This is a genomic window from Streptomyces sp. NBC_01334 (assembly GCF_035983595.1).
In the GTDB taxonomy this organism is placed as follows: Bacteria; Actinomycetota; Actinomycetes; order Streptomycetales; family Streptomycetaceae; genus Streptomyces; species Streptomyces coriariae.
The window spans coordinates 743,193-857,310 of the sequence record NZ_CP130718.1; the positions used below are offsets into that span (position 1 = coordinate 743,193).

The following is a 114,118-nucleotide window of genomic DNA, read 5'->3' on the forward strand; positions in this document are numbered from 1 at the left end:
CGGGGTTGAAGTAGACGCGGTCGCGTTCGTCGTTCTGGGCCTGTTGGAAGGCCGTGTCCTGGGCGGCCTTGCGCCAGTCCTTCGGGTAGTTCGGGTCGAGACCGGAATGCGAGTCGGTGCCGTCGACCTCGCGCAGGGCGGGCAGGTACTTGGCGAGGACGTTGCCGGGCTTGCGGTCGCTGTAGAGCTGTACGAGGTCGAGCATGTCGTGGGTTCCGGAGCAGAACCCGATGATGCCGGCGGTGTAGCCCCGGCCGTCGCCGATGTCCTCGATGTACTGGTACTGGGCCTTCCAGTCGAGCGAGGAGTTCTCCGCGCTCGACACCAGCTTCATGGCGATCTCCTTCTTCGCCGGGTCGTCGAGGCTCTTCGCCGCGGTCGCCGCGGTCGCCCGGCGGGCGTCGAGGAGCGGCGCGGCGGCGAGGGCGCCGGTGAGGGCGAGGAAGAAGCGGCGGGAGGTGGGGGTGGGGGTGGGGCCGTCGACCGGCCGGGATATGTGCACCACAGTGGCTCCAGGTGAGGAGTGGGGGGTGGGGTGAGACTGCACTGCGACTGACAGGAAAGTTTCCTATCAAGGCTCGGCGACAGAAGTAACCCATCGAAGCCATGTTCGTGCGATCGAACAAACGGCCCCACCGTCACTGACCCACCGTCACGCGGGCCGGGAACTAGAACAGTTGGAGCACCTGAGAGGTCAGGAAACCGAGCAGGCCGACATGGAAGACGACCATGCAGATCCACTGCATGACGGACATGCGCCAGGATGCCGCCCGGAGGATCTCCCACTCACTCACCGCGAAGGCGGCCAGCACCAGGGCGAGCACCTCCCACACCACGTGCCACCAGCCCGAAGGGGTCGCCCCCGTCGTGGCGTCCATGGCGGCCGGGACACGCGCGACCCGCCCCAGCAGAACAAGGCCGATCAGCAGCTTGTGCCAGCCGTGGCGGACCGTCGGCGCGGCGGTCGTCACCCGGGAGGCGGGTGTGAATCCTGTGGACATTCGCACATTTGATCACCCTCCCGGATTGGAAGCCATCGTTCCGTTCGCTCCGGCACAGGTGGCCCGCCTCTTCTCCGGTACCGCGCGATCCCTTTACGGAGGTGTCATGCCCCTGTAACTTCCGTGCGCAAGTCCTTTCAGGAAGTTGCCGGTTGCCCTTTCATGGCGACTCCCTCCATCCGCTGCCCGTACCGGGAGAGGCCATGAGGCGCGCACCGACAACGCCCCGCAGACGCAGGTCACCACGTCCGCTCGCCGCCGCCATGGCGGCGGCCGGGCTGTTCGGACTGCTCGCGGGCCCGTCCGAACCCGACCCACTCCCCTTGCGGACAACGGCCGCCGCCTCCAACACGGCGACCGTCTTCTACTACACGAAGACGAAGAACTGGTCCGCGACCTATCTGCACTACGCCCCCGACGGCGGCACCTGGACCACGGTCCCCGGCGTACTCATGGAGGCCGCCTGCGCCGACTGGGTGAAGCAGACCGTCGACCTGGGCTCGGCCGCGGGGCTCCAGGCCACCTTCAACAACGGCAGCGGCACCTGGGACAACAACGGCGGCGGCAACTACGCCCTGGGTACCGGCGCCGTGACCGTCAAGGACGGAGTGATCGCCCACAGCGATCCGTGCGCCGGCACGGACACGGGCAGCGGCAACGAGGCCACCGTCTACTACTCGACCGCCACCTCCGGATGGACCACCGCCAACATCCACTACGCGCCCGCCGCCGGATCCTGGACGGCGACCCCCGGCGTCGGCATGCAGGCCGCCTGCACGGGCTGGTGGAAGAAGACCCTGGACATCGGTACGGCGACGTCGCTCAAGGCCGCGTTCAACAACGGCAACGGAGTGTGGGACAACAACAACAGCGCCGACTACACGATCCCGCTCGGCACCACGACCGTGCAGGACCGGACGGTCACCTCCGGCGCGGCGAACCCCTGCGCGGCCGAGGTGCCCGACACCGAGCCACCGACCGCCCCGGCCAGGGTCACGGCGAGCGCCACCGACACGTCCGTGGTGGTGAGCTGGGACGCGGCCACCGACAACAAGGGCGTGACGAAGTATCAGGTCACGCGCACCGGGGGCACCTCGGGAACGGTGGTCACCGATGTCGGCTCGACGGTCCTCTCCGACGCGGGGCTCGAGGAGAAGACCACCTACACGTACACGGTGAAGGCGGTCGACGCGGCCGGCAACACCTCGCCCGCCTCCACCGCGGCGACCGCGACGACCGGTGAGCGCGCACCGGCCCCGGCGGCCGGCACCCCACTGGGCACCGATCCGCGCAAGGACCCCATCTACTTCGTGCTCACCGCCCGCTTCCACGACGGGGACACCGCGAACGACCGCGGCGGCAGCCAGCACGTCAAATCCGGCAACGCGGCGAACAACGACCCGATGTTCCGCGGGGACTTCAAGGGCCTGGTCGAGAAGCTCGACTACATCAAGGCGCTCGGTTTCTCGGCGGTCTGGATCACGCCCGTCGTGCTCAACCGTTCGGACTACGACTACCACGGCTATCACGGCTACGACTTCTACAAGGTCGACCCGCGCCTGGAGTCCGCCGGCGCCTCCTACCAGGACCTGATCAACGCGGCGCACGCCAAGGGCATGAAGATCTACCAGGACGTCGTCTACAACCACAGCTCTCGCTGGGGTGCCAAGGGCCTGTTCACGCCGACCGTGTACGGGGTCCGCGACTCCCAGTGGAGCTGGTACTACGACGAGAAGGCCGAGGGCTTCGCGTACGACGGCCTGACCGTGGAGTCCAAGTCGGGGAAGTCGTACTACAACGGCGACCTGTGGTCGACGGCCGAGCCGACCGGCAACACCTGTCTGAACTGGGGAAAGCCCACCGGAGGCAAGAGCGCCGAGGGTTACACCCTCTACAACTGCCAGTGGCCGAGCCCCACTTCGGGCATGTTCCCCAAGGCCTACTACCACCGGTGCTGGATCGGCAACTGGGAGGGCGAGGACTCCCGCTCCTGCTGGCTGCACGAGGACCTGGCCGATTTCGACACCGAGTCGACGCCCGTGCAGAACTACCTCATCGGCGCCTACGACAAGTACATCGACATGGGCGTCGACGGCTTCCGGATCGACACGGCCGTCCACATCCCGCGCGTCACCTGGAACCGCCGCTTCCTGCCCGCCATCTACGATCGGGTGACCCAGAAGTTCGGTACGGAGGCGGCCAGGAACTTCTTCGTCTTCGGTGAGGTCGGCGCCTTCGTCAACGACAAGTGGAACCGCGGCTCCGTGAACCACTCCGCGCAGTTCTTCACCTGGAAGGAGCGCAAGGAGTACAGCGCGGACGACGAGACGGCGGCCATCGAGCAGTTCACCTACGAGAACGACCTCGGCACCGGAAACCAGCCGACGTCGACCAACGCCTTCCTGAGCGGCAACAGCTATCACACGCCCGACCGCAGCCGGTTCTCCGGCATGAACATCATCGACATGCGGATGCACATGAACTTCGGCGACGCGCAGAACGCCTTCAGCAACGGCAAGGACTCCGACGACAGCGTCAACGACGCCACCTACAACGTGGTCTACGTGGACAGCCACGACTACGGGCCGAACAAGTCGAGCACGCGCTACAGCGGCGGCACCGACGCCTGGGCCGAGAACATGGCGCTCATGTGGACCTTCCGCGGCATCCCGACGCTGTACTACGGCTCGGAGATCGAGTTCCAGAAGGGCAAGCAGATCGACTGCGGGCCGAGCTGCCCGCTGGCGTCCACCGGGCGCGCCTACTTCGGCGAACACCTGGCCGGTTCCGTCACCGCCTCGGACTTCGGCACGGTCGCGAGTGCGAGCGGCACGGTCGCCACGACACTGGCCCAGCCACTGGTCAAGCACCTCCAGCGGCTGAACCAGATCCGTCGGGCGGTACCGGCCCTGCAGACGGGCCAGTACTCGACCGACGGGATCAGCGGTGGGATGGCCTTCAAACGCCGCTGGACCAGCGGCGGCACGGACAGTTTCGCGCTGGTGACGGTCACCGGCGGGGCGAGCTTCACCGGCATCCCGAACGGCACGTACACGGACGCCGTCACGGGTGACATGAAGAGCGTCTCGAACGGCACCCTGTCGGTGGCCGCCCCGGGCAAGGGCAACCTACGGGTGTACGTACTGAACGGGCCCGGGAAGATCGGCGCCGACGGGCCGTACCTGAAGTAACAGCGCTGCGGGACCAGGGCTGGTTCAGGGGGCGCCCGGCGCGTCACCCAGCCAGTCGAAACGGCGGTCGTCGCCGGTGCGTCGCCCGTACAGGGCGCGGCCGCCGGGCCCGTAGCGGCCTATCTCCGTGATCAGCGCCACCTCGCGCAGCTCGTGCCGGGTCCGGTCCGTGACGTCCAGCAGCAGGCCGTCCAGCGGGCCGCCCACGAGTTGCGCGTACGTGCGGTCCGGGCGGGGTGCCGCGTCGTCGTGGTCGGCGCCGTAGACCCGGCCCCGCAAGAACTCAACCTCGTCCATGACCAGCAGCTTGTCACCCACCACTGACAACGGCCCGTTGAGCACTCTTCGGCCAAGGCCATGGCGGAAAAGTGGCATCCGGGCGCGATCCCCGATCCGGCCGGGTATCCACCCCCTACGCATCGTTGTGTATGGGGTGGGGGGCCGGCCCTGATGGCACGCAGGCGGGAGCGGGCGCGGACCGGCGATTCGGCGCGGGCCCGACGCCGACGGACCGTGCGCGAACTGCGCGCGTCGGGCCGCTACGGACCAAGGCTGCGCGAGGTGCTGCCCGCCCTCACCGCGACGGTCGTCCTCGTGGGCGCCGCACTCGGGGGGCTCGCGCTGGTCTACCGCGAGTTCGGCGGTCCGGCCTGCGCGCTGTTGCTCGCGCCGCCGGCGGTGGTCGCCGCCGTCCTGAGCCGTCTGTCGAGGCGGCCCGCCCGGCGGCGGGGCGGGTACTACACCGCCCCGGAGCTGGCGGAGCTGGACATGCCGGAGCTGGTGCTCGCCGTGGCCCGGATGCTCCGGCGGGACGGCTGGCGGGTGCTGCCGCCCTCTCGGCACGACACCCACCATCTCGCCGCCCGCGACGGCGTCGGACGGCTGCTCGACGTGGCGTTCCGTCCCGTGGCCGAGCCGCTGCCCGACGAGGAGTCGGCCTGTTCCTGCCGGGCGCGGCTGCGGGTACGGGGGCGAGCCGGACCTCCCCTGCGGCTCGTCGTGCACCGGGGCACGTTCACCCACCGCGACGAGGTGTGGGCCTCGCGCGAGCCCCACACGTATCTGATCGACGGCCCTCGTCTTCAACTGTGGGCGTGTGGAACGCCGTTGGCCCAGCTGGCGGGCGGGCTCGTCCCCTCCCCCAGGCGTGCGTGATCCCCGTTCGCCGCTCAGCCGCGCCGGGCGGTCGCTCCTGTCAGACGCAGGAGGCGGACACCGGACCGGCACCCCGGTACGCGGCGAAGCCGAAGTCGCGGGTGCCGGTCCGGTGCCAGGGGGCCGCCCTGGTCGGTGCTGTCGGTGGACTGCCCGCGCACCTCGAGACTCGCGCGCTGCGCGTGCTCATGCGCGGGTTGCGGGTGCACGCGGCACCCGCGTTTCTACAGGGCGGCCTTCTTCGCGCCGGAGAACGCGGCGAACGCACCGATGCCGAGAAACAGGAAGGTCATCGCGTCGGCCGTCTCGCTCCAGCCCTCGGTCAGCAGGTCGAAGTGCTCGGTGAACAGCGAGGTCGCGGAGACGTCGAGCTCGTCGGCGCCGATCATCGCGATGCCGATGAGCTGACCGAGATACACCGCGCCCAGCGACAGCAGGGCGCTGACCACGGGCAAGACCGGGTTGCTGCCACCGATCCTGCCCGCCGCGAAACCGATGAGGAAGCCGACGCCGACGGCTGCGTAGCCGATCTCGTACTCGGTCGCGCCGACGATCCCGCCGTAGACGCCGGCGGTGACCAGGGCCACGACGACGGCGACGACCAGGCCCAGGGCGAGGTTGTTGCGGGCCGGAGCGGCCGCGGGCGCGAACGGGGCCGGGGAAGGCAGGGCGGCACCGGGCTGCTGGGCATAGGGGTTGCCGTCGGTGGGCTGCGGGGCGCCCGGCGCCGCGGGCTGCTGGGCGAACGGGTTGCCCTCGGACGGCGGCGGCGTTGACTGGGTCATGACAGGATCCCCCCACGGGACAGATGCGACGAGTGGTGTGGTGTGCGCACGAGTGTGCGACGAGACGCGAAGACTAGCAGCCACGGCGACCCTCTTCACCAGGGATTTCGCGGGGCATTTCGGGTGCGAACCGGCCGGCGGGCCCGCGCCGGAGGGTGCGGGAATCCGTGGGGAAGTCCGCCGGGAGTCCGTGGGAAACCGGCGTGGCGGTCCGAGCGGAACAGACTCCTGCCGGTACGTCCGCAGACGGCCCGCCCGTCACGGGAGCGGACTCCCGGCTCGATCGTCTGCGAGGTCCGCTGCACGTCTCAGGGGAATACGGGCGTCACCACTGGTTCGCAGTCGGCGCCGCAACTTGAATCGGTCCACAACGCCAGGCCGATCAGCAGGAAGAGCGCGGCAAGGACCGCCACGTAGAGGAGACGCCAGGGCAGTTCCAGCGCCTCGGGGCCCCACAGCAACGGTCTGCCGACGATCAGCATGAGGACAGCGACGGGCAGGAGCAGTCCTGCCACGATACTGAGCAGCGCCGAAAGCACGGACGGCCTCCCTCGGAGAGCGCGTGAACGACAGGAGGTCGAGCACGCGACACCAACGCGACATCAAAGATGTCGACTCTGACGGCAGCACGGTTCCCGGCGACCGTGATGTGTCGGGACTGCGAGGCCTTTTCCTCTGTGCTCGGCACGCACACGACGTGAGTGGCGGGGCAGAAGGGCGGGGATGCGTGTATTTCTGCGGGCTGTCGTCCCGGTAGGGGGAAGGCGCCGGTGGGCCGCATACTCGGTGATCGTTTGCAGGGCTGCGGAGCCCTGCCCGCTGAGCGGGTCGAAGGGTGTGGGGGATATGACCGACGTGAGCGATCTGGCCGCGGTGGACGTGGTGGACGATCCTGCCGCACCGGAGCGCCGAGGCGGCACTCTGGCGCGGTGGTTGCTGCGACACCGGGTGCAGCCGGTCGATCCAGCGGCGGAGGCGGGCGCGGGCGAGTCTCATGCCTGGTGGAAGGTGATGTGCCTGACCGGCGTCGACTACTTCTCCAGCCTGGCCTACGTGCCGGCCATCGCCGCCCTCGCAGCCGGTGCGGTCTCGCCGCTGGCCACTCTGCTGCTCGTGTTGCTGACCCTGGTGGGGATGCTGCCGATGTACCGGCGGGTGGCCGGCGAGAGTCCGCACGGGGCCGGATCGGTGGCGATGCTCGAGGACCTGCTGCCGTTCTGGCGGGGCAAACTGTTCGTCCTGGTCCTGCTCGGGTTCGTGGTGACCTCGTGGATCATCACGATCACCCTGTCCGCGGCCGACGCCTCCGTACACCTGGTGGAGAGCTCCTACGCCCCGCATGCTCTGCAGGGACATGAGGTCGTCATCACCGTGGCGCTCCTCGTGCTCCTCGGCGGGGTCTTCCTGCTCGGGTTCAGCGAAGCCGTGAGCGTGGCCATCCCTCTGGTCGCCGTCTTCCTCGCCCTCAACGCGGTGACCATCGGCGTCGGCCTGGTGGATGTGTTCACCGGCCCGGACGCCTTCTCGGCCTGGACCGGCGCTCTCACCGAAGGCCGCGGACTCGGTGACCTGGCCGAGCCCGCGCTGCTGGCCTTCCCGCTGCTGGTGCTGGGCCTGTCCGGATTCGAGACCGGAGTGAGCATGATGCCGCTCATCTCCGCCAAGGGCGAGAGCACCGAGCAGCGGCTCAAGTCGCGTATCCGCAACGCCCGCAGACTGCTCACGACCGCCGCACTCGTGATGAGCGTCTACCTGCTCGCCGCCAGTTTCGTGACCACCGTCCTCATCCCGCACAAGGAGTTCGAGGCGGGCGGTGCGGCCAACGGCCGGGCCCTGGCCTGGCTGGCCCACGAACACGTCGGGGAAGCCTTCGGCACCGCCTACGACGTCAGCACCATCCTGATCCTCTGGTTCGCGGGCGCCTCCGCGATGGCCGGACTGGTCAACATCGTCCCGCGCTATCTTCCCGCCTATGGCATGGCCCCCGAATGGGGTCGCGCGGTACGCCCCGTCGTGCTCGTCTACACAGCCCTGTGCGTCGTCATCACCATCGCCTTCGACGCCGACATCGACGCCCAGGCCGGCGCCTACGCCACCGGCATCCTCGCCATGATGGTCTCCGGTGCCTTCGCCGTCACCGTCTCCGCACTGCGCCGCCGCCAACGCACCCTGTCCGTGGGGTTCGCCGCGCTCACCACGGTTCTGCTCTACGCGCTGGTGGCCAACATCATCGACAAGCCGGACGGCATCACCATCTCCGCGATGTTCATCGTCGGCATCATCACCGTCTCGCTGATCTCCCGCATCTCACGCACCACCGAACTGCGCGCGGACAAAATCGTGTTCGACGAGGCCGCCCGCCGATTCATCACCGACACCCTCGCCCACGACAACGCCATCAACATCATCACCAACCGCCGCCAGGCCGGAGACGGCGCCGAGTACGCCGACAAGGAACGCGAACAGCGTGCCACCAACCCCGTGCCAGGCCTCGCCGACATCCTGTTCCTCGAGATCGACGTGGTCGACCCCTCCGACTTCAGCGAAACCCTCACCGTTCACGGCGTCGAGATCGACGGATACCGCATCCTGCGAGCCGAAGCCCCCGCCGCGCCGAACGCCATCGCCGCGATCCTTCTCACCCTGCACGAGACCACCGGCGTACAGCCGCACTGCTACTTCGCCTGGGCCGAAGGCAGCCCTCTGACCCACATGTTCCGCTACTTCCTCCTCGGCCGCGGCGACACCGCCCCCGTCACCCGCGAGATCATCCGCCGGCACCAACCCGACCCCGCCCGCCGGCCCGGCATCCATGTCGCAGGCTGACACCGACGGATGAGGCCGGGCACGTCAGCTCGGGACACGACGATGTCCCGCGCCCGGGCCCCGGCCTCAGGGGTTTGCCGAGCACGAAGGGCCGACTGCGACGTTCAGTCACATGTGACCGAACGCTCTGCGAGTGCTTCGGTCGGCGGCCTTCACCGCCGAGCGGATCTCACCATAGGGTCCGGCTCATGGACTGGTTGGCCCCTGTGAACACCTTGATCGGCGCTGGGATCGGCGTCGGATCGACGCTTCTTGCCGATCGGCTTCGCTGGCGTCGTGACCGTGCGGCCCTCGGCCAGGACACGCGTCGGCAGGCGTATGCGGCATTCATGGGAGCGCTGTCGGACGCTTACCAGCGGCTGGATGAGCTCGCCCACGACGGACGTCCGGCAGAGGAGAAGCAAGCCGCGGCTCACGAGGTGTTCGTGTCCCGCAACTTGTATCCCCTGCGCTACGAGCTCGCCCTGATCGCTCCATGGGAGGTCATGGAACCGGTCAATCAGGCATTTTGGAGGGTTCGTGACCTGCGCGACCTGGTGGCACGGGGCTCGGCCAGAGGGAGCCCGGAGTTCGGCGGGCATCTTCATGCCTATCTCGCGGCGGCCGAGGAAGCACAGGTGGCCATGCGCCGCGATCTCGGCACCTCATGGCCTGAACGCGCGGACGCTTCGGCCACTCCCCCGGGCGCAGCCTGACCTTCTCCGAGCGAGGCTCTTCCCGGTCACGGTCCATATCCGTGCGCGCCGGTCATCCGGCCGGGGCCATCAGGTCCGAGCAGCGGCGCGCTGAGGCCTGCGCCGCTGCGGCGAGAGTGCCGCGCAACGCCGCAGTACGTCAGGCCGTCCTCGCCGCGGTCTCCGCCACCGTGGCCGTCCGCGTCCTCGGCATCCACCGGGCGCGCGGCGAGGCCCCGCGCACCCGGTACGCCGACCTCGCCGAACACGTGCGCCCTGCGGCCCCAGCTCCGCCAACGGCGCCGCACGTCCCCGGTCAGGCGCCCTGACCCTGCGGTGCAACGAACGGCATGTCCAGGTGAATCTTGATGACGTCACCGAGCAGCCCGGGCGCGAAGTCCAGCCCGAAGTCGCTACGCCGGATCTCACCCGTCGCCTCGAACCCGGCGTGCTGCTTCTGGTCCACAGGGGAGTCCACCAGCCCGCCGAACTCGACGGCGAGCGTGACCGGGCAGGTCACGTCCCCGATGGTCAGGTCTCCCGCCATCGACCAGTCCTCGCCCTGCTCGGAGATCCGCGTCGAGCGGAACGTCATCGTCGGCCGCTTCTCCACGTCGAGCAGCTCGGCAGAGCGGGTGTGCGCGTCCCGGTCCGCGTTCCCGGTGTCGATCGAGGCAAGGGCGATCTCGGCGGTCACACGCACGTCGTCGAAAGCCTCACCGACATACAGCCCGGCCGTGAACTCGGTGAACCGGCCCCGCACCTTGCTGATCCCGAGGTGGCGGACGGTGAAACTGACCGCCGCGTGATGGGGGTCGAGTTCCCACTCACCGGGAACAAGGGGCAGCGCGACGACGGACGTGGTGGGCGTGTTGGGGGAGATGTCATTGCTCATGACCTCATCGTGCGAGCTCCACGGCGAAGGAGGGAGACCGGGCGAAGAGTGGTAGTGACAGGGCCACCCTCCGCGTCAGGACACGTTGTACGTTCGAGAGGTGAACGACAACGAGTTGGGCACCTTCCTGCGCACCCGCCGCGAAGCCGTAACTCCTGCTCAGGTGGGCCTGCCCGCGGGCTTTCGCCGTCGCACGCCGGGGCTGCGCCGCGCCGAGCTGGCCACCCTCGCCGGCATCAGCGTCGAATACCTCACCCGGCTCGAACAGGGACGTGACCGCAACCCCTCGCCCAAGATCCTCAGCGCCCTCGGCGACATCCTCCTGCTGTCTCCGGCGGACCGTCTCCTGCTGCACCGGCTGGCCAAGGAGAACGGCGAGGGCAAGGAGCTGTGCCGGTCGGTCACCGCACCGCCGGTACGCACGGTGCGCCCCACTTTCCGGGCGCTGCTGGACCGTCTGGAGCCCGCGCCGGCCGCCCTGTTCAACTGGCTCGGTGACCTCGTGGCCTGCACGCAGGGCTACGAGCGCTACGCCCGCCCGCTCGGCCTGCTCGACGGCGACCCGCCCAACATGGTGCGATACCTGTTCACCGACGACCGGGCCCGCACCGTGTTCCCCGGGTGGGACCGGCTGGCCGACGAGCAGGTCGCCCACCTGCGCAACGAGGCCTCGCTGCACGACTCACATGTCGCCGCCCTGGCCGAGGAACTGACAGCAGCGGTGGGGGCGCCGTTCAGAGACCGGCTGGCCGCTGCCCCGGCCCTGCCCTCCCGGTTCGGGACCGAGGTCGTCGAGCACCCCGAGGCGGGCCGTCTGCGTCTGTCGTTCGAAACACTCGTGCTGCCCGACGAGGGCCAACGCCTGGTAGTGCACATGCCTGCCGACGAGGCCACAACCGCTGCGCTCGACCGCCTCAACGGCCGCAGGCCGGGCGCACTGCGGGCAGTGAGCGGCTGACCTTCGCCGCACAGGACACCGTCTCTCGCTCTCCGCCGCGCTACGGCACCCTTGTGGATCCGCTCGGCCGTGGTCCAGGTGACGGTCAGGCCGGGCGCACTCTCAGGCAGCTGCGGACTCAAGGTCAGGAAGCGCCCGGCACCCATTTGTCCCCGGGATCCCCCGCCCGACGCACCCGCGCCTCCTCGGCACGAGTGGGCCGGCCTTCCGGGCGAAACCCTGGCCGTGCCCCCTCCGGGACACCAAGGGCAAAGGCTCCTCGCCGATCAGCTCGCCCGCCGGCCGCTTACCCCCACCTGCGAGCTGAGCGGCGAGGTCCATTCATTGCGGAGCGGACCGGTCCGCGGCAGCGGCGTGAGCCATGGCCGACGGCTGTCGACGGTCCGGCCCTGCACCTGAAACCGGGACAACCGGGCCCTGCCCCATCAGGCGGCGCCCCGGTCGACTGAAGATCTACGCCGTTCCCCGATCGGGAGGCGAACACCAGTCTGCGCGTGCGCAGTTGGCACATCATCGACTGGACCGATGAAACCCAGCCGTGCAGCCGAGAGACATTGAGACGCTTTCCGCACGGTCACTACGACAGGACCGTGCAGCAGAAACCGAAGCCGTTGCCGCAAAGCGTCGGCAACGCCACACATGGTCAGAACTGCACCACCCGTTCAGCATTGAGCTGTGTACGGAGCGAACAGGGGGACCGCCCCGCCATCCCTCGAACGGGTGATTCCGCTATTGCTCGCTCATCACAAAACCCCACGTGGGTTTCGTTTTTCCTCTCACGCCACCGCCGTCCCTCATCCCGATCTGACTCGGGATGCACACTGAAAGCGGCATAGTGACACGTGGCAAAAATCCGCGTAGCCTTGCGACCCTGGTCGCCTTACACAGAGTCAGGAAGCTTGGCTGCGAACCGACTTGAGGCACCTCGAGGAGATCTTCATGCCTGACGCCGACCCCATGTACCTCCGCAAGCGTCTGAGTGCCCAATTGCAGGCGGCACGCAAAAAGGCGGGGTACTCACAGCCCGAAGTGGCTGAAGAGATGGTGTGGTCTTTGTCGAAGATCATGCGACTGGAGTCCGGTCGGACCAAAATTTCCATCACCGACCTGAGAGCTCTGATCACCTTCTACGGGGTCCCCGAGGAGATGGCCGCCGAACTTCTCGTCCATGCTCAGGAAGCAAGGCGTCAGCCATGGTGGCAGGAATATCGCAATATCCTGTCCGAGGGCTTCAAGTCCTATCTCGGCTACGAGGCGTCCGCATCAGTGGTGCGGAACTTCGAAGTCCTGTTCATCCCGGGACTGCTGCAGACCGAGGAGTACGCCCGCGCCATCCTCGCCCGCTCCGTCGTCCCCGAGAAGGAAGACCTCCTGGATCTCCGCATGCGGCGCCAGGAGCGGTTGCTGCAGGGTTCCACCGGAACAGAGCTGCGCTTTTTGATCGACGAGGCGGCTCTGAGGCGCGTCGTCGGCAACCCCGCGGTGATGCGCGCGCAACTCGACCACCTCAAGGAAGTCAGTCAACTCCCTCACGTACGGGTCGGCATCATCCCATTTGAAGCCGGCCTGTATCCACTGCTGCGGTCACCATATGTGATCTTCGAGTTTCCCAGCACGGAACAGGACAGGGTGGTGTATCTGGAGAACCCGGATGGCAGTGTCATTCTTCGCGACAAAGCAACCGTAGGCGTGCACCGCAGTGTCGAGGACTACCTCGAAGCCTTCTGGGAGGTGGAGAACGAGTTCGCAAGGCCCGTCAGCGAGTCGCAGGTGTCGGACGATCTGACATAGCAGATCACTTCACACGGAACGCTGCCTGACCGCGCTGGATAGCCGAGACGAAATGTCGCCAACCAGGGGCACCCATGGCCAGCAAGAAAACATCGGGACACTTGGAGTCCCGAACGAGAACTCGATCACTGTGCAAGCACACTTCCACACAATTGGTGTTCTCGCTGACGGAACTCTTACGCCAGGCTCGGACCGGATCCGACAAGGCCACCCTCCCCCTGCGTGCCCCGCGCGTTCAGGCTTGCTCCCGCAGTATGACGCCAGGCGACGCGACTGCCAAGGCCGCTCAATCGCCACCGTTCCACCACGACATAGGAGGAGCCCACGCGCAGCAAAAACGTGATGCGCCTCAGGCGCAATAAGCAAGACCGATACCAGCCATAAAAAGGCATGCATACGCGCGATTTGCTACGCGCGCGTTGTGAGGGGAGAAGTTCCCGACCCAGCCGGCACAGCTTGAAGTCGAGAACTCCTCCATGTGAAGCACCTTCCCGCAGTGAACGCACGAAGGAAGCCTCATGGCAGATACTAGCCCGATCCACATCAACAGCCAGACCCTCACCGGCCTGCTCTTTCGGTCGCCGGCGATCCAGCGGTACGCCGTGTCGATCTTGGCCCGGGGAAGGGGGAGGCACTCATGACCCCGCCTCCGCCCCCGATACCGCCGCCGCACCGCGCGCTTCTGGTTCTCATCGCCCTGCTGTCCGGCCTGACTTTCGCCTTCGCCGCAGCACTGGTCGCCCAAGCGATGCATGCCGAACCTCGTGACATCGTCCAATGGGCAGGCGGGACCTTCGTCACTGTCACCCTGCTCGTCCTCGAGATCGACCGAGCACTGCGCTAGAGGAGGCAACCCGCACAGGTCGACGACACCGGGACAAGCCGTGAGCGGCCCCCGGGGTCTACGAGGGCCTCTGAGGGCTCGGCGCCAGTGACGACTTCCGTCAACCGGCCCTCAGCAGGCGCTCTTTCGCACCACCGCACACCCTCAACGGCCCCGGATCACCTCTACCGGGGTGGTTCCCTCGCAGCTGTCGGGCGTCCTGGTCGGCGTCGCCCGCGGCGCATCAGGCCAGGGCGACATCTCTCAGTCCGAGACCACAGCGAGGCCCCCAAGGTCAGTGGGCCGCGATCCAGCGCCGGACGGCCTCGTTGACGGTGTCGTCGAGGGCGCTCAACGCTTCCACGGCATGCAGGTCCCCCTGCACGGGCGCGACTCCCGCCCGGATGAGTGCCGCGTGCAGCTCCAGGCGGCGCCGGTCGGCCGGAGCCATCACCCGGGGCAGCCGCCGGCTCGGGTCGGGAGCAGGCCACGGTGCCTCCTCCTCGGCCGCCCGCGCCTGGGGCGGCACGCGCCAGTCCTCGTCCCCCCACTGCTCGCCGGAGTCCGCCCCGCTCAGAGTCGTATGCGCGTCGAAACCGCAGCGGTAGGGGTCCAGGATGAGTTCAGGCACCGTCACGGCGGTCGGTGAGTACTGCCACTCCTGCATACAACCTCCAGCATTCGGCGTTCGCTTGGTGTCCAGGAGGCGGCCTGCCCGGTCGACGGTTGCACGACCGGCTACGAACCACCCGAACGTCCCCAAACCCATCTCGTCACACCACTGCGCCATCTGGCAGAACCCACTGCGAACGCCGCGCGCTCCGCACCCCCCTCACCCCGGCCGGGCAAGGGATCCACTGCCGGGCCCGGGCACGACGGAGGCGACGTCACCCGCCACGGCCCGGCGCCCCATGGACAGGACTGCCGATCACGGGGGGGGTGGCATCGCCTCCCACGAGTCGTTGCCGAGCGACGGCGGACCAGGCTCAGGAGCGTCCCGCGGCGTCGGGGCTGCGTGCGTCACGGCGCATGGTTCCCGTTCCGTGGTGCCAGGATTCTCGCGGGGACTCGGGGCGGGTACGGCCGATGAGCCCGAGCAGGAAGCCCGCGGGAATGGTGATCAGCCCCGGGGTCTGGAGCGGGAACCAGTGAAAGTCGCGGTCGGGGAAGAGCGCGGTGGGCATGCCCGAGACGGCGGGTGACCCCGCCAGGAGCAGCGCGATCAGCGGCAGGGTCCCGTAGACGGTCCAGCGCGCCCCGGTGGCGGTGTGGCCGGGCAGGAACAGCGCGTACAGCAGGACCGGAGCGAGTACCGAGGCCGCGACGGTGAACGACAGCGATATCAGTGTCAGTCGGCCGCGGTCCTGGACGATCACGGCCAGCACGACGGCGGCCGCTCCGACCAGGACGATGCCGATCCGCGCCCGGCGGATCTCGCCGCCGGGCGAGCGGCGCGCGGTTCCGTGGACGGGCCGGCCGCCGAAGTCGCGGACGAGGCTGGAGGCGGCCGCCAGCGTGATACCGGCGACGGCCGCGAGCGTGGTCACGAAGACGGCGCAGGCGACGGTGGCGAACACCATGCTGTGCCGGACTCCCCCGGCGACCGGGTCGAGCGCGCCCGTGAGCATCAGCAGCGCGGTCGCTCCCCCGGGGTCGGCGGCCCGCAGCAGGTCCCGGCCGATCAGCGCGCAGGCGCCGAGTCCGGCCACCACCACTGCGGCGCACACCACCGTGACGGGGCCCACGGCCCAGCCGACGGCCCGGCGAGCGGTACGGGCGTCGCGCAGCGGGTGCAGCCGCATGGTGAGGTGCGGCAGGCAGGCGGCGCCGAGCAGGAGGGTGGTCTCGAAGCTGATCAGGTCGAGGCGTCCGGCGAAGGAGTGACCGAAGTGCAGTCCGGGGTGCGCGTAGTCGGCGCCCGCCTCGGATCGGTCCTGGGCGGCGTGGAAGAGGCCCGCCGGTGACCATCCGAACCGGGCCAGGACGAGCCCGGCCACAAGCAGCACCGCGGTCAGCACGACACCGACCTTGAGGACCTGTACGTAGCCGATGCCGCGCATCCCGCCGAACGCGGCGTAACAGACCATCAGCGTCCCGGCGGCGACGGTGCAGCCGGTGAGCGCGCCGTCGGGGAGGCCGAACATGGCCACCATGATGTGACCCGCGGTGGAGAGCTGCACCAGAAGCAGCGGGGTGAGGACGACGAGGGTGGCGACACCGAGAGCGCGGCGTACGGAGAGGTCGCCGAGCCGGTCGGCGAAGAAGTCCCCCAGGGTGAACACGCCGCCGCGGCGCAGGGGTTCGGCCAGGATCCGCATGACCAGGTAGAGCGAGACGACGGTGGCGCAGGCGAAGAGCATGCCGTCGGCGCCGTCGAGGGCGACCGAGCCCGTGGTGCTGAGCAGGGTGGCCGCGGAGATGTAGTCGCCGGCGATGGCGAGTCCGCTGCCGACCGGGCCGAAGGCGGCGCTGCCTCCCGCGTAGAAGTGCTCGGGGTCGTCCAGGTCGGCCGCCGCCAGCCCGCACATGAGCAGGGACACCGCGACGAAGACGAGGAAGACCACGATGGCGAACGAGTGTCCGTCGCCGGTGCTCATGCTCGGCGCTCCGGTGCCGGTGCCGGTGCCGCGTACGAAGTCGTCGCAGCGGAGGGGGCTTTCGGCGCGTACGGGCTGTTCAGTACGTACGGCCCGTTCGGTACGTCCGGGTCATACGGTTCGTACGGGCCTGGCGGTGCAGGGGATGCGGAAGACATGGCGGTCATGCCATCAGCAGGTCGAGGCCGCGTACAGCGGACGGGGCACGTAGGAGGCGGTGGCACAGCGGGGCCGCGGCGGGGCTGTGCGAGGGCACAGGATCGCCTCGACGGGCCCTCCCCGCGTCCGCACGCGGCCCGTTCACGGCCACCCAGCGCGCGTGATTGTTCACTTCATGGCCGTCGTCCCGGCCTGGTCAGAACAGCTCGTCCTGCTCCACGGGGCCGGACCGGCCCCCGCTGCGCCGGACGGGTTGCCGGGCGGACGGCTCCTTGCCGAAGAGGGGGACCGTGCCGTACTCGTCGGGTTCGGCCGGCACAGGGGTGGGTCCCGTCCCCACGTTCAGACGCAGCGGGACGTCCCGGTCGAAGTCCGCCGGCGTCATCGCCGACCACTCGCAGCCCTGACGTTCACTCATCAATGTTCCTCCGCCCTTGCATATTCTCCTACCCCTGCCCCTCGGCAGGCACGCCCAGATCATGATCAAGTTACCCGTACGGCCGGACGTCCGGCGAGGCCACCCGGAATGTCGTCCCGCTCTCATCGGCAGCGCCGAGCCACCGCCCGCACAGCCGCATCTGGAACGAGGCGACGGCGGTCCGATCGGCTCGGCGCTGTGCAGTGGCCCACCGTGCGCGGCGGTTGACGACGAGAGTGTTGGCGGCACAAGGCAGTTGATCGAGTGTCAGCCGCCGATCTCCGACTCCTGGGCGGCGGTGACGACCGTCGTCGCGTCCTCCGGCAGGAGGTGTCCGGCGTCCGTGGAAGCCTGCGCGGCCGCCCGCGCCTTGCTCACGTAGTCCTCGTGCGTCGGGTACAACCGGCTGAGCACCGGTTCCGTGCGGGGCGGGAAGGCCGGGTCGGACGGGTCGGCCGCGTCATGCCGGTCCCACGGGTCCCTGTCGCCGTTCCACGGGTCCCGGGCGCCGTAGAGACCGTAGAAGACTCCGCTGCCGGCTGGCTCTCGAGAACACCGGTCGAGCCGGCCGCAATGCCCGATTACGTTGTGCCCAGGTCGGCGTGCACCAGATCGTGGTCCGAGTACGAGGTCGGATGCACACCGTGCTTGAGCGAGACGACGCCTCGCAGGAAAATGTAGTCGAACTTGCTCTGCCAGTCGGTGGTCGTCTTGCAGTCGCCGGTGAGCGAGGGACGGCACCGGGGGTCGGCATCCGCGGCCAGTTCCCAGATCCCGGTGAGTTCGGGGGCGTCCGGTACGGCGTTGAAGTCGCCGAGAACGATCGCGCGCTTGTGCCGGGCGACTTCAGCGGCGAGTACGCCGGTCTGGTCTGCTCGGACCGCCTCTTGACGTCGTTCGGCAAGGTGCGTGTTGAAGACCCGCAATCGCTGGCCGCCCACAGTGGTGGTGACTGCCATGTATCCGCGGTCTTCGGATCCGCCGTCGGGATATTCCACGTTGACGAGGTCTGTCATCGGTGCCGCCGAGAGCACCGCCTGGCCGTAGCCCCCCGGACTCCACGGCACTCCCCCACAACGTCCCCAATTCTGAAGAACCGTCCCGTACTCGACGTGGTAGACCAGTCCGTGACGTCTCTCCAGTTCGTCCCGTATCCCCTCGACGTCACGCACGCACGCCTCTTGCAGGCCGATGACCTGGGGTGCATACGTGGCAATCTCCGCCGCCCGGTCGACGTTGCTCTCCTCGCAGGGGTTGCAGATGTTCCACGTCATGACCCGGTTCGGTACGACATCCCTGACGGCTTCGACGGGCAGTGACCTGGCGGACGGGGCACCACTCCGTGCGCTGTGGCCCACGAGCGCCACGCAGGCCACGATCAAGGCGCCTGTCAGCAGACGCATTCCCCTACCGGGCACCATCGCCTCCTCACAGTGGAAATCCATGGCATCGGACGTCCCACGTACGAGGTTATGGGACGGGGCTGTCAGCAACACCTGCGGTGTGTCGGATCTCGTTGCGCTCGGACGCTCCGCAGGCGCTCTCAGCTCCAGCCGGACTCCGGCATCACGATCACCACGCGATGTCCCACCAGCCCAGGCCCAGGAGGCCACCAAGCCACCGCACGCCACTGGCACTGGCACTGGCAAACAACAACCAGTTCAGGACGCGAATTCTCACTGGAGTACTTAAGAAGCCGTTGTCCTTCCGGACGTCACGTCCGTGTTTCCGCTGATCAGACGCGAACGAGGTAGAGGATCGCGGCGATCACCTGCCGGTAGCAGTAGTCCCCCGTCTGCCCGCTCGCCCTTCCGTCCACGGCGGCACCGGCGGCACGGCCAGGACCACGGCCCCCTCCGCGTTGGTCAAGTCCCACGGATACCGGCGGACCCGCTTGGCATGGTCGGCCGCTTTCCCGTACAGGCGAGGCAACCACACGATGGGACGGCCGAGTTGGACTCCGCGGGCAACAGCACGCATGACTGCGGCACAGGGCCTCCTGACACTCCATGGATTCGACACCACGAGCTGTTCGGGAGGCCCTGCCTTCTGCCCCGCCCGCCAGAAGATCACTCGACCGGGAAGTCACGTTCGACCGTAAGCCTCCGCGGTACGACAACTACTTCTGAGTCTCACTGACCGACGACATCATCCGACGACGTTCTTCAGTGCGTCGGCGAGGGCACCTGCCTCGTCCGGGGTCAGTTCGACCACAAGCCGACCACCGCCTTCGAGCGGTACGCGCATCACGACGCCCCGCCCCTCATCCGTGACCTCGAGCGGGCCGTCGCCCGTCCGCGGCCTTACGCTGGCCCTGAGACTCAGCGGCTGGGTGGATTCACCGTCGTTGACGACGTTCTTGAGTGCGTCGGCGAGAGCTCCTGCCTCGTCCGGGGTCAGTTCGACCACAAGCCGACCACCGCCTTCGAGCGGTACGCGCATCACGACGCCCCGCCCCTCATCCGTGACCTCGAGCGGGCCGTCGCCCGTCCGCGGCCTTACGCTGGCCCTGAGACTCAGCGGCTGGGTGGATTCACCGTCGTTGACGACTGTGTACGTCCCCAGAGCGGGTGTCGCGGTGGCGACAGGTGCGAGGGCGACCGTGGCCCCCAGAACGAACGACGAGGCGACGAGCGAGATGACGGCATTGCGTCGGATGCGCCGGGCCATGATGGGGTGTCCTCCCTCTCGATGATTGGAGGGCGCCGCGGAAACACGGGGGCAAGTCGCCGCGCCAGCGCTCCGGGAGTGGTCCCTCCAGCCACAGCGCGACAACGGATGTACGGCTGTGGCGCCGCTGTGGCATGGCGCCGGACTGATCGGAAAGGCGCCGCTCCACCCATCGTCCCCCTCCCCGAAACGGGTGTCGACCGGACGGCCATGGGAGTCGGCCTGGCGGACAGGTCCAGCAACTCGCCACGGGGCGGCTCGACGGCTTGGCTCCGTGAGGTGTCCACCGCCTCGCCACCACCTCGAGCCCGCGCTGAACAACAGCTGGCCGCGAGCCGGCCAGGACGCATGCCGTCTCATGGGCGGCGTTGGCGCTCACGGATCTTCGACGACCACCAACCGCCCACCGTCAGTTTTGTTCACCGGCCCAGGGTTCGGCAGAGTGCGGCCTCGAACTCATCGTTGATGCGAGCAAGCAACCGGCCGAGGTCATCGCGGGCATACTCCGACTCCAGTCCGGGCTGCCATACCTGGGATGCGTTCAGATGCGCGGCAGCGTCGCGGCCCTGCACCCACGCCGAGGTGACCGTCACGAGCAGGAGCAGGGCCGCGGAGTCCACTACCGAGAGGCCCTGCCTTCATGCCCGGACCACCCCGTCCCTGAAGTCGACAAGGCGCGAGTGACGAGGAGAGCTGTGCCGTCTAAGCGGAACCGGTCCGCGTCCTGATCATCGCCGACCTGCGCAACGCGGCGGCCTACTGACTACTGGCTGCGCTCGTTCCCGTCGCCGCCTCGGGGCCTCAGATACGGGCAGCGAGGTCGTCGGTGCCAGTGGCGAGGGGAATGTGTCCGGCCGACGCGGTGAACGTGAACGCCATGACCGCCTGGACGCGGCGAGGTACGCGAATTGCGCAGCGCGCACGTGCCGGGTAGGGGCAGTACCTTGCCGTCATGTGCATTTCGACAGGTGAGGCCGCGTTCTCCGGCACGATCGTGTACTGCGGGCGGCAGCACCACCCCGTGCACGGCCTCATCCACGTTCTGGGCTATCAGAACACCGCCGTCAACCTGGCGGACGGCCCGAACGCGATGCTGCTGCACCTGCCCACCAGACAGCTCACCCCCCGGCACTTCCTCTCGGCCGGACGAGCCGGCGACGTCCTGCACCGCATGGTCGCTGCCGCCGAATCAGCAGCTGTGACAGTCGACGACATCGCGTGGATGAGCGCGGAGCCCCAGCCCGTCCAGGTCTTCGACCACGACATCTACACGGTGCTCCTGGCCGCCGACCCCACCGCGGTCCCTGCCGCGCTGCGGCAGGTGCCGCCGCACCGGCGCCCCGACCTCGACCCGGATCTCCTGCGCTTCTACGCCGACCACTTCCCCGACCACACCATCGCCGTGTGCTGCTTCGACAACGCGGACGCACGACGCGCCAAGCCCTTGCTGCTGTGGTACTCGCCCCTCGACCCCGACCGACTGACCGTGCCGGCCCTGGACAGCCACACCGGAGCCGCGCCGGACCTCGACGCCACCGTGCCGGTCGACCACTGGGTTCTGCTCTCCACCGACCAAGCCCCCTCCGACTGGGGCGCGCCCGTCGTGTACCCCGGGGACATGCGACACAGCCTGCGCGGCTTCCTCCCCGCCGCTGTCGTGGGCCGGCACTACGGCCGCGGGCAGACCCTGCTCAACGCAGACTTCACCATCAGCCACCGCGATCTGCTCGCCGGCGACCTCGACCGCATCGAGCGCCTGCAACCCGACCGGCGCTGAAAGACTCGACGCCGTTTTGCCGGACCGGCAACAGCAGTGGCGTGACCGGGGGACGATGGGCGACGGTGGGCCGGTGACCGACGACATCTCAGCAGGACCGCCTGCGCCCGACGCCCCCTTGCCTGCCGACGGATACGTCGGAGACCCCGCGGTGCGGGCGGAGTGGGACGACCGATACGCCGACCGGCAACAGCTGTGGAGCGGCCGGCCCAACGGTGCGCTCGTGGCCGAGGTCGCCGGGCTCACACCGGGGCGGGTGCTCGACGTCGGCTGCGGGGAGGGTGCGGACGCCGTCTGGCTCGCGCGCGCCGGCTGGGACGTGACCGCGCTCGAGGTCTCGGGCGTGGCGCTGGAGCGGGCCGCTGGGCACGCGCGGGACGCCGGCCTCACCGTTCGCTGGGTACACGCCGCACTGACGGAAGCGCCGCTCCCGCCGGCCTCCTTCGACCTCGTCTCCGCGCAGTACCCGGCCCTGCTGCGCACCCCCGACGCTGCGGCCGAGAAGGCACTGCTCGCGGCCGTCGCGCCCGGCGGCGTGCTGCTGCTCGTACACCACGCGGGGATGGACACCCAGCAGGCGCACGACAGCGGCTTCGACCCGGCTGACTACGTCTGGCCTTCGATGGTCACCTCTCTGCTCAACGACGACTGGGAGGTGGAGGTGGACGAGCAGCGGCCACGAGTGGCGCCTGACGGCGGGGCCGGAGCGCACCACACCGACGACCTGGTGCTGCGGGCGCGTCGGCTGCGCTGAGCGCCCCTCCGCTCGCGGCGGGCCCGGGGTAGCCGGCGGGCTGGGCGCGGACCGGAGCGGCCGCGGGAGGCGGCACAGCGCACCGCGTCGCCAGGGCCACCGTGAGCCATGCAGCCCAGACCTGGCACGTTCCGCTCACACACCTTCGGTTGCGTCCCAACTCGGCCAACCACGCCGCCAGTTATGTCTGAAAACACCGGTAACTCCGGCACAACCATCCGAAGGCGCTGCCCGTCACATAAGACAGGAGCAACCAACTCCTAAGCACTCAAGGGGGAAATATGCGTTTCACTCACTCCATACTGGGCGCCGCCGCACTGGCCGCTCTGTCGGTGGGGGCCACCACCGCCCTGGCGGCACCCGCCTCCGCCGCCCCCAACACCACCCCGCAGAAAGTCTGCGGAAGCGGCTACAAGACGGTGAACTCCGCTGCCGTCGGCTCTCTGGGCACCGTCTACCTCGCCTACAACGCCACCAACGGCAACAACTGCGTCGTCACCATCCGCAACAACCCCGGCACCCGCGTGGACATGTCCGCCTGGATCTACGTCCCCGACACCAACGAGGGTGACGACGACTACGGGTCCTACACCTCGTACGCAGGACCCTCCTACGTCATCGGCAAGGGCCACTGCGTCGACTGGGGTGGCGGCATCGCCAACACCTACGTCCAGGTGATCGGCTCCAACTGCGCCTCCCTCAAGGAACACCGGACCACCTACACCCGGTGACCCGCTCCGCCCGCCCGCCCGCCCGCCGCACCAGGCAAGCCGAAGATCCCCGCGTTGCGACTGCCGGCCGGAACGACCGCCGACCGTCAGGCCCGACAACACCGGGGCCGGCCTGAGGGCAGTGTGGCGGCGTGGTGCAGGACAGGCGGAAGGCCGTAACTGCCCGGCCCGCCCTGGCGGAACCCACCCGGCTCCGCCAGGGCGACCACGCAGGTTCCGCGCAGGTTCCGGGATATCGACCACTCTGAGCCACAGCCCCCAGGAGATTCCGCAGCCCGCCCCGGAAACTGCGGCTAGCGGGGCGGGTTGTCGTCGGCCTTGAACGGGCCGCCGTGGCCAGGCACGATCAGGTCCGCGGCGGTCAGCACCCGGAGCCGGGAGGCGCGCAACACGTCACGGTCGGGGGCTACCGGGTCGTCCGCCGGGCCCTCCGCGTGCCACCACAGGTCACCGGCGAAGGCGACCACGCCCGACTCCGTGCCCGCCAGCAGGGTGATGTCCTCGGCGCTGTGGCCCGGGGTGCGGATCAGCCGTAGCGACGGAGTGAGTTCGTAGCCCTCCGCGTCCCGGTTTGTCCACTGATCGCCGAGGTACTCCACCTTGTGGTCGTGCACCCGCGCCCGTCCGAACAGGCCCACGTTCATCGTGTTGTCCGGGTGGTGATGGCTGAGCACCACGTCGGTGATGTCATCGGGGCCGAGCCCCAACTCCTCGAGCGGAGCAAGGATTCGGTCGCGACTCGCCACCATGCCCGGGTCGAAGATCACATGCCGGTCGGCGTCGGAGATGTAGGAGACGGTGGCGGCGACTCCGGGGCCGGTGGAGCCGACGTATCCGGTGGTCAGGATCGTGTACACGGCGCTGCGGCCGAGCGGTGCGTCTGTCATGGCCTCAATCCTTCCGGGCTGGACGGTTGTTCACGAGTGGCACGGTTGCCGATGATCGCAGGATTAGTGCCACACTGAACGTGTGCCTCGATTCATGACCGTCGCCGCGTACGCCCCACCCGGAGTCGGCATGCTCGCCGTCGGCATCGTCACCGAGGTCTTCGGTCCGCACGGGGCGACACTGCCGGGCTTCGACTTCGCCCTGTGCACGGACCGGCCCGGTCCCGTCCCCAGCGACGTCGGCGTGCCGCTCACCATCACGCACGGCCTGGACAAGCTCGCCGCCGCCGATCTGGTGATCGCCCTGCCCTGGGCCGACTTCCGCACACCGCCCGCACCCGCCGTGCTCGATGCGCTGTCGTCCGCGCACGAGCGCGGCTCACTGGTCGCGGCCCACTGCGTCGGCGCTTTCGCGCTCGCCGCCGCCGGACTGCTCGACGGCCTGCGGGCCACCACCCACTGGCGGTTCGCCGAACTGCTCGCCCGCCGCCACCCGAACGTCACGGTCGAACCCGACGCCCTCTACATCGACGAAGGACGCATCATCACCGGCGCGGGAGCCGCCGCGGGCTTCGATCTCTGCCTGCACCTGCTGAGGCGGGAGTACGGAGCCGCAATGGCCAACGCCGTTGCCCGGGACGTGGTGTTGCCCTCCCATCGCGACGGCGGGCAGGCGCAGTACCTGGCCGCCCCCGTCCCCGAAGGCTGCCGCGACGAGCGTCTCGCCGAGGTGCTCGCGTGGGCCCGCGAGAACCTCCACCAGCCGCTTCCCGTCGCGGAACTGGCCCGGCGTGCCGTGATGAGCAAACGCTCCTTCGCCCGCCGTTTCACCGCCGCGACCGGGACCACCCCCCACGCCTGGCTGCGGAGCCTGCGGCTGAGCAGCGCCGAGGAGTTGCTGGAGACCACGGACCTGCCGGTCGAGGAGATCGCCCGCCGCGTCGGATACGGAAGCGCGGCCGTCCTGCGCGAACAGTTCGTGCGCCGCCGGGGAGTGCCGCCCCGCTCCTACCGCCGCTCCTTCACGAACACGCCGTAGCGGACGACGCGGGCCCGCCGGGCCAACGCGTGTCGGGGCTCGGATGAAGTCCGGAAGCAGCGACAGCCTCTCCGTCTGGTCGGCCGCATGATCCGGTGGAAACGCTCTAGCGGTACGCGTCGCGATACGTGCGCAACCGGGGAGCACGTACAGCGGGCAGCCCGACCAGGGTGTACTCGAAGGCGTTGTGGTGGGGAGTCAGCGGGTGCCAGGGGCCCGGCGGCAGGGGGTAGTCGTCGCGCAGCACGCCCTCCGGGAGCACCCCGGTCGCGGGCATCGGCGAGGTCTCGCCCGGGTGAGCCAGGTACGCCCAGACCCCGCTGTCCACCGGCACCACAGCCCCGTCGTCGCCGGGCGGGCGCCAGGGCGCGCCGGTGAGGGGGTGGCGAGGGACGAGCAGGACGTCGGGACGGGGTCGGGGCGTGGGGATCCCCGGGCCGGCCAGCTCCACGGAACGGGCATCGGGCCCGGCGGGGAGGTACCGGCCGACGGCGTGGCCGAGCAGCTCGGCGACGGGGCCGGCGGGGAGGGTCACAGGGCGGTTCTCGGTGGCCGCTACGAGGTGGGCCAGCGTGACTCCGGCCGCCGCCTCCCAGCGGCGGCTCCACGACCCGTCGGGTTCGACGGGTGGGACGCGGTGCCCGGCGCGCTCCAGGTCGTCCCAGTCCGGAGGCGATGCGGCCGGGAGCCCCGAGGGGCGCCGTACGACCGCTTCGGGTTCCAGCCACACCGTCTGCCACAACCCGCAGTCGTCCATGCGGGTCGCCACGGCCCGCCCGCACCCCTCGCACGCCAGGTTGGGGCCGGCCCGGCCGTCCACACCCCGGCAGTAGCCCTCGCACTTCTCGGGGATCAGGGCCATGGACCGCGAGTCGCCGGGGGCGATGACGATCCTGTTCCGCGCGCCGAAGGAGACGGAGTACACGGGCGCGTACACGCCCTGCAGGGCAGCCGCGTCCTCTCCGACCTCTTCCCACAACCGCCAGGGCGGTCCGGTGGGCCGGGGATCGACGGCGTACGTCGCGGGCTCCATCAGCGGGGGATGGAGTTCCTCCCACCCCCCGTGGTGGGTGTGGACGGGGAGGGCGACCCGGGACACCGCCGCCGTCAGCTCCGTGCCGCATCCCGCACACGCGAACACGTCCAAACAAGCTCCCCCTTGCCCCGGTTCCCCGGGGATTGTGCCTCGCCCGCTGCGGAGGATCCACCGGATTTCGTCACGGCTCCGACGTGCTTCGAGCGCCGGAGACCTGGCCGGGCTCCCCGTTGAACACGTCGTCGCCCGCGAACTGAAGCCGGTCACCGATGACGATGGTGTACGACGGCTGCGGACCGACGTCCACGTTCACGTCAGCGCTCGCGATTCCGGCAGTGCCGAACACAATGGCGCCCGCGGCGAGCGCGGTGAGCAGGGAACGCATGGGAGACACCCTTCAGCAGCGGGGCAGAACGTTCCCTCAAGCCAGGACCTCCCGTTGCCGTTCATGCCCCGCACCGGCCGGTACCACCTCCTGCTTCAGCCGCTCGGTGCACAGCGGTCTCCGGCGGTCAGCCTCCGGCAGCCCGGCACCGAGGCAGCCGGCGGTGCCCCGGGCCGACGCCACCTTGCTCGCCTCGATCATGCGCGCGGCACACCGCCAGGTCGCCGCCGACCTCACCACCCGCCATCACTGAGGACATCGAGGACCGGGTGGACGTGCCCGGCATAGCGTTCACTTCCGATTCATTGCAACGACGAGTGGGGCTTGTTGCATTCACTACTCAAGTCATTGCAACGATTCCATCGCTTCTACCTGGGACTATGCTCGAACTATGCAATTAACTCGTTGCCCGTCCCATGAATGCAACGTAGCGTTTCCATAACAGGAAACAGCGAGCGCAAGCCTCACAGGCTGAGAGGCGCACGTTTCACGAAGGAGCGATCCCGGGGGGGCGGATCATGGTGACAGCACAGGGCCCGCGGTCGGCGCCACCCGGCGCCTTCAGCGCTTTCGCCCGCTTCGTACTCTGTGGCGGCGGGGTAGGGCTCGCTTCCAGCTTCGCCGTGGCGGCGCTGGCCTCCTGGATTCCCTGGGTCCTGGCCAATGCCCTCATCACCGCGGGTTCCACACTCCTCGCCACGGAGCTGCACGCCCGCTTCACCTTCGGCACAGGCGGGCGCGCGACCTGGCGCCAGCATGCGCAGTCGGCCGGGTCCGCTGCAGCCGCGTATGCGGTGACCTGCGTGGCGATGCTCATCCTGCAGCAGCTGGTGGCGGCACCCGGCGCGGTGCTCGAGCAGGTCGTCTACTTGTCCGCCTCCGCCCTCGCCGGTGCCGCACGGTTCGCGGTGCTGCGCCTCGTCGTCTTCGCACGCAACCGCTCGCAGGCCGTGGCCACCGCCCGCACCGCCCGCCCTCTGCACACGCCCGAGGTCCGCGCCGCCGCACCCATCAGCCCTGCGGCGCTCTGCCGCACCGCCTGACCGTTCCGACACTCCTCTCCGGCAATGACCACGGCACCAGCGCCGGTGCCGGGCCCGCATGGTCCCCGGACCCGCACAGACGATGCCGCCGCCCGAGTCCGGGAAGACCCGAGCGGCGGTGTCGAGCGGTCTGCGGTCAGAAAGCGAACCGGTCGGAGAGTGAACTACTCAGGGAGTGGACCGACCGATCAGGGGGTGGACCGACCGCTCAAGGCGTGAGCTGCCAGCGCTGGATGTAGCCCACGTCGATCGACGCGCGGTCCTGGACCCGCAGCTTCCAGGTGCCGGTGAGGGGCTGGGCCGAGGCGTCGACCGTGAAGGTCTGGTCGACGTTGTCGGCGGAGCCGCCGCTCCGGTTGAGGAGCGAGTAGACGGTGCCGTCCGGGCCGACCAGGTCGACGGTCAGGTCACCGCGGTAGGTGTGGACGATGTTGACGTAGACCGAGGTGGTGGCGGAGGCGTTGCCGTCGCGGCCCGCGATGGTGATCGGGGACTCCACTGCGGCGCCGTTGTCGGGGATGTCGACGCGGGTGGCGGTCGCGTAGATGTACGCGATCCGCCAGGTGAAGGTGTCCGTGACGGACGCGCCCGTGCTGTCGGTGACCGTGACGGCGACGTCGCTGGTGCCGAGGGTGGTCGGCGTCCCGGAGATCAGACCGCTCGCGCTGAGGGTCAGCCCGTCGGGCAGGCCGGTGGCCTCATAGGTCAGGCCCGCACCGGAGTTGGTGGTGTAGGCGTCCACCTGAAGGCCGACCGCCTGGCCGACGCCGCTGGTCTGGTCGGCGATCGGGGCGACGTTGACGCCGAGGGCTATGCGGCTGCCGACGTTGATGGCGGCCCAGGCGTCGGCGACGGCGAGGTAGGTGGGGCTGTACGCGCCGAACAGGTCGGCCGACGCCTGGAGGGTGGCGGTGCGGGCGCCCGCGTAGTTGGTGGACGAGGTCATGTACGTCGTCAGCGCCCGGTACCAGACGGCGGCGGCGTTCTCGATGCCGATGCCCGTGACGGCCTGACCGTCATAGGTCGGGCTGTCGTAGGCGACGCCGTTGACGGTCTTGGCGCCGCTGCCCTCGGAGAGCAGGTAGAAGAAGTGGTTCGCGGGGCCCGACGAGTAGTGGACGTCGATGCTGCCCAGGGTGGAGCTCCAGCTGTCGCGGGAGGAGCCGTCCTTGGAGGGCTTGTCCATGTAACGCAGCGGGGTGCCGTTGCCGTTGATGTCGATCTTCTCGCCGACGAGGTAGTCGCCGGGGTCGGCAGCGAGGTTCGAGTGGAACTCGACGGCCGCGGCGAAGATGTCGGAGGTCGCCTCGTTGAGACCGCCGGACTCGCCGGAGTAGGTCAGGTTGGCGGTGGCGGCGGTGACGCCGTGGCTCATCTCGTGCGCGGCCACGTCGAGGGAGGTCAGCGGGTGCGTGTTGCCCGAGCCGTCGCCGTAGGTCATGCAGAAGCAGCTGTCCTGCCAGAAGGCGTTGACGTAGTTGCTGCCGTAGTGGGCCCGGCTGTAGGCGGCGACGCCGTCGTTGCGGATGCCGTTGCGGCCGTACACGTCCTTGTAGTAGTCCCAGGTGGCGGCGGCGCCGAAGGCCACGTCGACACCGGCGGTCTGGCGGTTGGACGGCAGGCCGGTGCCCCAGACATCGTTGTCGTCCGTGAAGAGGGTGCCGGTGCCGGAGGTGCCCTGGTTCAGGTCGTACGTCTTGTGCCCGGCACGGTCGCCGTCGGTGAGCTGGTACGTCGATCCCGACAGCGTGCTGCCGACGGGAACCGTGCCGACGTACTGGCCGGTGCCGGTGCCGGTGTGCACCTTCTCGGCGGCGAGGATCTGCTTGCCCGTGGACGCGTCGGTGACCACCTGGAGTTCGCTGGGCGTGCCGTCCTGCTGGACGCCTTCGACGACCGTCTCCCAGGCCAGGACGGGCTTGGCGGCGCCGGCCCAGACGACGAGGCGGGGCGCGCGCTCGGTCGTGGCGCCGGTGACGTCGGCGCTCTTCGCGGCCGCGAGAGCCTTGCCGGTGGCGTTGGCCGCGGAGAGCTTCGGGCTGAGGGACGGCAGCGTGAGCGTGGCTCCGCTCGCCTTGGACACGGTGGTCCGGCCGCTCTTGAGGTGGACGACCAGGTCACCGCCGAGGACGGGCAGTCCGGCGTAGGTGCGCTCGTAGCGGGTGTGCGTGGCGCCGTCGGCGTCCTGGACGACGTCCCTGACGACGAGCTTCTCCTGCGCGCCGAGGGCGAGCCGCTGGGCCGTGGTGCCGGCCGTGGTCTGCGCGCTCTTGATCAGCGAGGCGCGGCGGGCCGGAGACAGGCTGGTGGCCGCCGCACCGGCGCGAGGCGTGGCGGTGATCTTGGCGGGGCCGGGGCCAGGGTCGGCGGGCGCCGCGCCGGCGGTACCGGCGGGGGCTCCCAGGGCGAGCAGGGTCCCGATGGTCGTCAGCGCGAGGGCGGCGGCGCGTCTGCGCCGGAGGGTGGGGCGGTGTCGCCGGGGCAACGGGTTCTCCTTCTGTGCGACGGTCGGCCCGTGGTGAGGGCCGACGTGGGGGCGGACCGACGGGATGGGGCCGGTCCGGAGCGCTGCACGGCAGGCGGGTGAAAGGAGGTGGGGGGTGAGTGGGGGATGCCCCGCATGATGCGGGTGTGAAGGAATGGTGAACTTCGGCAGCAGCGTGGCACTGCGTGCACAGGTTTGTCATGGGAATGCCAAAACAACGGCTGGAAATGACCATGTCCTGCTGGGGATCCGCCCTGCTCGGCGCACGTTTTCAGCCGCGGGGGCGACCCTCGTTCCCGAAAGGGTGAATACGGGGACCCCCACGGCGTGTCGCGGCACTCCGGGCAGCACCCTGCGAGTTCAGGTGGCGACGGGAGTCGGCGGGAGACGGGGGGCGCGGTGGAAGGGCAGCGGCGAGGGCCGGTTTCGTTACGGGAGCGGATGCGCTACCGGTTCGACAACACACTGGCCCGCAGCACCGGCAGGCTGGTCGGATGGCTGGCCGTGACCTGCCTGGGCATCGTCGTCCCGGCGAGTGCGCTGCTGGTGTGGACGGACCCGTCCTCGCCCCGGTCGCTGTCGGGCCGGCTGACCGCGGTGTGGCGGGTGAGCGCGGAGACCCTGCGGCTGGGCGCGGTGACCGGCGCCCCGCTGCGGATGCTGCTGTCCGTGCTGCTGGGCCTGATGGCCCTGCTGTACGTGTCGACCCTGATCGGCGTGATCACCACCGGCCTCACCGACCGCCTCACCGAACTGCGCCGAGGCCGCTCCACCGTGGTGGAGACGGGCCACTCGGTGGTGCTCGGCTGGTCGGAACAGGTGTTCACGGTGGTCGGCGAGCTGGTCGCGGCACGGGCCGATCAGCGCTGGAGCGCGGTCGTGGTGCTCGCCGACCGGGACAAGACGGAGATGGAGGAGGCGCTGGCGGCCGTGCTCGGACCCACCGGCACCACGCGGCTGATCTGCCGCAGCGGCTCCACGGCCGATCCCGACGCGCTCGGGCTGGTCAGTCCGGGGGCGGCGCACGCGGTACTGGTCCTGCCCGGCACGGAGGCCGCCGGGGACACCGAGACGGTACGGACCCTGCTGGCCCTGCGCGCCGTCCTCGGCGAGCACGCGGGCCCGCCCGTCGTCGCCTGCGTACGGGACGAGCGGTACCGGACCGCGGCCCGGCTGGCCGCAGGCCCGCGGGGCATCGTGCTGGAGTCCGACCGGACGGCCGCCGGGCTGATCGCGCACTCCGCGCTCCACCCGGGCCTGACGCCCGTGCTGCGGGAGCTTCTCGACTTCGCGGGCGACGAGTTCTACCTCGCCGCCGCTCCCGAGCTCGTGGGACGTCGTTTCGGCGACGTCCTGCTCGACTGCGCGACGGCCGCGGTGGCCGGGCTGGTGCGGGCCGACGGCACTCCCGTGCTCAGCCCGCCGCCGGAGACCGTCGTCGCGCCGGGAGACCGCCTCGTGGTCGTGGCGGCGGACGAGGACAGCGCGCGGTGGGAGGACTGCCGGGCCCTCGTGGAGCCGTCGGCCCTGGCCGAGCACGGTGCCGGCCCGGTCGAACCGTCGCGTTTCCTGCTGCTGGGCTGGAACCGTCGGGCGCCGCACCTGGTCGACCAGCTGCGCCGCTGCGCACGGCCGGGCTCGGTCCTGCACGTCGTCACCGACCCGACGGAGCAGGCGCCACCGACTCTGCCGTTGCCGCTGCCGGAACCGCGCAGGACAGCCTCGCTCGTCGACGGGCTCACCGTGACCTGCGGAACCGCCGATCCGACCGACCCCTCGTCCCTGCGCGGTCTCGACCCGGGCTCCTACGACCGGATCATCGTGCTCGGGCCGGACACCGGCGACGACGCCGACCGGCCGGACCACCGCACGCTGGTCGTCCTGCTGATCCTGCGGTCGCTGGCGCAGGAGACGGGGCACTCCGTGCCGGTGATCGCGGAAATCGCCGACGAACGCAACCGGGCCCTGGCCCCGCTCGGACCGAGCTCCGAGGCGGTCGTCGGCGGACAGCTGACGGGGCTGCTGATGGCTCAGGTCTCGCAGAACGGGCACCTGGCCGGAGTGTTCGAGGAACTGTTCGCCGCCGGCGGCAGCGCGCTGCGGCTGCGTCCGGCACATCACTATGTGCTCGCGGACCGTCCCGCCTCCTTCGCCACGATCGTGGCGGCGGCGCGCGACCGGAGCGAGTGCGCGATCGGCTACCGCTGGCACGACACCGCCGCCGCGCCCGCCGGCCACCAAATCCGGCTCAATCCCGCCAAGGCCGGCAGACGGGTCTGGAGCCGCGCGGACGAGATCGTCGTGGTCGTGCGGGACGGCGCGGCCGAGGGCGGCGCCGGTGGGGCCGGTGGGGCGGACGGGAGCCAGGTGGCGCGGGTGGACGCCTCCTAGCGCCTCCGCCCCGGTCGTCCCGCGCCGCGCGGGCTCTGGGCCGTTCGAGTGGTCCCCTTCCGCTCGCCGTCGTAGCGTCGGTAGAGAACTTCATCCGGGCGCGGACACAGACGGCTCCCGGTTCGGTCGGGCGGGAGCGGACATGCGACACACGACGAGAACAGCGGTCATGCTCTGTGCGGCGCTGGGCCTCACGGCGGCCGTCGGCTCGGCCTCGGCCGTGCCGGCCGCGTCGCCGGCCACGGCGCGCGCGGCGGCCGCGGTGCGGCAGGCCACGCCGCCCGTGTTGGTCGACTGCCTCTGGCACGCCAAGGTGCGGCCCGGCGACTTCATCCTCGCGTGCGGCGACGGCAACAGCCGTCTGGTCTCGCTGCACTGGGACAGCTGGGGCTCGAACTCGGCGCGGGCCACCGGGGTCAACGTCGTCAACGACTGCGATCCGTACTGCGCGGCCGGCGCCTTCCACCCGTACGCGGTCGTGGTGAAGCTGGACCGGCCGCAGCCGTGGAAGAAGAACTCGCAGGTGCAGCACTACAGCCGAATCACCCTCACCTACCTCGGTGACAGGCCGGAGCAGTTCGGGCGAGTGGTGACGTACCCGCTCTGGAACTGAACCTGATGCAGGTCCCCGCGTCCCTGCCGTCTTGCGCCGACTCCCGTGTGTCCTACCCGCCTGCCATGATCGAGGCATGACACGGATACGGCCACGGCGGCGGCTCGGCGCCCCGGTTCTGCTCGCCCCGCTCGCCCTGCTCGTCCTCACCGCCGGATGTGCTGATCCGTCGAGCGACCCTCGGACGGCCGGCTCGGCCGCTTCCTCGCCCGCCGCCTCGGCGAAGGGCTTCTGCCCGCCGCCCGAGGACACCCTGGCGTCGCCGTCTCCGTGCATCAGCTACGGCTGGGACCAGCGGGTCGCCGAGAACCACGCCTACCGTCAGGAACAGCCCATCACCGCCGGGCAACGGCAGGAAGCGCAGCCGCGGGCGACGGCACTGGCCGCCGCGCTCCAGGAACTCGCGGCCGAGGGGACCACCCTCGACGGGCTGCGGACGGCCGCCGCCGAGGCGCTCGGCCTTCAGGCACGGCAGATCGAGGTGCAGGGCAACTTCCTGGCCCCCCTGCACGACATGCTCGTAGGAGGCGGCGAGGGCCGGGTGTGCGTCAACGGAACCGTCGACAGCAGCGGTCACGCGACGGCGGAGGTCGTCGGGCGCACGGTCGAGGGGACGTGTCTGCCCGGGCGGGGCGGGCACTGACGCACGGCGGCGGCGCCCGTCAGCCCATCAGGCCGGCCGCGACCGTCGCGCCCAGTTCCCAGCAGGCCGCCACGTCCGCCTTGTCGGGTTCCCCGGTGACGGCGACCGGCTCGGCCGCGCGCCGCCAGCCCAGGCCCGTGGTGATGGTCTCGATGCCGCGCACCGCGCCGGTGACGTCGTTGCCGCCGTGCACGTAGTAGCCGAAGGGCCGGCCACGGGTGGTGTCGAGGCAGGGGTAGTACACCTGGTCGAAGAAGTGCTTGAGCGCACCGGACATATAGCCGAGGTTGGCCGGCGTGCCCAGCAGGTAGGCGTCGGCGGCCAGGACGTCGGAGGCGGTCGCGGCGAGAGCCGCCCGGCGTTCGACGCGGACACCCTCGATCTCCGGCGCCGTCGCGCCCGAGACGACCGCTTCGAACAGCGCCTGGCAGTTGGGCGAGGGGGTGTGATGGACGATCAGCAAAGTGGCCACGGCACGGAACCCTGCCCGCTCCCCCGGCCCGGCCGCAAGCGACGCCGCCGCGGGACCGGGACCGGGACCGGGTCCGGCTCCCGGGCCCGTACCTGTCACGCGTCGGCGCTCACGTCGGTCCTCACCCTGGATCGGGCACCGGCGTGACGGTCTCGGTCGTGCCGTCCGGGAAACGGACCTCGAGGGTTCCGTCGGAGACGAGGACCGCGCCCGCTCCGGTCCGTACGTCCGCCGCGACGAGTGGGTCGGCGGTGAGGACCACCAGCGTCGCCAGCAGCTTCGCGCCGCCCGGGTGCGGTGCGGTGAGGACAGGGACGGCCGAGTGGTCGCCGTAGGCGTTGTGGCCCCGGGCCCGGGCCACCTCGGCGGTGCCCTCGTCCCAGCCGAACAGGCCGACGAGGGCCGAGGTGAGACCGTCGGCGCGGTGGGCCACCGCCCAGGCCTCACCCGTCCGCGCGAGGGGCGGGGCGTCGTCGCAGGCCACCGCCCAGCCGCCGGCCCTGACGGGCCTGCCGGCGGGGGCCTCGACGCGGTGCACGCGGATCTCCCACGGCCCGCGCACCACGCTCGCGGTGGTGATCCGCAGGCGCTCGTCGCCGTCCGGGCCGAGCGGGGTGTGCCAGGACGCCGCCCGCCGGCCCTCCGCGTACAGCGGGTGGATGCGGCCACGACGGGACGGGCCCGTGGCGGCCAGCAGGGCGATGCGGTTGTCGGGGCCGGGTGGTTCGCCGGGGGGCGGGGTCTCGGGGGCCGTCGCGGTGGAGTACGCGAAGCCCGTGTAGTGCGGGCTGTCCTCGGACGCGGCGGGCGGCGGCGGGAGCCGGTCGGTGCCGTGATTGACCAGGCGGACGATCCCGTCGGCGGCCGTGGAGTGCAGCAGCCACCCCGGCGCGGGCAGGGCCAGCTGCCGGTCGGCGGTGTCGACGGGGCCCGCTTCCTCGGGCGCCGTCCACACCGGGTGGTCGGCGGGCAGCAGCAGACCGAGGAAGGCCTTGCTCGCCCAGTACGGGGAGGCCGGGCCCGAGTACGGCTGGGTGACGGGCAGGTAGGGCCGGTACCAGCCGAGGCTCAACAGGCCTTTCTCGTCGGGCACTTGGTGGTCGGTGAAGTGCTTCAGGGCAGCCGAGGCGAGGCGGCGGGTGCGGCCGGGTGGCAGCGGGGTGGCGTCGGCGAGGGCGCCCGCCCAGAGCGGCGCGGCGGTGGCGTAGCGGTAGATGAGGGAGCGGCCCTGATGGACGGGGGCCCCGTCGGAGCCGAAGAAGTACTGGTGGCTGTCGAGGAACTCGCGCAGGCGGGCGCGGTGCGTGGCGACGCGGGCGGGATCCGCGCGGTGGCCGGCGACGCGGGCCCAGAGAACGGGGTAGAGGTGCAGGGCCCAGGCGTTGTAGTAGTCGAACTTGCGGCCGTCGCCGTCGGTGTACCAGCCGTCGCCCCGGTACCAGTCGTCCAGGCGGTCCAGTCCCCCGTCGATCTCGGCACGGTCGTACGGCCCGCCGACGGAGGCGAGGAACTCCTCGGTGATGACCTGGAACAGCCGCCAGTTGGAGTCGTTGGCGGTGGCGCCGACGAAGCCGCCCAGCCAGGCGACCGCCATCTCCCTCGTCCTGTCGGGCAGTCGGTCCCAGATCCAGGGGCGGGTCTCGTGCAGGGCGAGGGCGACGGAGGCGGCCTCGACCATGGGCTGGCTCCGGTCGGTGATGGGCGGCCAGTGCTCCGGATGGCGGGGATCGACGCCGGCGGCGAGACCGGTCGCGTAGCGCTCGATCAGGGTGGGGCCGACGTCTCCGCCCGAGCCCGCGATCCGGAAGGCGGCCAGGAGGAACGAGCGGGCGTACCCCTCCAGGCCGTCCGACCAGGCGCCGGAGTGACCGGTGCGGCCGGGCAGCCGGTACTGGGCGAGGCCGGGACCGGCGTACGGGCGGAGCGCGGCGAGCAGCCGGTCGGCGGTGGCCTCCCAGTGGGCCCGGGTGTAGCCGGTGTACGGGGACAGAATGAGGTCGGGGGGCGGCAGACGGCCGGCGTCGGCCGACAGGTGCGGCGCGGTCATACGGGGACGGTTCCTTAGGTCGGTCGGTGGGCGCGCCCGGGTGGGGGCGCGGCGACGCTGTCGCGTACGACGATGTGGGTGCCGAGCAGATGGTGGGTGGCGGCGGCCTGTTCGGGGTCGCGCAGGGCGATGCGCACCGCGGCGCGGCCGAGTTCCTCGGCGGGCGTGCGCACGGTGGTGAGAGGCGGGTGGAAGTCCTCGGCGAGCGGGATGTCGTTGTAGCCGACGACGGAGATGTCGTCGGGGACCCGCAGTCCGGCCTCGGCGATGGCGCGCAGGGCGCCGGCCGCGACCATGTCGTCGCCGGCGAAGACGGCCGTGAACTCCGTTCGTTCCTTGAGGAGTTCGGTCATCGCGCGGAGCCCGGCGGCCCGGCCCAGCCCGCAGTCGACGACCTGGGCGGCCTCCGGCGGGAGCCCGTGCCCGGCGAGGGCGGCCCGGTAGCCGCGCACCCGGGCGTCCAGGGCGGTGTTGCCGGGCAGTCCGCCGAGGAAGACGATCCTGCGGTGCCCGGCCGAGAGCAGGTGCCCGGTGACGGCGCGTGCCCCGGCCTCGTTGTCGAACTCGACGACGAGCGCGGGGATGTCGGGGTCCGGGGCGGGCCGACCGCACAGCACCAGGCGGGCCCCGGCGGAGGCGAGGGCCTGCGCGTAGTGCGCGACGCGCTCACGGTAGGCGTCGTCCTCGACGACCCCGCCGACCAGGATGACCAGCCGGGCGCCCTCCTCCCGCATGAGCTGCACGAACTCCAGCTCCCGCTGCGGGTCCCCGCCGGTGGTCCCGACCAGGCAGAGCCAGCCGTGGGTGGCGGCCTCCGCCTCGACGCCCTCGGCGACCTGGGCGTAGAACGGGCTGGTGACCTGGCGCAGGACGACGGCGACCGTCTTGCGGCCGCCGCCGACGAGGGCACGGGCGTGGGCGTTGGCGACGTAGTCCAGGGCGCGGGCGGCGCGCAGCACCCGGGTTCGGGTGGCCTGCGGAACCGGGTAGTTGCCGCTCAGCACGCGTGAGACCGTGGCCACGGACACGCCCGCGCGTTCGGCCACCTCGCGGATGGTCACCCGTCCCTGTGCCGTCATGTCGTACCCCGTTCCCCTCGCCCGTGTCCGTTGCGCCGCTGTCGCCGACTCAGGTGTTGGCGTCGTACTCCTCGGCGTACTCCGCGGCCATTCTGTCGCCGCCCCGGGAGCGCCATTTGCGCACCGCCTCGTCGTACTCCGACATCGGGGCACGGCCGGCGACGACGGCGGTGACCGTGTCGTCCATCAGGGCCTTGAGCGTGGCGCCCTGGGAGGTGTCGGTCGGGGACTTCAGGCCGAAGGAGGCGTTGCGGATCGCGACCGGCACGACCGTCCGCTGCCAGGTGTGCAGGGCGCGTACGGCGTCGGGCAGGCCCGGCAGGAACAGCACCTGAGGGCCCTCGGCCAGGTAGCGGAACGGCAGGTTGGAGACGTTCTCCACCTCGCCGAGCTTCGTCGCCCGCGGGGAGCCGTCCTTGCCCCGGGTGAAGTGGACGCCCTCCAGGCCGTAGTGGACGAGTTCCCATTCCTTCGTGCCGAACGGCGCGGCCAGGTGGTCGAGCAGGCGCAGCAGCATCCGGACGCGTTCCTTCCCGGCCTTCTTGAGGATCGTGTAGCCGAAGGAGCGGCGGGCGGCGACGATGCCGCCCGGGGTGCCGTCGACGCTGTACGGCAGGGCCGGCGCCGGGGTCAGCAGTCCCTGGGCGTCGGGGTAGCGGGTCTGGTAGGCGCCGAAGCCGTCCTGGAGGGCGGCGACGGTGCCGTTGAGGAAGAGGGTGCCGAGGTCCACCTGGGACATCGAGGTGGCGTCGGGGTGGTACGACCCGTTCTTGCGCAGCTGGGCCTGGAAGGCGACGGCGGCCTTGTGGCGGTCATCGCCGTAGTGGGGACGGAAGGTGCCGTTCTTGTCGACGGCCCAGCCGTTCGGGGCGTGGTGGGCGGCGGCGTGCACGGCGTTGCCGAAGAGGGAGCCCACGGAGGCGCCGAGCGCGTACTGCTTGCCGTGGGTGGCCCTGCGGGCGACGGCGGCGAAGTCCGTGGAGGCCCAGCCGCCTCTCATGCCGGCCTCGGTGAACAGGCCCTGATTGAGCCAGAGGGTCGAGCCGGGCAGCGGGCGTTCGAGGGGGATGCCGTAGAGCCGCCCGCCGATGCGGCCCATGTCGCGCCAGGCGTGGGTGGGGATGCCGGCCAGGTTGGGGTAGTCCCGGACCGCCGCGCCGGAGAGGTACGGCGTCAGGTCCTCGGCCCTGCGCTGTACGAACTGGGCCTCGCGCGGCAGGGTGACATTGGTGAAGACGTTGATGATGTCGGGCAGCGAGTCGGGGTCGCCGGCCATGACGGTGGCCATCTTCTTCTGGTAGTCGGCCTGCGGGACCACCGTGAACTCGATCTTGACGCCGAGGGCCTTCTCGACGGCCCGCCAGTACTGGTTCTGGTCCGCCGCCTTGGGCGGGGTGCCGAAGGTGACGGTCAGGACCTTCACGGTGGAGCCGTCGCCGGGGGTACGGGCGACCGAGGTGACGAGGGAGGAGGGGTAGGACGTGAAGCCCGCCTGGACGCCCGCCTCGGTGGGCGCGAGGTCGGGCCGGGGGCCGGCGGGAGCCGCGTAGGCGGGCCAGGGGGCGAGTTCCTTGCCCGCGTTGGAGACGCCCTTGTCGTCCGAACCCGTGGTGGAGCAGGCGGTGAGCAGACCGGGGACGGCGACGGCGGCGCCACCCGCGGCCACGGATCGCAGCAGCGTGCGTCGGGACATGCCGGACATGACGAATGACCTTTCTGCGTGGCGAGGTGCGGGGTCAGCTCTTGAAGTGGGGGGTCAGCTCTTGATGGCGCCGGTGAGCACGCCCTTGGTGAAGTACTTCTGGAGGAAGGGATAGACGAGCAGGATCGGCACGGTGGCGATCACCAGCACGGCCATCTGGATCGTCTGCGGCGCGTTGACCGTGGCCTCGCCGGTGGTGGTGTCGGTGAGGCCGGAGCCGGCCACGACATAGGTGCGCAGCACCTGCTGCACCGGCCAGTGGTCGCTCTCGAGGTAGAGCGAGGCGTAGAACCAGGAATTCCAGTACGCCACCGCGTAGAACAGTCCGACCACGGCGAGTGCCGCCTTCGACAGCGGCAGCACGATGGACCACAGGGCTCGCCAGTCCCCGGCGCCGTCGAGGCGGGCCGCCTCGTACAGCTCCTCGGGGATGCCCTGGAAGAAGCCGCGCAGCACGACCAGGTTGAAGACGTTGACCAGCACCGGGAGGACCAGGGAGCCGTAACTGCCCAGCAGGTCGAGCTCCTTGACGAGCAGGAAGCCCGGGATCATGCCCGGCGGGAAGAGGAAGGTGAAGAGGATCAGCAGCAGGACCGGGCGGCCGCCGAACACACCGGGGCGGGAGAGGGCGTAGGCGAGGGTAACCGTGCAGAGAAGGCTGAGGGCGGTGCCGACGAGCGTGACGCAGGCGCTGACGGCGAGGGCGTGGGTGACGATGCCGCCGTCGAGGATGTCCCGGTAGGCCTCCAGGGTGGGGTGCTCGGGCCACAGCACCCAGCCGCCGTTCGCCACGACCTCGCGAGGGGCGGCGAGCGAGGTCGACACGATGACGAGGAAGGGCACACAGACCAGGAGGACGACCGCGGCGAGGGCGACGGCCTTCGCGGCCTGGGTGACGGGCCGCGGCTTCTCCATCCAGCCGGGGCGGACGTGGGCGCTCACCGGTATACCCCCTGTTCGCCGAGACGGTGGGCGACCCGGTTGGCCGCGTACACGAGCAGGGCGCCGACCAGGCCCTTGAACAGGCCCGCGGCGGCGGCGAATCCGTAGTCGCCGCCGACGATGCCCCGGTAATAGACGAAGGTGTCGATGACCTCGGCCGTCTGCGGGCCGACGGCGTCGCGCTGGAGCAGCATCTGCTCGAAGCCGACGGAGAGGATGTCGCCCAGCCGCATGATGAGCAGCAGCACGATCACCGGCCGGATCGCCGGCAGCGTGATGTGCCAGAAGCGCCGCCAGGGCCCGGCGCCGTCGATCGCGGCGGCCTCGTAACTCTGCTCGTCGACCTGGGAGAGCGCGGCCAGGAAGATGATCGTGCCCCAGCCGGCGTCCTTCCAGATCACCTGCGCGACGACGAGCGGGCGGAAGGCGTCGGGATTTCCGACGATGTCGACGGTGTGCAGGCCCGCGTCGCCGAGATAGCCGTTCACCATGCCCGTGTCTCCCAGGACCTGCTGGAAGAGGGCGACGACGATCACCCATGAGACGAAGTGCGGCAGATAGGCCACGGACTGCACGAAGCGGCGGACCGTGCTCCAGGTGAGGGTGTGCAGGAGCAGCGCGAGGCCGAGCGGGACGGGGAAGTAGAAGACGAGTTGGAGGACCGCGATCCAGAGGGTGTTGAGGACCGCGTCCCAGAACTCGGCGTCCTCGAACATCCGCCGGAAGTTGCCGAGGCCGACCCACGGGCTGCCCCAGATCCCGTCGAACGGCACGTACTCCTTGAAGGCGATGACATTGCCGGCGAGCGCGCCGTAGTGGAACACGAGGAAGTAGGCGAGCCCCGGCAGCATGAGCAGGAACAGCGTCCGGCTGTGCGTTCTCTGAAAACGTTTCCGCTCTTTCCGGCGCCGAAACGGGCGACGGGACGCGCTGTTCTCTTCCGACTTACTGGGGTTCTCACGCAGCAACGTCGCCACGGAGTCTCCTCCCCTCACGGGTCGAGTGAGGTGAAGTTAAAACGTTTTCAGAACTCGGGTCAACACTTCTGACACAGGCCGGGCGCACCTCGGCGGGTGCGAACGTGCGGCATGGCACCCTGACATGACGGGTACTCAGGGACAGGAGTGCTCGGGGACATGACACGCACGGACATGACACGCAGGGGAGGGAACGGTGCTCACTCGGAGTTCGGTGATGGTGTGCGCGGCCGCGGCGCTGGCGCTGGCCGGCTGCTCGTCCGGGGACGACGGGAAGGCGGCGGAGCCGACGGACGAGACCGTCGTCACGGCGACCGTCTCCGACGCCCCACCGTCACCCGCCCCACCCTCCGCCTCGCCCCCCGTCTCCGCTTCCTCCGACGCCTCCGCCTCGCCCTCCGCGTCGGTTCCGGCGTCGGCGAGCCCGTCGCCGGTGCCCGTCACCGGCCCGGACCAGAAGCTGGTGACGATGACCGTCAGCGGCGGCTTCGCCGGGGTGAACCGGCAGGTGGTGCTCCGGGGCGACGGCACGGTCCGGACCACCGACAGTGGCGAGTCCGCGGTGCGCCGGACCACCGCGGCACAGTTCACGACACTGCGGACACTGCTCGGAGATCCGGCGCTCGACGATGTCCCCGCGTTCGCGATCGACATGGGGTCGGCGGACAAGTTCCAGTACACGCTTCAGTTCGACGGCCGTACGGTCATGACGGACCGCTCCACCGACGCACCCGCGCTGGACCGTCTCATCGGCGCCCTGGAGAAGTGGCTGCCCACGAACTGAGGACGCCTCCTGGTCAGACGTCGAACGCCGTGCACAGGGTGGCCGCCATCGGCGCGATGGCCTCCTTCCCGGCCGGCACCGGGCCGGTGTGGTCGGCGAGACGGGATCACGCGTTCCCGTGAGCGTCGCCGGTCCGCTCAACTCCCGTACACGCACGTTCAAAAGGGTGCAGGGATCTTGCCGATACGAAGTTCCTCGGGCCAATCCCGAAGCGCGTCACTCTGTCGGGGGACACGCTCCGTACGTTCGGGGAACCAGCGGGGCCGGAGGAGCCCGGGCCCGCGCGAGCGGCAGGAGAAGCCGTGGCGAATCTGGAGATCTCTATGAAGGAGACGATGACCGCGATCGAGGGGGCGGTGGGGGTCGCCGTCGTGGACTACACGAGCGGCATGGCACTCGGCACGCTCGGCGGAGGCAAGGACCTCGATCTGAACGTCGCCGCGGCCGGCAACACCGATGTGATCCGCGCCAAGGTCCGCACCATGGAACACCTGGGGCTGAAGGGCGAGATCGAGGACATCCTGATCACGCTCGCCAGCCAGTACCACCTCATCCGGCTGCTCAAGGGCCGCGGCGGGAGTGGGCTGTTCATCTATCTCGTCCTGGACCGCGGCCGGTCCAACCTGGCCATGGCGCGTCACCAGCTCAAGCGGATCGAGGCCGAGCTCGAGGTGTAGGCGACCGGACGGCCGCGGCTTCGCACACCCTCGAATTGAAGATTTCTTCATCTCGACACATCCAGATCAGCGCATCACACGGGTGTGCGGAGCCCGCAGCCACCAGGATCGTGACGCAGCACGTGGCGCGCGGCGGCGTACGGCCGGCCGGGCGGGCCGCCGCGCCATCGCGCACCACGCACCGTACGCGGCAGGGAGCGAGCGATCGATCATGCAGGTTCCCCTCTACCAGGCCAAGGCCGAGTTCTTCCGCATGCTCGGGCACCCGGTCCGCATCAGGGTTCTCGAACTGCTCCAGGGCGGCCCCGTCGCCGTACGGGACCTGCTCACCGAGATCGAGATCGAACCGTCCAGCCTGTCCCAGCAGTTGGCGGTGCTGCGCCGCGCGGGGATCGTGGTGTCGATCCGGGAGGGCTCGACGGTCAGCTACGCGCTCGCGGGCGGCGACGTGGCGGAGCTGCTGCGGGCCGCCCGCCGCATCCTCACCGAACTCCTCGCGGGGCAGAACGAGTTGCTGGCGGAGCTGCGCCAGGCCGATCTGCCGCTGCCGGTTCCGCAGGGCGGCACCGGACGGCCGTGACCTGGACCGGGCGGGGCGGAGACGAAGACGGGACCAACGGGGTCAGGAGAGAGACGGGCGGGGCCTACGCAGGGACGGGAACGGCGGGGCCGAGGCAGGGACGGGAACGGCGGGGACGGTTTCAGGTTTCCTTCAGGTACCTCCTGAAGTTTGGGGCCCATGCACGGACACCGACCACGTACCCCCGCATCCGAACGCAGCCGTCGCTGGTTCATGAACAAGGCGCTGCTCGCCGGCGGTGTCGCCGCGATGGCGACCATGACCGGCTGTTCCTCCGGCTCCTCCGACACCGCGAGCGCCGCCTCGTCCTACGGCGGCCCGGGCGGGATGCCCTCCGGGGGGCCCGGCGGCGGCGCCGGCGGAATGGGCCCCGGAGCGAGCGAGGTCAAGTACGCGGACTTCGTCGGTGTCACCGCCGACGGCAAGGTCGCGGACGACCTGTACTCGATCCACGCGACGGACGTCTCCACGGACAAGGTCGTCAAGGCCGCCCAGGCGTTCCTGGACGGGCTGACCACCAAGGAGCGCAAGGCCTCCGTCTTCGAGGTGGACGACGACGAGTGGCTGGCCTGGAGCAACGTCGACGGCTATCAGCGTGAGGGCGCCCGGATGGGCGACCTGACCGACAAGCAGCGCGACCTCGGTTACGCGCTGCTCGGGGTCGCCCTGTCCGCCGACGGGCTCACCCAGACCCGCAACATCATGAAGCTCAACGCGTTCCTGGGCGACTACAGCGGCGGCAACCGGGACACGCTCACCGAGGGCGCCTACTTCTTCACCTTCATGGGCACCCCGTCGACCACCGCACCGTGGGGCTTCCAGTACGAGGGCCACCACGTGGCCATCAACTACTTCGTGCTCGGCGACCAGGTCGTCATGACGCCCACCTTCATGGGCTCAGAGCCGACCTCGGCCACCTACGACGGCGAGAAGATCACCCTCTTCAGGAAGGAGACGACGGCCGGCCTCACCCTGCTGCGGTCGCTCACGGACGCCCAGCGCAAGAAGGTGATCTCCTCGGAGACCAAGGCCGGGGACAACCTGAAGGCCGGCGCCGGCCAGGACAACCTCGAGCTCGCCCACCAGGGCCTCGTGGCCTCCGGGTTCACCGCCGCCCAGAAGAGCGCTCTGCTGGATCTGGTGCGCGTCTACGTCGGCAACATGGACGACGGGCACGCAGAGGTCAAGATGAAGGAGGTGGAGGAGCACCTCGACGACACGTACTTCTACTGGATCGGCGAGACCAAGGACTCCTCGGCCTTCTACTACCGCGTGCACAGCCCCGTCGTCCTCATCGAGTACGACGCCCAGTCGCCGCTCGCCTACGGCAACAAGGACAGCAGCGGTGGCGGCGGCATGGGCGGACCGGGCGGAACCCCGACCCAGCAGCACATCCACACCATCATCCGCACTCCCAACGGCGGCGACTACGGCGTGGACCTGCTCAAGCTGCACCTGGAGAACGACCACTAGCGTCCGGCCGGGCGGCGCGGGCCCGAACAGCAGCTCGGGTCTCGAACGAAACACACCAAAACGCCACGGTTCGCCACCCCTTCCGCCACGTAGAAATATCTACCAGCATGCATATGCCCGCTCGGCATGCGGCCGGGGCGGATGTCACACGGAGCCGACATGAGCGATGCGATGTGGACGCGCGGCGTGGAATGGCTCGCCGCCGCCGCGACGGACCCGCGGCTGTGCAAGCGGGAATGGGACCAGGGCGACGGGATCGCCCTGCTGGAGGCGGGACGTTACTGGGACCTCCTCAGCGTGCCCGACCGGCTGGGCCTGCTCACCCTGGATCTGTTGTGGCAGGCGTCCCGCCCCGTCCCGGGACCCACACTCGTGGACACCGCGTCGCACCGGGTCGGGTTCTTCCTCCCGCCGGATCCCGGCACCCGGTGGATCGGCGCGGGGCTGAGACGCGCGGGCCGCGGCTCCTGGGTGGCGGTTCCCCCGCCCTACCGGGCCGCGCGGTTCCTGGAGTGGCTGGTCCCGCCGGACGGGACCGGCATGCTGCACGCGCCGGCCACGCTGGAACTGGCTCTGCGACAGGCCAACGGCACGCTGGCCGTGCTGACCCCGATGTGCGGCCGGTAGCGCGTCACGGGCGGAACGTGCCGTCCTCGTCGCGACGGAGTCGCCGGGCCGAGGACGAGGGCACCCACTGCATGTCCGAGCGGGTGGGCCCGGCCCGCCACTCGGCCCGCCACTCCGCGACGAGCCGGGCGTGGATCGGCACCCGGCATCGGGGCCGGTCCGCCCACAGAGCGGCGCCGAGGAGGCCGGACGGGCAGTCGACTCGGGGCGGTGCGGGCGGAGGTCGGTCCATGCCCGGGCAAACGGGGAGGCCGCCGCCGACCTCCGGTCGGAGGGGATCAAGGCGGCGGCCGTCGAACTCGACGTCACGCGGCCCGCGTCCGTCGATGCGGCCGTGCGGTTCGCCGTCGACACCTTCGGCGGCCTGGACCTGGCCGTGAACAACGCCGGGATCGGCGGCCCGAGCGCCCCGACCGGCGCGTACGACATCGACGCCTACGACCGGGTCGTGCGCACCGACCCGGACGGCGTCTTCCACTCCCTGCGGCACGAGCTCCCCGCCTTCGAGGCGGGCGGCAGGGGCGCCGCCGTCAACGTGGCGTCCATCCTCGGCTCGGTGGGCTTCGCCGGCTCGTCCGCGTACGTCGCCGGCAAGCACGGCGTGGTGGGTCTCACCAAGGCGGCCGCCGAGTACGCGGCGAAGAACGTCCGGATCAACGCGGTCGGCCCCGGCTTCATCGAGACACCGCTGCCGAAGGGCATGGACCGGGACTCCTACGACGGTCTCGTCGCCCCGCACCCGGCCGGCTCGGCGGACCCGCCGAGCCGGCCGAGCTGATCGTCTTCCTGCTGTCGGACCGGGCCTCGTTCGTGGTCGGCAGCCATCACCTGGTCGACGGCGGCTACACGGCCGTCCAACTCACGTGCCACGTAAGGCAATCCAGACAGTCGACGCAGAAGTGAACAGATACCGGGCACTTTGGGAGCCAAGTCTCGCTCAACCGTGCGGGATCGATCGATGACGGTGTGTACTGTGCTGCGAGTGCCCGGTCCGAGCCTCTCGGATCCGCCCCTGCCCTGAGCACCGAGACGACGCCCGACCTCCCTGGAACCGAATCGATGATGGAACTACCGGACCTGGTGGCCGGCGGTCTGGCCGCCGGCACACTGTCCGCACTCGCCCTCGGCGGCGGATTGCTGCGACTACGGCGGCAACAGACCCGGCAGCGAGCCGAGATCGCCGCACTGCGCACCCAACTGGACGGTTCTGCACGGGCGTTCACGGCGGAGGTGGAGCATCTGGCAGGCCGGCGGGTGCCCGCCGCCGCCCGCCAGGTGGCCCATCCGCACGTGTCCGAACCGGGCCCCCTCCAGCCACTGACCACCGGCACCCCGCTGGGCATCGCCCTGGAGAACGTGGTGTTGGCGCTCCAGTCCGAGGTGGCCGCCCAGCGCACCCGGGTCGACGCGGCCGCGCAGGCCGGGATGCGCGGCGCCACCCGGGAGATCCAGGCGGCCCTGTACCGGCTCCAGGACGCGCTGCGCGGACTCCAGCAGCGTTACGACGACCCGGAGTTGGCGCAGACCCTGTTCCGGCTGGACCACGAGAACGAGCAGTCGCTGCGCCGCGCGCAGGTCACCGCCGTGGTGTGCGGGGCGTGGGTCGGGCTGGCGCGCGAGGAGTCGCACCTGGTGGACGCGGTGACCGGCGGTCAGGCCCGGCTCGCGGGCTACCACCGGGTCCAGGTCCACAACCACCTCGAGCCCGGTACGGCCCTGGTCTCGCACGCCGTCGAACCGGTGGCCATCATCGTCGCCGAGCTGCTGGACAACGCGCTCAGGCACTCCGCCCCGGACACCGACGTCGTGGTGAGCCTGGAGCACGTCCACCACGGCGTGTGCGTCACCATCGACGACGCGGGTCTCGGCATGACGCGGGACGAACGCGACCGTGCCCAGCGGCTGGTGGCCGGCGACGACCTCATCCTGCTGACCGACCTGGGCGATCCGCCGCGCATGGGGCTGGCCGCCATCGGCCGTCTCACCCGGCAGTTCGACCTGGGCGTCGATGTCTCCTCGGCCTCCCCGTACGGCGGCGTGCGCGCGGTGCTGAGGGTCGACAGTCATCTCCTCAGCCGCCTCGACCCGGTCGACCGGCCGCCGGCCGCGAGCGCGCCGCGCACGACCCGGAAAGCCGCGGCCGACCGGCCCGCGCCCTCCCACGCCTACGGCACGGAGTCAGGCGCCCCCGAGGCAGCACCGGGGCATCACGAGCCCTCGGACACCGACGGCCTGCCGCAGCGCCGTCGCCGCGCCCGGGCCGCCGCACCCGAGGAGAGCCCGGCCCCACGACCCGCCGCGCACAGACCCGCGCGGAGACCGGAGGACGCCGCGGCCGCGCTCGGCGCGCTCCAGTCCGGCACCGCGGCGGCCCGCGCGGCCGCCGAGAACGCCGGACCCGACGGCCACGGGGACACCCCGGCCGACCGGACCGACGAGACCGACCACACGGACCACACCGACCACACCGACATCGAGGGGGAAGCGGCGAGATGACCAGCCGTAATACGGGCGACACGGCATGGGTGCTGGAACCGATCCTGCAGGTGCCGCACGTGCTGGCCGCCGTCATGCTGACCCGGGACGGACTGGTGACGGGCTACACCGACGCCCTGTCGCAACCCTCGGCCGAGCGGGTGGCCGCCATCACCAGCACCGTGCAAGGGGCCTGCCGGACGGCGGCGGCCGCGTTCGCCGACCGGGAGCGGGCCGAGGTACGCCAGATCGTCATCGAGTCCGACCACGGCTATGTGCTGATCGTGCCGACCGACCACGGCACCTGCGTGGCCGCGTACGGCGACGGCGAGATGCGGCTGGACCTGCTGGCGCACCGGGTCCACTCCCAGGTGGCGCGACTGGGCGAGAAGGCCATGGCGGCCGCGCCCCGAGGAGCCGACGACAACGCGCCGGCATGACCCGCCGCCCGGCCGGCCGTCCCCTCGTCCCCGCGTACCTGTCGACCGGCGGTGTGGCCCGGCCCAGCCGGCCCCACCTGGAGCGGCTGTCGGTGCTCGCCCGCAGCGAGGAGCCGCTGCCGGTCGGCCTGCCGGCCGCCGAACTTGCCCTGCTGGACACGCTGGCGGGCGGCTCGCTGGCGGTGGTCGAGGCGGCGGCGCTGCTCAGACTGCCGGTCTCCGCTGTACGGGTGCTGGCGGCCGACCTCGTCGACCGGGACCTCGTTCTCGCCCGCGCGCCGATCCCGCCCGCCGAACGGTTCGACCCCGACCTGCTGAAGAGAGTGGCCGATGGCCTCCGCGCCCTCAAACACCACACCTAGCGCCGGTGCGCCCGGCGCCGTCCACCGCCCCGACACCGCCCGCGACCTGGTGAAGATCCTGGTCGCGGGGCCGTTCGGGGTGGGCAAGACGACCCTGATCGACTCGGTGTCCGAGATCCGGCCGCTGCACACCGAGGAGCACCTCTCCGAGGCGTCCGCCGAGGTGGACGACCTGGCCGGGGTGCGGGAGAAGTCGACGACGACCGTCGCCATCGACTTCGGACGGATCAGCCTCCCCGGCGATGTCGTGCTGTACCTGTTCGGCACGCCCGGGCAGGAGCGCTTCCGCGCGCTGTGGGACGACATCGCCTACGGGGCACTGGGCGCGCTCGTCCTCGTCGACAGCCGCCGCCTCGACGCGTCCTTCGACGTGCTGGGCCTGGTGGAGGAGAGCGGGCTGCCGTACGCGGTGGCCTTCAACGACTTCCCCGACGCGCCCCGCCACTACGGAGCGGAGCGGCTGCGCCAGGCGCTCGACCTGGAGCCCGGGACACCGATGGTGACCTGCGACGCGCGGGACCGCGACTCCTCGATCGACGCGCTGATCGCGCTCGTCGACCATCTGATCGGACGTGACCCCGTGGAGGCCCGGTGACCATCCATCCCCCGGACCGGGGCGACTTCGCGCGTTCCGCGCCGGTGCGGCTGTGGGACGAGAGCTTCGCGGCCGACCCGCTCCGCCACTACCAGGCACTGCGCAATCAAGGGCCGGTCGGCTGGGGCGAGTTGGCGCCCGGAGTACCGGCGTACGTGGTCACCGACCGGCGCGCCGCGCTGGACGTGCTGCACGACGAGGAGACGTTCTCGCACGACCCGCGCGCGTGGGAGTCGACCGTCCCCGACGACTCGCCGGTGCTCGGCATGATGCGGTGGCGGCCCAACGCCCTGTTCGCCGACGGGGCCGCGCACGTCCGCTACCGCACCACCCTCATCGACGTCTTCGACCTGGTGGAACCGCACGACCTGCGGGGGCGGGTGCACCGGGCGGTGCGGCTGCTGGTGGGCCGGATCGGGCCGAGGGGTGAGGCCGACCTGGTCGGCGACTTCGCCGAGCCGCTGATGGCGCTGGTCTTCAACGACCTGTTCGGCCTGCCGGAGAGCCAGGGCGACCGGCTGCACTCGGGCGTGGGCAAGATGATGGAGGGCGGCGACCGGGCGACCGTGGGCGAGGCGGAGTACGCCCAGTACGTACTGGACCTCATCGCCGCCAAGACCGAACGACGCGGCGACGATCTGCCGAGCCGGCTGCTGGACCACCCGGCGGGGCTGACCCGGGAGGAGGTCACCTGGCAGGTGTTCCTGACGCTCGGCGCCGGATACGGGCCGACCGCCAACCTGCTGTCCAACACGCTGTCGAGGATCCTCGGCAACCCGCTCTACTACTCCACGCTCACCGACGGCGCCCGCCCCGTCATGGACGCGGTGGTCGAGGTGCTGCACCACGAGACGCCGCTCGCGAACTACGGCATCTACTACGTCCGCAGGCCCGTGGCCTTCCACGGGGTGTGGCTGCGCGAGGCGGTGCCGGTGGTGGTGTCGTACGGGGCACTCGGGATCCTCGCCGAGCGGGAGGTCACCGAGGGCCGGCATCCCAACGACGCCTCGCATCTGTCGTGGGGAGCGGGAGCGCATGCCTGTCCGGTGAAGCAGCACACGCTGCTGCTGGTCACCGAGGCGATCGAACGGCTCACCCAGTGGCTCCCCGACCTCGATCCCGTGGTGCCCCGCGATCGGCTGACCTGGCGGCCCGGCCCGTTCCACCGTTCGCTGACGGCGCTGCCCGTCCGCTTCAGCCCCCGCTCCCCCGCTTCCGAACCCTCAGGAGTCCGTTCGTGACCGTGACCGACCGCATCGTCCTCGACCCGTTCGGCACCGATGTGCACGCCGAGAGCGCCCGGCTGCGCGCCCTCGGCCCGATCGTGCCCGTGGAGCTGCCCGGTGGCATTCCGGCCTGGGCGCCCACCGGGTACGACACCCTCAAGGCCCTGATCCTGGACCCGCGGGTCAGCAAGGACCCTCGGCGGCACTGGCGGCAGTGGGCGGACCTCGGCGAGCACCCGTCCTGGGGCTGGATCCTGGGCTGGGTCGGTGTGATCAACATGCTCTCCACGTACGGCACCGACCACGCACGGCTGCGCAAACTGGTGGCGCCGAGCTTCACCCACCGGCGCACCGAGGCGCTGCGCACCCGGGTGGAGGCGATCACCACGGAGCTGCTGGACGCGCTGGACAAGGGCGACGACACCGTCGACCTCAAGGCCGGCTTCGCGCATCCGCTGCCGATGCAGATCGTCTGTGAACTGTTCGGGGTGCCGGACGATCTGCGGGAGGCCACCGTCCGGCTGGTCGCGGCCATCATGGACACCACCGATCCGACACCGGAGCACGCCGCGTACGTCCAGGAGCAGATCGGCACGGTGCTGGGCGGGCTGATCGCGTACAAGCGCGAGCACCCCGGCGACGACATGACGACCGAACTGATCCGCGTGCGCGACGAGGAGGGCGACCGGCTCGACGACGAGGAACTGCTCTACACGCTGCTGCTGGTCATCGGCGCCGGTTTCGAGACGACCGTGAACCTCATCGGGAACGCGGCGGTGGCGCTGCTGCGGCGACCCGAGCAGCTGGCGGCCGTCCGCGCGGGTGAGATCGGCTGGGACGCGGTCGTGGACGAGACGCTGCGGCTGCACCCGCCGATCGCCACACTGCCGCTGCGGTTCGCCGTCGACGACATCACGGTGGGCGTCGTGACGATCCCGGCCGGGGACGCGATCATCACGACGTACGCGGCGGCGAACGTGGATCCGGCGCACTTCGGGGCGGACGCGGATGTGTTCGACGCGGCACGCGCGGCGGACGACCATCTCGCCTTCGGGATCGGTGTGCACCGGTGCATCGGGGCTCCGCTGGCCCGGATGGAGGCGCTGACGGCGCTGCCCGCGCTGTTCGACCGGTTCCCCGGGCTGCGCCTGGACACCGGGACCGCCGAGCTGCGGCAGGTGCCCTCGTTCATCGCGAGCGGCTGGCAGGAGATCCCGGTCCGCCTGCGGAGCTGAGGCACGGGGGTGCGACCGGTCCCCCGTTCCGGTCGTACCCCCGCCGCTCCTCGAAACTACGGGCCCGGCGAGCGGCTGGGAATCGTGTCGATGCCCGCTCCGGCCGCCGCAGGACTCACCTGTGCACAGGTGAGTCCGGATGGCCCGATTCCGTCCATGGGGCGGATTCGTGCAGGTCGGGCTGGTCCAGGTCGCCTGCCGCCACATGGGCCAGGACGACCTCGTACAGGTCGCTGCCGGCCGCGAGGAGCTGACGTTCGAGGACGGGTTCCGCGCTGCGGACGTGTTCGCGGACGGTCTGCGCGTGCACGCCGAGCAGCTGGGCGGCGCGTTCGGCGTTGCCGCCGGCGGCGATCCAGGCGCGCAGCGTGCCGCGCAGGTCCCGGCCGTCGGAGTCGAGGCGCGCCAGCAGGTCCTGCGCCCAGACGCGCAGGGCGGGGCCGCCGAGCAGCTCGCCGAGCCTGGCGGGCGCCGCCGGGGTACCCGTCAGGTGCCCGGCGATGGCGACCTGGGTGTGCAGCGCGAGGTGGACGGCGGCGCGGACGGTGAGGTCGGAGAAGTCGGCCCGCAGCAGGTTCTCGACGCGTTCCATGCGGGCGCGGACGGTGTTGCGGCTGACGCCGAGCACCTTCGCGGCGTTGACGGCGGTGAACTCCAGGCCGAGGCGGGTGGTGGCGAGGAGTTCGGCGCGGGTGTGGTGCGGGAGGGTGTCGAGGGGACGCAGCAGCCGGGTCGTCCAGGTGCGCAGGACCTCGGGGTCCATCAGGCGTTCGGGGTGGGTCCGTTCGGCGTAGACGGCCGTCTTGTCGGGGCGGAAGCGGGCCACGGCGAGGGCGCTGACGGCCTGTCCGTAGGCGGTGGCGGTGCGGGCGAGGCTCTGGAGGGCGCTGCCGCCGAGGAACGCGCCGGCGTGCCGGTCGCACAGGGCGCGCAGTGCACGGCCCGCGGTGTCGTCCGGGACTACGACGATGACGTGGCCGTCCATGGCGGGACAGCGCACCACGAGGGCCTCGTCGTGGGTCGCCGCCACGCAGGCCGCCGCGAGACGGTCGCGTTCCTCGGGGCTGGTCTCGACCACGTAGACGCAGGCTGTGTCGGTGTCGAGCAGGCCGGGCCACAGGCCGGCGGCGACGCGGCGGGCGGCGACGGTGTCCTCGACCATGAGCAGCTGGAGGATGGCGAGGCGCAGGTCGGCGGTGGCACGGGCCAGCCGGTGTCCGGTCGCGGCGGTCTCCTGTGCGCGCAACAGGAGTTCGAGGACGCCCACGGTGTGCGTGACGATGGCGGAGGCGCGCCGGTCGAAGGGGCTCGTCCGGGTCACGGCGAGCACGCCCGACGAGGCGGGGCGCGGGAGTTCGACCCTGATCAGGCGCACGGACCTGCCCTCGCCCTCCCAGGCGGCGGAGGCGAGCCGGCCTCCGGTGACGGCGGCGACCAGGCTCTCGTCCAGCGGGGTGAGCGGTCCGGCGAGCGCGGCGCCCGTGTCGTCGCGCAGGGAGACGGTCGCGTCGAGCGTGTCCGCCAGCCAGTCGAGGACTCTGCGGAGGTCGCCGCCGGTGGGACGCAGATGTCCGAGGAGTTCCTGCGCCCATGCCGAGCCGGCGTCGTCCGCCGCGTCGGTGTGGGGGTTCCCGTCGTCCCGGCCGGCCATCTCGGCGTTCTCCTCGTCCCTCACGGCCCGTAGGGGCCGAACCAGTCATATCGGTCGGGGACGTTACCTCACGTGGGGCGGAACGTCCGCCCGCGGGACCGGGGTACCGCGGGCGGAGCCGTGGCGGTCAGCCGGCGGCGGCGGACTTCCTGATGCCGACGGCGGCCAGGACGGCGCCCGCGACACACAGCAGGCCGGTGACCACGGAGGCGGCGTGCAGGCCGTTCATGAAGGCCTGGCCGCTGCCCTCGACGACGGCCGCCCGCAACTGCGCGGGCATGGCGTCCGAGACGGGCGCCACGCCCATCGCGACGGCGTCCGTGGCCTCCTTCAGGCTGTCGGCCGCGGCGGCGGGGACACCGGCGTCGGTGAGTTCTCCGCCGAGGGTGGAGCCGACCCTGGCGCTGATCACGGAGACCAGGACGGAGGTGCCGAGGGCGCCGCCGATCTGGAGGGTGGTGGCCTGGAGTCCGCCGGCCACACCGCCGTCCTGCACGGGGGCGTTGCCGACGATGGCGTCGGAGGAGGCCGCCATCACCATGCCGACTCCGAGGCCGAGCGCGACGAACGGCGGCCACATCGTGGCGTAGGAGGAGTCCGTGGACCAGGTGAGCAGGCCGAAGCAGGCGGCGGCCTGGAGGGCCATGCCGAGCGGCATGCAGAAGCGGGCGCCGAACCGGCCGGTGAGCGCGGCGCCGAGCGGGGAGGCGACCAGCGAGGCGAGGCTCAGCGGGAGGGTGCGGACACCCGCCTCGACGGGTGTGCAGCCGCGGACGTTCTGGAGGTACAGCATGACGAAGAAGACCGCGCCGAGCAGCACGAAGAAGTTGAGCGCGGTGATGATCGTGCCGACCGTGAGCGCGGAGCTGCGGAAGAGACGCATCGGCAGCAGCGGGTGCGCGATCCGCGTCTCGTACCAGCCGAAGAGGACGAGCAGGACGACGCCGGCCAGGATCGCGCCCCAGGTTCCGACGGAGGTCCAGCCCCAGGTCTCGCCCTTGACGACACCGAAGACGACGCTGAGCAGACCGAGGGCGAGCAGGAGCACGCCGGGGACGTCGAAACGCTGGTGGCCGGCGGGGTTCCTGGACTGCGGGAGGACGACGGCGCTGAACACGAACGCGACGACGCCGATGGGCAGGTTGATGTAGAACACCGACTCCCAGCTGACGTTCTCCACCAGCAGGCCGCCGACGATCGGCCCGAGGGCCGTGGACACGGCGGACACCATGGCCCAGATGCCGACGGCCATGCCGAACTTCTTCGGCGGGAACACCGCGCGCAGCAGGCCCAGGGTGTTCGGCATCAGCAGGCCGCCGAAGACTCCCTGGACGGCGCGGAACAGGATGACACCGCCGATGGAGCCGGACAGGCCGATGGCGACCGAGGAGAGCGCGAAGCCGGCGACGCCGACCACGTAGAAGGTGCGGCGGCCGAAGCGGTCGCCGAGCTTGCCGCCGAGGATGAGGCTGGCGGCGAGAGCGAGCAGGTAGGAGTTGGTCACCCACTGGAGCTGGGCGGTGGAGGCGTTCAGATCGCGGCCGATCGCGGGGTTGGCGATGGCGACGACGGACCCGTCGAGCTGCACCATGAACAGCCCGAAGGCGACCGCGCAGAGCGTGAGCCAGGGGTTGGAGCGCAGGTGGCCGGGGGCCGGGGCGGCGGTGCGCGCGGGCACGCCGGAGTGATCCACGGAGGTGGACGGCATGGAGGAGCCTTGTCTGTGTACGGGGTTCTGTGACGGAGGAGACGGAGGAGACAGCGGCGCCCCGGGCGCACACGAAGCTCCCCGGGCGGAGAACCGACGGGGAGTGCGGAGCCCGTGGGCGACGGGCCGGGGAGGGAACCGGGGTCGGTCAGTGGGCCGCGGTGTGCAGGTGGCGCGTCAGTGAGCCGAGCGCGTCCAGCGCCGCGCCGAGCGCGCCCATCTCACCCTCGGTGAGGGACCGCAGCGCCTCGGCGAGGAAGGCCGTCTCCAGGTCGCCGACCTCGGCGAGGCGGCGGCGTGACGTCGCCGTCAGGTGCAGGTGGGCGACGCGTTTGTCGGCGCTGTCCCGCCGGCGCTCCAGCAGGCCGAGCTCGGTGAGCTGGGAGACCAGGGCGCTGACGTTGTTGGGCTTCATCAGCAGGGCCTCGGCGGCCTCGCGCACGGTGGCGCCCTCCTGCTGCGCGACGAACTTCAGCAGCAGGAGTTGCCCCTCGGGGGGCTTGGGGTGCGGGTAGGTGGAAGCGACCCGGCGGTCCAGGGCCCGGTGCAGCGCGGGGAGGCGGGCCGCGAGCTCGGAGGCCACGCGGTCGATGCCCCCGGAGGGCGCGCTGGTGTCGGACATGACAGGGAGAATAGGTATCCACTCATACCTAAGTCAAACGAGGTGTCCGACTGCCGCCGCGTGCCGCCACCTTCCACCCCTGGCCGAAAAGGCCCGGTGCCGTACCATGTGAGCGTCCGCCGGAGGGCACGACCTCGCAGGTCGGCGGCCCCTTCGCAGTCGACCGGGAGGCAGTCTGACGTGGCCGGTCTGCGCGCCGCCCAGAAGGAGATGACCCGTCGGCTGCTGCTGTCGACGGCGTTGGAGCTGTTCGAGGCGCGGGGCTACCCCGGCACGACGGTGGACGACATCGCGAAGGCCGCGGGCACCACCCGGGTGACGTTCTACGCCTATTTCCCCTCGCGGGTGGCGCTGATGAAAGCCCTCGTCGCGGAGCTCGACGAACTGCTGGAGCGCGGGAGTCCGGCGGAGCCGGGTCCGGCCGCACCGGCCCTCGCCGCCGTCGTACGGGCAGGCGAGCGGGCGGGATTCGAGGCGTGGCTGCGCGAGAACTCCCGCCGGTGGCCGCGGATCCGTCCCTACGTGCTGGCCGCCCACGAGGCCGCGGCGGTCGAGCCGGAGCTGCGCGAGCTGGTCGACCAGTGGTTCGACGAGGTCGTCTCCGCCGTCGAGGCGGGGCTCGAGCAGGCGGGTCGGTTCGACCCGGGCTCCCGGCGGCTGCGTGGTTTCCTGGCGCTGACCCAGCTCGACCAGCTCGCCCGGCGCTGGATGCGCCACGGCTGGGAGACCGACCCCGCCACGGCACTCGGGCTGCTCGCCGACAGCTGGCAGTTCCTCCTGGGCGAGCCGCACGGCGGTCCTGCGGGGCCACCGCCCCGTGGCACGGCATAAGCTCGGCCAATGGCGAAGTACTACGACGTGCACCCCGACAACCCTCAGCCCCGCACCATCACCCAGGTCGCGGCCGCCATCCGGGCGGACGCACTAATCGCGTACCCGACGGATTCCTGCTACGCGCTGGGCTGCCGGCTGGGCAGCAAGAACGGCATCGACCGGATCCGGGCCATCCGCGACCTGGACGACCGGCACCACTTCACCCTCGTGTGCCAGGACTTCGCGCAACTCGGCCAGTTCGTCCGAGTGGACAAGGACGTGTTCCGCGCGATCAAGGCGTCGACGCCGGGCAGCTACACCTTCATCCTCCCGGCGACCAAGGAGGTGCCGCGCATGCTCCAGCACCCGAAGAAGAAGACGGTGGGCGTGCGCATCCCGGACCATGTGGTCACCCAGGCCCTGCTCGCCGAACTCGGTGAACCGCTGCTGTCCAGCACCCTGTTGCTGCCCGGCGAGGACGAGCCGATGACCCAGGGCTGGGAGATCAAGGACCAGCTCGACCACGTGGTGGACGCCGTGCTGGACTCTGGGGACTGCGGCACCGAGCCGACCACGGTCATCGACTTCTCCGAGGGCGAGGCGGAGATCGTGCGGCACGGGGCGGGTGACACCTCGCGGTTCGAATAGGGCTCTCCGCATCCCGGCACCCCGGACCGGGGGTCCCGGAGGGCAGGTGGATGGTGCATGCAACGATGGTCGCTGCCCGGCCCCACCGGGCCGGTCGATCGCTCGCCGCAGTGCACGCGCAGAGAGGCACCCCCATGACCTCCGTACAGGGAACAGCCGTGGACATCCGCACCGAGGACGGCGTCGCCGACGCCTATCTCGCGCATCCCGGTGACGGGGCGCCCCGGCCCGGCGTGCTGCTCTACCAGGACGCCTTCGGTCTGCGTCCGCACCTGCGGGCGATGGCCGACCGGCTCGCCGAGGCCGGCTACACGGTGCTGGTCCCGAACGTGTTCTACCGGCACGGGCGCGCACCCGTCGTGGAACTGCCCGAGTTCATCGACCCGGGCGCGCGTCCGGAGATCTTCGCGGCCCTGGGCCCGCTCATCCAGTCCCTCACGGCCGAGACCGCCGTGCGGGACGCCGGCGCCTATCTGCGGTGGCTGGAGGAGAGCCCGCTCGTCGCGGACGGCCCGGTGGCGCTGACCGGGTACTGCATGGGCGCCCGGCTCGCCCTGTGGACGGCCGGCGGCCATCCGGACCGGGTCGCGGCGGCGGCCGGTTTCCACGGCGGGCGGCTCGCGACCGACGCGCCGGACAGCCCCCACCTGGCGGCCGAGCACATCAAGGCCGAGTTGTACTTCGGCCACGCCGACAACGACCACTCCCTGCCGCCCGAGCAGATCGAGCGCTTCGAGGAGGCCCTCACGGCGGCGGGCGTCCGTCACACGTGCGAGGTCTACGCCGGCGCCGAGCACGGCTACACGCAGGCCGACACCGCCGCGTACGACGAGAAGGGCGCCGAGCGGCACTGGGCCGCGCTGCTGGACCTGCTGAAGCGGACCTTCTGACCCTCGCGACCGGGCAACGGGACCCAGCACCGGGACGCCCCTGGCATGAGCCGTGCCGAGGGCGTCCTTTCCTTTTCTGTCTCCGCCTCTGTCCACATTGTTGACATGGGCACAACCCCGATGCGACTTTGAGAGCGCTCTCAACATGGTACGGACCAACCCCACAGGCCTACCCGCACGGAGGTGGAGAGTGCTCTCAAGGATCACGCACGCACTCAGAATCGCCGGAGCAGCCGCTCTCGTCGGCGCACTGCTCTCTCTCGGTCCCCCGGCCCAGGCAGCCGTCCCCGACACCATCCCGCTGAAGATCACCAACAACTCGGGGCGCGGCGAACGCCTCTACGTCTACAACCTCGGCACCCAGCTGACGACGGGCCGGCAGGGCTGGGCGGACGCGAACGGCACCTTCCACGCCTGGCCCGCCGGCGGCAACCCGCCCACACCCGCGCCCGACGCCTCGATCGCGGGCCCGGCCGCCGGGCAGTCCGCCACCATCCGGATCCCCAAGTTCTCCGGCCGGGTCTACTTCTCCTACGGACAGAAGCTCGACTTCAGACTGACCACCGGCGGACTGGTGCAGCCGGCCGTGCAGAACCCGACCGACCCGAACCGGAACATCCTTTTCAACTGGTCGGAGTACACGCTGAACGACTCGGGGCTGTGGCTGAACAGCACTCAGGTCGACATGTTCTCCGCGCCGTACGCGGTCGGCGTGCAGCGCGCCGACGGGACCACCGTCAGCACCGGGCACCTCAAGGCGGGCGGTTACAACGGCTTCTTCAACGCCCTGCGCGGACAGCCGGGCGGCTGGGCGAACCTCGTCCAGACCCGGTCCGACGGCACCGTACTGCGGGCTCTCGCCCCGCTGTACGGGGTGGAGACGGGCGCCCTCCCGGCGAACGTCATGGACGACTACGTCAACCGCGTCTGGCAGAAGTACGCGACGAACACGCTGACCGTCACGCCGTTCGCCGACCAGCCGGGCACCAAGTACTACGGCCGGGTCTCGGGCGGGGTCATGAACTTCACCAACTCCTCCGGCGCGGTCGTGACCAGCTTCCAGAAGCCGGACGCGGCCAGCATCTTCGGCTGTCACCGACTGCTGGACGCGCCGAACGACGCCGTGCGCGGACCGATCTCCCGCACCCTGTGCGCGGGCTTCAACCGCTCCACGCTCCTGGTCAACCCCAACCAGCCGGACACCACGACGGCGAACTTCTACCAGGACACGGTGACCAACCACTACGCCCGCAAGATCCACGCGCAGATGGCGGACGGCAAGGCGTACGCGTTCGCCTTCGACGACGTCGGGCAGCAGGAGTCCCTCGTCCACGACGGCTCGCCGAGCCAGGCGTACCTGACGCTCGACCCGCTGAACTGAGGGGAACTGAAGCGAGCGCGCACGACGACGTCCCGCACGCGGAGGGAGCCCGCGTGCGGGACGTCGTCGACGGGGAGCGGATCAGCCGGTCGTGACGGCGGTGTCGTCCACGACGAAGCTGGTCTGGAGCGAGGAGTCCTCGACGCCCGAGAACTTCAGCGCCACGGTGGAGCCCGCGAAGGAGCCGAGGCTGAAGGACTTCTGGACGTACCCGGTGGCCTTGTTGAGGTTGGAGTAGGTGGCCAGGGTGGTGGACCCGGCGGTGACCGTCAGCTTGTCGTACGCGGTGCTGGTGCTGGTCTCGGCCGAGTCGATGTGCAGGTAGAAGGTGAACGTGGTGTTGGTGCAGCCGCTCGGGATCGTCACCGACTGCGACAGCGTGTCGGTGTGGGTCGACCCGTAGCCGTCGAGCCAGGCCTTGTAGGAGCCGGTCCGGGCCGCCTGGCTGCTGGAGTTGGTGATCACACCGCTCGTCGCCGTCCAGGTGGTGCTGCCCGACTCGAAGCCCGCGTTGCCCAGCAGTTGTGTGGCGGTGCAGGAGCCGCCGCCGGTGGAGCTGACCGTCCAGGTGAACGACGCGGTGGCGGTCGCGCCGGTGCTGTCGGTCACCGTGACGGTGGTGCTGGAGGAGCCGGCCGTGGTCGGCGTGCCGGAGATCAGACCGGTCGAGCTGCTGATCGACAGGCCGGCGGGCAGACCGGTCGCGGCGTACGTCAGCGAGCCGCTGTTGGTGCTGCTGGCGGAGATCTGCAGGCTCACCGCGGTGCCGACCGTGGCGGACTGGCTGCCCGGGTTGGTCACCGAGACGCCCGTCGACGGGACCGTGATGTGGCTGCCGACGTTGATGCCGGCGAAGGCGTTGCCGACCCCGGCGTACTGGGTGGAGCTGGAGCCGTACAGCGCCGAGGCCGCGCTGAGGGCGGCGGTGCGGGCGCCCGCGTAGTTGGTGCTGGACGTCATGTACGTCGTCAGCGCCTTGTACCAGATCTGAAGGGCCGCGGCCCGGCCGATGCCCGCGACGGCGACGCCGTCGGAGGTCGGGCTGTTGTAGGTGACGCCGTTGATGGTCTTGCTGCCGCTGCCCTCGGAGAGCAGGTAGAACATGTGGTTCGCCGGGCCCGAGGAGTAGTGGACGTCGAGGTTGCCGACGCCGGAGTACCAGCTGTCGGCGGAGCCGCCGTCCTTGTCGGGCTCGTCCATGTACCGCAGCGGGGTGCCGTCCCCGTTGATGTCGATCTTCTCGCCGATGAGGTAGTCACCGACGTCGGAGGAGTTGTTCGCGTAGAACTCCACGCCCGTGCCGAAGATGTCGGAGGTCGCCTCGTTCAGACCGCCCGACTCACCCGTGTAGTTGAGGTTCGCGGTGTTGGAGGTGACACCGTGGCTCATCTCGTGGCCGGCGACGTCCAGCGAGGTCAGCGCGTGGGTGCTGCTGGTGCCGTCGCCGTAGGTCATGCAGAAGCAGTCGTCGTCCCAGAAGGCGTTGACGTACGCCGTGCTGTAGTGGACGCGGGAGTAGGCGGCGACGCCGTCGTTCTTGATGCCGCTGCGGCCGAAGGTGTTCTTGTAGAAGTCCCACGTCGTCTGGGCGCCGAAGTGCGCGTCGACGCCGGCGGTCTGCGTGTTGGATCCGGAGCCGGTGCCCCAGGTGTCGTCGGCGTCCGTCATCAGGGTGCCGGTGCCCGACGTGCCGTTGTTGAGGCTGTACGTCTTGTGCGTGCCGCGCGTGGTGTCGTTCAGCTGGTACGTCGAGCCGGACAGCGTGGTGCCGATGGTGACGGTTCCGCTGTACTGGCTGTTGCCGGTGCCGGTCTCGATGCCCTCGAACTGGGAGAGCTTCGCGCCGGTGGCGGCGTCGGTGATGACGTGCAGCTTGCTCGGCGTGCCGTCGTCCTGGAGGCCGCTGACCACGGTCTCCCAGGCGAGCTTGGGCGTGCCCTCGCCGGCCCAGATCACCTTGCGCGCGCTCTGGGCGGCGGGGTTCTGCGCGTCGAGCGCCTTGGCCGCGGTCAGGGCCTTGGTCTCGGCGGCCGCCTTGCTGTACGTGGCGGTCGTGGACTTGACCGAGACGGTACGGCGGTTGTTGTTGAAGGTCGTGCTCACCGTGCCGGCGGCCAGCGAGGCCGGGGGCGTGTGCACGACGAGGTCGCCGCCGAGGACGGGCAGACCGGCGTAGGTCCGCTCGTATCGCGTGTGCAGGGTGCCGTCGTTGTCCTTCACGACGTCCTTGACGACCAGCTTCTCCTGGGCGCCCAGGCCGAGGGACTCGGCCGTGTCCGTCGTCTTCGCCTCGGCGCTCCTGATCAGCGTCGTGCGCTGGGCGGGAGTGAGGTCGGCGGGCAGGCCACCGGCGCGCACGGGGCTGGGGTGGGGGGCTGCGGGCAGCGCGGTCGCCGGAACCGTCTGGACACCGAGGGCCACGAGTGCGGCGGTGGAGAGCAGGGCCGCTCCGACCGTGGTCCGCTTGCGGGGGTTGGGTCTCACTCGTTCTCCTACTGCGGCGGCCGTGGGGAACGGCCGGTGACAGACCGGGCAGACGGGTGTGCTGTCCGGGACGAGCTGAGTTGTGCGGGACCGTGAGCACGGGAAGACAACTTGCCGCTGGTGCGCGGTAGTTGGGTGGGAGAATGGCAGGCTTGACAGTGGCATGTCAGCCAAAGCCGGACGCTTCGAGGGTTATCCCTCGGTGCCGGGCGGGGACGGAGCCCCCACCCCCCGACCCCGCTGTGAGAACCCTGTGCGTCCACTGTCCCGGCGGCCGAGGGTCGGGCCGCTCGGGCCGGTGTGCGCCGCCCCGGCCGTGAGATCATCGACCACCGGACAAAGGGGATCTGCGCGAAGGCGGTGGGCGGACGTGGTGGCCGGGTGGGAGTGGGACGAGACGTTGTTCGCGGGCACCGCCGCGCACTACCGGCGCGGACGGCTCCCCTACGCCCCCGGGCTGGCGGACGTGCTAGCCGAGGCGCTGTGTCTGGACGGACGAGGGCGGCTCCTCGACGTGGGATGCGGACCGGGGATCCTCGCCCTGACGCTGGCCCACCTGTTCGGTGAGGTCGTCGGCGTGGATCCGGACGCGGAGATGATCGCCGAGGCCAGGCGTGAGGCGGCCGCGGGAGGAGTGGCCGGGAAGGCTCGGTGGGTGCGGGCCCGAGCCGAGGAACTGCCCGCGGGTCTGGGGCGGTTCACCGTCGCCACCTTCGGCCAGTCCTTCCACTGGATGGATCGCGAGCTGGTGGCCGCGACCACCAGGGACATGCTCCTGCCCGGCGGGGCGCTGGTGCACATCTCCGACCTGAAGACCGAGACGCCCACCGTCGACGGTCTTCCCCATCCGGCGGTGCCCGGCGCGGCGATCGAGGAACTGATCAGGCGCTACCTCGGGCCGGTCCGACGGGCCGGCCGGGGCGTGCTGCCGCAGGGCACGCCCGGCGGTGAGGCCGCGGTGCTCGCCCGCACCGGATTCTCCGGTCCGCAGCGCCATGTGGTGCCCGGCGGACAGCCGCTCGCGCGCACAGCCGACGACGTCGTGTCGGGGGTGTTCTCGATGTCGTTCTCGGCTCCGCACCTGTTCGGCGCGCGCCGTGACGCGTTCGAGGCGGACCTGCGTCGACTGCTGCGGGAGACGTCCGCGTCGGGCCGGTTCTCCGAACGCCGACCGAGCACCGAAGTCTTCGTCTGGGGAAAGGACACCTCGCCCCGGTGACCGGGCTCGGACCCGGTGGGTGGGCGCCGGCGCGGTAGGCGGGACGGGCGCCCGGGCGGCCCCCCCTCCCCCGGGCCTCGGCGAGTTCGGCGGACACGCTGTTGTGCACCGGTACCGGTACCGGTACCGCCACTGTCACCGTCACCGCCACTGTCACCGGCGCGAACAGGCTCGCGATGCTCGGGATCAAGGACGTCGTCACCCGGGAGAACGCGTCCGGCCGCAAGGGGCGCGAGCACGTCCTCGGACCGGCCCTCCGGAAGGCGAACCGACCCGGCCGGGACGGCGGCAGGCTCTCCCGAGCCGGCGTTCACACGGACGTGACCGTCGACTCTCAGGAAACGCTTGCTTTCACCACTCCCTTACCCGTAGACACGTTCTTCACGAAGAGTCGTCACTTCGGGGGGAGTTGATGATGGAAGGCACGATAGACGGATTCCGGTACGGGGCGGTGACCCCGGTGGCGGCTTTTGTGATGGCCTGCATGGGAGGGGCGCTGGGGCTGCGCTGCATCGTGCGGACGCTGCTCAACGACGGTTCATGGAAGCCGGGTTGGCTGGCGCTGGGGGCCGCGTCGATCGGCTGTGGCATCTGGACGATGCACTTCATCGCCATGATCGGCTTCCAGGTGGAGGAGACCCGGATCGGCTACCACGTCGGTCTGACCGTGCTGAGCCTCGCGGTCGCGATCGTGGTGGTCGGTGTCGGTGTGTTCATCGTGGGCTACCGGGGCGCCGGCCGGGCGTCGCTGTCGCTCGCGGGGGTCGTCACGGGCCTCGGGGTCGCCGCCATGCACTATCTGGGCATGGCGGCCCTGCAGCTCAACGGCGCCATCGAGTACACGCCGAGCACGGTGGCGCTGTCGGTGCTGATCGCCGTGGTGGCCGCGACCGCCGCCCTGTGGGCGGCCGTCACGATCCGGGGGTTCCTCACGAGCCTGGGCGCCAGCCTGGTGATGGGCGTCGCCGTGTCCGGGATGCACTACACGGCGATGGCCGCGGTCAGCGTCCATGTGCACGGAGCGACCTCGTCGTGGGCCGGCGACAGCCCCACCTCGCTGCTGCTGCCGATGCTGATCGGGCCGGTGATCTTCCTGCTGCTGGCCGGGGTGGTGGTGATGTTCGATCCGCTGCTCGTGCTCGGCGACGGCGAGTGGAACCGGCCCGCCCGGACGGGGCGGGCCGGTACGGCGGAGGAGGCGGTCAGCCCGCCTGCCGTCCGTCGGTCGTGGAGCGGTGGGTGAGGGGCTCGCGCAGGCCCAGGTGGTCACGGAGCGTCCTGCCGGTGTACCGCGTGGGGTAGACACCGCGTTCCTGGAGTTCCGGGACGAGCAGGTCGACGATGTCGTCGAGGCCGTCCGGAATGAGGTACGGCGTCACGTTGAAGCCGTCGACGGCGCCGTGCCGCACCCAGTGGGCGAACCGGTCGGCGAGTCCGGCGGGGGTGCCGACGTGCCCGCGCTGCGGTCCGAGGGCGATGACGGTCTCGCGCAGCGTCCAGCCGTGGGCCTCCGCCTTCTCTCGCCACTCGGCGACCACCGTGCGCGGGTCGGCGACGCGCCGGGCACCGAAGGAGCCGTCGTTCTCGGCGACGACCGGGTCCTCCTTGGGCAGCGGTCCGTCGGCGTCCCGGTCCGAGAGGTCGAGGCCCCACAGCAGGCCGGCGACACCCAACGCCGTTGCGGGTGTGACCTGCTGGAGACGGATCCAGCGCTTCTTCTCCAGCGCCTCCGCCTCCGTCGCCCCGATGATGATCTCCGTGCCCGGCAGGATGCGCAGGTCGTCCTCGGGCCGGCCGACGGCGAGCAGTCGCCGCCGCAGGTCCTCGGCGAACGCGAGCGCGTCGTCGAAGTCGTTGCCGTGCGCGGAGAAGACGACGTCGGCGTTGCGGGCGGCGAAGTCGCGTCCCTCTCCGGAGTCCCCGGCCTGGAAGATCACCGGGTGACCCTGGCCGCTGCGGGGCAGGGTGGGGGCGAGGTCGACGTCGAACTGCGCTCCCCGGTGCCGGACCCGGCCCACGGCTCCCGGCGTCGCCCAGGCGGGGGCACCCGCGGCGCCGGAGACGGCCCCGTCGGCCCAGCCGTCCCACAGGGCGCGGGCCACGGTGAGGAACTCCTCGGCGCGCCGGTAGCGGTCGGCGTGGTCGAGGTAGCCGCCGCGCCGGAAGTTGGCGCCCGTCCAGGCGTTGTCGGTGGTCACCACGTTCCAGCCGGCGCGGCCCTCGGAGAGCAGGTCGAGGCCGGAGAGCCGGCGGGCCAGGTCGGCGGGTTCGTTGAAGGTGGTGTTGGAGGTGCTCACCAGGCCGATCCGGTCGGTGACGGCGGCCAGCGCGGCGAGCTGGGTGATGGCGTCGGGCCGTCCGGCGACGTCGAGTTCGTGGATCAGTCCGTCGACCTCGCGAAGCCGCAGCCCCTCCCCCAGGAAGAACGCGTCGAACAGGCCCCGTTCGGCGGTCTGCGCGACCCAGCGGAAGTTCGCGGGGTCGATCTGGGAGCCGCTGGCCGGGTCGGACCAGACGGTCCAGTGGTTGACACCCTGGAAGAAGACACCGAAGTGCAGTCGGGCGTCCGGCCGGGGGACGTCGAGGGGGTCGGTGCGGGTCATCGGGTCTCCTGAAGGGCCTCGAGGTCCGGGCCGGCGGCGTAGCGGTTGGCGGGGCGCTCCAGGCCCAGGTGGGTGCGCAGGGACGCGCCGGGCAGCGGGCGCAGGGCGAGGCGCCGCTCGAAGAGGTGCGGCAGGACGAGCCGGGACAGCTCCGGCAGATCCTCGTCGAGCACGAGCGGGTGCAGGCGTACGCCGTCCACGACGCCCCGCAACCGCCCGAGCAGGACGGCGAGTCCGGACGCGGAGCCGATGTGGCGCAGCCGTCCCCGGTCGGTCCAGGGCGCGTGCTGCTCGAGGTCGGCGACGCGCTCCTCGGCGGTGGCGTGGGCCGTGTCGAGGGCGACCTCGATCTCGGCGAAGGTGCGGGGCGTTCCCGCGCCGTCGGCGGCCGCGGCGACCGCGGTGAGGTCGCGGCCCTCGACGAGGGCGACGTCGAGCTGCCCGGCGGGGACGCGGTCGGGCCGGCCGAGGACGACGAGTTGTCCTTGGGGCGGCCGCGGCACGATGGCCGGGCCCTTCACCGCGTAGGCGTCGCCGGTGAAGTCGACGTAGTGCAGCCGGTCGCGGTCGAGGTATCTGCTGGTGGCGACGGACCGGACGACCGCGTCGTCCTCCCAGGAGTCCCACAGGGCGCGGACGACCTCCACTCCGTCGCGGGACTCCCGGGCACGGGCGGCCTCGCCGTCGACGTGCGGACGGCCCCAGACCCGGGCTGCCTCGGGACGCTCCTCCTCGCCCACCACCCAGCCGCCGCGCCCGGTCGAGATGTGGTCGAGGGACGCCAACTGGCTGGAGACGTGGAAGGGTTCGGCGTAGGTGACCGGCACGACGGGCGCGATACCGATGACGCTGGTCGACGCGGCGAGGAACGCGGCCCGCTCGACCGCCCCGATGCGGCCGACGACGTCGGGGGTGCCGCCGGGCGGCAGCGCGCCGTCCGCGAGGGTGATCAGGGTGAACCCGGAGTTCTCCGCGGCGGCGGCGACGCGGGCCACCCGGCGTGGGGTGAGCAGATGGTCGGGCGAGTGGGCGGCGCGGCGCCAGGCCGCGGGGTGGGCGCCGTCACCGTCGAGTTCGACGGCGAGCCGCAGGGCGGGACCGGACAACGGGAGTTCCTTCCGGAGGCACGACGAGTCGACCGGCCCGACGGGCCGGCGGGGGTCAGCGGCGTGCGGAAGGACAGACGGCGGAGGCGGTACGGCAGTAGTCGACATGCCGTCGGGTGATCAGCCGCGTGCCTGTGCCGACACCGTGCGGTGTCGTGCCAGGTGCGCGCATCGGGGGCCTCCGCCCTTCGTGACAGATCGCTTCAACCTACGTGGTCGGCCCCGGAAAGTGTCAAGGGCATTAGATGCCGGTGCATGAACCCGGCAGGGTGGACTCCTGTCGCGCTGTGGATCATTGCTACGGTGCACCGGTGTCTGACTCCTCACGCGATACCGCCGAAGGCGCCGGCTGGGTCGGCGCCGACCGAGGCGCGTACCGGCAGCTCATGCCGGACCGGACCGAGAAGATCTCGTGGCTGGACCCCAGGATGCTGTGGGCCGCCCGCAACGGCGTGCTGGCTTCGTGGTTCGGCGACCCGACGGGCCGTACCCGCGGCCGCCTGGTGGCGCAGCGGACGGCGGCCGGCGCACCCGAGGACAAGGTGATCCGGCGCACGGACCCGGACGGTTTCTCCTTCATGGTCATCGGCGACACGGGTGAGGGCGACGATCCTCAGTACGCCGTCGTACCCGGCTTTCTGAGGGCGAGTCAGGGCACGTCCTTCGCCGTGCTCGCCAGTGACGTGATCTATCCGGTGGGCAGCGCCGACGACTACGGCACCAAGTTCTTCCGCCCGTACCGGGATTACCCGGCTCCCATCTACGCGATACCGGGCAACCACGACTGGTACGAGGACCTGGGCGCGTTCATGCGGGTCTTCTGCGGCGACGCCCCGCCCCTGCCCGCCGAGCCCGCGCCTCGCCTGCTCAGCCGCGCCAGGCTGCGTGCCCTGCTGTGGCACCGTCCGCGCCCGCACGACGGTCAACGCCTCGCCGAGGCCCGCGCGTTGAGGTCCGCGACCGGCCAGCAGGCGGTGCAGCCCGGGCCGTACTGGGCGATCGACGCCGGCCCGGTGCGGATCATCGGCATCGACACCGGGCTGCTGGGCACGCTGGACGCCGAACAGGGCGCGTGGCTGCGCGCGGTGTCGCAGGGCCCGCGCCCCAAGATCCTCGTCACCGGCTCGCCCCTCTACGTCGACGGCGAGCACCACCCGTGCCCCGTCGAGGGCGGCGGCACGGTCGACGACATCGTCAGCGCGCCCGAGCACCACTACGTGGCGGCCATAGGCGGCGACATCCACAACTACCAGCGCTACCCGGTGCGGCTGGCCGACGGGCGCACGCTCCAGTACGTGGTCGCGGGCGGTGGGGGCGCCTTCATGCACGCCACGCACACCATCCCCCGGGTGTCCGTCGCCGGCGTCACCGAGCGGGACTTCCGCTGCTATCCACTGCGCGGCGACTCCCTCGCCTTCTACAGCCGGCTCTACGGGAGCCGGCTGCGGCTGCGCCGGTTCTTCGCCCTCACCGAGACCGAGGCCCAGGCGGTGGTCGCCGAACGGCTGGGCATCCCGCCGACCCGCACACCGGGCCCGGAGGTCAGGGTGACGCGGCGGATCCGCCTGCTGGCCGGTCTGCTGGGCACCGGGAGCCGCCCGGAGCGCCGCAAGCGGTTCCGGCTGCCGGTGCGCAAGATCTACACCCAGCTCTTCTCGCCGAGCTCGGTGACGTACAGCCCGCCGTTCTTCAAGTGCTTCCTGCGGCTGGACGTCACACCGGAGTCGGTCCGGCTGCGCTGCTTCGCGGCCACCGGGAACCGCGCCCAGGAGCTGAACCCGCCGGTCGAGGACGAGGTCACGATCCCGCTGGTCTGACACGACCGCTCGCGACTCTCCACGAAACAACCGCCGACAACCGCCGTACGGCCGCAGAACGATGGAGGAACCCCCGTGCCTTCGACCTCACGCCCCCTGCGCAGGCTGGGCTTCCTCACCATCGGGCTGTTCGACGCGGACGATCCGGGCCGGGGGCACGAGACCACGCTGGAGATCATCGAGCTGGGTGAACGGCTCGGCTTCGACAGCGCCTGGGTGCGCCACCGGCACCTCCAGTACGGCATATCCTCCCCCGTCGCCGTCCTCGCGGCCGCCTCGCAGCGCACCCGGCGCATCGAGCTCGGCACCGCGGTCATCCCGCTGGGCTGGGAGAACCCGCTGCGCCTCGCGGAGGACCTGGCCACCGTCGACATCCTCGCCGGGGGCCGGCTCAACCCGGGGGTGAGCGTCGGCCCGCCGATGCACTACGAGCAGGTCAAGGAAGCCCTGTACCCGGACACCGCCGACGCGGAGGACTTCGGCTACGAGCGGGTGCGGCGGCTGCTGGACCTGGTGCGCGGCAAGTCCGCCACCGACTTCAGCGGGGTCGAGGGCTTCGAGGTGTTCTCCGACGTGGTGCAGCCGCACTCCCCCGGTCTCGGCCGCCGCCTGTGGTACGGCGGGGGCAGCCTGGGTTCGGCGCGGTGGGCCGGGGAACACGGCATGAACTTCCTCACCAGCAGCGTGGTCAAGGCCGAAGGCCCGGACGACACCAGGGACTTCGCCGAGATCCAGCTCTCCCACGTCCACGCCTTCCGCGCCGCCCACCCCGACGGCGAGGCGGCCCGTGTCTCGCAGGGTCTCGTGGTCATCCCCACCGACTCCGCCTCACCCGAACAGCGCGCGAGGTACGAGGAGTTCGCGGCGAAGCGGCTCCCCCGTACGGCCTCGCCGCAGGGCCCGGCCCGGCTGCTGTTCGCCCCGGACCTGGTCGGCACCTCGGACGAGATCGCCGAACGCCTGCACGCCCACGCCGCGTTCCGCGAGATCGACGAGGTCGCCTTCGCCCTGCCGTTCACCTTCGGGCACGAGGACTACGTACAGATCCTCACCGACATGGCGACGAAGCTGGGTCCGGCGCTGGGATGGCGTCCCGGCGCCGGAGCGTGAGGACCCTCACCAGCGGCCCGGCTCGGTTCCCGTCACCGGCTCGGACGGCCTGCCGTCCACGCCGACGGGGATCTCGCCGGTGAGCATCACCCGGTGCATCGTGCGCGGGAAGCGCAGATGCGCGTTGTCGCTCGGCGCGAGGTGGATGGTGGCGCGGTTGTCCCAGAACGCCACGCTGCCCGGTTCCCAGCGGAAGCGGACCGTGTACTCGGGGCGGGTCGCCTCCTCCAGCAGCATGTCCAGGATCGCCCGGCTCTCCGCGCGGGAGAGGTCGGTGATCTGCTCGACGTAGTAGCCGTTGACGTACAGCACACGTTCCCCCGTCTCGGGGTGGACGCGTACCAGGGGGTGTACCGAGGCGACCTGGTGATCGAGCAGGTGGCGGACGTACGCGTCGTCGCCGGGGCGGGGCTGGTAGCCGACGCCGAGCCGGTGCTCGGCGCGCAGTCCGGCCAGGAACTCCCGCAGGGGCACGGAGAGTCCGGCGTGGGCGGCCGCCAGGTTGGACCAGGTCGTGTCACCGCCGTAGGGCGGTACGGTCTCGGCGCGCAGGATCGTCGCGGCCGGCGGGTCGACGCGGGCGCCGTGGTCGCAGTGCCAGCCGCGCAGAAGGGTGTGCCGGCGGCGCCGGAGCCACTCCTCGTGCTCCATGCCGAACTTCCCGCCCAGTTCGAGGCGGTCGGCGGTCGTCTCGATCTCCGGGAAGTCCGCCGGTGACGCACCACCGCGCCTGCGCAGGACGACGGGTTCGCCGAACCGTCGCGCGAACGCCACATGTCCGGCGTGGTCGAGGCGCTGTCCGCGGAAGAACACCACCTTCCAGCGCAGCACCGCCGCCCTGACCACGGCGACCTGGGCGTCGTCGAGTCCCGCGGCCAGGTCGACGCCCTCGATCTCGGCGCCGATGTGTCCGGCGACCGGCTTCACCTCCACTCCGGCCGCCCGCGCGGCCTTCTCGGCGGTCGGGTCGTCGAAGGGGGTGGCCCGGCTGTCCGTCGTCATGCGTGCTCCGCTCGTCTTCACTCGTCGTCCGTCACGGCTCCGGGAAGATCGTGACAGCGAATCGACGGCCTGGCGACAGCGCCTCGGACACCCCTGGCGGAGTCGGAGGGCCCGCCCCGCGGCCTCCGGTTGATCGATCCCCGTCCCATCGGTGAGGCTGGTGGGACGACACGGACGACACAGCCGAGGAAAGGTCCCCTGGTGAGCAACATCCCGGAGCACACGCTCAACGACGGTACGAAGCTCCCGGCCCTGGGTCTGGGCACCTGGCCGATGGACGACGCGGAGGCTGAGCGGGCGGTGGCCGAGGCGCTCGGCCTGGGCTACCGGCTCGTCGACACGGCGACGAACTATCGCAACGAGAGCGGAGTCGGGCGGGGCGTGGCCCGGGGCGGGGTGCCGCGCGAGGAGATCGTGGTGGCCACGAAACTGCCCGGCCGCCACCACGGCTACGAGGAGACCCTCGCCTCCTTCGAGGAGTCCCGGCAGCGGCTCGGCCTCGACCACGTGGACCTGTACCTGATCCACTGGCCGCTTCCCCGGGTCGACAGGTTCGTCGACTCCTGGCGGGCCATGATCAAGCTCCGCGAGGACGGCCTGGTCCGGTCCATCGGTGTCTCCAACTTCACCGCCGAGCACATCGAGCGGCTGGAGAAGGAGACCGGCGTGCTGCCGTCCGTCAACCAGATCGAGCTGCACCCGCTCTTCCCCCAGGACGAGCTGCGCGCCTTCCACGAGGCGAAGGGCGTCCGCACGGAGAGCTGGAGCCCGCTGGGCCGCGGTTCGGCGCTCCTGGAGGACCCGGCCGTCGTCTCCGTCGCCGAGTCGCTGGGCGTGACGCCCGGCCAGGTCGTCCTGCGCTGGCACCTCCAGCTCGGCGCGGTCCCCATCCCGAAGTCGTCCAGTCCCGAGCGGCAGCGCGCCAACCTCGACGTCTTCGGCTTCGAACTCGGGCCGGCGCAGCTGGCGGCGATCGCGGCGCGGCCGCACCGGCGCCTGGGCGGCGACCCCGAGGTGCACGAGGAGTTCTGAGCGGTGACGGCAGCGTCCGGCTCCGTCGGTGCCGCTCCCCGGGGCGGCACCGTCCAGGAGTGATCACCCGGGCTCCAGCGACTGCTCCGCCCAGATCGTCTTGCCCCGGTCCGTCTGCCGGCTGCCCCAGCGCTGGGTGAGCTGCGCGACCAGCAGCAGGCCGCGCCCGCCCTCGTCGAAGGCGTGGGCGCGGCGCAGGTGCGGGGAGGTGGAACTGCCGTCGGACACCTCGCAGATGAGGCTGCGGTCGCGGATCAGCCGGAGCCGGATGGGGGGTGCGCCGTAGCGGATGGCGTTGGTGACGAGTTCGCTGACGACGAGTTCGGTGACGAACGCGGCCTCCTCCAGGCCCCACGCCGTCAGTTGCTCGGTCGCCGCCTGGCGGGTGGCGGCGACCTGGGCGGGGTCCGGCTCGACGTCCCAGGCGGCGACCTGGTCCGCGCCGAGCGCCCGGGTACGCGCGAGCAGCAGCGCGACGTCGTCGCCTGGCTCTTCCGGCAGGACCGCCTTGAGCACGGTGTCGCAGAGGGCGTCGAGCGAGGCGGCGGGCGCGGTCAGGGCGCTGCACAGCTCGCCGGTGGCGCGGTCCACGTCGCGGTCGCGGTCCTCGATCAGGCCGTCGGTGTAGAGGGCGACGACCGCGCCTTCGGGCAGCTCCAGTTCGACCGCCTCGAAGGGCAGTCCGCCGACTCCGAGCGGGGGCCCGGGGGTCATCCGGACCAGCTGTGCGGTGCCGTCGGGCAGGACGACGGCGGGGGCCGGGTGCCCTGCGGCGGCGAGGGTGAGGTGGCGGCTGACCGGGTCGTAGACGGCGTAGAGGCAGGTGGCGCCGAGCTCCGCGACGTCCTCGCCTGCGTCGTCGTACGCCGCGAGGTGGGTGACGAGGTCGTCGAGGTGGGTGAGGAGTTCGTCGGGCGGCAGATCCACGTCGGCGAGGGTGCGCACGGCCATGCAGAGCCGGCCCATGGTCGCCGTCGACGGGATGCCGTGTCCGACGACGTCGCCGACGACGAGGGCGACCCGGCTGCCGGAGAGGGGGATGACGTCGAACCAGTCGCCGCCGATGCCGGCCGTGGAGCCACTGGGCAGATAGCGGTGGGCGACCTCGACGGCGACCTGTCCGGGCAGGCCGCGGGGCAGCAGGCTGTGCTGGAGGGTGAGGGCGGTGGTGCGTTCGCGGGCGAAACGGCGGGCGTTGTCGATGCAGACGGCGGCCCGGCTGGCGAGTTCCTCGGCGAAGACGGCGTCGTCGGCCTCGTAGTCGTCCGGATGGGCGATACGGACGCCGACCAGGACTCCCAGGGTGGTGCCCCGGGCCCGCAGGGGCACCGCGATCACCGAGTGGACCCCGCTGCGGAAGCGACGGCCCTCGGGAGCGAGCGCGTTGCGTTCGGCGAGCCAGCTCATGAAATCGGGCTCGCCCGCCTGGATACGGACGGCATGCCCGTCCCGCAGGGCGCGCGCGGGCGGACTGAAGGGCGGATGGACGTCGGTCTCGCCGAGGCGGACCGCCGCCTCAGGGGTGCCCTCGTGGGCGGAGCCGTGGGCGACCCGGCGCAGCACGACCTCACCGTCCGGGACAGGCGGCGGCTCGTCGGCGCCGAGGACCCAGTCCAGCAGGTCGACGCTGACGAAGTCGGCGAAACGGGGAACCAGGAGATCGACCACCTCCTCGGTGGTGCGCACGATGTCCAGGGTCGTACCGATCGAGGCCGCGGCCTCGTTCAGCAGGGCCAGCCGCTGGCGGGCCAAGTACTGCTCGGTGCTGTCGAAGGCGGCCAGGGCGACACCGACGACCTCGCCCGACGGCTCCCGCACGGGCCACATCTCGGTGGTCCACGCGTGCTCCCGGTTGAGGGAGGGGGCGCCGGTCCAGCTCTCGTAGCGGATCGGACGGCCGGTCTCGGCGACATGGCGGAGGTGCCAGTTGAAGCCGCGGCTGTGCTCGGCCTCCTGGACGGTGTCCTGGAAGGAGCGGCCGAGCAGGACGTCCTCGGAGACGCCCATCACCTTGCAGGCGACCTCGTTCAGCCGCAGATAGCGCTGGTGCGGGTCGAAGACGGACATGGCCATGGACGCCTGCTGGAAGGCCCGCTCCGCGAGGGTCGGTTCCGGGCCCGAGGGCCGTTCGGCGGTGAGGGCCCAGCCGGCGGGCTCCCCATCGGGGCCGAGCACCGGGCAGGCGGTGACGGTCAGGGTGACGTGCTGGCCGTCGCGGTGGCGTACGAGAGCGGGCCGGGTCCACGCCCGCGCCGGAAGCGGCGGGAGCTCCTCGACGAGCAGGTCGACCGCGGCCCGGCCGACGGCCTCCTCGGCCGCATGGCCCGTCAGCAGACGCGCACCCTCGCTCCAACCCGTCACGATGCCGTGAGCATCGATGACCGCCGCAGCGACGACATGCTCCATGTCGTCAAGAATGGTCCCTTTGTCCCGACGCATCAACCGCGACGGGCCGACCTCGACGGGCGGCCGGGGCGCACGGCGCTCCCGGCCGCCCGGGCCCACTTCCTTCTGCGGCTCAGGCGCGGTGGGCGCGCAGTGCGTCGAGGGCGCGGTCGGCGTGCGTGTTCATCCGCAGCTCGCTGCGGACGACCTCCAGAACGGTGCGGTCCTTCGCAATGACGAAGGTGACCCGCTTGGTGGGGGCGAGGGAGAAGCCGCGCTTCACCCCGAACCGTTCCCGCACCGCCCCGTCGGCGTCGGAGAGCAGCGGCATGCCGAGCGAGTGCCGGCCCGCGAACTCCTGCTGGCGGTCGACGGAGTCCCCGCTGATCCCGACGGGCCGGGCGCCCACGGCGGCGAACTCGGCCGCCAGATCACGGAAGTGGCAGGCCTCGGCGGTGCAGCCCGCGGTGAGGGCGGCGGGGTAGAAGAAGAGGACCACCGGCCCCTCGGCGAGCAGGTCGGTCAGGCTGCGCACCGTGCCGGTCTCGTCCGGCAGCGCGAAGTCCTCGACGACGTCGCCGGTCTCCAGGGCCTTGGTCATGACCGTCCCTCCGTGATCTTCGCGGCGCCGTCGGCGACGTTGCGGGCCCACAGCACGAGGGGCACCTGGAAGGGAAGCCGGGCCACCGCTGCGGCCTTGAGCGGGGTGGGGCGGTGCCGCCAGTCCCACGCCATCTTGACGTTGGCGGGGAAGACGCCGACGAAGAGCCCGGCCGCGGCCAGCGCGGCCGTCCTGCGGGTCCGCGGCAGGGCCACGCCCGCCGCCAGCGCCAGCTCGGCCACACCGCTGGCGTACGTCCAGGCCCTGGGCGAGCCCGGGAGCGTGCGCGGGATGATCGCGTCGAACGGGCGCGGCACGGCGAAGTGGGCCACGCCCATGCCGGCCAGCAGGCCCGCCAGGAGCAGGGGTGAGCGTTCGGACCGGGACACGGTTCCTCCTCTGATGACCTGGCGCCCGACATTACTGGAGGGTAAGCGGAACTCCGGCGGCGGGGTCGCGAGGCGGGACCCCGGAGCGGGGCTCCCCCAACTCGGCCGGGGCGCATCGTGGTTGGCGGCGGTCGGCGAAAGCCTGCCGGTACGGCGTCTGTCTGCTGTGGCACGTCGGGCACCGGAACGAAGCCGGTGAAGGCGGATCGACCCTGCACCTCGACGGGGAGACGGTGCACGTCGACGAGGAGGACGGCGACGACGCCAAGCTGCTAGGCGTGTACTCCACCTCCGAGACGGCGGCGGAGCGCAGGCGCCGCGCCCGGCTGCTGCCGGGCTTCGCCGGACGAGCCGGACTGTTTCGTCATCGACGAGCACACCCTCGACGAGGACGCGCGGACCGGCGGTTTCGTGCGCGTCTAGGCCCGGTCCCGGGCCTGCCCGTGATGCCGGCCGGGGGTGTACCCGTACGCCCTGCGGAACACGTCGATGAAGGCGCTGGCGGAGGACCAGCCGCAGCGGTGGGCGACCGTCGTGACGGGCGTGCCGTCGGCCAGCAGACGCAGGGCGTGGTAGAGCCGGGACTGGGTGCGCCACTGGGGGAAGGTCATGCCGAACTCGCGGCGGAAGAGGCGGCTCAGGGTGCGTTCGCCGGTACCGGTGGCGGCGCCGAGGGCGGCGAGGGTGCGCTGGTCGGAGGGGTCGGCGTGGACGAGGGCGCAGACCTCGGCCAGCCGGGGGTCGGCGGCGGTGGGCAGTCGGGCCGGCTGCTGCGGGGAGGCACGCAGCTGGTCGCGCAGCACGGCGAGCAGGCGGTCGCGTTCGGGGCTCGGGGCGTCCGGGGCCCGGGTGTAGGCGAGGATCAGCTCCCGCAGCAGCGGGCTGACGGCGAGGACGGTCGGCGCGTCCAGACCGAGCGGGTTGTCGTCGGCCGGCAGGCCCACCAGGTGCAGGTCGAGCCGGCCGTACGCCCGGTGCGCGTGCGTGGTTCCTGCGGGCACCCACAGCGCGCGGGTGCCGGGTGCGAACCAGGTGCCGGCGTCGGTCGTGACGGCCAGGACACCCGAGCCCGCGTAGACGATCTGGTGGTCGTCGTGCCGGTGCGCGTCGATGCGCCGGCCCGCGGCCAGCGCCTGGACCCGGGTGGGCGCGGTCGGTGTGTGGCGGATGTGCGGCACAAGGCGGCAGATTATCGGAAGCGCGACAGACACCGGGGCCGTGACGATCGCAGCGTGCCGAAAAGCCGATCCATCACCCTGATGTCGCTGGCCCACGCCTGCGTGGACGTGTACCAGGGGGCCGTGGCCGCGCTGGTCCCCTTCTTCGTCGCCGAGCGTGCCTACTCCTACGCCGCTGCCTCGGGGATCGTCCTGGCGGCCTCCTTGCTGTCGTCGGTGACGCAGCCGCTGTTCGGCGTGCTGACCGACCGGTTCGCGATGCCGTGGCTGCTGCCGCTCGCGGCGGCGGCCTCCGGTGCGGGGATCGCCGTCAGCGGGATCGGCGGCTCGTACCCGCTCACGCTGGCGGCGGTGGCCGTGTCCGGGATCGGGGTCGCCGCCTACCACCCCGAGGCCGCGCGGGCGGCGCGGGCCGCCTCGGACGGCCGCCACACGGCGATGGGCTGGTTCGTGCTCGGCGGCAACGTCGGCTTCGCGCTCGCCCCGCCGCTGGTCGCGGCCGTCGTCGCGACCTGGGGTCTGCGCGCCTCGCCGCTGCTGGGGCTGCCGGCCCTGGCGGGCGTGGCACTGTGTGCGGCCGCGGTGCGCTCGGCGGCCGGCCGGGCCGGGTCCGCCCCGGTGACGGCCGACGGGCCGGAGGAGGCGGAGGGGGCGGGCCGGGACGACTGGCCGGCGTTCCTGCGTCTTTCGTGTGCCGTGGTGTGCCGCTCGGTCGTCTTCGTCGGCCTGAGCACGTTCGTCTCGCTGTACGTCCGTGCCCGCACGGGAGGCGGGGCGGCGGCGGGAACGGCCGCGCTGTGCGTGCTCTACGCGGGCGGCGCCGTGGGGACACTGGCAGGTAGCCGGCTCGCCGGGCGCTGGGGACGGCTCCGGGTCGTGCGGCACTCGTACGCCGTGACGGTGCTCGCGGTGACCGGCGTGGTCCTGGTCCCGGGCCCGCCCCTGTACCTGTTCGTCGCGCTCGCCTCGGCCGGCCTGTACGTGCCGTTCTCGCTGCATGTGACGCTGGGCCAGGACTGTCTGCCCCGCCGCATGGGCACCGCGAGCGGCGTCACCCTGGGGCTGGCGGTCAGCGTCGGGGGTGCGACCGCGCCGGCCCTGGGCGCGCTCGCGGACGCCACGTCCCTGCGGACGGCTCTGCTCCCCCTGCTGATACCGCCGGTGGTGGCCTGGTTCCTGCTGCGCGGGCTGCGCGAGCCGGTCCCCGCCACCGCTCCGTCGCCCGTGGCCGGCTCCCGCGCCCGCTGGTCAGGCGCGTCCTGAGGGTCAGGCGCGCGGGGCCGCGGCCGGCTGCTCGGTCTCGTCCTCGATGGAGTGGGAGAGGAAGTCGTCGACCATGCGGTGGAAGAGCGTGGCGAGCTGCCCGAGCTCGTCCGGGGACCAGTCGGCCAGCGCCAGCTGCATGCCCCGGGCGCCCGCGTCCCGGACCCGGCCGACGGCCGCGCGGCCGGCCTCGGTGAGCTGGATCCGCTGGGCCCGGCCGTCGTCGGGGTCGGGGACCCGGGTGACGTACCCGGACTTCTGGAGCTGCTGCACCGTGCGGGTCACATGGGAGGCCTCCACGCCCAGCCGCTGCGCCAGTTCCCCCGGCCGCAGCGGCTCGGAGTCGGCGACCTGCCGCAGCAGCGCCACGGCGGCGCGGTCCAGGGGGACGCCGGCCAGTGTCATCAGCCGGTCGTGCTGGCGGGCGCGGGTGCTCAGGTAGGTGATGCGAGTGAGCGCGCGCTCGATCTCGATCACTTCCGGGGTCGCGGTGGAAGGCAACGGCAACGGTTCGGTGGACATGCGACCCACTTTACCATCTTGTTGCGTAACTCAAGTAAGTTACTGCGTACGTGTACCGCGCCTACTGCGGAGGGACGACCCGCGTACGCCACCCCTGCCGTATCCGGATGGTACGCGGTCACCCATACCCGGCGGTATGCCCCGGCTCATGTCCGGCCCGCGCGACGCTCCCCTCTGAGCAGCCACGCCAGGTACGCGCCGCCCGCCACGCCCGTCACCACGCCGACCGGCAGCAGCGCCGAGCCGGTGACGCGCTGGATGGCGAGATCGGCCGCGGAGACCAGCAGGGCGCCGGTCCACGCGGCGGGCAGGAGGTTGGGCCCCGCGGCGCGCGTGACCCGGCGCGCGAGCTGCGGGGCGGCCATCGCCACGAACGGGATCGGACCGGCCGCGGCGACCGCCATCGCCGTGAGGCCCGTACCGGCGCACAGCAGGACCAGCCGACTGCTTTCCGGGGGCACGCCGAGCGCGGCCGCGGTGTCGTCACCCATCTCCAGAAGGGTCAGCCGCCGGGCGTACACCAGGACGAGCGGGACGAGCGGGACCAGGCCGAGGGCGGCGATGCGGACGTCGGTCCAGTCGCGGGCGTTGAGCGAGCCGATCATCCAGCTCGCCGCCTGCGCGGCCTTGCCGATGTCGGCGCGCACGTACAGGAAGCTGGTCGCCGAGCCCAGCACGGCGGAGGCGCCGATGCCGACGAGGACGAGCCGGTAGCCGTGCACACCCCGCCGCCAGGCGAGGAGGTAGACGGCCGCGGCGGTGGCGAGGCCGCCGCACACGGCGCCGAGCGCCGTCTGCGGTCCGCCGGCGTCGAAGAGGATGATCGCGACGAGCGCGCCGGCCGAGGCGCCGTTGCCGAAGCCGATGACGTCCGGACTGCCGAGCGGGTTACGGGTGAGCGACTGGAACACCGCTCCCGCCAGGCCCATCCCGAAACCGACCAGCAGGGCCACCAGGGCCCGGGGCAGCCGCAGGTCCGTCACGATGAACCCGGCGCCGGGCGGGCCGCCGCCCGCGAGGGTGTCGAGCACCTCCGCCGGGGTGAGCCGGTAGCTGCCCGTACCGAGGGCGAGCACCAGCGTGCACGCGGCGAGCAGAGCGGTCACGGAGCAGGTCAGCAACGTGCGGCGGGCCCAGCGCAGGGACCAGCGGCCGGTGCGCAGCACGCCCGCGGCGGCGCGGTCTTCGAGCAGGCTCACAGCTGGGTCGCCTTCCGCCGCCGGACCAGGTGGATGAAGAGCAGGCCGCCGAGGAACGCGGTGACCGTGCCGACCTCGATCTCCGAGGGCGCCGCGACGATCCGGCCGAGCACGTCGGAGACGAGGAGCAGGACGGGCGCGTAGAGCGCGCAGTACGGCAGGAGCCACCGCGGGTCGGGGCCGCAGAAGGCGCGGGCCGCGTGCGGGATCATCAGCCCGACGAAGCCGATCGGGCCGCACAGGGCGGTCGCGCCGCCGCACAGCAGCGTGATGGCGACGACGGACAGCACGCGGGTGCGGCGCACCCGGGTGCCGAGGGCGCGGGCGTGGTCGTCACCCAGGGCGAGGGCGCCGAGCGGGCGGGCCAGGGCGAGCGCGAGTGCGGCTCCGGCCACGAGCAGCGGCAGCACCGAGAGCAGCAGGTCGGCATCCCGTTTGGCGAGGGTGCCGACGGCCCAGTACCGCATCTCGTCCAGGGCGCCCAGATCCCACTGCTGGAGTCCGTTGACGTAGCCGAACAGGGCCGCGTTGACGGCGGTTCCGGCGAGGGCGAGGCGTACGGGGGTCGCGTACCGGCCGCCGCCGAGGGCCTGGACGGCGGTGGCGGCGAGGGCGGCGCCGGCCAGCGCGAACCACAGGTAGCCGGTGAACGAGGTGATGCCGAGGACGCTGATCGCGGTGACCACGGCGGCCGCGGCGCCCGCGTTGACACCGAGGAGGCCGGGGTCGGCGAGGGGGTTGCGGGTCAGGGTCTGCATGAGACCGCCGCCGAGCCCCAGGGCCGCCCCGACGGCCACGCCGGCCAGCGTGCGCGGGAGACGCAGGTCCCGCACGATCGCGTCGTTCTCGGTGCCGGTGGGGGCGAACAGGCCGGACCAGACCTGATGAAGCGGTATCTGCCGGGTGCCCACGGCCAGCGAGAGGACGGCCGCCGCGAGCAGCAGCGCCAGGCCCAGCAGTAGTCCCGCGGTGCGCAGGGGGGGCCGTTTTCTTCCGGCGCGGGGGTGCGATCCAACGAACATGTGCTTAGCTTAGGCTAACCTAACCATGGTTGTTGACGATTTTGTCGACCGAGTGCTGTCGTATGCCCGACTGCCCCTGGACACAAGCCTGTTGGCCTGATTCGGGGCGAAGAACGAGGGGGAGAAATGTCCGGAGGACCGAGATGAACGCGGGCCCACCACCAGTCCTGCACCTCGCCGCCGCACCGGGGAGCACCCACGACTCCGTACAGCCGGTGCGCGTCACCGGCCCGCGCGTAGCGCGGCTCCTGGAGGACCTCGAGCGCCTGGAACCCGCCGACGCGGTACGGCGGACGGCGCTGACGACCGCCTTCTGGAGCGAGGCCGAACAGCTCGGCACCCCGCTCGTGGAGGAGCTCGACGGGTGGCCCGGACACCGGACGGTGACCTTTCTGTGGCGCGGACACCGGACCACCCGTCAGGTGCTGCTCCACGCCAACCGCATCGTCGACCGCGACCGGCTCGCCGACGCGCTGCTGGAGCACGTGCCCGGCACCGACGTCTGGCACCTCGGGCTGCGGCTGCGGGCCGACCACCGGGGCTCCTACCGGATGGCGGCCGACGTCTCGGCCAAGGAACCGCCCACGGATCCGGGCCGGTTGCAGCAGCGGCTGCGGTCGCTGTCCGTGCACGCGGCCGCGGACCCGCTCAACCGGCGGCGGGTGCCGACCCGTTGGAACGGGCCGGACGGCTCCGTCTTCGCCCTGCCCGACGCACCGCCCCTGCCCTGGGCCGAACAGCCGGGCGGTGGACCGGAGGGACGGGTGGAACGGCACCGGGTGAGCGCCCCGGCGCTCGGCGGCGACCGCGACACCTGGGTGTACCTGCCGCCGGGACACGGCGGCGGGGACCGGTCCCCGCTGCCCGTGCTGGTGCTGTGCGACGGCGACATGTGGTTCGGCCGGCTCGGCCTCGGCCACACGCTCGACGCGCTCGTCGCCGACGGGACGCTGCCCCCGCTCGCCGTGCTCGCCCCGGACGCGGTGGACCGGGACGCCCGCTGGCGCGAACTGGGAGCGCGGGAACCGTTCGTGACCTTCCTCGCGGACGAACTGCTGCCCTGGGCGGCGGGCCGCTGGCCGCTCACCACCGACCCGGCTCAGACCGTCGTCGCGGGCCAGAGCCTGGGCGCGATCACGGCGCTGCACGCCGCGTACCGGCGGCCGGAGCGCTTCGGCAACGTCCTCGCCCAGTCCGCCTCCCTGTGGTGGCGGCCCGGTCTGCCGCCGCCCCGGGGTCCCAAACCCCCGGTGTTCGGCGTGCCCTGGCTGGTCTCACGGTACGCCGCCTCGGGCCCACGGTCGGTCGCCGTCCACCTGGACGTCGGCCTGCACGAGGGCCCGATGGTCGACCACAGCCGCGCCCTGTACCGGGCGCTGCGCCGGGCAGGCCACCGGATCACCTACGCCGAGTACAACGGCGGCCACGACTACGCCTGTTGGCACGGCGCGCTGGCCGACGGCCTGGTGCGGCTGCTCGGCGCCTGACTCCCCTTCCGCTTCTCCTTCGTCTCGTCGTCTTCGTCTCGTCTTCGTCTTCGTCTTCGTCTTCAAGGAGCTCATCCGATGTCCTCTGCACGTACCTCCCGCCGGACGGTCCTGGCGTCCGCCGCCGCCGTCGTGACGGGAGCCCTCCTCCTGTCCGGCTGCGGTGACGACGGGAAGGACGCAGGCACCGGCGACGCGGCGGCGGGCACCCGCGCGATCACCGACGCGACCGGCCGCAAGGTCGAGGTGCCGGCCGCGCCGACGAAGGTCGTCGCGCTCAGCGAGCCCACCCTGGACGCGGCGCTGGCCCTGGGGATCGAGCCCGTCGGCGCCACCGCCGGACGCGGACAGCAGGGCGTCTCCACCTATCTCGCCGACAAGGCAGCCGAGGCGCAGGTGGTCGCCACCGTCGCCGAGGCCGACCTGGAGAAGGTGGCCGCGCTGCGACCCGACCTGATCCTCCTCGACGAGACGACGGCCGTGAAGAGCGAGGTCTCCAAGCTCCAGGCCATCGCCCCGACCGTGGTCACCGCCGCACTGAACGAGGACTGGAAGAAGGCGTTCACCGCGACCGCCGACGCCCTCAACAAGAAGGCCGACGCCGAGCGGATCCTCACCGGCTTCGACGCCGACGTGGCCGCCGCCAAGGCGAAACTCGGCACGAACGCGGGCGCCGTCGTCAGCGTGGTGCGCTGGCAGAACGGGGCACCCTCCGTGGTGGGCAAGGGCGTCGGCCACGTGGGCTCCACGCTGACCTCCCTGGGGCTGACGCGCCCGGCGGACCAGCAGGGCGCTAGCGCCGGACACAGCGAGCCGGTGAGCCTGGAGAAACTGTCCACCGTCGACGGGGACTGGCTGTTCTTCGGCACCCTCGGGGACCGGGCGGACGGCGACAAGGCGTACGCCGAGGCGAAGAAGGTGCCCAACTTCGGCCGGCTGAAGGCCGAGCAGGCCGGCCAGGTCGTGGTCGTCCAGGGCTCGGCGTGGAACAGCGCGGGCGGCCCGCTGGCGGCCGGGATCGTCCTGGCCGACCTCACCGAGGCGCTCACCTCGTGAGCGCCGGGCTGAACGGCCGGTTCGCCCTGGTGACGGGCGCCGGCCGGGGCATCGGGGCCGCCGTGGCCGCCGCCCTCGTCGAGGAGGGCGCCCGGGTCCTGGCCACCGACCTGGACCCGGACGGGGTGCGTTCGCTCACCGCGAGGTACCCGGGCCGGGTGACCGCCCGCGCGCTGGACGTCACCGACGCGGCGGCGGTGGAGGCCCTGGTCGACACGGCGGAACAGGAGGCCGGGCCACTGGACATCGTCGTCAACGTGGCCGGGATCCTGCGGAGTTCGCAGGTCGTGGACCTCACCGAGGAGGACTGGACGGCGACCTTCGCGGTCAACACGAACGGTGTCTTCCACGTCTCGCGCGCGGCCGCCCGCCGGATGACCGGACGCGGCGCGGGCAGCATCGTCACCGTCGCCTCCAACGCGGCCGGTGTCCCCCGCGCGGGCATGGCCGCCTACGCCGCCTCGAAGGCCGCCGCCGTCATGTTCACCAAATGCCTGGGCCTGGAGGTGGCCGCGCGGGGCGTGCGCTGCAACACGGTCTCCCCCGGCTCGACCCTCACCGACATGCAGCGCGCCCTGTGGAACGGCGACACCGAGGCCGCGGCCCGGCGCGTCGTCGAGGGCGACCTCGCCACCCACCGCACCGGCATCCCGCTGGGCCGCATCGCCGAACCGGCCGACGTCGCCGACGCCGTCGTGTTCCTGGTCTCCGACCGCGCCCGGCACATCACCATGCACGACCTGTACGTGGACGGCGGCGCCACCCTCCGGGCCTGATCCCGCCCGCACGTCCCCCACTGGAGACACACCATGTCTGCCTCACTGCGTGACCACCCCGCCCCCTCTCTCCTGTCCCCCGGCGCGGCCACGGCCCTCCTGGAGGCCTACCGGCCCGCCACGGACCGTTTCCTCGCCTCACCCCGGCACACCCTGCTGGGCCGCGGCAGCGCCGCCGGGATACCCCACGGCACGAGCCCGCTCGCGCAGCGCGTCCAGGACGTCCTCGACGCGCTGCGCCGGCCGGACGCCCCGCCGCCGGTCGTCATGGGCTCGCTGCCCTTCGCCCCCGACGCCCCGCCCGCGCTCGCGGTGCCGGACATGGTGCACTGGGCGCCGCCGCTGCGCGAGGACCCGCTGGTCGCGCTGCCGGTGCCCCGCGACGAGCACCGGCCGGACTGGCAGGTGCGGGAGGTGCCCTCGCCCGAGCGGTACGGCGAGGCGGTCGCCACGGCCGTGGCGCGGATGCGGGCCGGCGAGTTCGACAAGGTCGTCCTCGCCCGCACCCTGGAACTGGCCTCCTCGCGCGAGCCGGACCTGCCGGCCATGCTGCGCCGGCTCGCCCGACGCGACCCGGACGGCTACTCCTTCGCCGTGCCGAGCGGCCCCGGCCGCACCCTCGTCGGCGCCAGCCCCGAGCTCCTCGTCTCCCGCCGCGGCAACCTGCTCACCGCCAACCCCCTCGCGGGCAGCACACCCCGCAGCACCGACCTCGCCGAGGACGTGCGCCGGGCGGCGGCGCTCCTGGACTCCCCGAAGGACCTGCACGAGCACGCCGTCGTCGTGACCGCCGTGCAGGAGGCGCTCGCGCCGTTCTGCACCCGTCTGGAGGTGCCGACCCGGCCCACGCTGGTGCGCACCGCCGCGTTGTGGCACCTGTCGACGACGGTCACCGGAGAGCTCCGCGACCCGGCCGTGACCGCGCTGGACCTGGCGTCGGCGCTGCACCCCACGCCCGCCGTGTGCGGTACGCCGACGGACGTGGCCCGCGCGGTGATCGCCGCCTCCGAGCCGTTCGACCGGGGCCCGTACACGGGCATGGTGGGGTGGCAGGACGCGGACGGCGACGGCGAGTGGGTCGTGACGATCCGCTGCGCCGAGGCCGAGGGCCGCACGCTGCGGTTGTTCGCGGGCGCCGGCGTCGTCGCCGAGTCGACGCCGGAGGCCGAGACGGCGGAGACCGCCGCCAAGTTCCGCACCTTCCTGCACGCCGTGGGGGCCGGGCTGTGACCCTCACCCCGGGCGTGGACGCCCCCACCTGGCCCGCCGCGTTCGCGGCACGCTACCGGGCCGCGGGCCACTGGCGAGGGCAGACCTTCGGCGGCGTACTGCGGGCCCGGGCCGCCGCGCACCCCGACCGCGTCGCCCTCGTCGACCCCGCCCCGCAGCGCCGCACCTGGAGCTACCGGGAGCTCGACGAGCGCGCCGACCGGCTGGCCGCCGGGTTCGCGGCGCGCGGGATCGGCCGGGGTGACCGGGTGGTCGTCCAGCTGCCGAACGTCGGCGAGTTCGTCGAGGTGGTGTTCGCGCTCTTCCGGATCGGCGCGCTGCCGGTGTACGCGCTGCCCGCACACCGGTACACGGAGATCTTCTGGTTCTGCTCCTTCACCGAGGCCGTGGCGTACGTCGTCCCCGACACCCACGCCGGCTTCGACCACCGGGAACTCGCCTCCCGGGTACGGAGGGCGGCCCCGGCGCTGCGGCACGTGTTCGTGGCCGGGGAGCCGGGCGAGCACACCCCGCTGTCCGAGGTGCCGTGCGCGCCGGACGGGCAGCCGGACGGACCCCGGCCGCACGAGCTGGCGTTCCTTCAGCTCTCCGGCGGTACGACGGGGGTGCCCAAGCTCATCCCCCGCACCCACGACGACTACCTGTACTCGCTCCGGGGATCGAACGAGATCTGCGGTGTGGACGCGGACACCCGCTTCCTCGTCGTGCTGCCGGCGGCCCACAACTTCCCGATGAGCTCACCCGGTTGGCTGGGGGTGCTGTACGCCGGGGGCACGACGGTGCTGTGCCCGAAGCCCGATCCGGCGACCGCGTTCCCGCTGGTCGAGCAGGAGCGGATCACCATGACGGGGCTGGTGCCGCCGCTGGCGCTGGTGTGGACGGAGGCCGCCGCCGCGGGCCTGCACGACCTGTCCAGCCTGGAGCTGACGCTGGTGGGCGGCGCGAAGTACAGCGCCGAGGCGGCCCGTCGACTCGAACCCGCCCTGGGGTGCCGGCTGATGCAGGTCTTCGGGATGGCCGAGGGGCTCGTCAACTACACACGCCTGGACGACGATCCGGAGACCGTCGTCACCACACAGGGCCGGCCGATCTCGCCGGACGACGAGGTCCGGATCGTCGACGACGCCGGACACGACGTCCCCGAGGGCGAGTTCGGGCAGCTGTTGACCCGGGGCCCCTACACGATCCGCGGTTACTGGAAGGCGCCCGAGCACAACGCGAAGGCGTTCACCGAGGACGGGTTCTACCGCACGGGAGACATCGTGCGGCGCACGCCGAGCGGTCATCTCGTCGTGGAAGGACGGGCGAAGGACCAGATCAACCGGGGCGGCGAGAAGATCGCGCCGGAGGAGATCGAGAACATCGTGCTCGCCCATCCGTCGGTGCACGACGTGTCGGTGGTCTCCGTCCCCGACCCGTACCTGGGTGAGCGTTCCCTCGCCTACGTGATCCTGCGCGCCGACGCCGAACCGCTGAAACCGGCCGCCGTGAAGCGGTTCGTGCGTGAGCGCGGTGTCGCCGCCTACAAGGTCCCCGATCTGGTCGAGTTCGTCGACGCCTTTCCCACCACGGGCGTCGGCAAGGTCAACAAGAAGCAGCTGCGGTCTTCCGCCGAGCAGCACTGAAAGGCCCGTGTTCCCATGGCACTTCCCGCCGTCTCCCCCTATCCGCTGCCGTCCGCCCACGAGTTGCCCACGAACCGGGTGACCTGGAAAGCCGATCCCGACCGCGCCGTCCTGCTCGTGCACGATCTCCAGCAGCACTTCCTCTCCGCGTTCCCGGCCGACGAACAGCCGCTGACCGGTCTGCTCGCCAACACCGCCCGTCTGACGAAGGAGGCCCGCGGGCTCGGCGTGCCGGTCGTCTACTCGGTGCAGCGCGGCGGCCAGAGCCCCGAGGAGCGCGGGCTTCAGCTCGACTTCTGGGGCCCGGGCGTGGCGGACGACCCGGTGGCCCTCGCCGTGCCCGGCGTGGTGGCGCCCGAGCCGGGCGACACCGTGCTCACGAAATGGAAGTACAGCGCGTTCGTGCGGACCGAGCTGGCGGAGCTGCTGCGCTCCACCGGCCGCGACCAGCTCGTGATCGTCGGCGTGTACGCGCACATCGGTGTGCTGACGAGCGCCTGCGACGCGTGGATGCGGGACATTCAGGCGTTCGTGGTCGCCGACGCCGTGGCCGACTTCTCCCGCGCGGACCATGACATGGCCCTGCGCTGGGCGGCGGGCCGCTGCGCGTTCGTCACCACCACCGACGCACTGTTCGACGAGGTCCGCACGCTGCCCCTGACCCTGGAACGGATCCGTGCCGACGTCGCCGACGTGCTCGGCGAGGACCCCGCGGACATCCCCGTCGACGACAACCTCCTCGACCTCGGCCTGGACTCGGTCCGGATCATGGCCCTCCTGGAGCGCTGGCGCCGCGAGCACGCCGTCACCGCGGACTTCGCGGATCTGGCCGAGCGGCCGGCCGTCGAGGCGTGGGCCGCGCTGCTGGGAGCCACCGCATGAGCGCCGGCCCTGCCCGCACCGCGGACGTAACCGGAGAGGTGCTGCCGCTCACCGCGGCGCAGTCGGGCATGTGGTTCGCGCAGGCCCTGGACCCGCTCAGCCCCGCCCAGAACACCGCCGAGTGTCTGCACCTGGACGGCCCCGTCGATCCGGCGCTGTTCGCCGATGCGCTGCGGCGGGTCGCCGAGGAGGCGGAGTCGCTGCGGGTGCGGATCGAGGACACGCCCGACGGGCCGCGCCAACGCGTCGTGGACGCCGTCGAGCCGACCCTCACGGTGCTCGACGTCCGCGACGAGGAAGAGGCCGGGGCGTGGATGCGCGCCGACCTGGCCGGGCGGTGCGACCTCGCGACCGGGCCGCTGTTCCGGCACGCCCTGTTCCGCGTGACCGGCGGCGAGGAGCGCTGGCTGTGGTACCAGCGCATCCATCACCTGGTCATGGACGGCTTCGGCTACTCCCTGCTGGTGCGCCGTACCGCCGAGGTGTACTCGGCGCTGGCGCGCGGCGGGGAGCCGCCCGCCCGCTCCTTCGGCCGGCTCGCCGACCTGGTCGCGGACGACGCCGCCTACCGTTCCTCGGCGGCCTTCGCGGCGGACCGCGCGTACTGGACCCAGGCGTTCGGGGACCGCCCGCAGGCGCCCCGGCTCGCGGGGCGCGGGGCGCTGCCGTCACGGACGTTCCGCCGCCGGACGGCGCACCTCTCCCCGGAGGTCACCGAAACGCTCCGTGGTGTGGCGTCCCGGCTGCGGGCGACCTGGCCGGACGTGCTCATCGCCGCGCAGGCGCTGTACACCTCGCGGGCGACCGCGCAGTCGGACGTGGTGCTGGGGCTGCCGCTGATGGGCAGGATGGGCTCGGTGGCGCTGCGGGTGCCCGGCATGGTGATGAACGTCGTGCCGCTGCGGCTGACCGTCACTCCCGAGGCGGCCCTCGCCGACCTGGTGCGCCAGGTCGTGCTGGGCATCCGAGAGGTGCGCCGCCACCAGCGCTACCGGTACGAGGACATCCGCCGCGATCTGGGGCTGCTCGGCGAGAGCCGGGGCCTGGTGGGCCCGCTCGTCAACGTCATGCCCTTCGACTACGGCGTGGACTTCGCGGGCACCCCGGCCCGGGCCCGCAACCTGTCCACCGGCCCGGTCGACGACCTGACCGTCAACGTCTACGACCGCGCCGACGGCCGCGGCCTGCGCATCGACCACGACGGCAACCCGGCCCTGTACGACGACGCCGATCTCGCCGCCCACCAGGAGCGGTTCCTGCGGCTGCTGGAGCGACTGGCCACGAGCGACCCGCACCTGCCGCTCGCCGCCCACACCATCGCCACCCCCGCCGAACGGGCCCTGGTCCTGGAGGAGTTCAACCGCACGGAGCAGCCGGTCCCCGCCACCACCCTCATCGGGCCCATCGAGGCACAGGTCGCCCGCACGCCGGACGCGACCGCGCTCGTCCACGGCACCACGTCACTCACCTACGCCGAACTCGACGCCAGGGCGAACCGGTTGGCGCACCGCCTCCAGGCTCTCGGCGCCGGGCCGGGCGCGTCGGTCGCGGTGTCGGTGCCCCGTTCGACGGAACTGATCGTCTCCCTGCTCGCCGTGCTGAAGGCGGGTGCCGCCTATCTGCCCCTGGATCCGGACTACCCGGCGCCCCGGCTGGCGTACATGCTCGACGACGCCTCCCCGGTGTGCGCCGTCGCCGACCGCGCCGACCGGCTGCCCGACGGGAGGACGCCGGTCGTGTCCCTCGACGTACTGGACCTCTCCGCGGAGTCGGCCGTGACCCCCGCGCGGGCGCTCACCCCCGCCCACCCCGCGTACATCATCTACACCTCCGGCTCCACGGGCCGGCCCAAGGGCGTGGTCGTGTCGCACCGGGCGATCGACAACCGGCTGCGCTGGATGCAGCACGAGTACGCCCTGGACGCCGGTGACCGGGTCCTGCAGAAGACGCCCTCCTCGTTCGACGTGTCCGTGTGGGAGTTCTTCTGGCCGCTCCGGACGGGCGCGACGCTGGTCGTGGCCGAGCCCGGCGGACACCGGGACCCGGCGTACCTGGCCCGGCTGATCCGCGAACAGGCCGTCACCACCTGCCACTTCGTGCCGTCGATGCTCCAGCTCTTCCTGGCCGAGCCGGGCGCGGCCGGCTGCCGTGCGACACTGCGCCGGGTGTTCGCCAGTGGCGAGGCGCTCCCCCGCGAGACGGCGAACGCCTTCGGGCGGGCGCTGCCGGGAGTCGGGCTGCACAACCTGTACGGACCGACCGAGGCCGCCGTCGACGTGAGTTTCCACGCCGTCGCGCCACGGGGTGCGGGCCCGGTGCCGATCGGGCGGCCGGTGTGGAACACCCGGCTGTACGTCCTGGACGCGGCCCGGCAGCCCTGCCCGCCCGGGGTCCTGGGTGAACTGTTCCTGGCCGGGCGGCAGTTGGCGGACGGCTATCTCGGCCGACCCGAACTGACCGCGTCCCGGTTCGTCGACGACCCGTTCGGGCCGCCCGGCAGCCGGATGTACCGCACGGGCGATCTCGCCCGCTGGGGTGCCGACGGCGAGGTGGAGTACCTCGGGCGCACCGACCACCAGGTCAAGCTGCGCGGGCAGCGCATCGAACTCGGTGAGGTGGAGACCGCGTTGGCGGCCCGGCCGGGGGTCGACGGTTCCTGCGCGGTGGTCGTGGAGGACCGGCTGGTCGGCTATGTCACCGGGGACGCCGACGGCGTGGCCCTGCGGGCGGCGCTGGCGCGGGAGCTGCCGGAGCACCTGGTGCCGGCAGCCGTGGTGGTCCTGGAGTCGTTCCCGCTGAGCCCCAACGGCAAGCTGGACCGGCGTGAGCTGCCCGCCCCGGTCTTCTCGGGCGGGGCGGGAGGCGAGGGACGGCGCCCGGCGAGCGGGTCCGAGGAGGTTCTCACCCGGCTGTTCGCGGAGGTGCTGGGCGTAGGGCAGGTCGGTCCCGACGACGCGTTCTTCGATCTGGGCGGCACCTCGCTCCTCGCGGTACGCCTGGTGGCGCGGGTCCGGGAGGAGTGTGCGGCCGAACTGACCATCGGTTCGCTCTTCGAGGCGCCGACCCCGGCCGCGCTCGCCGGCCGGATCGAGGCGGCGGGACCGGCCTCGCGGGACGCCCTGGACGTCGTCCTGCCGCTGCGGGCGCGGGGCGGGCGGGCGCCGCTGTTCGCGATCCATCCGGCGGGCGGGCTGTCCTGGTGCTACGCGGGGCTCGCCGCGCGCCTCGGACCCGACCAGCCGGTGTACGGCATCCAGGCGCGCGGTCTGTCCGGGGACGAGCCGCTGCCCGCCACCCTGCTGGAGGAGGCGGCCGACTACGCCGGGCTGATCCGGGAGGTCCGGCCGCAGGGACCGTACCGGCTGCTGGGCTGGTCGGTGGGCGGGATCCTCGCGCACGCCGTGGCCGTTCTGCTCCAGGAGGCCGGCGCGGAGGTCGAGCTCCTGGCCCTGCTCGACGCGTTCCCGGCCGAGCAGTGGCGGGAACGGCCCGCGCCCGAAGAGGGCGACGCCCTCACCGCCGTCCTGCGGATGGCGGGCTTCGACCGCACAGGCGAGCGGACCCGCGAGGACGTCCTGGCCACCCTGCGCCGGGCCGGCAGCCCGCTGGCGGGGCTGACCGACCACACGCTCTCGCGGATCGTCGACATCGTGCCGAACCACGCCCGCATGATGCGCGAGCACCGGCACCGGGTCTTCGACGGCGACCTGCTGTTCTTCACGGCCGCCGCGCCGCGCGCCGAGGACTGGCTGACCCGGGAGGCGTGGCGGCCGCATGTGCGCGGCGTGATCGTCAACCACGACCTGGACTGCACCCACCCTCGGTTGATGGCCGACCGCCACCTGGACGAGGTCGCCGTCCATCTCACCGCCCGCCTCAAGGAGCTGGACTCATGAGCTCCACCAGTCCGTCGGCCAGTTCCGTGCGCCAGCAGAGGTAGTCGTGACCACCGTTGAACTCCCGGTAGGAGGAATCGTGACAGCCGAGGGCCTGGAGGACGTCCCTCAGTCGGCGGGCCGCGGGCAGCGCCACCCACTCCTGCTCACCGAAGGAGAGCCACAGGCGCGCCGACGGGCGGGGGCCCTCGGTCAGGGTCCGGGTGAGCCACTCCGGCTCCGGGCCCACGGGCCACCAGAACGATCCGGACTGCACCAGGGCGTTGCCGAAGCGGTGCGGGGCGGCCAGGGCCGCGTAGGCGGCGGTGAGCCCGCCGAGGCTCTGGCCGGCGATGACCGTGCGCGCCGGGTCGTCGGTCAGGGGGACCGATTTCGCGGCCCACGGCAGGAGTTCGTCCGTGAGGAAGCCGAGGTACTCGGGGCGGCAGGCGAGTTCACGCCAGCGGGTGGGCTCGTCGACTGCCTCCGGCAGGACGGCGGCCGTGGGCGGGATCCGTCCGTCGGCGATGAGGGTGTCGAGGAGCCGGGACACACCGAGTCGCGGCTGCCAGTGCTCACCGTCGAGCAGCACCAGCACCGGAAGCCGCTCCGGCCGGCCCTCGGTGCCCGCGGGCCGGTACAGCAGGTACCGACGGGTGCCGCCCAGCAGGGTGCTCGGCACCGTGTGCTCGGTGACGGTGCCCCGGGGCACGTCCGGCCGCGGCTCCCAGTCCACCGCCCGGGGAGCGGCGGGGAGTTCCGCGTACGGGACGGGGGTTCCGTCCCAACGATGGGGCAGCGCGCGGGGATTGAACGGGTCCGGGCGGCGGCGGGTGCGCAGCCACTGCCAGTGGGCCGGGCTCCCCGGCGTGCCCTGGTCCGGCCCGTCGCCCTCGTCGACGTAGAGGTCGTAGGTGCCGCGCCAGTCGTGGCGCAGGCGGAGCGTCCAGTGCCACACGTCGGTGCCGGGGACGCGCTCCATCAGGTTGTCCTCGGGCGCGCGCGGATCGCCGAGCTTGTTCGGCAGGACCTGCACGGCCCGGGTGGCCGGTGTGCCGCGCCACAGCCAGGTGACGGCGCGGTGGTCCTCGCCGCCCTGCGGGTCGGGGCCGACGAGCGGTGTGCCGCGCCTGCGGACCTCGGACCAGAACTCCTCGACGCCGTCCGGGCCGGGCAGCGCGCAGGCCGGTCGTGCGAGACGCGGAACCGGGTGCGGTCGCGGCAGCCGGGGCGGACGGTGCGGGGTGCCCTCGGGCGGCGCGGACCAGGACATACCAACAGACTCCCTCATTCGATAAGGCAAGCCTAACTTCCCCCTCTTTCCGCTTGCCGTGCGGCACATCTCTCTCATCTGCCAGGAGCAGTTCTCATGACCTCTCACAGAATCGGCGGCCGGGTGCTCGCGCTCACCGCCGGAACCGCCCTCGGGCTCGGCACGCTGGCCGTGGCCCTGCCCGTGGCCGGAAGCCGGCCCGCCCCCCTCGTGGCGCTCGCCGCCGACGCGGTCTCGCCCGCCGTCACCCTCGGCGCGGACACCGTCCGGGCGGGCGGCGAGGTGTCGTTCACCGTCGCCGGGTTCCCGGCCGGGGGGACGCTCAGCGTGAAGCTCGACGACGCGACCCTGCTCGAGCAGTTCACGATCGTCGACGACGGGACCGTGACGGGGGCGGTGACCGTTCCGGCGGGCACCAGCGCCGGCGCCGGGCACTGGCTGCGGTTCCTCGCCCCGCAGACGAGCGTCAGGAGCGCCGACCTCACCGTGACCACGGCGTCCTCCTCCCCCTCTCCTTCGCCCGACCCGACCGCCGAACCCGCGGTGCGCCTCACCGGCGGCGCTTCGGTCACGGCGGGCGACAAGGTGGCGTTCGGCCTGTCCGGGTTCGTCGAGGGCCAGACGGTCACGGTGAAGCTGGACGACACGTCGATCCTCACCCGGTTCGGCCAGGCGGTGGCCGCGGACGGCACCTTCTCGGGCTCGGTGACGATCCCCGCGTCCACGTCGGCCGGCGCCCACTGGCTGCGCTTCCTGGCCCCGGACCCGGCGACCAGCCTCAAGGCCGACCTCAAGGTGACGGCGGCGGCCGGCAGCGGCGGCGCCACGGGCGGCAGCGGCACGGGCGGCAGCGGCGGCACCGACTCTGGGAGCGGTGGCAGCGCTGCCACCGGTGGCACGGGCTCCACGGGCGGCACGGGCCCCACCGGCGGCTCGGCTTCCGGTGGCGGATCCGGCTCGTCCGGCTCTTCCTCCCCGTCGGTCTCGCTCACCGCGGGAACACGCGTCGCCGCCGGCGGCAAGGTCTCCTTCCGGGTGACCGGCTTCCCTGCCGGGCAGCAGCTGACCGTCAAGCTGGACGACGCCGAGATCATCGGCCAGTGGCAGGGCGGCATCGGCTCGGACGGAGCGTTCTCGGGCACGGTCACCGTCCCCTCGGACGCCCCGGCCGGCGCGCACTGGCTCCGCTTCCTCGCCCCGAACCCGGCGACCAGCCTCAAGGCGTCCTTCACCGTCACGTCCTCGTCGGCCTCCGCGACGGCCTCCGCCGGCGACGACGACGGCACGACGGGCGCGTCCGCGACGCCCGTGCCGGCCGCGTCCGGCGAACCGGTCTCCGCCACCAACTCGGCCGGTGCGAAGGCCGGGATCACCGCCGGTCGGGTACAGGCGGGCGGGACGCTGCACTTCGAGGTGACGAAGTTCCCGGCCGGCGAGACCGTCACCGTCAAGCTCGACGACCAGGACATCCTCGGCCAGTGGAAGGCCGACGCGCAGGGCTCGTACGAAGGTGACGTCACCGTCCCCGCGGACACCGCCGACGGCGCGCACTGGCTGCGCTTCCTCGCCCCGAACCCGCCGACCTCGCTGAAGGTCGCCTTCACCGTGACGGGCGCGGCCGGCACCGGTTCCGCCTCGTCCTCGTCGACCACCGCGCCCGGCCCCACGGAGGAGAGGACCCTCGCGGCGGCGGCCTCGGTGCAGGCCCCTGTCTCCTACGCCACCATCGCCTGGTCCGCGGCCGCCGCGGCGGCCGGCGGCGCCGCCGGGGCCGCGGCCACCACGCTGTTCGTCGTGCGCCGCCGCCCCGCCGCGGCCGGTTCCGGCGACTGACGGGTCGTCAAGGCCCCCACAAGCTCCGGCACCTTGCGTGCCGGTCGGGGTGGAACCCCGGATCTCTCATCATCAACGCTGCACACAAGGGAGCACATCCATCATGACCACCCGTATCAGCCGTCGTCGCACCCTGGCCTCGGCGGCGACCGCCGTGGCTCTCACCGCCGGCAGCACCCTGGCGCTGGCGGGGACCGCGTCGGCCCACTCGACGGCGTTCTCCGCGACGACCCTGCCGCTGGCGACCGGGCAGTACCAGTCGGCGTACTCCGAGCGCAACGACGCGCTCTGGGTGACCACCGCCGTGGGCCGCGCGGCCACCAGCACCAGCCTGCTGAAGGTCGACCCCGAGACCCTCACGGTCGAGCAGACCGTCCTCCCGCCGGTCCTCGACGCCACCACCGGCGCCCGTGAGGCCGTGTACGGCGTGGCCGTGGACGACGAGCACAACACCGTCTGGGTGACCAACACCCGCAGCAACACCGTCGCCGTCTACAGCCAGAGGACCGGCGCGCACCTGGCCACGCTGCCGAACGTCGGGCACGCCCGTGAGATCGTCGTGGACGAGAGGCACAACACGGTGTGGGCCTCCGCGTTCAGCGCCGGCACGCTCGTCGCGTACGACTCCAGGACGCTCACCGAGAAGAAGCGCGTCACGGTCGAGGGCTCCGGCCCGGCCGGTCTCGCCGTCGACGAGAAGACGGGCACGGTGTACGCCACGGACCTCTCCAACGACCGGATCATCGAGGTGAACCGCGCCTCCGACACCCCGCGTCTCATCCCGACCGGTGACGGGCCGATCTCCATCTCGCTGTCGAAGAACGGCCGCACGGCGTACACGGCCGACCAGACGGCGGGCGGCGTCTCGGTCGTCGACCTCCGGACCGGCACGGTGACCAGGTCGGTCGCCACCGGAGCGGGCACCCTGTCGGTCGCCACCGACGACCGCTCGGGCGATCTCGTCGTGGTCAACCGCACCGCCGCCACCGCGACCGTGGTCGACCCGCGCAAGGGCGTCGTCGAGGAGACCGTGGCCACCGGCGCCAACCCCAACCACGTGGAGGTCGCCGACGGCGTCGCCTACGTGGTCGACAAGTCGGGCGCCGGCGCGAACGGCGAGGACCAGGTGACCGTGATCCGCCTCGGGCACTAGGCACGGCCGGGCCCCGGCAGGTTCGCACCGCCTGCCGGGGCCCTTCACCCTTCGCCGGGTCCCCCGCGTCGGCCCGGGACGCGCACCCGGCAGCACCTGGCCGCTCCAGGCCGCCCCCGGCCGCATGAGCCCGCACCGGTCCGCCGATGCGGGCCTGATCACAGGGGAGTTCAGCCCTCGCCGTGCTCCGATCCCAGCCAGTAGCCGAAGCCCCGCCGGGTATGGATCAGCGCGGCGGCCTCGCGGTCCACCTTGCGTCTGAGCCGGGAGACGAGTTGCTCGATCGCGTTGTCGCCCCGGCGGTCGCCCCAGACGTACCGGCCCATCTGTTCCTTCGACACCACCCGGTCCGCGTTGTCCAGGAGGTGACGCAGCAGGCGGTACTCGGCGGGCGTGAGGCCGAGGTCGCGGGTGCCGCGCCGGGCCCGGCGGAGGGTGTCGTCGAGGACCAGGTCGCCATAGCCCGGGGCGGCGCCTCGCAGCAGCATCCGCATGCGGGCCATCACCTCGGGCACCCGCAGGGGCTTGGTCACGTAGTCCTTCTGCCCCAGGTCGATCTCGGGCAGCAGCCGGTCGAGAAAGTCGTACGAGGCGAGGTAGAGGACCGGAGGCCGGTGAGCGATCACCGGGCGGCCCACCGCGTCGACCCCGGTCAGGTCCGGCCGGGTGGTGTCGACGACCAGCAGGTCGAACCGGTGGGCACCGAGCCGGGCCAGCGCTTCGGCGGCCGTGCCCGTGAGGCCCACCCGGTAGCCGGCCGACTCCAGGCTGGTGACGAGGAGTTCGGCGAGGTCCGGTTCACCGGCGATGACCAGGACCGACCGGCCGGCGCCGGGGGCCGGTGACGGTTCGCCCCTCGGGGCGGAGACAGGCCGGGGCGACGGCTCGGCGGGGACGGTGGCGTCCCGGGGGGCTTCGAGAGCTCCCCGACCGTCGTCACCGCCCGGGTGTCGTCGTAACGGCGTCAAAGGTCTGCCCTTCGTCGGCGGGACGGGCCAGGAAGGCGTCCACCAGCCGGCGGACCAGGTCGGCGAGCCGGCGCAGCATCGCGTCGGCGGCCCGGTCGAGCGACACGCCCGCCACGGCGGTGGCCGGTCGTGCGGCCGGGCACGCGCGCCCAGGTGGGCGACCCGGGTGAGGGCCTGCTCCCTCTCGACCGCCGCGGGCGCGGCGGGCGGCATCACCGGCCGCGCGTGGGACATGATCTCAACCCTACCCTTCTGGTTGCCTAACTCAAGTAAATCATCTCGTTTGCTTGACTCAAGTAATCCAGATGTGTTTGCCTAACTCAAGCAATCCGGGAGTCGCCTTGAGCGGAGGCGGCCCCGGCCGCCGAACCCGTGGGGACGGGGATCGGCGCGGTCCCCGGGCCCGGCAGCCGGCACACCCCGCCCGGCGCCGGGCCCCGGGACGCCTCGACCCTCCACGCACGCTCGGCCGCCCCGGCCGCTTCTCCCCCGGCCGAGCACAGCTCCACGACCACAGCTGCACGGCGTGGATCACCCGGGACGACAGACAGGACCCCTGCCATGAAGACCTCCGTACGAGCCGCGCTGGCCGGCGCGCTCGCCTGCGGCGTGCTCACCACCGCGATCGTGATCAGCAGGCACGACGGCTCTCCCGAGTCCGCGCCGCCCGGCGGCCCGTACGTGGCGCTGGGCGACTCCTACACCGCAGGTCCCGAGATCCCGGACCAGGGCGGCAACCCCGTCGGCTGCGACCGCTCCGACCGCAACTACCCGGCGCTCGTCGCCCGGCGGCTGGCCCTGCCCGCCACCGACTTCCGTGACGTCAGCTGCACCGGCGCGACCGTCGCGGACCTGACCTCGGCCCAGGCCACGGACCGGGGCACCAACCCGGCGCAACTGGCCGCCCTTTCGGACCGGACCCGGCTGGTCACCCTCGGCATCGGCGGCAACGACATCGGCTTCGCCTCGCTGGTGAAGAGCTGCGTGAAGTCCGGAGTGCTGCACTTCGCGCTGAGCGGCCTGACGGACGGGAAGGACGCCACCGGGGACGCGCCCTGCCGGGCCCGGTACGTCTCCGACGGCACCGACGAGGTGCAGCGGCGCATAGAGGCGGCCGACCGACGGCTGGCCGCGGCCCTCGCCGAGGTGGGGCGACGCGCGCCGAAGGCCCGCGTCTACGTCGTGGGCTACCCCGCGATCCTGCCGCCGCACACCACCGGCTGCGGCGGCGAGATGGGCCTCGCCGCCGGCGACATCACCTACCTGCACGACAAGGAGCAGCAGCTGAACAGCATGCTGCGCGAGCGGGCCGGCGAGGCGGGGGCCGGCTATGTCGACACGTACACGCCCTCGGTGGGGCGCGACGCCTGCGCCGACCGTCAGGTGCGCTGGGTCGAACCGCTCGTGCCTCGGGCCCCGGCCGCCTCCGTCCACCCCAACGAACGCGGCGAGCGGGGCATGGCGGACGCCGTGCTCAAGACCCTCGGCGTCTGACGTGCACGGCCTCCCGGCCTCGGCCCTCCGAGCCGGCCGCGGTCCCCCGGATCTCCGTCAGGGCTCCCCCGAGCCCGGCGACACCCTTCTCCAGCAACCGAGTTACTCCAGCGAGAAAGGCTCCCTCATGAGCACGATGAAGTCCGTCAGGACCGGCGGGACCGGCAAGATCGACGTCGTGGACGTCGAGCGCCCGGTGCCCGGCCCCAAGGACGCGCTCGTACGGATCCGCGCCTGCGGCATCTGCGGCACCGACGTCACCTTCCTGCACATGGGCGGCATCCCCGCCCGGGCCCATCTGGGCGGCGAACTGATCCCCGTGGCGCTCGGCCACGAGCCGGCCGGTGAGGTCGTGGAGGTGGGCGCCGAGGTCGACGGCCTGAAGGCGGGCGACCGCGTGGTCGTCAACCCGCAGGACGCGCCCACCGGCATCATCGGCTGCGGCGGGAAGTTCGGCGGGATGAGCGAATACCTGCTGATCGAGAACGCCCAGGTCGGAAAGAGCGTCGCGGTCTTCCCCGACACCGTGCCGTTCGACGTGGCCTCGCTCAACGAGCCGATGGCCGTGTCCCGGCACGCCGTCAACCGCTCCGGGGCGGGGCCGGGCGACAAGGTCGTCGTGTTCGGCGCCGGGCCGATCGGTCTGGGCGCGGCGATCTGGCTGAAACTGCGCGGTGTGGAGCACGTGGTGGTCGCCGACGTCATCCCCTCCCGGCTGGAGAAGGCACTGGCCGTCGGGGCGGACGCCGTCATCGATTCGGCCGAGGAGGACGTGGCCGCGCGGCTGACCGAGCTGCACGGACAGAGCGCCAACGCCCTCGGCCAGCCCCGGCCGGGCACCGACATCTTCATCGACGCGGCCGGCGCCCCGGTCGTCTTCAACACCGTGGTGCAGTCGGCGAAGTGGCACGCGAAGCTGGTCATGGTGGCCGTGCAGAAGAAGGGCGAGATCGACCTCGGCGGCATGCTCCGCAGCGAGCTCACCCTCATCGCCTCCCAGGGCTACCCGACCGAGATCTTCGAGGTGACCCCGGAACTGGTCGAGCACCAGGAGCGGTTCGCCAAGCTGATCAGCCACCGCGTCCCGTTCTCCGAGGCCGCCCGCGCCTTCGAACTGGCCCTGACGCCGGGCGCGGCGGAGAAGGTCGTCGTCACGCTGGACGACTAGGACCTCCGCACACGGGTCCGCCGGTCCGCACGTGCCCACCGGCCGGCGGCCCGCGCGGCTCTCTCCCCCATGTCCCCCTCCCCCCACGTCCCCCTCCCCTCTTCTCTTCACGAGAGGAACGGCACTCCATGCGCGCGACCCTGCGACAGGCTGCGCGGGCCACGGTCCACCTCTTCCTGGCCGCGGCCATGGCCTTCGGGTCGTACATCTTCATCACCGTCCTGCTGATCGCCGCCACCGGCGCGGTCACGGGGGTCGGGATCTGGCTGCTGCCCGAGACCGTGCTGCTGATCCGCCGGATCGCCGGGGCCAAGCGGCGCTTGACGGCGTCCTGGACCGGCCGGGAGATACCGGAGGCGTACCGCACGGTCACCGGTCCGCTGCGCGAGCGGCTGCGGACGGCCGTCGGGGATCCCGGCACCCTCACCGATCTGCGCTGGATGGGGGCCTACTACGCCTACGGCTGGCTGACGCTGCTCATGCTGCCGCTGTGGCCGGCGGGCCTCCTCGTCGACGGTGTGCGGCGCGCACTGCTGGGCCGCGAGGCGCTGGTCCTGCCGTTGCTCGTCCGGCTCGCCGACCTGGAGGCGGGCTGGTCGGCCGCCCTGCTCAGCCCCTCCCCCAAGGCGCTGCTGGCCAGTCGGGTCGAGCAGCTCACCGCGACCCGGGCGGACGCGGTCGCCGCGCACGGCGCCGAACTCCGCCGGATCGAACGGGACCTGCACGACGGCGCCCAGGCGCGGCTGGTCGCCCTGTCGATGCGGATCGGACTCGCCCAGCGGGCGTACGGGGCCGATCCCGACACCGCGCGGAAGCTGCTCACCGACGCGCAGGACCAGGCCGAGGAGGCCCTGACCGAGCTGCGGCACGTGGTACGCGGCATCCACCCGCCGATCCTCACCGACCGGGGACTCGAGGGGGCCGTAAGGGCACTGGCGGGCAGCAGCGGACTCGGGGTGACCGTGCGGACCGGCCTGCTCCCGGACGGGCCCCGGGCGCCGGCCGCGGTGGAGGCGGCCGCCTACTTCGTGATCGCCGAGGCGCTGACCAACGCCGCGAAGTACAGCGGGTCGGACCGGGCCGAGGTCGTGCTGGCCCGCTCCCGGACCGGGCTGAGCGTGCGGGTGCGCGACGAGGGGTGCGGCGGCGTCGACGAGAGCGCCGGCTCGGGGCTGCTGGGCATGCGGCGCCGGGTCGCCGCGCTCGACGGGACCGTGCGGGTGAGCAGCCCGGTGGGCGGGCCGACGGTGATCGAGGTGGAGCTGCCGTGCGTGTGGTGAAGGCCAAGAGGGCCGACCCGCCGTACGGCCGTCGCGGCGGCCCGTGCCGCGCCACGCGGAGGCCCACGCCGGCGGGAGACCGCCCTCCCGCCTGCCCGGAGGGGGACCGCCCGGAACGGCGCGCCGGGACGGCCCGCGTCCCTCGTGCGCGGCGCACGCCGTCCACACCGGGTCCAAGCCCCCACCGGAGACAGCCGATGTGCATCCCCTGGCAGCGCTACGCGGACGACCACACCCGCACCGTCGACACCATGACGGCCGTCCTGCTGTTCGCGGCCTTCCTCTTCGGCGGCGAGGTCACCGTGCCCGGCGCCGACCGGCCGGACACGGCGGCCCCGACGATCGTCCTCGGACTGCTCTCCTGCGGCTCGCTGCTGCGGTGGCAGCGCACCCGACCCGGCGCGGTCGTGGCCGTGACGACCGGCGGCGCGGCCGCCACGGTCGCGCTCGGCCTCCTCGTCACCCCGCTGCTGCTGGGCCCGCTCATGCTCGCCCTGTACCGGCTGACCGTGCGCGCCGGGCGGCGTTCGTCGCGCCGCCACTACTGCGCCGCCCTCGCGGTGATCGTGCCGACCGCCCTGCTGGCGGACCCCGTCGCGCACCACCCCTGGCCGATGAAGACGATCAGTCCCGCGGTCTGGCTGCTGTTCCCGGTCGTCACCGGCAACCTGGTCCGCCTCCAACGCGCCTACGTCGACGCCGTCCAGGCCCGCGCCGAGTACGCCGAGCAGGGCCGCGAGGAGGAGGCGCACCGCCGGGTCGTCGAGGAGCGCGTGCGCATCGCCCGTGAGCTGCACGACGTCGTCGCCCACCACCTGGCTCTCGCGAACGCCCAGGCGGGTACCGCGGCGCACCTCGCGCGCACCCATCCCGACCGCGCCCACGGCATCCTCACCGACCTGGCCGGCACGACCTCCTCGGCGCTGCGCGAGCTCAAGGCCACGGTGAAGCTGCTGCGCAGGGCGGACGAGGGCGACGCGCCGCTCGCCCCGAGTCCCGGTCTGGCGCAGCTGGCCGAGCTGACCCGGACGTGCGCGGGCACGGGCCTGGACGTGCGGGTCGCCACCGAGGGCACGGCGCGGCCGCTCACCCCGGGCGTGGACCTGACGGCGTACCGGATCGTGCAGGAGGCGCTGGCCAACGTCGCCCGGCACGCGGGCGCGCGGACGGCCCGGGTGCGGCTGTCCTTCGACCGCGACCGGTTGACGATCACCGTGACCGACGACGGAACCGCCGGAACCGGTGGGCCCGCCGGGCCCGTCCCGGTGAAGGACGGCCGCGGGTTCGGCCTGATCGGTATGCGCGAGCGCGCCGAGTCCGTGGGCGGTGCCCTCCGGGCCGGGCACCGCCCCGAGGGCGGCTTCCGGGTCACCGCCCGGCTGCCCCTGTACCCCGACACTCCCGCCCCCACAGAACGGACGCCATGACCATCCGTGTGCTGCTCGCCGACGACCAGGCCCTGCTCCGGGCGACCTTCCGGATCCTCATCGACACCTGCGACGACATGGAGGTGGTGGGCGAGGCGAGCGACGGCGCCCAGGCGGTCGACCTCGCGCGGCTGCACCGCCCCGACGTGGTCCTGATGGACATCCGCATGCCCGGCACCGACGGCCTCGCCGCCACCGCCGACGTCTGCGCCGACCCGGGTCTGTCCGACACCCGGGTGCTGATCCTGACGACGTTCGAGATCGACGAGTACGTCGCCCGGGCGCTGCGGGCCGGTGCGAGCGGCTTCCTCGGCAAGGACGTCACCGCCGACGCCCTCCTCGAGGGGATCCGCACCGTCGCCTCCGGCGAATCGCTCCTGTCGCCGCTCGCCACCCGCTCCCTGATCGCCCGCTTCCTCGCCTCCCCCGCGGAGAGCGCCCGGCTCGGCTTCCCCGGCGACCTCGCCGGGCTCACCGCCCGCGAGCGCGAGGTGACGGCCCGGGTCGCCGAGGGCCGCTCCAACGAGGAGATCGCCGAGGAGCTCTTCGTCAGCCCGCTGACGGTCCGCACCCATGTACACCGCGCCATGACGAAAGTCGGCGCCCGCGACCGCGCCCAGCTGGTCGTCATCGCCTATCAGTCGGGGCTGGTCCGGGCGCCCGAGCCACTGCCCGGCGAACACTGAGCGCTCCCCCGGCCCAGCGCCGCCGTTCAGGCGAAACCGCGGCCTGTTCCGCGTGCTTCGGCCCGGCCGCGTCCACAACTCACCCGTGACCCTCCCTCTCATCGCCCCCATGCTCGCCACCCCGGGCCGGCTGCCGCCCGTCGCCCAGGACGCACGCTGGGCCTACGAGACCAAACAGGACGGGCAGCGGGCCGTGGTGTACCTCGCCGGGGACGGGAGCGTCACCCTGCGCGCCCGTTCGGGGGAGGACATCACCGGCGCCTATCCCGAACTGCGGGCGCTGGCCGCAGCGCTCGGCGCCACTCCCGCCGTGCTGGACGGCGAGGTCCTCGCCCTCGACGGACAGGGCCGGGCCGACTTCCAGTTGCTCCAGTCCCGGATGGGCCTGGTCCAGGCGCCGGGCAGGGCCGCACGGCTGGCGGCGACGGCACCGGTGCACCTCGTGCTGTTCGACCTGCTGCATCTCGGCGGGCAGTCGCTCCTCCCGCTGTCGTACACGCGGCGCAGGGCCCGGCTGGAGGCGCTGGCCCTGGACGGGCCGTTCTGGTCGACGCCGAGCGCCCTGGTCGGACACGGACGGGAGGCCCTGGAGGCGACCCGCGCCCACGGCCTGGAGGGGCTGGTCTGCAAGCGCCTGGACTCGGCGTACGAGCCGGGAGTGCGCTCCCGCGCCTGGATCAAGATCCGGAACATGCGTGTCGCGGACGTCCTGGTCGGCGGCTGGCTGCCGGGCAAGGGACGGCTGACCGGGCTGCCCGGCGCCGTCCTCGTGGGGCAGCGGGCCGCCACGGGACTGCGGTACGTCGGCGGGGTGGGCACCGGCTGGAGCGAGGCGGAGCGGGTCGAACTCGCGGCCCTCCTGCGGGCCGCCGCGACCGACGAGTGCCCCTTCGACGCCGTACCGCAGGCGCCGGGCGCGCGCTGGGTCGTGCCCCGGCTGGTCGGCGAGGTCCGGTACAGCACACGGACCCGGGCGGGGCTGCTGCGCCAGCCGTCCTGGCTGCGGCTGCGGCCGGACCTGACCCCCGAGGAGTCGGCGGCGGACCTGCCGGACATTTCCGCCTGACCTCACCTCAGCAGTCAAGTATTGGGCTGTGCTTCACCACGGATACCCCTGCGACCTCTTGGCGTGGAAGGGAAAACCGGGGAAGCTGAGCTGCTTTTCAACTCCCTCTCCCCACACAGCCGTTCGGCTGCGCCCGAAACCCCGAGGAGGACGCGGTGTCGTCATCGAAGTTCAAGGTCCACGGCAGGAGGTGGCTCACCGGGTTCGCCGGTGCCGCCGCACTCGTCGTCGCCCTCCCGTCGGTTGCCTTCGCCGCCCCGCCGACGGCCCTGCCGTCGAACGCCGAAGCCGCCGAACTGGCGTATCAGCCCGCGTTCGACTACGACACGGACGGCTGCTACTCGACCCCTGCCATCGGCCCCGACGGCACGATCAACGGCGGGCTGAACCCGACCGGCGCCCTCAACGGCAGCTGCCGGGACGCCTCCGACCTGGACAACACGAACAGCTACTCCCGCTACAAGTGCAACAACGGCTGGTGCGCGTACCTGTACGGCCTCTACTTCGAGAAGGACCAGGCCATAGCGGGCAGCAGCATCGGCGGGCACCGGCACGACTGGGAGCACGTCGTGATCTGGGTGCAGAACGGCCAGGTCCAGTACGTCTCGACGTCCAACCACGGCTCGTTCACCGTGACCGCGGCCTCCGGCGTCCGCTTCGACGGCTCGCACGCGAAGATCGTCTACCACAAGGACGGCATCAGCACGCACTGCTTCCGGCTCGCGAACTCCAATGACGAGCCGCCGGAGAACCACAAGGGCACCTGGCAGTACCCGCCGCTGGTCGGCTGGAACGGCTACCCGGCCGGCCTGCGGGACAAGCTGAGCGCGTACAACTTCGGCAGCGCCAACTTCGGCCTGAAGGACGCCAACTTCACCAACCATCTCTCCTCGGCGAAGCCGTCCGGGATCGCCTTCGATCCCGCCGCGTGAGCCGCGGCCGCCGTCCGCGGGCCGGGGTGCGCGCTCCCCGACCGTGGACGGCGGCGCACGCACGCCCCCATGATGTCCGGATGGATCTTCACGACGAACTGCCGCCGGCCGTGCCGGCGAAGGAGCTGCTCGCCCTCGCCGAGGATCATCACGCCCGCACCGCCCGGCCGTTGGGCACCCGAGAAGTCGCCGGGCACCTGGTCAAGGCGTACGCGCTCGAGGCGCCGGGGCGGACGGTGACGGAGCCCGCCGCCCGGGAGGCGCTGCGGGTCGCCGCCGGCCACCTGGCACTCGGGGCGCTGCAGGGATCGCTCGGCCTCTCCGTCGTGCTGGTGCACGCGGGCGGCGACGGGGACTATCTCCTGGTCCACACCTGGATCGAGGGCCATATGTCGGACCTCGCGGTGTTCACGGGTCCGGCCGGCCGGCCGGAGGAGCTGAGGCCGGGGCGGACGGGGTTGGCTCCGTGCGTGTGGGAGGCGGCCGTCCTGGCCCATGAGCGCGACGCCTTCGCACGGCACGTCCTGGACGGCGCCGGCCCTCTGGGGGAGCGACTGGCCGCCTGGGGCACGGACACGGTCGAGGGGGACGTCAGGTGAGCGCCGCAGCACGGGTCCGGCACGCCGACCGGTCCGATCTGCCGCGCGTCGCCGAACTCGCCGCCCAGCACGCGGAGTACGAGCGCGCCGCGCCGCCCGTGCCCGACCTCGCGAAGCGGCTGGCCGGGCTCCTCTTCGACGCCCCGACGCCCCGGCTGTACTGCCTGGTCGCCGAACTGGCCGACGGCGAGGTCGTCGGCTACGCGACCTGCGCGCCCGAGCTCTCCACCTGGGAGGGCCGCGAGTACCTCCACATGGACTGCCTGTTCCTCACCCCCGGCCATCGCGGCCTGGGTCTGGGCGCCCTGCTGGTGGCGGCCGTGGCGGCCCAGGCCCGGAGTCTGGGCATGAGCGAGGTGCAGTGGCAGACCCCGGCCTGGAACGACGGGGCGATCCGCTTCTACGCCCGGCTCGGCGCCCTCGGTACCGACAAGCGGCGCTTCGTCCTCGACGTGACCTCCTGACGGCGGAACAGCGGTCGCCCGCCGCTCGTCCGCGTGCCCGTGGAACCGTCGGCGACGGGCCGTCCACCCGCGACCGAAACCGGCCACCGGCACGGGGCACGGTCCCCGAGGGTCTATCGTGTCCCGCATGTCCGTTCCGGAAATGATCCGTATCGTCTCCCGTGACTCGCCCATGGCGCTGGCCCAAGTGGAGCGCGTGCGCTCGGAGTTGGCCGCTCTGTATCCCGGCTTGCGCACCGAGGTCGTCCCCGTGAAGACGACCGGCGACAAGTGGATGGGCGACCTCTCGAAGGTCGACGGCAAGGGCGCCTTCACCAAGGAGGTCGACGCGGCACTGCTGGCCGGCGCGGCGGATCTCGCGGTGCACTGCGTCAAGGACGTGCCGGCGGACCGGCCGCTGCCCGCCGGCACGGTGTTCGCCGCGTTCCTGCAGCGCGACGACATCCGTGACGCCCTCGTGGACCCGGGTGGCCGCACCCTGGACGAGCTTCCGGCCGGGACACGTATCGGCACCTCGTCGGTGCGCCGGGTCGCTCAGCTCGCCGCCACCCATCCGCACCTGGAGTGCGTGCCGTTCCGGGGCAACGCCAACCGGCGGCTGGAGAAGCTGGCGGCGGGCGAGGCGGACGCCCTGCTGCTCGCGGTGTCCGGCCTGGAGCGCATCGGGCGGCAGGACGTGATCAGCGAGGTGTTGTCGCCGGAGACGATGATGCCGCCGATCGGCGCGGGCATCCTCGCCCTGCAGTGCCGCGAGGGCGACACCGACGTCATCGACGTCGTCAGCGGGCTGGGCGATCCGGCCACGCATCGGGAGGCCACGGCGGAACGCATGTTCCTGCATGTGCTCCAGGGGCACTGCAACAGCCCGATCGCCGGCTTCGCGCGCGTGGACCGCAGCGGCGAACTGTCCCTGCGGGCCTGCGTGTTCACCCCGGACGGGAAGACCCGGCTGAACGCCCACGAGTGGGCCGGCCGGCTGGACCCGGCGACGCTCGGCACGTCGGTGGCGGTGTCGCTGCTGCGGCAGGGCGCGCGCGAGATCATCGACGGCATCCCGCACTGACCGTCCGCGGGCCCGGCGAGGGCGCGGCGCCCCTCAGGCGCTGCCCTCTTCGGCCTGGTCGCGCAGGAAGTTGCTGACCTGGCGGGCCAGGCTGTCGCGTCCCGCGCCGGCCGGGGCCCCGCCGGATCCCTCGGCCAGGCCGATGCCGCCCGTCCACAGTCGGCGGTCGGCCCAGTCGTCGTCGACCCGCAGCTGGACCTGGACGTCCACCTGGGCGAGCGACGCCTCGGGTCCCGCCGCGTACAGCACCGCGGTGGCCCGGCGCAGCGGATAGACGTCGAAGCCCTCGATGAACTGCGAGTTGCGCCAGTCGATGAACGCGCTCTCCCCGTCGGGCCCGAGCCGTACGTCGATCTGCCCGTCCTCGAGGTGGATCGTGGAGTTCTTCCCGCCCCGGTTCTCGACGGTCACCCGCAGGCAGAAGTACGTCAGCCCCTCTGCGGCGTCGTCGCGTCCCCTGGGCGGCTCACTCTGCTCCAGGCGGTGGACGCGGACCCGCAGACCGGCATGCTCGTCGTACTCCTGCCAGTCCCCGACCACGTTCGGCTCGTACACAGTCCACCTCTCGACTTCTACCGGCTGCTTCCTATCCGTGCGCCGATCGCACTGTCAAATGAGCAGAATGCGCTGTGGCCAGGGAATTCATCCCTTTTGATCGCTGATCAAGCCGTGCGCAGGAAGAATCCGCCGACGGGCCGCGAAAGGGCCTGCCGCGGGCGTGCCGCACATCACGTTCCGAACGGAGATCAGCGGGCCAGCCGGCCCAGGAGTGAGGAGGCCGCTGCGATGCCGAGCGCGGCGGCCACGATCAGCACCCCGAAGTCGAGGGCGAGGTGCGCGGGCGTGCCGAGGAGCAGCCCCCGCAGCGCGTCCACCTCGTAGCTGAGGGGGTTGACCTTGCTGACGGCCTGGAGCCAGCCCGGCATGATGTCGACCGGGTAGAGCGCGTTGGAGCCGAAGAACAGCGGCATCGTGATCGCCTGCCCGAAGCCCATGAGGCGGTCGCGGCTGAGGACGATGCCCGCGATGGTCATCGACAGGCAGGAGAAGAAGGCCGAGCCGAGGACGACGATCGCGGCGACCCCGAGCAGCTTCAGCGGGTTCCAGGTCAGGGCGACACCGAGCAGGGCGGCGATGACGACCACGACGACCGCCTGGATCACCGACTTCACCCCGGCCGCGAACGCCTTGCCGGTGATCAGCGCGGAGCGCGGAGTCGGCGTGACGAGCAGCTTGTTGAGGACGCCGGCGTCCCGCTCCCAGATGATCTGGATGCCGTAGAAGATGGCGATGAACATCGCGGACTGGGCGATGATGCCGGGCGCCAGATAGTCGATGTAGGGGATGCCGTCGGTCGGGATCGCCTTGATGCGGGTGAAGGTCTGACCGAAGATCAGCAGCCACAGGGCGGGCTGGACCGCCCGGGTGTACAGCTCGGTGCGGTCGTGGCGCAGCTTCTGCAGTTCGACGGCGCACAGGGCGGCGACCCGGGCCGGCAGCAGCCGCCAGCCGACGCGGGGCCGGGGCGGCCGCAGCAGCAGGTCGATGTTCCGCGGACGGGCGTGGTCAGCCGACGCGCTGAGCGGTACGGCGGGTGCTTCGGACATCGCGGAAATCTCCTGCCTGCTCGTCGAGGCCGCTGCCGGCGACCTCCCGGAAGACGTCCTCCAGGGTCGGCAGCGGGGCGGTGGCCGGCGCACCCTCGGCGCGTCGGCGTTCCCCGAGTCCCTGCCGGAGGTCGGCGGGGGTGCCGAGGGCGCGGATCCGGCCGCGGTGCATCAGGCCGACCCGGTCGCAGTACTGGTCGGCCTCGTCCATGTAGTGCGTGGTCACCAGGACGGTCATGCCGGTGGCCTCGCGTACGGCCGTGATGTGCTCCCAGACACCCGTTCGGGCGATCGGGTCGAGGCCGATCGTCGGTTCGTCGAGAATCAGCAGCCGGGGCGCGCTGACCAGGGCCTGGGCGAGTTCGAGACGACGGACCATGCCGCCGGAGTAGGTGCCGGCCAGCCGGTCGGCGGCGTCCGTGAGACCGACGGCGCCCAGCGCCTGGTCGACGCGTTCGGCACGCTCGCGCCGGGACACGTCGAAGACGCGGGCGAACAGGGAGACGTTCTCGCGGCCGGTGAGCCCCGAGTCGGCGGACAGCTGCTGCGGGACGTAGCCGAGCAGCCTGCGTACGGCCATGCGGTCGCCGGCGGTGTCGTGACCGAAGACGCGCACCCTGCCGGACGGGACCGGCAGCAGGGTCGTGATGCAGCGGATGGCGGTGGTCTTGCCGGCTCCGTTGGGCCCGAGCAGGCCGAAGACCTCGCCCTCCCGGACGGTCAGGTCGAGCCCGTCGACCGCCTTGGTGTCACCGAAGGCGTAGGCGAGCCCCGTGCAGGCGACGGCGTCCGTGGCACTGTCGGTCGTCATGACTCCTCGGCCTCCTCGTGCAGGTTGACGGCGAGCGCGCGCAGGGCGGGGAGCGCCGCGCGCAGGGCTTCCCGGTCGGCGGCGTCGAGGCGGGCGACCTGCCGGCCGACGAGCGCGGCGCGCCGCTCCCGCCACGCCCGCAGCCGGGCCTCGGCCGCCTCGGTGAGCAGCAGCCGGGCGGCCCGCCGGTCGGCGGGGTCGGTCTCGCGGACCAGGTAACCGTCCTTGACCAGCTGGTTGACGAGGGTCGAGACGGAGTTGCCCGCCAGGTACAGCTCCTTCGCCGCGTCCGAGACGCCGATGCCGGGCTGCGCCTCGACCAGGCGCAGCAGCTCGACCTCGGCACCGCGCAGCCGCGGCACGGTCAGACCGGCCCGCAGCCGCCGTCTGAGCAGCCGCTGGACGCCCACGAGCGCGTCGGCGAGCTCCTCCGGGAACGTCTCCTGGTCCCACCGCTCCTGATCCACGCGTCCGAGATTACCTCTGTGTCAGAGCTAATCGACAGAGGTGATCGGCCCAAGGGAGAGTCAAAGGTGTGCGTCAGGGGTGCGAGCCAAGGAGCGACATGGGACAAATAGGGAGAAAATGGTTCAAGAAGCTCCATGACGGGAATCCGGACAAGAGTGCTTCGGACAGGAGGCACGTCCGTGGGATCCCGCCGCGCGGCCGGTCCCGAGTGTTCTCCCGTTCCGCCCGACTGCGCGGTTCCCACGGTGCCCGATCTCCATCGGCATCCTTCTGGGGAAGGCGCGCGTGATGCGTAGCACCGTCAGAACGAAGCAGCACCCCCACGACGACGCTCCCGACACCGGCGAGTCCTTCGTACGGCTCACCGGTCTGCCCGACGGGCCGGAGCGCCAGGCGCTCAAGGACGAGCTGGTCCGTCTCTGGCTGCCCATGGCCGAACGGATCGCCGTCCGGTTCCGGGGGCGCGGCGAGAACCTCGAGGACCTGTACCAGGTCGCCGCCCTGGGGCTCGTCAAGGCCGTGGACCACTACGACCCGGACCGCGGTCGCGCCTTCGAGGCGTACGCGGTGCCGACGATCACCGGTGAGATCAAGCGGCACTTCCGCGACCACATGTGGACGCTGCACGTACCTCGCCGGGTCCAGGATCTGCGCAACCGGGTGCGGAGCGCCGCGAAGGAACTGTCCCAGACGACTCCGGGGCGCCCGCCCACCGTCGCCGAGATCGCCGCGTACGCGCAGCTCACCGAGGAAGAGGTGCGCACCGGCGCGGAGGCGCTGGAGTGCTTCTCCGCACTGTCGCTGGAGGCCGAGCTGCCCGGCACCGACGGCTACGCGCTCGAGGACGCCCTGGGCGACCCCGATCCCGGTTACGACGCCGTCGTCGACCGGGTGGCCGTGGCGCCCTGTCTGCGGGCCCTGCCGGAGCGCGAACGGACGATCCTGTACATGCGGTTCTTCGCGGGCATGACGCAGAGCCGGATCGCCGATCAGCTGGGCATCTCGCAGATGCATGTCTCACGCCTGCTCAGCGGCTGCTTCGCTCGGCTGCGCGAGGAGATCGCCGCCGAGGAGGACTGACCCCCGCGTCTCACCGGTGCGCCCCCGGACGAGGATGAGTTCGGCGAGGTGGCGCAGCTTGGCGTCGGTGTGCTGGGAGACCTCCTTCAGCACGATCCAGCCCTGGTCGGGCTGCATCCGGCCGAGGGTGACCATCACTTCGACGGCCCGGTCGACCACGGCGTGGGAGGCGACCGCCGCCTTCGGCTGCTCGACCTCCTCCTGGAGCGCGAAGATCCGGGCCGTTTCGTCAGCCGTTCCGTGCGGTACTCGTGCCGACGCTGCATCGTGCCACCGGGCCGCTCGGCAGGCGCCCGGGACGGTTCCGGCCGGACACTGGTGGTAGCCCAGCCCGGTAGCCCAGCCCGCCGGCCGAGAGACCAGGAACGCGAGTGCCATGAACCGTCGCCCGACATCCGCCCCCGGTACGCGGGGATCAGTCTCCACGCACTCCGTGTTCGGCGCGCCCTGCTGGGTGAGTCTGACCAGCCGCGATCTGGACGCCACCCAGGGGTTCTACGGGGCCGTCCTGGGCTGGGAGTGGCGCCGGGGCGTGCTCGGCGACCACTTCCGCACGGCGCTGGTCGGCACCGTGCCGGTCGCCGGGGTGGCCGCCGTCGCCTCGATGTGGCAGATGGCGGTCGCCTGGACGCCGTACTTCGCCGTACCCAGCGCGGACGACGCCGCGTCCCGGACCCGGGAACGCGGCGGAACCGTGGCCGTGGGCCCGATCTCGCTGCCGCCGGGCCGGGCGGCGCTGCTGGCCGACCGGGACGGCGCGACCTTCGGTGTCTGGGAGGGCGAGCTGATCGGCAACTGGGAGGCCTGGCGGCAGGACGCGCCCGCTTTCATCAGGCTGCACACCCGCGACGCCTTCGACTCCGCCATCTTCTACGGCGAGATCCTCGACTGGGCCACTGACCGCCCCGGCTGCGTCGAGGTCCACTACGAGCGCGGCGAGGTCGTGCTGCGCAGCCGCGGAGATGTGGTCGCCCGGATCGAGTCGGGCGCGCTGGAGGCGGCGCCCGACCCCACGATCCGTCCGCACTGGCAGGTCCACTTCGCCGTCGCCGACGTGACGGCCTGTGCCCGGGCGGCCGAGAAGCACGGCGGCAGCGTGCTGATCGAGACCGCCCACGAGGCCGTGCTGCGCGACCCGGACGGCGCCCAGTTCACGGTGACCTCGAGCCGGGGACGCTGAGCGCCCCGGTCTCAGTCCGAACGGCGCGGGGGCCGGGCCAGCACGATCAGGCTGCGGGCCTCCAGCGGCACCTCCGCGCCCGCCTTGTACTCCGTCTCGTCCGGGCCGCCGTCAGGCTCGGTGGTGTCGGCGCACACCGTCCAGCGCTCGCCGTAGGCGGCGTCGGGCAGCCGGAAGACGACCGGTTCCCAGTAACTGTTGAACAGCAGCAGGAACGAGTCGTCCACGACGGGCCGGCCACGGGGGTCGGGTTCGGCGATGGCGTCGCCGTTGAGGAAGACACCGACGCTGTGCGCGTCCGCGCGCTGCCAGTCGCGGTCCGTCATCTCGCGCGCGTCCGGCAGCAGCCAGACGAGATCGGGCAGCGGCTGCCGGGCGTGTCTGACGGTCTCGCCCCGGAAGAACCGGCGCCGGCGCAGCACGGGGTGGGCGGCGCGCAGGGCGACCATGCGCCCGCAGAAGTCCGCCAGGCCCCGCTGCTCGTCGGTCAACCGCCAGTCGACCCAGGAGACTTCGCTGTCCTGGCAGTAGGCGTTGTTGTTGCCGCCCTGGGTGCGGCCGAGTTCGTCGCCGTGGCCGATCATCGGGATGCCCTGCGACAGCAGCAGCGTGGCGAGCAGGTTGCGCTGTTGCCTGGCCCGCAGTTCCAGGACCGCCGGGCGGTCGGTGGTCCCCTCGGTCCCGCAGTTCCAGGAGCGGTTGGTGCTCTCGCCGTCCCGGTTGCCCTCGCCGTTGGCCTCGTTGTGCTTGTCGTTGTACGAGACGAGGTCGCGCAGCGTGAAACCGTCGTGCGCGGTGACGAAGTTGACGCCGGCGCGCGGACGGCGCCTGCTGTGGGCGTAGAGGTCCGAGGAGCCCGTCAGCCGGGAGGCGAACTCACCCAGGGAGCCGGGTTCCGCGCGCCAGAAGTCGCGTACGGCGTCGCGGTAGGGGCCGTTCCACTCCGACCACAGCGGCGGGAAGTTGCCCACCTGGTAGCCGCCCTCGCCGACGTCCCAGGGTTCGGCGATGAGCTTGACGCGGCTGATCACGGGGTCCTGCTGGATGAGGTCGAAGAACGCGGACAGCCGGTCCACCTCGTGGAACTGGCGGGCGAGGGTGGCCGCGAGGTCGAAGCGGAAGCCGTCCACATGCATCTCCGTCACCCAGTACCGCAGCGAGTCCATGATCAGCTGCAGGACGTACGGGTGCCGCATGAGCAGGCTGTTGCCGGTGCCGGTGGTGTCGTAGTAGTGCGCCCAGTCGCCGTCCACCAGCCGGTAGTAGGAGGCGTTGTCGATGCCGCGGAAGGAGAGGGTGGGGCCCTTCTCGTTGCCCTCGGCGGTGTGGTTGTAGACGACGTCGAGGATCACTTCCAGGCCGGCCGCGTGCAGCGCCTTCACCATGGACTTGAACTCGGTGACCTGCTCGCCGCGGCTGCCGTGGGCGGCGTAGGCGTTGTGCGGGGCGAAGAAGCCGATGGTGTTGTAGCCCCAGTAGTTGGACAGGCCCCGGTCCGTCAGCACACCGTCCTGCACGTACTGATGCACGGGCATCAGCTCGATCGCCGTCACGCCCAGCGAGGTGAGGTGCTCGGTCACCGCCGGGTGCGCGAGACCGGCGTAGGTGCCCCGCAGGGCGGGCGGAACCTCGGGATGGGTGCGGGTCAGGCCGCGTACATGGGCCTCGTAGATCACCGTGTCGGCGTAAGGGCGCCGCAGCGGCTCGTCGTCGCCCCAGTCGAAGGCGGCGTCGGTGACCACGCCGAGCAGGGTGTGCCCGGCGCTGTCCGCCGGGTCGGGGCGGTCACCGGCCCGCTCGAAGAGGGAGGCGTGGTTGTCGATCTGGCCGTCGACGGCGCGCGCGTAGGGGTCGAGGAGCAGCTTCGCCGGGTTGCACCGGTGGCCGGAGCCGGGGTTCCACGGCCCGTGCACCCGGAAGCCGTAGCGCTGCCCGGGGCCGATCCCGGGCAGGTAGCCGTGCCAGACGAAGCCGTCGACCTCGGTCAGCGGGACACCGCGGGTGGCGCCGTCGTCGTCGACGAGGACGAGGTCGACGCGTTCGGCGACCTCGCTGAACAGGGCGAAGTTGGTGCCCTGTCCGTCGAAGTCGGCGCCCAGCGGGAAGGGGTGCCCGCTCCAGGCGGGCACCCCGGTACTCCGGCCCGTCCGGTCCGTCCGGTCCGTCCGGTCCGTCCGGTTCCTGCTGTCCTTGCGGTCCTTCCGGTTCGCCCGTGAGGTCACCGGGCGGCCTCCAGCGCGCCGTACACCTCGTCCGTAGGGGCCGGGGCGGCCAGGGCCGCCACCGGCAGTTCGCGGGGCACTTGACGCACCTCGCGCAGACTCGGCGCGGGCCCGGTCCGCACCAGCGGGACACGTTCGCCGGAGCGGGCCCGCTGGGAGAACCAGATGACCTGGCTTCCGGTGCCGGTGGCGCAGCACCCCCAGCCGTCGCTCATCACGGCGATGCGCTGCAGACAGGCTCGCAGGTCCTGGTCCGGACGCAGCCGGCGGTCGCGACCCCCGATGGCCGTGATCAGGTGTTGTCCGTTCCACCACATCTCGATCGAGGTGTGCTTGTCCGTGGCGTGC

At 72.0% G+C, this 114,118-nt stretch carries 107 protein-coding genes and 3 pseudogenes (2 of these 110 only partly in view); 61 read left to right on the top strand and 49 right to left on the bottom strand.

Annotated features, from left to right (window positions below):
• Nucleotides 1-505 carry the 5' portion of a chitosanase gene (locus OG736_RS03335; RefSeq protein ID WP_327181061.1) on the bottom strand. It extends 338 nt beyond the left edge of the window, so 505 of the gene's 843 nt are visible here — the first part of the coding sequence; the start codon lies at nt 503-505; its stop codon lies off the left edge, out of view.
• A 163-nt stretch (nt 506-668) separates the two neighbouring features.
• The gene (locus OG736_RS03340) at nt 669-1,001 is read right to left on the bottom strand and encodes a hypothetical protein (RefSeq protein WP_327181062.1); all 333 of its coding nucleotides are present in this window, start codon (nt 999-1,001) and stop codon (nt 669-671) included.
• 203 nt (nt 1,002-1,204) lie between these two features.
• Between OG736_RS03340 and OG736_RS03345 the strand changes: the two genes are divergently transcribed.
• Nucleotides 1,205-4,192 (top strand): carbohydrate binding domain-containing protein, encoded by a 2,988-nt coding sequence (locus OG736_RS03345; RefSeq protein ID WP_327181063.1) that lies wholly within the window; start codon nt 1,205-1,207, stop codon nt 4,190-4,192.
• 24 nt (nt 4,193-4,216) lie between these two features.
• On the opposite strand, the gene OG736_RS03350 is transcribed toward OG736_RS03345, so the two are convergent.
• Nucleotides 4,217-4,489 (bottom strand): hypothetical protein, encoded by a 273-nt coding sequence (locus OG736_RS03350; RefSeq protein ID WP_327181064.1) that lies wholly within the window; start codon nt 4,487-4,489, stop codon nt 4,217-4,219.
• A gap of 153 nt (nt 4,490-4,642) precedes the next feature.
• Here OG736_RS03350 and OG736_RS03355 point away from each other — a divergent pair, with 153 nt between their 5' ends.
• Nucleotides 4,643-5,347, top strand: a complete 705-nt coding sequence (locus OG736_RS03355) for a hypothetical protein (RefSeq protein ID WP_327181065.1) — start codon at nt 4,643-4,645, stop codon at nt 5,345-5,347.
• A 224-nt stretch (nt 5,348-5,571) separates the two neighbouring features.
• On the opposite strand, the gene OG736_RS03360 is transcribed toward OG736_RS03355, so the two are convergent.
• Nucleotides 5,572-6,132 (bottom strand): hypothetical protein, encoded by a 561-nt coding sequence (locus OG736_RS03360; RefSeq protein WP_327181066.1) that lies wholly within the window; start codon nt 6,130-6,132, stop codon nt 5,572-5,574.
• Nucleotides 6,133-6,440: 308 nt separating this feature from the next.
• Nucleotides 6,441-6,671: a hypothetical protein gene (locus tag OG736_RS03365; protein ID WP_327181067.1), complete on the bottom strand. Its 231-nt coding sequence runs from the start codon at nt 6,669-6,671 to the stop codon at nt 6,441-6,443.
• 307 nt (nt 6,672-6,978) lie between these two features.
• Here OG736_RS03365 and OG736_RS03370 point away from each other — a divergent pair, with 307 nt between their 5' ends.
• The 3 genes from OG736_RS03370 to OG736_RS03380 all read left to right on the top strand — a co-directional run bounded on the left by OG736_RS03370 (nt 6,979) and on the right by OG736_RS03380 (nt 9,961).
• Nucleotides 6,979-8,958, top strand: a complete 1,980-nt coding sequence (locus tag OG736_RS03370) for an APC family permease (RefSeq protein ID WP_327181068.1) — start codon at nt 6,979-6,981, stop codon at nt 8,956-8,958.
• A 188-nt stretch (nt 8,959-9,146) separates the two neighbouring features.
• Nucleotides 9,147-9,653: a hypothetical protein gene (locus OG736_RS03375; protein WP_327181069.1), complete on the top strand. Its 507-nt coding sequence runs from the start codon at nt 9,147-9,149 to the stop codon at nt 9,651-9,653.
• 41 nt (nt 9,654-9,694) lie between these two features.
• Nucleotides 9,695-9,961, top strand: coding sequence for a hypothetical protein (locus OG736_RS03380; RefSeq protein WP_327181070.1), 267 nt, complete (start codon nt 9,695-9,697; stop codon nt 9,959-9,961).
• On the opposite strand, the gene OG736_RS03385 is transcribed toward OG736_RS03380, so the two are convergent.
• Complete coding sequence (locus tag OG736_RS03385; protein WP_327181071.1) at nt 9,949-10,527, bottom strand: YceI family protein; 579 nt, start codon at nt 10,525-10,527, stop codon at nt 9,949-9,951. The genes OG736_RS03380 and OG736_RS03385 overlap by 13 nt on opposite strands.
• Nucleotides 10,528-10,627: 100 nt before the next feature.
• Here OG736_RS03385 and OG736_RS03390 point away from each other — a divergent pair, with 100 nt between their 5' ends.
• Together OG736_RS03390 and OG736_RS03395 are read left to right on the top strand one after the other, a co-directional pair.
• Nucleotides 10,628-11,485, top strand: coding sequence for a helix-turn-helix domain-containing protein (locus OG736_RS03390; RefSeq protein ID WP_327181072.1), 858 nt, complete (start codon nt 10,628-10,630; stop codon nt 11,483-11,485).
• 939 nt (nt 11,486-12,424) lie between these two features.
• Complete coding sequence (locus OG736_RS03395) at nt 12,425-13,276, top strand: helix-turn-helix domain-containing protein (RefSeq protein WP_327181073.1); 852 nt, start codon at nt 12,425-12,427, stop codon at nt 13,274-13,276.
• A gap of 4 nt (nt 13,277-13,280) precedes the next feature.
• Here the strand turns inward: OG736_RS03395 and OG736_RS03400 are convergent, their stop codons facing one another.
• The gene (locus OG736_RS03400) at nt 13,281-13,487 is read right to left on the bottom strand and encodes a DUF397 domain-containing protein (RefSeq protein ID WP_327181074.1); all 207 of its coding nucleotides are present in this window, start codon (nt 13,485-13,487) and stop codon (nt 13,281-13,283) included.
• Between the two features lie 426 nt (nt 13,488-13,913).
• On the opposite strand from OG736_RS03400, the gene OG736_RS03405 reads away from it, so the two are divergent.
• Nucleotides 13,914-14,120: a hypothetical protein gene (locus OG736_RS03405; protein WP_327181075.1), complete on the top strand. Its 207-nt coding sequence runs from the start codon at nt 13,914-13,916 to the stop codon at nt 14,118-14,120.
• Nucleotides 14,121-14,394: 274 nt separating this feature from the next.
• Here OG736_RS03405 and OG736_RS03410 read toward each other — a convergent pair whose 3' ends face one another.
• The 8 genes and pseudogenes from OG736_RS03410 to OG736_RS03445 form a co-directional block, all read right to left on the bottom strand.
• Nucleotides 14,395-14,766: a hypothetical protein gene (locus tag OG736_RS03410; protein ID WP_327181076.1), complete on the bottom strand. Its 372-nt coding sequence runs from the start codon at nt 14,764-14,766 to the stop codon at nt 14,395-14,397.
• Nucleotides 14,767-15,085: 319 nt separating this feature from the next.
• Nucleotides 15,086-16,696: a sodium/solute symporter gene (locus tag OG736_RS03415; protein ID WP_327181077.1), complete on the bottom strand. Its 1,611-nt coding sequence runs from the start codon at nt 16,694-16,696 to the stop codon at nt 15,086-15,088.
• A gap of 355 nt (nt 16,697-17,051) precedes the next feature.
• The gene (locus tag OG736_RS03420; RefSeq protein ID WP_327181078.1) at nt 17,052-17,273 is read right to left on the bottom strand and encodes a hypothetical protein; all 222 of its coding nucleotides are present in this window, start codon (nt 17,271-17,273) and stop codon (nt 17,052-17,054) included.
• Nucleotides 17,274-17,540: 267 nt separating this feature from the next.
• Nucleotides 17,541-17,972, bottom strand: coding sequence for an alpha/beta hydrolase domain-containing protein (locus OG736_RS03425; RefSeq protein ID WP_327187500.1), 432 nt, complete (start codon nt 17,970-17,972; stop codon nt 17,541-17,543).
• On the bottom strand, nt 17,855-18,694 hold the full coding sequence (locus OG736_RS03430) for an endonuclease/exonuclease/phosphatase family protein (protein WP_327187501.1): 840 nt from the start codon (nt 18,692-18,694) through the stop codon (nt 17,855-17,857). Before OG736_RS03430 ends, OG736_RS03425 begins: the two co-directional genes overlap by 118 nt.
• Nucleotides 18,695-19,421: 727 nt before the next feature.
• Nucleotides 19,422-19,598 (bottom strand): DUF3117 domain-containing protein, encoded by a 177-nt coding sequence (locus OG736_RS03435; protein ID WP_327187502.1) that lies wholly within the window; start codon nt 19,596-19,598, stop codon nt 19,422-19,424.
• Between the two features lie 24 nt (nt 19,599-19,622).
• Nucleotides 19,623-19,793 (bottom strand): annotated as a pseudogene (locus tag OG736_RS03440) (DUF3117 domain-containing protein); the annotation flags it as partial.
• A 569-nt stretch (nt 19,794-20,362) separates the two neighbouring features.
• Nucleotides 20,363-20,536, bottom strand: a complete 174-nt coding sequence (locus OG736_RS03445) for a hypothetical protein (protein WP_327181079.1) — start codon at nt 20,534-20,536, stop codon at nt 20,363-20,365.
• 359 nt (nt 20,537-20,895) lie between these two features.
• Here OG736_RS03445 and OG736_RS03450 point away from each other — a divergent pair, with 359 nt between their 5' ends.
• The 3 genes from OG736_RS03450 (at nt 20,896) to OG736_RS03460 (ending at nt 23,205) form a co-directional block, all read left to right on the top strand.
• On the top strand, nt 20,896-21,720 hold the full coding sequence (locus OG736_RS03450; RefSeq protein WP_327181080.1) for a hypothetical protein: 825 nt from the start codon (nt 20,896-20,898) through the stop codon (nt 21,718-21,720).
• 73 nt (nt 21,721-21,793) lie between these two features.
• On the top strand, nt 21,794-22,474 hold the full coding sequence (locus OG736_RS03455) for a class I SAM-dependent methyltransferase (protein WP_327181081.1): 681 nt from the start codon (nt 21,794-21,796) through the stop codon (nt 22,472-22,474).
• 281 nt (nt 22,475-22,755) lie between these two features.
• Nucleotides 22,756-23,205: a spore-associated protein gene (locus OG736_RS03460; RefSeq protein WP_327181082.1), complete on the top strand. Its 450-nt coding sequence runs from the start codon at nt 22,756-22,758 to the stop codon at nt 23,203-23,205.
• A gap of 293 nt (nt 23,206-23,498) precedes the next feature.
• Here the strand turns inward: OG736_RS03460 and OG736_RS03465 are convergent, their stop codons facing one another.
• Nucleotides 23,499-24,092: an MBL fold metallo-hydrolase gene (locus OG736_RS03465; protein WP_327181083.1), complete on the bottom strand. Its 594-nt coding sequence runs from the start codon at nt 24,090-24,092 to the stop codon at nt 23,499-23,501.
• 94 nt (nt 24,093-24,186) lie between these two features.
• Here OG736_RS03465 and OG736_RS03470 point away from each other — a divergent pair, with 94 nt between their 5' ends.
• On the top strand, nt 24,187-25,131 hold the full coding sequence (locus tag OG736_RS03470; RefSeq protein ID WP_327187503.1) for a GlxA family transcriptional regulator: 945 nt from the start codon (nt 24,187-24,189) through the stop codon (nt 25,129-25,131).
• A 106-nt stretch (nt 25,132-25,237) separates the two neighbouring features.
• Here the strand turns inward: OG736_RS03470 and OG736_RS03475 are convergent, their stop codons facing one another.
• On the bottom strand, nt 25,238-26,278 hold the full coding sequence (locus OG736_RS03475) for a hypothetical protein (RefSeq protein WP_327181084.1): 1,041 nt from the start codon (nt 26,276-26,278) through the stop codon (nt 25,238-25,240).
• A gap of 70 nt (nt 26,279-26,348) precedes the next feature.
• Nucleotides 26,349-26,552 (bottom strand): hypothetical protein, encoded by a 204-nt coding sequence (locus OG736_RS03480; protein WP_327181085.1) that lies wholly within the window; start codon nt 26,550-26,552, stop codon nt 26,349-26,351.
• 518 nt (nt 26,553-27,070) lie between these two features.
• Here OG736_RS03480 and OG736_RS03485 point away from each other — a divergent pair.
• Nucleotides 27,071-27,595: a hypothetical protein gene (locus tag OG736_RS03485; protein ID WP_327181086.1), complete on the top strand. Its 525-nt coding sequence runs from the start codon at nt 27,071-27,073 to the stop codon at nt 27,593-27,595.
• Between the two features lie 208 nt (nt 27,596-27,803).
• On the opposite strand, the gene OG736_RS03490 is transcribed toward OG736_RS03485, so the two are convergent.
• Nucleotides 27,804-30,080 carry a M4 family metallopeptidase gene (locus OG736_RS03490; protein WP_327181087.1) on the bottom strand — a complete coding sequence of 759 codons (2,277 nt, stop codon included), beginning with the start codon at nt 30,078-30,080 and terminating at the stop codon, nt 27,804-27,806.
• A gap of 441 nt (nt 30,081-30,521) precedes the next feature.
• Here OG736_RS03490 and OG736_RS03495 point away from each other — a divergent pair, with 441 nt between their 5' ends.
• The 3 genes from OG736_RS03495 (at nt 30,522) to OG736_RS03505 (ending at nt 33,727) form a co-directional block, all read left to right on the top strand.
• Nucleotides 30,522-32,471, top strand: coding sequence for a CASTOR/POLLUX-related putative ion channel (locus OG736_RS03495; protein ID WP_327181088.1), 1,950 nt, complete (start codon nt 30,522-30,524; stop codon nt 32,469-32,471).
• Between the two features lie 142 nt (nt 32,472-32,613).
• A complete protein-coding gene (locus OG736_RS03500; protein ID WP_327181089.1) occupies nt 32,614-33,084 on the top strand; it encodes a hypothetical protein in 471 nt (156 codons plus the stop codon).
• A 76-nt stretch (nt 33,085-33,160) separates the two neighbouring features.
• The gene (locus OG736_RS03505; RefSeq protein ID WP_327181090.1) at nt 33,161-33,727 is read left to right on the top strand and encodes a precorrin-3B C(17)-methyltransferase; all 567 of its coding nucleotides are present in this window, start codon (nt 33,161-33,163) and stop codon (nt 33,725-33,727) included.
• Nucleotides 33,728-33,746: 19 nt separating this feature from the next.
• Here OG736_RS03505 and OG736_RS03510 read toward each other — a convergent pair whose 3' ends face one another.
• The 6 genes from OG736_RS03510 to OG736_RS03535 form a co-directional block, all read right to left on the bottom strand.
• A complete protein-coding gene (locus tag OG736_RS03510) occupies nt 33,747-34,199 on the bottom strand; it encodes a flavodoxin family protein (RefSeq protein ID WP_327181091.1) in 453 nt (150 codons plus the stop codon).
• 121 nt (nt 34,200-34,320) lie between these two features.
• Nucleotides 34,321-36,246 carry a DUF2264 domain-containing protein gene (locus OG736_RS03515; RefSeq protein WP_327181092.1) on the bottom strand — a complete coding sequence of 642 codons (1,926 nt, stop codon included), beginning with the start codon at nt 36,244-36,246 and terminating at the stop codon, nt 34,321-34,323.
• Nucleotides 36,247-36,260: 14 nt separating this feature from the next.
• On the bottom strand, nt 36,261-37,325 hold the full coding sequence (locus OG736_RS03520; protein WP_327181093.1) for a LacI family DNA-binding transcriptional regulator: 1,065 nt from the start codon (nt 37,323-37,325) through the stop codon (nt 36,261-36,263).
• A 49-nt stretch (nt 37,326-37,374) separates the two neighbouring features.
• Nucleotides 37,375-39,027, bottom strand: a complete 1,653-nt coding sequence (locus OG736_RS03525; RefSeq protein WP_327181094.1) for an extracellular solute-binding protein — start codon at nt 39,025-39,027, stop codon at nt 37,375-37,377.
• Nucleotides 39,028-39,081: 54 nt separating this feature from the next.
• A complete protein-coding gene (locus OG736_RS03530; RefSeq protein WP_327181095.1) occupies nt 39,082-39,969 on the bottom strand; it encodes a carbohydrate ABC transporter permease in 888 nt (295 codons plus the stop codon).
• Nucleotides 39,966-40,820: an ABC transporter permease gene (locus tag OG736_RS03535; protein ID WP_327181096.1), complete on the bottom strand. Its 855-nt coding sequence runs from the start codon at nt 40,818-40,820 to the stop codon at nt 39,966-39,968. Before OG736_RS03535 ends, OG736_RS03530 begins: the two co-directional genes overlap by 4 nt.
• A 322-nt stretch (nt 40,821-41,142) precedes the next feature.
• On the opposite strand from OG736_RS03535, the gene OG736_RS03540 reads away from it, so the two are divergent.
• From OG736_RS03540 to OG736_RS03595, 12 genes and pseudogenes are all read left to right on the top strand, one after another.
• Complete coding sequence (locus OG736_RS03540) at nt 41,143-41,730, top strand: hypothetical protein (RefSeq protein WP_327181097.1); 588 nt, start codon at nt 41,143-41,145, stop codon at nt 41,728-41,730.
• A gap of 302 nt (nt 41,731-42,032) precedes the next feature.
• Nucleotides 42,033-42,407 carry a hypothetical protein gene (locus tag OG736_RS03545; protein WP_189918668.1) on the top strand — a complete coding sequence of 125 codons (375 nt, stop codon included), beginning with the start codon at nt 42,033-42,035 and terminating at the stop codon, nt 42,405-42,407.
• A 211-nt stretch (nt 42,408-42,618) separates the two neighbouring features.
• The gene (locus OG736_RS03550; RefSeq protein ID WP_020127091.1) at nt 42,619-42,987 is read left to right on the top strand and encodes an ArsR/SmtB family transcription factor; all 369 of its coding nucleotides are present in this window, start codon (nt 42,619-42,621) and stop codon (nt 42,985-42,987) included.
• 213 nt (nt 42,988-43,200) lie between these two features.
• Nucleotides 43,201-44,460: a DUF3500 domain-containing protein gene (locus tag OG736_RS03555; protein WP_327181098.1), complete on the top strand. Its 1,260-nt coding sequence runs from the start codon at nt 43,201-43,203 to the stop codon at nt 44,458-44,460.
• Between the two features lie 159 nt (nt 44,461-44,619).
• Complete coding sequence (locus tag OG736_RS03560; protein ID WP_327181099.1) at nt 44,620-45,087, top strand: hypothetical protein; 468 nt, start codon at nt 44,620-44,622, stop codon at nt 45,085-45,087.
• 147 nt (nt 45,088-45,234) lie between these two features.
• Nucleotides 45,235-45,990 (top strand): annotated as a pseudogene (locus OG736_RS03565) (SDR family NAD(P)-dependent oxidoreductase).
• Nucleotides 45,991-46,146: 156 nt separating this feature from the next.
• A complete protein-coding gene (locus tag OG736_RS03570; RefSeq protein WP_327181100.1) occupies nt 46,147-47,583 on the top strand; it encodes an ATP-binding protein in 1,437 nt (478 codons plus the stop codon).
• The gene (locus OG736_RS03575; protein ID WP_054245159.1) at nt 47,580-48,002 is read left to right on the top strand and encodes a roadblock/LC7 domain-containing protein; all 423 of its coding nucleotides are present in this window, start codon (nt 47,580-47,582) and stop codon (nt 48,000-48,002) included. Before OG736_RS03570 ends, OG736_RS03575 begins: the two co-directional genes overlap by 4 nt.
• Nucleotides 47,999-48,364: a DUF742 domain-containing protein gene (locus OG736_RS03580; protein WP_327181101.1), complete on the top strand. Its 366-nt coding sequence runs from the start codon at nt 47,999-48,001 to the stop codon at nt 48,362-48,364. Before OG736_RS03575 ends, OG736_RS03580 begins: the two co-directional genes overlap by 4 nt.
• A complete protein-coding gene (locus OG736_RS03585; RefSeq protein WP_327181102.1) occupies nt 48,333-48,959 on the top strand; it encodes a GTP-binding protein in 627 nt (208 codons plus the stop codon). The genes OG736_RS03580 and OG736_RS03585 overlap by 32 nt, the downstream gene beginning before the upstream one ends.
• Entirely contained in the window at nt 48,956-50,200 is a 1,245-nt protein-coding gene (locus OG736_RS03590) for a cytochrome P450 family protein (RefSeq protein ID WP_327181103.1), read from the top strand. Before OG736_RS03585 ends, OG736_RS03590 begins: the two co-directional genes overlap by 4 nt.
• A complete protein-coding gene (locus OG736_RS03595; protein ID WP_327181104.1) occupies nt 50,197-51,420 on the top strand; it encodes a cytochrome P450 family protein in 1,224 nt (407 codons plus the stop codon). Before OG736_RS03590 ends, OG736_RS03595 begins: the two co-directional genes overlap by 4 nt.
• Nucleotides 51,421-51,535: 115 nt before the next feature.
• Here the strand turns inward: OG736_RS03595 and OG736_RS03600 are convergent, their stop codons facing one another.
• The 3 genes from OG736_RS03600 to OG736_RS03610 form a co-directional block, all read right to left on the bottom strand.
• Nucleotides 51,536-53,071 (bottom strand): PucR family transcriptional regulator, encoded by a 1,536-nt coding sequence (locus OG736_RS03600; RefSeq protein WP_327187504.1) that lies wholly within the window; start codon nt 53,069-53,071, stop codon nt 51,536-51,538.
• A 127-nt stretch (nt 53,072-53,198) separates the two neighbouring features.
• Complete coding sequence (locus OG736_RS03605; RefSeq protein WP_327181105.1) at nt 53,199-54,779, bottom strand: MFS transporter; 1,581 nt, start codon at nt 54,777-54,779, stop codon at nt 53,199-53,201.
• Between the two features lie 148 nt (nt 54,780-54,927).
• Nucleotides 54,928-55,401, bottom strand: coding sequence for a MarR family winged helix-turn-helix transcriptional regulator (locus tag OG736_RS03610; RefSeq protein WP_327181106.1), 474 nt, complete (start codon nt 55,399-55,401; stop codon nt 54,928-54,930).
• Nucleotides 55,402-55,581: 180 nt separating this feature from the next.
• Here OG736_RS03610 and OG736_RS03615 point away from each other — a divergent pair, with 180 nt between their 5' ends.
• The 4 genes from OG736_RS03615 (at nt 55,582) to OG736_RS03630 (ending at nt 59,133) form a co-directional block, all read left to right on the top strand.
• The gene (locus tag OG736_RS03615) at nt 55,582-56,232 is read left to right on the top strand and encodes a TetR/AcrR family transcriptional regulator (protein ID WP_327181107.1); all 651 of its coding nucleotides are present in this window, start codon (nt 55,582-55,584) and stop codon (nt 56,230-56,232) included.
• Between the two features lie 9 nt (nt 56,233-56,241).
• Nucleotides 56,242-56,862, top strand: coding sequence for an L-threonylcarbamoyladenylate synthase (locus tag OG736_RS03620; RefSeq protein WP_057604422.1), 621 nt, complete (start codon nt 56,242-56,244; stop codon nt 56,860-56,862).
• A 134-nt stretch (nt 56,863-56,996) separates the two neighbouring features.
• On the top strand, nt 56,997-57,752 hold the full coding sequence (locus OG736_RS03625) for a dienelactone hydrolase family protein (protein WP_327181108.1): 756 nt from the start codon (nt 56,997-56,999) through the stop codon (nt 57,750-57,752).
• 190 nt (nt 57,753-57,942) lie between these two features.
• The gene (locus OG736_RS03630; protein ID WP_327181109.1) at nt 57,943-59,133 is read left to right on the top strand and encodes a glycoside hydrolase family 64 protein; all 1,191 of its coding nucleotides are present in this window, start codon (nt 57,943-57,945) and stop codon (nt 59,131-59,133) included.
• Nucleotides 59,134-59,214: 81 nt separating this feature from the next.
• Here OG736_RS03630 and OG736_RS03635 read toward each other — a convergent pair whose 3' ends face one another.
• A complete protein-coding gene (locus OG736_RS03635; protein ID WP_327181110.1) occupies nt 59,215-61,617 on the bottom strand; it encodes a M4 family metallopeptidase in 2,403 nt (800 codons plus the stop codon).
• Between the two features lie 370 nt (nt 61,618-61,987).
• Between OG736_RS03635 and OG736_RS03640 the strand changes: the two genes are divergently transcribed.
• From OG736_RS03640 to OG736_RS03650, 3 genes are all read left to right on the top strand, one after another.
• Nucleotides 61,988-62,836 carry a class I SAM-dependent methyltransferase gene (locus OG736_RS03640; RefSeq protein ID WP_327181111.1) on the top strand — a complete coding sequence of 283 codons (849 nt, stop codon included), beginning with the start codon at nt 61,988-61,990 and terminating at the stop codon, nt 62,834-62,836.
• Nucleotides 62,837-62,937: 101 nt separating this feature from the next.
• Nucleotides 62,938-63,249, top strand: a complete 312-nt coding sequence (locus tag OG736_RS03645) for a hypothetical protein (RefSeq protein ID WP_327181112.1) — start codon at nt 62,938-62,940, stop codon at nt 63,247-63,249.
• A 2-nt stretch (nt 63,250-63,251) separates the two neighbouring features.
• Complete coding sequence (locus OG736_RS03650; protein ID WP_327181113.1) at nt 63,252-64,079, top strand: MHYT domain-containing protein; 828 nt, start codon at nt 63,252-63,254, stop codon at nt 64,077-64,079.
• Here the strand turns inward: OG736_RS03650 and OG736_RS03655 are convergent.
• Nucleotides 64,039-65,439 carry an NtaA/DmoA family FMN-dependent monooxygenase gene (locus OG736_RS03655; protein ID WP_327181114.1) on the bottom strand — a complete coding sequence of 467 codons (1,401 nt, stop codon included), beginning with the start codon at nt 65,437-65,439 and terminating at the stop codon, nt 64,039-64,041. The genes OG736_RS03650 and OG736_RS03655 overlap by 41 nt on opposite strands.
• The gene (locus OG736_RS03660; RefSeq protein ID WP_327181115.1) at nt 65,436-66,545 is read right to left on the bottom strand and encodes an LLM class flavin-dependent oxidoreductase; all 1,110 of its coding nucleotides are present in this window, start codon (nt 66,543-66,545) and stop codon (nt 65,436-65,438) included. Before OG736_RS03660 ends, OG736_RS03655 begins: the two co-directional genes overlap by 4 nt.
• A 311-nt stretch (nt 66,546-66,856) precedes the next feature.
• Here OG736_RS03660 and OG736_RS03665 point away from each other — a divergent pair, with 311 nt between their 5' ends.
• Complete coding sequence (locus OG736_RS03665) at nt 66,857-68,362, top strand: metallophosphoesterase family protein (RefSeq protein WP_327181116.1); 1,506 nt, start codon at nt 66,857-66,859, stop codon at nt 68,360-68,362.
• Nucleotides 68,363-68,437: 75 nt separating this feature from the next.
• A complete protein-coding gene (locus tag OG736_RS03670) occupies nt 68,438-69,472 on the top strand; it encodes an LLM class flavin-dependent oxidoreductase (RefSeq protein ID WP_327181117.1) in 1,035 nt (344 codons plus the stop codon).
• A 6-nt stretch (nt 69,473-69,478) separates the two neighbouring features.
• On the opposite strand, the gene OG736_RS03675 is transcribed toward OG736_RS03670, so the two are convergent.
• Complete coding sequence (locus OG736_RS03675) at nt 69,479-70,474, bottom strand: TauD/TfdA dioxygenase family protein (RefSeq protein WP_327181118.1); 996 nt, start codon at nt 70,472-70,474, stop codon at nt 69,479-69,481.
• A 201-nt stretch (nt 70,475-70,675) separates the two neighbouring features.
• On the opposite strand from OG736_RS03675, the gene OG736_RS03680 reads away from it, so the two are divergent.
• On the top strand, nt 70,676-71,506 hold the full coding sequence (locus tag OG736_RS03680) for an aldo/keto reductase (RefSeq protein WP_327181119.1): 831 nt from the start codon (nt 70,676-70,678) through the stop codon (nt 71,504-71,506).
• 63 nt (nt 71,507-71,569) lie between these two features.
• On the opposite strand, the gene OG736_RS03685 is transcribed toward OG736_RS03680, so the two are convergent.
• The 4 genes from OG736_RS03685 to OG736_RS03700 form a co-directional block, all read right to left on the bottom strand.
• Nucleotides 71,570-73,912: a SpoIIE family protein phosphatase gene (locus OG736_RS03685; RefSeq protein WP_327181120.1), complete on the bottom strand. Its 2,343-nt coding sequence runs from the start codon at nt 73,910-73,912 to the stop codon at nt 71,570-71,572.
• Nucleotides 73,913-74,024: 112 nt separating this feature from the next.
• Complete coding sequence (locus tag OG736_RS03690) at nt 74,025-74,492, bottom strand: peroxiredoxin (RefSeq protein ID WP_327181121.1); 468 nt, start codon at nt 74,490-74,492, stop codon at nt 74,025-74,027.
• Nucleotides 74,489-74,881, bottom strand: coding sequence for a DoxX family protein (locus tag OG736_RS03695; protein WP_327181122.1), 393 nt, complete (start codon nt 74,879-74,881; stop codon nt 74,489-74,491). The genes OG736_RS03690 and OG736_RS03695 overlap by 4 nt, the downstream gene beginning before the upstream one ends.
• A gap of 419 nt (nt 74,882-75,300) precedes the next feature.
• Complete coding sequence (locus OG736_RS03700; RefSeq protein WP_327181123.1) at nt 75,301-76,059, bottom strand: AraC family transcriptional regulator; 759 nt, start codon at nt 76,057-76,059, stop codon at nt 75,301-75,303.
• 81 nt (nt 76,060-76,140) lie between these two features.
• Between OG736_RS03700 and OG736_RS03705 the strand changes: the two genes are divergently transcribed.
• A complete protein-coding gene (locus OG736_RS03705) occupies nt 76,141-77,322 on the top strand; it encodes an MFS transporter (RefSeq protein WP_327187505.1) in 1,182 nt (393 codons plus the stop codon).
• A gap of 3 nt (nt 77,323-77,325) precedes the next feature.
• On the opposite strand, the gene OG736_RS03710 is transcribed toward OG736_RS03705, so the two are convergent.
• The 3 genes from OG736_RS03710 to OG736_RS03720 form a co-directional block, all read right to left on the bottom strand.
• Nucleotides 77,326-77,844 (bottom strand): MarR family winged helix-turn-helix transcriptional regulator, encoded by a 519-nt coding sequence (locus OG736_RS03710; protein WP_142268647.1) that lies wholly within the window; start codon nt 77,842-77,844, stop codon nt 77,326-77,328.
• Nucleotides 77,845-77,990: 146 nt separating this feature from the next.
• Nucleotides 77,991-79,043: a FecCD family ABC transporter permease gene (locus tag OG736_RS03715; protein ID WP_327181124.1), complete on the bottom strand. Its 1,053-nt coding sequence runs from the start codon at nt 79,041-79,043 to the stop codon at nt 77,991-77,993.
• Nucleotides 79,040-80,065, bottom strand: a complete 1,026-nt coding sequence (locus OG736_RS03720; protein ID WP_327181125.1) for a FecCD family ABC transporter permease — start codon at nt 80,063-80,065, stop codon at nt 79,040-79,042. The genes OG736_RS03715 and OG736_RS03720 overlap by 4 nt, the downstream gene beginning before the upstream one ends.
• A gap of 143 nt (nt 80,066-80,208) precedes the next feature.
• Here OG736_RS03720 and fes (OG736_RS03725) point away from each other — a divergent pair, with 143 nt between their 5' ends.
• From fes (OG736_RS03725) to OG736_RS03760, 8 genes and pseudogenes are all read left to right on the top strand, one after another.
• Nucleotides 80,209-81,552: an enterochelin esterase gene (gene fes, locus OG736_RS03725; RefSeq protein ID WP_327181126.1), complete on the top strand. Its 1,344-nt coding sequence runs from the start codon at nt 80,209-80,211 to the stop codon at nt 81,550-81,552.
• A gap of 78 nt (nt 81,553-81,630) precedes the next feature.
• Nucleotides 81,631-82,608, top strand: coding sequence for an ABC transporter substrate-binding protein (locus OG736_RS03730; RefSeq protein WP_327181127.1), 978 nt, complete (start codon nt 81,631-81,633; stop codon nt 82,606-82,608).
• On the top strand, nt 82,605-83,384 hold the full coding sequence (locus OG736_RS03735; protein ID WP_327181128.1) for a 2,3-dihydro-2,3-dihydroxybenzoate dehydrogenase: 780 nt from the start codon (nt 82,605-82,607) through the stop codon (nt 83,382-83,384). The genes OG736_RS03730 and OG736_RS03735 overlap by 4 nt, the downstream gene beginning before the upstream one ends.
• Nucleotides 83,385-83,417: 33 nt before the next feature.
• Nucleotides 83,418-84,614 carry an isochorismate synthase gene (locus OG736_RS03740; protein ID WP_327181129.1) on the top strand — a complete coding sequence of 399 codons (1,197 nt, stop codon included), beginning with the start codon at nt 83,418-83,420 and terminating at the stop codon, nt 84,612-84,614.
• A complete protein-coding gene (locus tag OG736_RS03745; RefSeq protein ID WP_327181130.1) occupies nt 84,611-86,239 on the top strand; it encodes a (2,3-dihydroxybenzoyl)adenylate synthase in 1,629 nt (542 codons plus the stop codon). Before OG736_RS03740 ends, OG736_RS03745 begins: the two co-directional genes overlap by 4 nt.
• 15 nt (nt 86,240-86,254) lie before the next feature.
• Nucleotides 86,255-86,884, top strand: a pseudogene (locus OG736_RS03750) (isochorismatase family protein); the annotation flags it as partial.
• 48 nt (nt 86,885-86,932) lie between these two features.
• Entirely contained in the window at nt 86,933-87,121 is a 189-nt protein-coding gene (locus tag OG736_RS03755; RefSeq protein WP_442817154.1) for a phosphopantetheine-binding protein, read from the top strand.
• Nucleotides 87,118-91,017 carry a non-ribosomal peptide synthetase gene (locus OG736_RS03760; RefSeq protein WP_327181131.1) on the top strand — a complete coding sequence of 1,300 codons (3,900 nt, stop codon included), beginning with the start codon at nt 87,118-87,120 and terminating at the stop codon, nt 91,015-91,017. Before OG736_RS03755 ends, OG736_RS03760 begins: the two co-directional genes overlap by 4 nt.
• On the opposite strand, the gene fes (OG736_RS03765) is transcribed toward OG736_RS03760, so the two are convergent.
• The gene (gene fes / locus OG736_RS03765) at nt 90,998-92,269 is read right to left on the bottom strand and encodes an enterochelin esterase (RefSeq protein WP_327181132.1); all 1,272 of its coding nucleotides are present in this window, start codon (nt 92,267-92,269) and stop codon (nt 90,998-91,000) included. The genes OG736_RS03760 and fes (OG736_RS03765) overlap by 20 nt on opposite strands.
• A 96-nt stretch (nt 92,270-92,365) precedes the next feature.
• Here fes (OG736_RS03765) and OG736_RS03770 point away from each other — a divergent pair, with 96 nt between their 5' ends.
• Nucleotides 92,366-94,102: a hypothetical protein gene (locus OG736_RS03770; RefSeq protein WP_327181133.1), complete on the top strand. Its 1,737-nt coding sequence runs from the start codon at nt 92,366-92,368 to the stop codon at nt 94,100-94,102.
• A gap of 103 nt (nt 94,103-94,205) precedes the next feature.
• Nucleotides 94,206-95,255 (top strand): YncE family protein, encoded by a 1,050-nt coding sequence (locus OG736_RS03775; RefSeq protein ID WP_327181134.1) that lies wholly within the window; start codon nt 94,206-94,208, stop codon nt 95,253-95,255.
• A gap of 170 nt (nt 95,256-95,425) precedes the next feature.
• Here OG736_RS03775 and OG736_RS03780 read toward each other — a convergent pair whose 3' ends face one another.
• The gene (locus OG736_RS03780) at nt 95,426-96,070 is read right to left on the bottom strand and encodes a response regulator transcription factor (protein ID WP_327187507.1); all 645 of its coding nucleotides are present in this window, start codon (nt 96,068-96,070) and stop codon (nt 95,426-95,428) included.
• A 121-nt stretch (nt 96,071-96,191) separates the two neighbouring features.
• On the bottom strand, nt 96,192-96,329 hold the full coding sequence (locus tag OG736_RS03785; RefSeq protein WP_327181135.1) for a hypothetical protein: 138 nt from the start codon (nt 96,327-96,329) through the stop codon (nt 96,192-96,194).
• A 455-nt stretch (nt 96,330-96,784) separates the two neighbouring features.
• On the opposite strand from OG736_RS03785, the gene OG736_RS03790 reads away from it, so the two are divergent.
• From OG736_RS03790 to hemC, 10 genes are all read left to right on the top strand, one after another.
• Nucleotides 96,785-97,717 (top strand): SGNH/GDSL hydrolase family protein, encoded by a 933-nt coding sequence (locus OG736_RS03790; RefSeq protein WP_327181136.1) that lies wholly within the window; start codon nt 96,785-96,787, stop codon nt 97,715-97,717.
• Nucleotides 97,718-97,844: 127 nt separating this feature from the next.
• Nucleotides 97,845-98,885 (top strand): zinc-dependent alcohol dehydrogenase, encoded by a 1,041-nt coding sequence (locus tag OG736_RS03795; protein WP_327181137.1) that lies wholly within the window; start codon nt 97,845-97,847, stop codon nt 98,883-98,885.
• Between the two features lie 128 nt (nt 98,886-99,013).
• On the top strand, nt 99,014-100,165 hold the full coding sequence (locus tag OG736_RS03800; protein WP_327181138.1) for a sensor histidine kinase: 1,152 nt from the start codon (nt 99,014-99,016) through the stop codon (nt 100,163-100,165).
• 197 nt (nt 100,166-100,362) lie between these two features.
• Nucleotides 100,363-101,592, top strand: a complete 1,230-nt coding sequence (locus tag OG736_RS03805) for a sensor histidine kinase (protein ID WP_327181139.1) — start codon at nt 100,363-100,365, stop codon at nt 101,590-101,592.
• A complete protein-coding gene (locus OG736_RS03810) occupies nt 101,589-102,278 on the top strand; it encodes a response regulator (RefSeq protein WP_327181140.1) in 690 nt (229 codons plus the stop codon). The genes OG736_RS03805 and OG736_RS03810 overlap by 4 nt, the downstream gene beginning before the upstream one ends.
• Nucleotides 102,279-102,363: 85 nt before the next feature.
• Complete coding sequence (gene ligD / locus OG736_RS03815; RefSeq protein WP_442816997.1) at nt 102,364-103,344, top strand: non-homologous end-joining DNA ligase; 981 nt, start codon at nt 102,364-102,366, stop codon at nt 103,342-103,344.
• A gap of 155 nt (nt 103,345-103,499) precedes the next feature.
• Nucleotides 103,500-104,276 (top strand): NPP1 family protein, encoded by a 777-nt coding sequence (locus tag OG736_RS03820; protein WP_327181141.1) that lies wholly within the window; start codon nt 103,500-103,502, stop codon nt 104,274-104,276.
• A gap of 80 nt (nt 104,277-104,356) precedes the next feature.
• A complete protein-coding gene (locus OG736_RS03825; protein WP_327181142.1) occupies nt 104,357-104,875 on the top strand; it encodes a hypothetical protein in 519 nt (172 codons plus the stop codon).
• On the top strand, nt 104,872-105,339 hold the full coding sequence (locus OG736_RS03830) for a GNAT family N-acetyltransferase (protein ID WP_327181143.1): 468 nt from the start codon (nt 104,872-104,874) through the stop codon (nt 105,337-105,339). Before OG736_RS03825 ends, OG736_RS03830 begins: the two co-directional genes overlap by 4 nt.
• A 127-nt stretch (nt 105,340-105,466) precedes the next feature.
• A complete protein-coding gene (gene hemC, locus OG736_RS03835) occupies nt 105,467-106,402 on the top strand; it encodes a hydroxymethylbilane synthase (protein WP_327181144.1) in 936 nt (311 codons plus the stop codon).
• Nucleotides 106,403-106,435: 33 nt separating this feature from the next.
• Here hemC and OG736_RS03840 read toward each other — a convergent pair whose 3' ends face one another.
• The 4 genes from OG736_RS03840 to OG736_RS03855 form a co-directional block, all read right to left on the bottom strand.
• The gene (locus tag OG736_RS03840; RefSeq protein ID WP_327181145.1) at nt 106,436-106,957 is read right to left on the bottom strand and encodes a hypothetical protein; all 522 of its coding nucleotides are present in this window, start codon (nt 106,955-106,957) and stop codon (nt 106,436-106,438) included.
• A 191-nt stretch (nt 106,958-107,148) separates the two neighbouring features.
• Complete coding sequence (locus tag OG736_RS03845) at nt 107,149-108,009, bottom strand: ABC transporter permease (protein WP_327181146.1); 861 nt, start codon at nt 108,007-108,009, stop codon at nt 107,149-107,151.
• A complete protein-coding gene (locus tag OG736_RS03850; protein WP_327181147.1) occupies nt 107,969-108,820 on the bottom strand; it encodes an ABC transporter ATP-binding protein in 852 nt (283 codons plus the stop codon). The genes OG736_RS03845 and OG736_RS03850 overlap by 41 nt, the downstream gene beginning before the upstream one ends.
• Nucleotides 108,817-109,287, bottom strand: coding sequence for a MarR family winged helix-turn-helix transcriptional regulator (locus OG736_RS03855; RefSeq protein WP_327181148.1), 471 nt, complete (start codon nt 109,285-109,287; stop codon nt 108,817-108,819). The genes OG736_RS03850 and OG736_RS03855 overlap by 4 nt, the downstream gene beginning before the upstream one ends.
• 289 nt (nt 109,288-109,576) lie before the next feature.
• Here OG736_RS03855 and OG736_RS03860 point away from each other — a divergent pair, with 289 nt between their 5' ends.
• Nucleotides 109,577-110,368: a SigB/SigF/SigG family RNA polymerase sigma factor gene (locus tag OG736_RS03860; protein WP_327181149.1), complete on the top strand. Its 792-nt coding sequence runs from the start codon at nt 109,577-109,579 to the stop codon at nt 110,366-110,368.
• On the opposite strand, the gene OG736_RS03865 is transcribed toward OG736_RS03860, so the two are convergent.
• Nucleotides 110,306-110,746 carry an ANTAR domain-containing protein gene (locus tag OG736_RS03865; protein WP_327181150.1) on the bottom strand — a complete coding sequence of 147 codons (441 nt, stop codon included), beginning with the start codon at nt 110,744-110,746 and terminating at the stop codon, nt 110,306-110,308. The two genes, OG736_RS03860 and OG736_RS03865, sit on opposite strands and share 63 nt — an antisense overlap.
• Between OG736_RS03865 and OG736_RS03870 the strand changes: the two genes are divergently transcribed.
• On the top strand, nt 110,745-111,548 hold the full coding sequence (locus OG736_RS03870) for a VOC family protein (RefSeq protein ID WP_327181151.1): 804 nt from the start codon (nt 110,745-110,747) through the stop codon (nt 111,546-111,548). The two genes, OG736_RS03865 and OG736_RS03870, sit on opposite strands and share 2 nt — an antisense overlap.
• Before the next feature lie 11 nt (nt 111,549-111,559).
• Here OG736_RS03870 and glgX read toward each other — a convergent pair whose 3' ends face one another.
• Nucleotides 111,560-113,677 (bottom strand): glycogen debranching protein GlgX, encoded by a 2,118-nt coding sequence (gene glgX, locus OG736_RS03875; RefSeq protein ID WP_327187509.1) that lies wholly within the window; start codon nt 113,675-113,677, stop codon nt 111,560-111,562.
• An 89-nt stretch (nt 113,678-113,766) separates the two neighbouring features.
• Nucleotides 113,767-114,118 carry the 3' portion of a pep a2 gene (locus tag OG736_RS03880; protein ID WP_327181152.1) on the bottom strand. The gene runs 167 nt beyond the window's last position, so only the last 352 of its 519 coding nucleotides appear in the window; the start codon falls outside the window, past its right edge; it ends in the stop codon at nt 113,767-113,769.

Bases quoted from the DNA above. Each gene is read 5' to 3' on its own strand.
- OG736_RS03340 (WP_327181062.1), bottom strand. From the start codon at position 1,001: ATGTCCACAGGATTCACACCCGCCTCCCGGGTGACGACCGCCGCGCCG.
- OG736_RS03345 (WP_327181063.1), top strand. From the start codon at position 1,205: ATGAGGCGCGCACCGACAACGCCCCGCAGACGCAGGTCACCACGTCCG.
- OG736_RS03350 (WP_327181064.1), bottom strand. From the start codon at position 4,489: ATGGACGAGGTTGAGTTCTTGCGGGGCCGGGTCTACGGCGCCGACCAC.
- OG736_RS03355 (WP_327181065.1), top strand. From the start codon at position 4,643: ATGGCACGCAGGCGGGAGCGGGCGCGGACCGGCGATTCGGCGCGGGCC.
- OG736_RS03360 (WP_327181066.1), bottom strand. From the start codon at position 6,132: ATGACCCAGTCAACGCCGCCGCCGTCCGAGGGCAACCCGTTCGCCCAG.
- OG736_RS03370 (WP_327181068.1), top strand. From the start codon at position 6,979: ATGACCGACGTGAGCGATCTGGCCGCGGTGGACGTGGTGGACGATCCT.
- OG736_RS03375 (WP_327181069.1), top strand. From the start codon at position 9,147: ATGGACTGGTTGGCCCCTGTGAACACCTTGATCGGCGCTGGGATCGGC.
- OG736_RS03385 (WP_327181071.1), bottom strand. From the start codon at position 10,527: ATGAGCAATGACATCTCCCCCAACACGCCCACCACGTCCGTCGTCGCG.
- OG736_RS03395 (WP_327181073.1), top strand. From the start codon at position 12,425: ATGCCTGACGCCGACCCCATGTACCTCCGCAAGCGTCTGAGTGCCCAA.
- OG736_RS03405 (WP_327181075.1), top strand. From the start codon at position 13,914: ATGACCCCGCCTCCGCCCCCGATACCGCCGCCGCACCGCGCGCTTCTG.
- OG736_RS03410 (WP_327181076.1), bottom strand. From the start codon at position 14,766: ATGCAGGAGTGGCAGTACTCACCGACCGCCGTGACGGTGCCTGAACTC.
- OG736_RS03415 (WP_327181077.1), bottom strand. From the start codon at position 16,696: ATGAGCACCGGCGACGGACACTCGTTCGCCATCGTGGTCTTCCTCGTC.
- OG736_RS03420 (WP_327181078.1), bottom strand. From the start codon at position 17,273: ATGAGTGAACGTCAGGGCTGCGAGTGGTCGGCGATGACGCCGGCGGAC.
- OG736_RS03430 (WP_327187501.1), bottom strand. From the start codon at position 18,694: ATGGTGCCCGGTAGGGGAATGCGTCTGCTGACAGGCGCCTTGATCGTG.
- OG736_RS03450 (WP_327181080.1), top strand. From the start codon at position 20,896: ATGTGCATTTCGACAGGTGAGGCCGCGTTCTCCGGCACGATCGTGTAC.
- OG736_RS03460 (WP_327181082.1), top strand. From the start codon at position 22,756: ATGCGTTTCACTCACTCCATACTGGGCGCCGCCGCACTGGCCGCTCTG.
- OG736_RS03465 (WP_327181083.1), bottom strand. From the start codon at position 24,092: ATGACAGACGCACCGCTCGGCCGCAGCGCCGTGTACACGATCCTGACC.
- OG736_RS03470 (WP_327187503.1), top strand. From the start codon at position 24,187: ATGACCGTCGCCGCGTACGCCCCACCCGGAGTCGGCATGCTCGCCGTC.
- OG736_RS03480 (WP_327181085.1), bottom strand. From the start codon at position 26,552: ATGCGTTCCCTGCTCACCGCGCTCGCCGCGGGCGCCATTGTGTTCGGC.
- OG736_RS03485 (WP_327181086.1), top strand. From the start codon at position 27,071: ATGGTGACAGCACAGGGCCCGCGGTCGGCGCCACCCGGCGCCTTCAGC.
- OG736_RS03495 (WP_327181088.1), top strand. From the start codon at position 30,522: ATGCGCTACCGGTTCGACAACACACTGGCCCGCAGCACCGGCAGGCTG.
- OG736_RS03500 (WP_327181089.1), top strand. From the start codon at position 32,614: ATGCGACACACGACGAGAACAGCGGTCATGCTCTGTGCGGCGCTGGGC.
- OG736_RS03505 (WP_327181090.1), top strand. From the start codon at position 33,161: ATGACACGGATACGGCCACGGCGGCGGCTCGGCGCCCCGGTTCTGCTC.
- OG736_RS03515 (WP_327181092.1), bottom strand. From the start codon at position 36,246: ATGACCGCGCCGCACCTGTCGGCCGACGCCGGCCGTCTGCCGCCCCCC.
- OG736_RS03520 (WP_327181093.1), bottom strand. From the start codon at position 37,325: ATGACGGCACAGGGACGGGTGACCATCCGCGAGGTGGCCGAACGCGCG.
- OG736_RS03525 (WP_327181094.1), bottom strand. From the start codon at position 39,027: ATGTCCGGCATGTCCCGACGCACGCTGCTGCGATCCGTGGCCGCGGGT.
- OG736_RS03535 (WP_327181096.1), bottom strand. From the start codon at position 40,820: ATGCTGCCGGGGCTCGCCTACTTCCTCGTGTTCCACTACGGCGCGCTC.
- OG736_RS03550 (WP_020127091.1), top strand. From the start codon at position 42,619: ATGCAGGTTCCCCTCTACCAGGCCAAGGCCGAGTTCTTCCGCATGCTC.
- OG736_RS03555 (WP_327181098.1), top strand. From the start codon at position 43,201: ATGAACAAGGCGCTGCTCGCCGGCGGTGTCGCCGCGATGGCGACCATG.
- OG736_RS03560 (WP_327181099.1), top strand. From the start codon at position 44,620: ATGAGCGATGCGATGTGGACGCGCGGCGTGGAATGGCTCGCCGCCGCC.
- OG736_RS03570 (WP_327181100.1), top strand. From the start codon at position 46,147: ATGATGGAACTACCGGACCTGGTGGCCGGCGGTCTGGCCGCCGGCACA.
- OG736_RS03575 (WP_054245159.1), top strand. From the start codon at position 47,580: ATGACCAGCCGTAATACGGGCGACACGGCATGGGTGCTGGAACCGATC.
- OG736_RS03580 (WP_327181101.1), top strand. From the start codon at position 47,999: ATGACCCGCCGCCCGGCCGGCCGTCCCCTCGTCCCCGCGTACCTGTCG.
- OG736_RS03585 (WP_327181102.1), top strand. From the start codon at position 48,333: ATGGCCTCCGCGCCCTCAAACACCACACCTAGCGCCGGTGCGCCCGGC.
- OG736_RS03600 (WP_327187504.1), bottom strand. From the start codon at position 53,071: ATGGCCGGCCGGGACGACGGGAACCCCCACACCGACGCGGCGGACGAC.
- OG736_RS03605 (WP_327181105.1), bottom strand. From the start codon at position 54,779: ATGCCGTCCACCTCCGTGGATCACTCCGGCGTGCCCGCGCGCACCGCC.
- OG736_RS03610 (WP_327181106.1), bottom strand. From the start codon at position 55,401: ATGTCCGACACCAGCGCGCCCTCCGGGGGCATCGACCGCGTGGCCTCC.
- OG736_RS03620 (WP_057604422.1), top strand. From the start codon at position 56,242: ATGGCGAAGTACTACGACGTGCACCCCGACAACCCTCAGCCCCGCACC.
- OG736_RS03625 (WP_327181108.1), top strand. From the start codon at position 56,997: ATGACCTCCGTACAGGGAACAGCCGTGGACATCCGCACCGAGGACGGC.
- OG736_RS03650 (WP_327181113.1), top strand. From the start codon at position 63,252: ATGGAAGGCACGATAGACGGATTCCGGTACGGGGCGGTGACCCCGGTG.
- OG736_RS03655 (WP_327181114.1), bottom strand. From the start codon at position 65,439: ATGACCCGCACCGACCCCCTCGACGTCCCCCGGCCGGACGCCCGACTG.
- OG736_RS03675 (WP_327181118.1), bottom strand. From the start codon at position 70,474: ATGACGACGGACAGCCGGGCCACCCCCTTCGACGACCCGACCGCCGAG.
- OG736_RS03685 (WP_327181120.1), bottom strand. From the start codon at position 73,912: ATGGAGCATGTCGTCGCTGCGGCGGTCATCGATGCTCACGGCATCGTG.
- OG736_RS03690 (WP_327181121.1), bottom strand. From the start codon at position 74,492: ATGACCAAGGCCCTGGAGACCGGCGACGTCGTCGAGGACTTCGCGCTG.
- OG736_RS03705 (WP_327187505.1), top strand. From the start codon at position 76,141: ATGTCGCTGGCCCACGCCTGCGTGGACGTGTACCAGGGGGCCGTGGCC.
- OG736_RS03710 (WP_142268647.1), bottom strand. From the start codon at position 77,844: ATGTCCACCGAACCGTTGCCGTTGCCTTCCACCGCGACCCCGGAAGTG.
- OG736_RS03720 (WP_327181125.1), bottom strand. From the start codon at position 80,065: ATGTTCGTTGGATCGCACCCCCGCGCCGGAAGAAAACGGCCCCCCCTG.
- fes (WP_327181126.1), top strand. From the start codon at position 80,209: ATGAACGCGGGCCCACCACCAGTCCTGCACCTCGCCGCCGCACCGGGG.
- OG736_RS03730 (WP_327181127.1), top strand. From the start codon at position 81,631: ATGTCCTCTGCACGTACCTCCCGCCGGACGGTCCTGGCGTCCGCCGCC.
- OG736_RS03740 (WP_327181129.1), top strand. From the start codon at position 83,418: ATGTCTGCCTCACTGCGTGACCACCCCGCCCCCTCTCTCCTGTCCCCC.
- OG736_RS03760 (WP_327181131.1), top strand. From the start codon at position 87,118: ATGAGCGCCGGCCCTGCCCGCACCGCGGACGTAACCGGAGAGGTGCTG.
- fes (WP_327181132.1), bottom strand. From the start codon at position 92,269: ATGTCCTGGTCCGCGCCGCCCGAGGGCACCCCGCACCGTCCGCCCCGG.
- OG736_RS03770 (WP_327181133.1), top strand. From the start codon at position 92,366: ATGACCTCTCACAGAATCGGCGGCCGGGTGCTCGCGCTCACCGCCGGA.
- OG736_RS03775 (WP_327181134.1), top strand. From the start codon at position 94,206: ATGACCACCCGTATCAGCCGTCGTCGCACCCTGGCCTCGGCGGCGACC.
- OG736_RS03790 (WP_327181136.1), top strand. From the start codon at position 96,785: ATGAAGACCTCCGTACGAGCCGCGCTGGCCGGCGCGCTCGCCTGCGGC.
- OG736_RS03795 (WP_327181137.1), top strand. From the start codon at position 97,845: ATGAGCACGATGAAGTCCGTCAGGACCGGCGGGACCGGCAAGATCGAC.
- OG736_RS03800 (WP_327181138.1), top strand. From the start codon at position 99,014: ATGCGCGCGACCCTGCGACAGGCTGCGCGGGCCACGGTCCACCTCTTC.
- OG736_RS03805 (WP_327181139.1), top strand. From the start codon at position 100,363: ATGTGCATCCCCTGGCAGCGCTACGCGGACGACCACACCCGCACCGTC.
- OG736_RS03810 (WP_327181140.1), top strand. From the start codon at position 101,589: ATGACCATCCGTGTGCTGCTCGCCGACGACCAGGCCCTGCTCCGGGCG.
- OG736_RS03825 (WP_327181142.1), top strand. From the start codon at position 104,357: ATGGATCTTCACGACGAACTGCCGCCGGCCGTGCCGGCGAAGGAGCTG.
- hemC (WP_327181144.1), top strand. From the start codon at position 105,467: ATGTCCGTTCCGGAAATGATCCGTATCGTCTCCCGTGACTCGCCCATG.
- OG736_RS03845 (WP_327181146.1), bottom strand. From the start codon at position 108,009: ATGTCCGAAGCACCCGCCGTACCGCTCAGCGCGTCGGCTGACCACGCC.
- OG736_RS03850 (WP_327181147.1), bottom strand. From the start codon at position 108,820: ATGACGACCGACAGTGCCACGGACGCCGTCGCCTGCACGGGGCTCGCC.
- OG736_RS03860 (WP_327181149.1), top strand. From the start codon at position 109,577: ATGCGTAGCACCGTCAGAACGAAGCAGCACCCCCACGACGACGCTCCC.
- OG736_RS03870 (WP_327181151.1), top strand. From the start codon at position 110,745: ATGAACCGTCGCCCGACATCCGCCCCCGGTACGCGGGGATCAGTCTCC.
- OG736_RS03865 (WP_327181150.1), bottom strand. From the start codon at position 110,746: ATGGCACTCGCGTTCCTGGTCTCTCGGCCGGCGGGCTGGGCTACCGGG.